The following is a 115,343-nucleotide window of genomic DNA, read 5'->3' on the forward strand; positions in this document are numbered from 1 at the left end:
CGTGATATTTATAACTTGTAATTCTACCTTTTTGTCCATCGTTCTCTTTTACTTAATTTGTTTTACTCTCCTGCTGGTGTTTGTACTTGAATACCAAGGCAAACAAAATGCCGATCACCAGCGCATAAGCGGCAAAGATCAGCCAGATGTCCATCCATTCGCGGCTCACCAGTCTGCCGTCGGCATATACAGAGAATGCATCAACTACCGCACCGCTGGCATATCCGCCCATAATGGCTCCCAATCCATTAGTCATCATAAAGAACAAGCCCTGTGCACTGGCACGGATAGAAGAATTGGCTTCTTGTTCAACAAACAACGAACCGGAAATGTTGAAGAAATCAAAGGCCATACCATAAACGATCATGGAAAGGATTAGCATCCATAGTCCCGATCCCGGATCTCCAAAACCGAACAGTCCGAATCGGAACACCCAAGCGAACATACTGATTAGCATGACTTGTTTGATTCCGAAATGACGCAGGAAGAAAGGTATGGCAAGAATAAACAATGTTTCGGACATCTGTGAAATGGATAACAGGATGACTGAATGTTTCACTCCGAAAGAATCTGCATATTCAGGGATGCTGGCAAAACTGCCTAGGAAAAGGTCGCCGTAAGTATTCGTAATCTGCAATGCTGCACCTAGAAGCATGGAGAAAAGGAAGAAAATAGCCATTTTCTTTTTCTTGAATAACACCAGCGCATCCAGTCCGAAAGCGGAGAGCCATGATTTGTTTTCAGATTTAGCCGGTCGACAGGCCGGGAGCGTAAATGAATAAAGTCCGAGTAGCAATGCGGAAGCACCTCCTACATAAAGTTGTGCACTTGAATTCTTGAATCCGGTAAGGTCGACAGCCCACATGGCACAAATAAAACCGATTGTTCCCCATACGCGGATAGGAGGGAAGTCTTTAATCAGGTCACATTTGTATTGCTCCAGTGCATTGTACGATACCGTGTTGGCGAGGGATAAAGTGGGCATATATACCAACAGGTTGAGTAACATGGCCCAATACATCTGGTCGTATCCCGTTGCGGTGGAAGCGTAGAAGAGACATCCTGCTCCTGCAATATGGCAAAGTCCGTATAAACGTTCTGCATTAAACCATTTATCGGCAATAATACCGATAATACCCGGCATTACCAAAGAGGCAATCCCCATGGTGGCGAAAATGGCTCCGATTTGTCCTCCTTCAAAATGAAGTTCTCTTCCCATATAACCACCTAATGATATTAACCATGACCCCCATACAAAGAATTGCAGGAAGTTCATAATAATCAAACGAACTTTTATACTCATGACTTTTTTAATTGGTGTTTCTCTTCACATTCATAAACCTTGCAAATATAATATTTTCGTTGAATAGGTGGATAAGTAATTTGATAAAAAGGGGATAAAAATGGCATAAATGCGAAGAAAAGATGAGATTTGGGTGTGAAAAAACAAATGAAGGGGGTATAAAAAAAAGAAGGCTATCTATCCCAGACAGCCAATCTTTGTTAACCTTAAATCTAATACCATGAAAAACACAGTGCAAAGATATAGGGTTTATGTTATACAACATAATGTTTTCTCGAAAATCTTCTATTTGTTAACTCTAATTAACTTTGAATCTTCCGTTTTTCTGTTACTGCCCTCTCTAATCAGCCATACTTCCGGAGAAATGTCTGATATCCGAATGGAAACTTGGTTCCGGCCGGTTATTCTACGTAGAGTACCAATCCTTTCAGATATTCTCCTTCGGGATGATAGATGTTTACCGGATGGTCGGCCGGTTGAGTCAGCTGGTGTAGAATGCGTACGCTACGCCCTGACATGGCTGCTGCGGTAAATACGGCAGTACGGAAATTGTCTTTGCTTACCACTTGCGAACAAGAGAAAGTAAACAGGATACCGCCCGGTTTGATTTTCTCGAATGCTTTGGCGTTCAGTTTACGGTAACCTTGCAAAGCATTCCGCAGTGCATCTTTATGTTTGGCGAATGCGGGCGGATCAAGGATGATTAAATCATATTGGTCGCCCATGCGGTCGAGATATTTGAAAGCATCCTCGGCAAACGCCTCGTGGCGGGAATCACCGGGGAAGTTTAATTCCACGTTTTTGTTAGTTAGATCAATCGCTTTGGCTGAACTGTCGACAGAGTGCACGAGTTTCGCACCTCCGCGCATGGCGTAGAATGAGAATCCGCCGGTGTAGCAGAACATATTCAGTACCGAACGGTCTTTGGCGTAACGTTCCAGCAAAGAACGGTTTTCACGCTGATCTACAAAGAATCCGGTCTTCTGACCTTTCAGCCAGTCCACATGGAACTTCAAGCCATATTCTTGTGCGATATTATCACTGCTTCCTCCTTTCAGAAAACCGTTTTCGGGGAAAAGGTCTGCCTTAAAAGGAAGAGTTGTTTCTGATTTATAATAGATATTTTCGATCTTGTCACCCATTACTTCGGATAAAGCTTCGGCAATTGTCATGCGGTCTACATGCATTCCTGCAGAGTGTGCCTGCATAACAGCGGTTTTGGCATAAACGTCAATCACCAGTCCGGGGAGATTGTCTCCTTCACCGTGAACGAGACGGTAAGTGTTGTTGGTCGGATTAGTGGCGATGCCGATACTGCGGCGCATATCGTATGCAATTTCCAGTTTGCGTTTCCAAAAATCGTGATCGATAGGTTCCTGGCGGAAAGACAGTACGCGCACAGCAATACTTCCGATCTGGAAATGTCCTTCGGCAATAAATTCTTTTTTTGAGGTGTACACTTCTACAACTTCACCTTCATCGGGCTCTCCGTCAAAACGAGCGATAGCACCGGAAAAAATCCAGGGGTGGAATCTCTTAAGAGAATCTTCTTTACCAGGTTTGAGATATACTTTATGCATAATGTAGTCTTTCCTCAACCCTCTCCCAAGGGGGAGGGCTTCAGATCGTTTTATTATTGGTTATTAATCACTTATTTTATTACTTATCACTTCTTCCGCGGGAGAGACAGTAGCTGTCAGCGGAGAAACCTCCCAATCTCCCGTCTGTTTCAGTTCTTGCAACAGATTGTAGATATTGAGGCATGCCCATGCATCGGTAGCAGCGTATTGTTTCTGTCCGTCACTTAATACATCAGCTTCCCAGTTGGACAAGCGTTGTGATTTGGATATTTTTTCTTTGAATAAGATGGCGTAAATCTTTTGCAGACTTTTGTCTTGTATTCCGAATTGACGCACATAGTCCTGTAATTCGATACAGCTTTGTTGGGTGAAAGGTGCACGTTTGTGCAGCATCATAAAGTCGTCTTTCAGTGAAAGTCCCACTTTGATTACAGCCGGATTTTCTAACAAGTCAACCAATGGCTGGGTCAATCCCGTCATATTGAGCCGGAATAAGAAACAGCATTCTTCGGAAGAAATCTGGAGAAGTGCTACTTTGTGCGATTGTCCTTTGGTAAAGGAAGGGCGAGTTTCGCTGTCGATACCTATCACTGGTCTGGATTGGAGGTAAGCTACTGCTTTTTCCGTTTCAGCTTCCGACTGGATAACATAAATACGTCCCGGAAAGACTGTTTTCGGGAGTTCTTTTAGTTCATCTTTATCTATGGTTCTTCTTACAATCATTTCTATTTTAATTCATCATCGTGGCAATGGCAACCGTCTTCGTGACAGTGGCAATCATCATCGTGGCAATGACAGCCATCTTCTTCACAACAATCGTTGTCGTCGCTTGGTTCGTAAAATCCTTCTTCATTACCTACTTCCTCTTCTTCTTCCTGGTTGTATTTCACGTCATGAAGGGCACGAAGTGTGTTTACCAGTTTCTGTCCCCACAGTGTACCGAAGTTTTCCTGGCAGATGGCCAATGAATCATTCATTGTTTCGTTCAGTCCCAGTTGGAAGACAAATATGAAATCTTTAATATCCTGATAAATGTCGGCCAGGTCTTCCGATATAGACTTCTTGATAGGCTGGTCGCTATACACCATATCTTGCACGAATACGTCCAGATAATCATCCTTGTCAGCCATCAATCCGGAAAGGTTGATACGCAGAATTTCGTAAATCTCTTCTGTGACATACGTTTCAAGTGCTTCGTCCCCGATAGTCTCACATTTGGGCAGCATAGATGCTTTGAGATAGAGCAGGGGAAGTATTTTTAATGATGTATCAACGAAAGTGCTGCGCTTCATGCGTTCGGCACGTTCGAGAAATGCACAAAATTCGGCAGCTACCGTTACGAACTCAATTACGTTTTTATCAAATATCGTTTGGCTTTCTTTTTCCATGATCTATATTGATTTGAAACGCAAAGGTAAGAAAAAGGATTGAATGAGCGTAGTGCTCGTTATTTTTTTATTATTTTTGCAGCTTAGAATCTCATTCCTGTTTTATAAAAAAGAATTAAAGACTCATGGCAAAGAAGAAATTAGATAAGGAGGCGGAACGCACTCCCTCTTCCCCCAGTAAAATTGTGGCTGTATGTAAGAATGAAACTGTTCATTTTGTGATTGGATTGATGCTGGTCATCTTTTCCGTTTACCTGTTGTTGGCTTTTTCTTCCTTCTTCTTCACGGGGGCTGCCGATCAAAGTATTATTGATAGTGGCAGTTCGGCAGATTTGGCGGCTGTTAATAATCAGGTGAAGAATTATGCAGGTTCACGCGGAGCGCAGTTGGCCAGTTATCTGATTAATGACTGTTTCGGTGTTTCTTCTTTCTTCATACTTGTTTTCTTGGCAGTGGCAGGATTGAAGTTAATGCGTGTACGTGTTGTACGTCTGTGGAAGTGGTTTATCGGCTGCACACTCTTGCTGGTCTGGTTCTCCGTATTCTTCGGATTTGCCTTTATGGATCATTATCAGGATTCCTTCATTTATTTGGGAGGTATGCACGGATATAATGTCAGTCGTTGGTTGATCTCGCAAGTTGGAGTACCCGGTGTGTGGATGATCCTGTTGATAACCGCTATCTGCTTCTTCATATATATAAGTGCACGTACCGTCATCTGGTTGCGTAAACTTTTCGCATTGAGTTTCCTGAAACGCGAAAAGAAAGAAGAAAAGGAGAATGTTCCGGAAGGAGAAGGCGATCCGGAATTTACGACGTCCCAACCGCAAGAAGTGGAGTTCAATTTGAAACGGACGTATAAACAGACACCTCCTCCGGCACCAGTGATGGATATTCAGGCTGAAGAACCTGAAGACGACTTTCCTATTAATAAACCGGAAAAGGAAGATATTTCCGTATCTGACGAAAGTGAAGGAGTGACTATGGTATTTGAACCGACTGTTTCCAATCCTGCTCCTATTGTGCAGGAAGACTCTTTGGAAGAGGCGGAACCCGGATTTGAGGTGGAACCGGCAGCTTCGGAAGAAGAATACCAGGGACCTGAACTCGAACCATATAATCCTACTAAGGACTTGGAAAACTACCGTTTCCCGACTATCGATTTGATGAAGCATTTTGAAAATGATGATCCGACGATTGACATGGACGAGCAGAATGCAAATAAAGACCGCATCATCAATACATTGCGCAGCTTCGGAATCGAAATCAGTACGATTAAAGCAACCGTGGGACCTACGGTAACTCTATATGAAATTACTCCGGAACAGGGAGTACGTATTTCTAAAATCCGTGGTTTGGAAGATGATATCGCATTGAGCCTTTCCGCTGATGGTATCCGTATTATTGCTCCGATACCGGGTAAAGGAACCATCGGTATTGAAGTACCGAACAAGAATCCGAAGATTGTTTCCGGACAGAGTGTGATCGGAAGCAAGAAATTCCAGGAATCCAAATATGACTTGCCTATTGTATTGGGTAAGACGATCACGAACGAAGTCTTTATGTTCGACCTTTGCAAGATGCCGCACGTATTGGTGGCAGGTGCAACCGGTCAGGGTAAATCAGTCGGTTTGAATGCCATTATCACTTCCTTATTATATAAGAAGCATCCGGCAGAATTGAAGTTTGTACTGGTCGACCCGAAGAAAGTAGAATTCAGCATCTATTCGGTGATTGAAAATCACTTCCTTGCCAAACTTCCTGATGGAGGCGAACCGATTATTACGGACGTAACGAAAGTAGTGCAAACCCTGAACTCGGTTTGTGTGGAGATGGATACCCGTTATGACCTTTTGAAGATGGCACATGTGCGTAATATCAAAGAATATAACGAGAAATTTATCAACCGCCGCCTGAATCCGGAAAAGGGACATAAGTTTATGCCGTATATCGTAGTGGTGATTGACGAGTTCGGAGATTTGATTATGACCGCCGGTAAGGAAGTGGAACTTCCGATTGCCCGTATTGCACAGTTGGCGCGTGCTGTCGGCATCCACATGATTATCGCTACACAGCGTCCGACTACTAATATTATTACAGGTACGATCAAAGCCAACTTCCCGGCACGTATCGCATTCCGTGTATCTGCCATGATGGACTCCCGTACTATTCTCGACCGTCCGGGTGCTAACCGTTTGATTGGTAAGGGGGATATGCTCTTCTTGCAGGGAGCCGATCCGGTGCGTGTGCAGTGTGCCTTTATCGATACGCCGGAAGTGGAGGAAATTACGAAGTTTATTGCCCGTCAGCAAAGTTATCCTACTCCGTTCTTCCTGCCAGAGTTCGTGAGCGAAGATGGTGGTAGTGAAGTAGGAGATATTGATATGGGACGGCTTGATCCGTTGTTCGAAGATGCAGCCCGACTGGTAGTGATCCATCAGCAAGGTTCCACTTCGTTAATTCAGCGTAAATTCGCTATCGGTTACAACCGTGCCGGACGTATTATGGACCAACTCGAAAAAGCGGGAATCGTAGGCCCTACCCAGGGAAGCAAGGCACGCGATGTCTTGTGCATGGATGATAATGATCTTGAAATGCGATTGAACAATTTACAGTAACCGTTCGTTTATTAATCAAATGAGAAAATACATTTTTAGTGTTTTAATAGCTTTACTGTCTTTGCCTGTGATTGCCCAACAACAGCAGTCGCAGGCTAAAGTCATTCTTGATAAGACGGCAGAGGCGTTTCGTAAAGCAGGTGGTGTAAAGGCCGATTTTACTGTAAAGGCTGTGACGAACGGTCTGGTAGAAGGTGTTGAAAATGGAACGATTCAGTTGAAAGGAGAGAAATTCGTACTGAAAACGTCGGATATCATCACTTGGTTTGATGGAAAAACGCAGTGGAGTTATATGACAAAGAATGATGAAGTGAACGTCAGCAATCCGACACAGGAAGAGTTGCAGCAGATTAATCCGTATACATTTCTATATATGTATCAGAAAGGATTCTCTTATAAGTTGGGAGCAACTAAGATGTATCGTGGAAAAGCTGTTTGGGAAGTCGTTTTGACTGCCAGAGATAAGAAACAGGAGTTGGAACGTATCACTCTTTTTGTGACGAAGGATACTTATGAACCTTTGTATATTTTGCTTCAACAGCGTGGTCAACAGACACGTAATGAGATAACCATTACAAGTTATCAGACAAAGCAGAATTATGCGGATCAGGTTTTTACGTTTGATAAAAAGCAATATCCCAATGCGGAAGTGATAGATTTGAGATAATATACGTTTATAACAAAACGAAAAAGATAAATTAAAATGGCAGAAATAGAAAAAGTAAAATGCCTGATTATAGGTTCAGGACCTGCCGGATATACGGCAGCGATTTATGCAGGACGTGCAAATTTATGTCCGGTACTTTATGAAGGATTGCAACCGGGTGGCCAGTTGACTACTACTACGGATGTGGAGAACTTCCCCGGTTATCCGGAAGGAATCAGTGGTCCGCAGTTGATGGAAGACTTGCGTGCACAAGCAAGCCGTTTCGGAACAGACATTCGTTTCGGTATTGCTACGGCGGCCGATTTGAGCAAAGCTCCTTATAAAATAACAATCGACGGTGATAAGGTTATTGAAACAGAATCATTGATTATTGCTACCGGAGCTACTGCTAAATATCTGGGACTGGAGGATGAGAAGAAATATGCCGGAATGGGGGTAAGTGCTTGCGCTACTTGTGACGGATTTTTCTATCGTAAGAAAGTTGTAGCTGTAGTCGGTGGCGGTGATACAGCGTGTGAAGAAGCTGTTTATCTTGCCGGACTTGCATCCAAAGTATATCTGATTGTCCGCAAACCTTTCCTGCGCGCATCGAAGATTATGCAGGAACGAGTAATGAACCACGAGAAAATAGAAGTTCTTTTTGAACACAACGCAGTTGGTTTGTTTGGCGACAATGGGGTAGAAGGTGTAAATCTGGTGAAACGTTGGGGCGAACCGGATGAAGAACGTTACAGCTTGCCTATCGACGGTTTCTTCCTGGCTATCGGACATCAACCGAATACTGAAATATTTAAAGAATATGTTGATACGGACGAAGTGGGTTATATCATCACGGAAGGTGATAGTCCTCGTACAAAAGTTCCCGGAGTTTTTGCGGCAGGAGATGTTGCCGATCCGCATTATCGTCAGGCTATTACGGCTGCGGGAAGTGGTTGCAAAGCTGCTTTGGAAGCAGAACGTTATCTTTCTGCCAAAGGACTCATTTAATCCGGTTTATATCCGACCATAGGAGGGTATTAAAACCCTTATGAATATGAAAATCACCCACGCTAGAGTTTAATCTGTAGCGTGGGTGATTTTGTTGAGAGGGGAGTCTTGCTCCCCTTTATTTTATAAACTCAAAGCTTTTCGAACAATATTTGTCGATTGTCTTTGGTTAATACGCTTCTATTTCATCTATCCATAATTCGGCAGGAATGATTTCCGGCCCGTTATTCTTTTCAAAGTTGACACCATTACGCAGTGTGCCGCCATTCTTGATTTTGACTTTCAGGAATGTAGCCTGTGCCGGTTCAAATTCAATGGAATCGGTGAATGCAATTCTTCCTGTTTCCGGATAATCGTGTTTCAAAGCTTTTTCGGCTATCCGTGTGTATTGCTTGCCGTCTGCTGATACTTCTACAGCAACTCCTCCTGCAGGAAGAATTCTCATGGCAGGATTGAATAAAGAACCGAAAATAACTTTGCTGACTTGTGTCGGTTTATCCAGATGAACGATAAATTCCAAGTCCTTACCCTCCACGATGCCAAAACTACACCACGGAGTATAAGAAGCATTATTGCCTCGTTTGCCGTTGGTCAGTCCAAAGGTGGTTTTGTCAGCTCCTAATACATCGTTTTCATCGAATATATCGCCTGTCCATCCCATCGTATAATTAACCGTATAGGACTTTCCTGTCAATAAATTGCCATACAGTGGCTTGTGAGCTACTTTGCCCAACATCTTTCCGTCTTTGAAAGCAGCGGCTTTCAGGTCGATATTACCTTCAAGAACGAAAGGCTTTTCATATAAGATGGACACTTTGGACGGTTCGCTGCCGTCCGTTGTATACCGGATTTCCGCATTCGGGTAGAAACTTTCCAGCAATACCATTAAAGGGCCGTTTTCATCTGCGTGCGTATTTATATTTACGTCATAGAAGTTGAGACAAGGTTGGGTGTTCATAACTTTCAAACGTTCAAATTCAGTCACCATCCGTTCGCAGAAATTCTTCCAGTCTTTGTTTGCGTTTTGTGTCCAGGCCGTTTCGGCGATAGCCATTGCACGTGGGAAAGCCTGGTAGTCTGTACGTTCTGAAGTCTGCATATATTCTCTCCAAATATTACCTTGTATTCCGATGATATGCTTCTTGGCAAGCTCGTCAGCGTCGTCCGGAACAGGGTTATAGCTATATGTTTTCTTCAAGGTATTGTATCCGCCAATAGTAGTCGGAGCAATTTCCGGCTCTTCCTGATAGTAGTCCAGATATACATAAGGATTCGGAGTCATGATGGCATTATGCCCTGCTTTGGCTGCGTTCATACCGCCTTCTACACCGCGCCATGACATAACAGTCGCATTGGGAGCCAGACCACCTTCGAGAATTTCATCCCAGCCAATGATGTTTTTGCCTTTGCTATTCAGGTATTTCTCCATACGGGTAACGAAATAGCTCTGCAACTTATCTTCTTTGCTGTGCTTTATTCCGTCTATCTTACTGGGAGTCGTATCATCTTTCAATCCCAACTGACGGATTAACTGCTGGCAGAAAGCACTATTCTTCCATGCTGTCTTGGGACATTCGTCGCCACCGATGTGAATGTATTCGCTGGGGAATAATTCTATTACTTCATCCATCACTCCTTCAAAGAATTTGAAAGTCGTTTCACTCGGACAGAATACCTGTTCGAATACTCCCCAGGTAGGAGATACTTTGTAAGTCTGTGTAGAGTCGCATGACAATTCCGGATAGGCGGCAAGTGCAGCCAATGCATGTCCCGGCATTTCTATTTCGGGAACAACATTGATGTATTTACTTGCAGCATAAGCCACTACATCTTTGATTTGCTCCTGTGTATAATAACCTCCATGTTCTTTTCCGTCGAATACTTGCGGATAGTTTACATAGTAATAGTCTACTAATGTCTTTTCACGTTTGGAACCGATTTCCGTCAATTTGGGATATTTCTTGATCTCGATTCTCCATCCCTGATCGTCTGTCAAATGCCAGTGGAAGACATTCATCTTGTTCATAGCCAGTAAGTCGATAAACTTGTAAATGTAGTCAATCGGTACATAATGGCGGCAAACATCCAACATGAGTCCGCGATGAACAAAACGGGGTGAATCTTCAATTTCTACGGCAGGAACCGACCAGTCAGCTTTCTTATCCAACTGCTTTCCGTAAATTGCCGGAGGGAGTAACTGATAAAGAGTCTGCACTCCATAAAAGAATCCGTTTGGCTGGGAAGCGGTGAGTGTAATGAGACTGGGAGTGACCGATAATTTATAACCTTCTTTCGGCATACCTTCCTGTACAACAAAAGAGATCGCCGTTTTTCCATCTGCACTTTCAGCTTCTTTCAAGGAGATTCCTGCTGTCAGTTTTAGTTGTTCGGCCAGGCTGTCGGCAATGCTTTTTACTTCCGGAGCATCCGAGAGAACTACGAGGCAGACTTTGTTGTTTAGTTCAAAGCGTCCTTCCTGTGGAAGAATCTGGTTGGGTTTGGGAACGATGTTGTACTCGTTCGCCGCTTCTTTTGTCTTCTGGCAACTGGGGGTAATCATTAGCAAGGACAAAAGAAGAAGAGAAATACTTTTCTTCATGGTCAAAATGTGTGTTAAGTTATAAATAGATTTGACAGGGCAAATGTACTTGTTTATATGATAAGTTCCAATAATATGGAAATAAAAAAAGCCGGAATGATGTCCGGCTTTTAGCTAAAGTTTCAGATTAATGTAGTTATATAATTAAGAGAGAGTTTTTATTTCAGTAGTTGCTCTTCGATGATTTGTACGTACTTCTCCGGAGTAGCTCCGACTTCAATAATCGGTTTGCCGCCTGCAGGTATGAAGAATAAGGTAGGCAATGCCTGTACACCGAAGTGATTGCATAAATCCTTTTCTTTGTCCGCATTAACCTTGTAGAATACAACTTTACCTTTATACTTTTCAGCCAGCTTTTCCATTTCCGGAAGTAAGCGCATGCAAGGTCCACACCAAGTTGCCCAGAAATCAATTACAACCGGTTTGTCGCCATTATAAACGAAATCGTTCCCTTTTCTGTAGTCGAAGATGTGTTCGAGGAAGAATTGGCGGGTAATCGGATTCAGTTTACCGTCTTCAACTTTAGTTTCCGTTACTTTAGCTTCCGCTTCCGGTATAGGAACCATGTCAAACGGCTGGAAATAAATTTTCTGATGAATATAGTCAATGGATATGATTCCGTAGTCCAATATCTTTTTGCCTAATACGGAGCGTTTCAGGTATGGATTCTTCACTGCCATGGCATCCTCAATCTTTGTTTTTACAAACATGGTTTCAGGTAAGATGAGGCTTTCCTCTTCTTGAGTCGCTTCTTTATATCCATTGGAAACTTTTTGGTTGGTTCCTTTGGTATATTGTGTGCTCCATGTATTGAAATCTTTTTCGGTAAGATTCACTAATCCTTCGCTCCATGTATCCAGAACAAGAGAAACGGGTTTTCCCTGAATGGATATCGGACATACGATTCCTAATCCTGTAATTAGCTCAAAGTTCTCCCGGTAGTTTAATTTCATGTAAGAAGGACGATAGGGCTGCGTAATTGTGAGTTTTTTCCGCTGCATATCAATAGTCAGAACGGAAGTGCGGAAAATAGCACCGCTTAATACACCCATCACTCCCAGCTTGCGCAGATATGGTTCGTCTTCCAGAGTGAAAGCAGGCAGATCGTTGTTAAACGTGTTGTTGCCAATAGCAACTGTTGCCATTTCATATACTTTTCCAACAGGTACTTGTTTGAATACAAAATCCTGATAAGCACTAAAAGTACCGTTCTTCCCCGTGTCGATGCGTAACTTCTTGAGAGCTTCAGGAAGCAGGGCGTTATGTCCTGACAGATCGAGGACGAAGTCTGCCACTTCGCCATTAATGGCGGCTTCTACGATAATCTTTCCATCAATGGTTTTGAATGGAATGACCTCTGTCATACTGTTCTGTGTCTGTGCACTGATTCCTCCGGCAATACAAAATGCAAGTAGACAGAGATACATCTTTGTTATTATTCGCTTCATATCTTTTTTCTGTTTAAAGTTCATTTCTCTTTCCTGATTTCAATCTTTTTCTCTTGATTGTCTTTCTTGACAATAATATAACCGGTATCACCGGGGATGGCGTTCATGATATCTTCCACAGCCATTTGGCTCATGGGACAATCGTCCAAAGAAGTACCGTTGATATTAATCACCTGGTCGCCGAAAGCAACTTTATCTTTCATGCTGTCCCAGATCGTTGTAATTTCGAATCTGTCATTGCGTGGCAGAATACTCACGTTCCAGAGAGCGGGAGCACCGCCCATGTCGGTTTTTCCTTCTTCAAACGGGAAAAAGTAGAATCGTCTGCGCATATAATCGATAATTACTTTACCGTATTCCAGTAAATCCACCCCGATGATGCTTCCATTCATCACTGTGGTCGTACTACCCACGTTCGTGAATTCTTTCCCCATGATGTTGATAGGAGGAACAGTCACCTTCTTTATATCCACCGGCTTGCCTAGACCTGTTATTCCGGCAGCTACGATACCATATCCATGGTTAGTAACTTTCGAAATGTCAGACAGCCTTTCATAATCTTCTGTAGAATAAAGCAGAAAGCCTCCCGCACCTGTATCGAACAGAACCTTGAAGTCATTGTCCCCTAAGCGGACATTGACAATGGAGTGATGATCCGTCTCATCCAACAGCGGAATCCCATCCGTTACTTTTAGTCCTTCGGGACGATACGGATAATTGATAACCATTATTTTAGAACGGGAATCGAATGTGACTACCGACTGTGCGAAAGCGTCTCCTCCAAGAATACCGACAACCCCTAGTCCGGTGAAGAATGGATTCTTAGGCAGTACCATCGTCTTCAACTGCTTGATTTTATAGTTTTCCCCGATAGAAACATTCTGTACGTGCGCTTCCTGATAATTGGAGCCTTGTGCATTCACATCGGAGATACGCATATATCCTGCGGCAGTAGCTTTCATTTCCGTTGCGGCATCATACATCGTTCCGGTTCTTCCTCCCGTATCGACGATATATTTCACTTTTATACCGTTAACAGTGACGGGGATAATGATTTTCTCTTGTATAAACTCATAAGGAATGGTGTCGCAAACCTTATTCCGGATTTGCGCTGCCATTCTTTGTCCGCAGTTTAGAAATAATAGCAGCCATAAGCCGGTCAGTATTCCTATACTTTTCATATTATTCTTTTTCATAGATAATATCCTTTACTCCGGAAGCTGTCTCAATCGTCAGTTTCGTCTTCTTTTTCTCTTTTAATTCCGGTATTCCGTTCAGAATACTTTCGCAGAAGTCATATTTCTTAGCAGGTTTGCCATTGATTTTAACTACCTTGTCTCCGACTGCTATCTTACCTTTCGTACTGCTCCATACGGTAGATACAAACAAATCTCCGTCTTTGACCGTTAAGTCAAAATTGTTACCTTGATTGTTTATTTCATTGTCCGGTTGAAATGCTTCGAAATAGAATCTTCCGCGTGGATAGTCAATGGTCACTTTACCGTATTGCAACAGTTTGACGCCCAATAATGTGTAAGGGTGATTGTTGGTGCTGGTTGTTACGTTACGGAATTTGGTGGCTCCGACTGATAGCAATGGAATACGAACCCTGTAAGAAGAAGCTTTGTCCGCCTGGCCGGATACTCCGATACTCCCTTCTCCATACCCTTCGGAAACCACTTCCATAGAGGCTTCCAGTTTGATTTTTTCAAAATCACTTTCGATAAGTGATAACAGACTGGGACTACCTGTATCGAATAATACATTTATATTGCTAACCGGAGCTATTTGTATGCTGACGATCGGCATACCGCCCCCTTTGGTGAAATTCAACATCTTTCGTAAAGACACTGTCGATGGCTTTTCAGCAGAGGTAACTATAATATTTTTGGCTTGTGAATCAATAGTGACAATGGTGTTGGCGAATAAATCACTGCCGATGATGCCATCTACTCCAAAACATTCCCAGCCTTTTACTTCATCAATGACCAGTGACGGAGCATTTTTGAAATTAATAACATGGTCGGGGGTAGTCAGGTTCTCTATCCGGGTAGTCTTGTAATAGCTTTCCACGTTATTCACATCCGTTACTTTAGCCGAGTCGGTGGCTGCCATTTGCAGTGCCTGGCAGGCTTGAGTCGTGAGTGCCGTACGTCCTCCTGTATCAAAAATGAAAGGACGTGCCGTGCCGTTCACTTTCATTTCGATAATCATCTTTTCACCTACCATCCGGTAAGGTATAGTTGCCTTATATTGTTGGGCGAATACAGGAACCGCCATGCAAAAGGCGACAACGGTTCCTATCATACGAGTCGTATACTTCATAAGCTAATTTTATTTGCTGACTTTTTCTGCTTCCAAAATTGCCTGATAAGCGTTTACAATACCTCCGGAAATACACAAATCATCGAAAAGGAACAAGTCTTGTGAAGGACTGTCGTTTACGCGGATTCCTTTTTCCACTTCCACCCCTTTGCGTGAAGTGACGCTCTTCAGTAGTATGTCACGGATTTGCGAGCCGGTTAATTTAGGGAAATATGATTTCACTAAGGCAGCTACACCGGCTACAGTAGCCGAAGCCATTCCTTCACCTGTACCTTTTTGGTACGTATCACCCATATAGGATGAATAAATATCTGTTCCCGGTGCATAAAGATCGAGAGTAGTTGCACCGTAATTGGTGTTTAGTACCGGATTTCCATTCTTATCAGAAGAAGCAACCACCATAAAATTGGTAAGTTCTCCGTCTTTTCTCATCTTCCGGTTAGGGAAGAATTCATCTTTATCCATATCTACTGACAGATCCCAAACCGGAACTATTACCAATGCTCCTTTCTTTTCAGCTTCTTTCAGCGCATCTGCTACCCATTGTCTCTGTTCTTCCGGGTATAACGAATTTTGTTCCGGCAATAAAATAATATCCGCTCCGTGGTTTACTGCATACCGGATGGCCAGTGCCATATCTTTTAAATAAGGTTCTCCTTCTCCCGGATGAATACGTAAAGTCATAATTTCTGCATTATCGGCAATACCGTTACTTCCGACACCGTTGTCGCGTTTGGCTGCGATCACTCCCGCTTTCATAACCCCTGTTGCTGCATCAGACGTCAACAGTACATTATTGCCATATTGTGTGTCGTTAATATCCAGAGGATTATCACCTACAATTTCTTTCCGCTTATCAGTTCCATATTTCTTTAAAGCATCTTCATAGGACGTTTTGGCTGTTGCTACACTTTTCTTTCCCATATTTTGATATACGGGTTCCCATTTATCCGTATTATAGATACTGAAATAGTAGGCAGTAAACACAAAGGCAACTTCTGAAAGACTGTCTCTTTCTGCTTTGGGATCATAACAACTTTGGAAGTCCTCAACGGTTAACTCTTTTCCGGGGAAGCGTTTTTTCATGTCCTTATCGAACTTTTCAACATATTCTTCTATTACATAAGAAAGTTGGAGACCACCATAGGTTCCTCCGATTCTTGATTCCGGCATGACTTTATAGCGATAGTAGTTATATTCTTCCATATTTTCCGGTGCGGGAACTTCTTGGCGTTTTCCATTGACAATCTTATAGTACTTTTTTCCATCGAAAATATAGTCAGCATATTTATCTTTTAGGCGGAAAAATTCACGTTCTCCTTCGCGCGTCAGAGCTTCCATTACTTGACCGTCTTTACCTCCGATGAAGTTCCAGCCATTGATATCGTCAACAAGCCCGTTTTTATCATCATCTTTTTGGTTTAGTTTTTCTTTCAGGTTCATCCAGATTGCATGTTTCAGGTCTTCGTGTTCTACGTCCATTCCTGTTCCGATCAATGCAACAACCGGTCTTTTCTTTGCTTTCTTTTTGTTGGCTTTCAGGTAGTCATAAGCTTTGTTTACTTCAGCTCCGTACACACTGTCCTGGTCGAAAGAACAGTTAAACCAATCCAGTTCGGATTGTTTTTTTTGTGTCTCCACCTTTTGTTTGACTAACTGGGCTGATACAGCAATGCTGATAAAACAGCATACGATTGAAAATATAAGTTTCTTCATTGTCGAATGAGTTATAATTTATACAGTTTGTTTATTTTCTGATTTTTAAAATAGCTTCGCGTACTTGTTCGCCGCGTACGTTGCGTGCAGCGAGTTTGCCTTCCTTGTCAATGACTACAAGGAAGGGGATGGAGTAGAAGCCATAAGCATTTTGAATAGTGCTGGGAGTTTTGCTGTTTTTAGGGAAACCTGTCTTATCCCACAGCATCACCCACGGTAGTTTTTCTTCATCTAGCATTTTTCTCCATTTTGCTTCACTGTCGTCCAGCGAGACACTAATGAATTCCAGATCATCAGCTTTCAATTCATTGTATATTGTCAACATGCTACGCATTTCTTTGCGACAAGGACCACACCAGGAAGCACAGAAATCCAGTACGACAATTTTGCCACGGAAGTCTTTCAGACTTACATTTTTTCCATTAGCATCTATGAAAGTAAAATCGGGACATTCTGCACCAATGATTTGGTGGGAGAGGATCTCTACCCTGTTTATCAACCATTTGGCAGATAAAGACTTTCTGTCTTGTTCCGGTATCATATCCAATAGCATTTTGTTGGATTGGTAATCATTTACATCTGCCAGATAAGCCAATGCAGATGCCATGGCAGGAGTCAGTTTTCCTTTGACAGAAGTAGAAATTGTTGCTATATCCGGATCTTTTTCGGTTGGCATATAGTTTTGTAAAGTCAGATACGGATCGATGCCGGTGAATGAAAGCGAACTTTGTTCAGGGTTCTTTTCATCGAAGTAACCATTAATTGTTATCGGGTTATTTTCCAGATAAACATTCTGTTCAGTTTCTCCTAAATATAGTTTATAGACATCAGGAATGATGTTTATTTCATCGGTACTAAATGTGCTATTAGTACCGATGATGCAACTTAAAACAACGCCTTCATTCATATCTTTTATTTGTAAAGTCGTTGGCTTTAATACCTTTATTCTTCCTGATATTTTCAGTCCGTTATTTCCCCATACAGTGGCACCGCATACGAGTAATATAGTTAATAATAGATTTTTTGTTTTTGTCATTATTATTAGTTTATTGTTTATTATCAGAGTTGTTATTCTTCATCGGGAGTCTCCGGTATTGGAGGTAAAGGTAAATTCCAATCCTCCGGTCCGTTGGCTATTGCTTCCAGGTCAATCTGGTATTTATCTTTTAAATATTTCTGTACGAAAGCAAACTTTTCGGTGAGAAAAGGATATTTATCAGCCGGATATACCTCTGCTAGTTGTGCTTGATTATAGAACATGGAAAGATGCATATATCCTATAAAAGTCTCTTCATTGGTTGGAGGATAAGAGTTGTTGGCTGGTGTGCTGGTGCTATTGAATACATACGTGTTTACACTTCCCGGATATCCTCTTGTAAGATAATAGTTCGGGTCATCTTCCATTCCCAAGCCTGCTATCAGATTGGTGACATGGTCAAATCCCATTTCAAATTCTTCAGGTATAATGATGTTTCCGGCTTTTACTGCTTTTTCCAATACGGGAGCCAATATCATTTTCCGACGTCTGTCAAGGAGTGCTCTGTCTGTGGGAATTAAATAAGGATCGCTGGGATTGTCTTCTCCAAACATACAAGTGCACCAATAATCCAGCCCATCGTAATTTTCGTGTATGGGTACAATCCAGCTCGCTAGGATTACGCCTCCAACTTCTAATACGCTTTTACTATAGACATTGTATCCCAAATACCAATACATAGGCAGAACTTTAGAAGTGATCGGCGGATTCAAGTATGCAAAGATATGTTTTTTCATAAATTCGACATAATAATTGGCCATTTCATCATTTACACAGCCCTGGCCTTCGTAACCACTACCGTATGCTATACCTGTCCAGCTACGGTTAAAATCAGCTCTTTGTAGATCTTTATAAATAAGATATACATTATAGTCTTCGTATATTTGGGCGATGTCATTGTCCCAACTATTATTTCCTTGAGGTACTTTGAAACGTAATTCAACGCCTCCTTCTGTAGGAGTCAGTGTGTCTTCTTCGTAACATGAAGTGAATGCCATACAAGCAAGTAATCCCCATAATATATATATATTTCTCATATTCATTTCTTTTGTTTAATTTATAAGATATATACTATTAATTTTCACGTTTTGGAGCTAATGGATTCTGTTCCAGTTTTTTATTTTTAATTAAGACAGCGTCTGGTATAGGCATGGTATAGGAAGGATCATTCTGTTTTAATGTATATACCTGTTCTCCCCATCTATGAACAATTTGTGGCATTCCGTAACGTCGGAGATCAAACCATCGTTGCCCTTCAAAACAAAGTTCTTTTCTTCTTTCATTTTTGATGAAAGTTTTGAGCGCATCACCTGTTAATCCGGTAGGCTCAACAAGTTTGTCGGGTTCATACCGTTTAGCCAGTAAGGTTTTTAAAGCAGAGAGTGCTGTACTTTCGTCATTATTATGAGCAGCTGCTTCTGCTAGATTTAAATAAGCCTCACCTAGTCTGAAGGATAAAGCAAAGTTTTCCGATCCACTAGGCTCACCTGTAGCCGAAAGTTTGTATTTGCCGAAAGTAGTATAAGAATCTTCATAGAAAACTTCATCATCTTTATTGAACTCTTTTGCTATATACTTTTCTTTTCTTAAATCTCCATCTTCAAAGCTTTCAATCAGGTTATCAGAAGCGATAAAAGCTTCTCGGTAGTAGGTGGTATTACCGAAGTAACCTTCTTCCTCATACTCTACCGACTGATCATTGAATACAGTTAAGTCTGAAACGCTTCCATATAACCAAATAACCTCAGATGATTTTAAAGATGTAAAATTGTAATAAGGCTCTGCCACTATTGGAGAAGGGAGGTCGTTTAAATCTATTAAAGCGAAGGACCAGTCTTTTATTACTTTGTTGGCGTATATGGCTGCATCTTTCCAGTTTTCCATATAAAGAAAGACACGTGATTTCAGTAATTGTATCATTGGAAGGCTGACCAGATAATTCGGCTCATATTGTTTATCTTTGCTTAAAGTAAGAAATAAACGTTCAGCTTCATTCAGATCGTCCACAATTTGGTTGTATACTTCCTCAACGGTGTTTCGTGTCATTAATAGTTGGTCTTCAGGGAGCAGGTTGCTGTCTAATTTGAGCGGAACTCCTAAAGCTTGTTTGTCATAGTTGTATGGTGCTCCAAAATGATTAACCAACATAAAATAATAGAAAGCTCTTAATCCGAGGGATTGGGCTATTACATAATTTTTTTCAGCCTCCGTACCATTTACGTCACCGATATAATCAAGAGCTGCATTTGCGCCTAAGATATAGTTATAGTATCCTTCCCAGATATTCTGAAGAGGATAACCATTCCTTTCCATAATAAAAAACATATCCGGTTGCCATGTATAAACAGCTTGTTTGGCTTCCACATCTTTTAGAGAGTTAATGCTAAATTCATAGTCAGTTTTATGGAACTGAATGTCATCGTCTAAGAAGCTAAGAAAGGGTAGTAGAAAATTACCTTTGTCCTGTCTGGGATAAGCAGAACCGATCAGCATTTCTTGTAAAGCATTTGCATCTTTGGGAACATACTCACTTTGAGATTTAGGCTCTAGAAAATCTGAGCAAGAGGATAGTGATAGTAAGACTATTCCTGTTAGTATATATATAGTTCTTTTCATTGTCTATCTTTTTATTTTTTTAGAAACCAATGTTAATACCTAATGAATAATTCCGTGGAAGTACACTGTTGCTAACTTCCGGGTCGAAACCGTTGAAACGTTTGCTGGCGATAACAAAGATGTTATCCATGTTAAAGTTGAGTGATAGATTTTTCATATATATTTTTTCGCACCACTCACGTTTCATTTGCCAGGATAGACCGATGTTGCGACAGCGTAAGAAAGAACCACTGACCACCATAGCGTCAGATTGTTCCCATAATGGAATACTATAAACATTCTCATTGTTTGGCAATTCTATATAAGCCATTCCTGCTTTGGGTAAAGAAGGAATGATTGTATGGGCTTCGTCTCCCGGTTCTTTCCAACGGTTCAGTAAATTGCGGTTTATATTTGTATATGGATCTGGCATATAATAAGAACTAGCGAATTGTTCGTATGGTGATGGCAGACGCTTCTTGTTGCCGAGTAAAAGTGAAAAACTGGTGTTTAAAGTTAATGATTTATAGCGGAAACTTAAGCTCAATCCACCTGTGAAATAAGGCTCTTTCTGACCAGAATATACCAGATAAGTAGTCGGATCTATTTGTCTGCTACGTTCTTCTTCCGGAATGTCCAAAAGATTGAATAAAGCTTCACCGGTTTTTCCGTCTAATCCTGCAAAAGAGTATGACCAGAAACTGCTGAGCGGATACCCTTCTTTTAGTACAATATCTGAGCGTCCACTTAAGAAGGAAGCTGCATTGACATCAATGTCTGTATGTCCGCCTTCATTCCAGTTCTTGGAAGCATTCAAGCTGATACTTAATGCATAGTCCCGTTTCTGTATCGGGGTAAAAGTTAATGTATATTCGATACCTCTGTTGTGGATAATACCACCGTTGCGTTTCATGGATGTTATTCCATATTCATAAGGTAATTCCAGTTCAACAATGGCATTGGAGCGTCTTGTATAATATTCCAAATTCATATAAAACATACTGAATAATTCCAGGTCTACACCGAAATTCCATGATTTGGTACGTTCCCATGATAGATTCGGATTTGGGATTTGGGAGATGGTAGATTGATATCTGTTGTATAGATTAGCCACTTTCCCCTGATTTAAAATCAAATCCGGACTAATGCGCGTTACTGCATTTCCTTGAATACCATAGGTGCCGCGGAAGTTTAAGGTTGTTATCCATTTTACATATTTCTTCATGAAGTCCTCTTCTGAAGCTCTCCAGGAGAAACCGAATGAATAGGTAGGATCAATACGGTGATTAGCATCCTGACCGAAACGGTTGGATGCATCATTACGTATATTTGCATTAACAACATATCGGTTTTTGAGTGAATATGCCAATGTGGCGAATATGGAAAGGTAATTGTCTGTAGTATTGACTTTTCTCCATCCACCATCATATATCTTTTTTAAAAGCCCCCATCCTTCGTCTTTAGAACCTGTAATAGGTGTAAAAGCTTGTGGAGTGGTTGGTAATGTTATTACTTCTCCTCTATCTGGGGCATATCCCCATACCGTATTGCTGACACCTTTATTAGTGGAAGAACGTAATTCCATACCTACTAAAGCATTAATTCGGTTCTCATTATTAAAGGCTTTACTGAATTGCAGTTTATTTTGGATGTTGTAAGAGTACTGCTGTGCGTTATTTGTGAATAATTCGCCTCCGAATGGGAGTAAGGCTGCTCCAAACTCTTTACTGTTTGGTGAGACAGAGTTGAAATCATAACCACGATATGTTTCAGCAATATAAAACGTTTGTTCAGTTTCCCAAGCTTCGTTTGTGCTGTTATTATTTGAATATCCACCAGTAAATTGGTAAGTTAACCAGTCCAAAATATTCCATTTCAAGTCCAGCGAAGCTGACATGAAACTTGATTTTGATTTAGAACCACTATTATTCCGTTCATTTACGAAATTGTATGATAATGATTTGACTCCGCTATTGTATGGGTATGAGGCTTTCATTTGATAGTAAGCATCAGGGTCTATAGAACGATTGGTAGTAGTAGCATACCCCATAGGATTGACTCCTCCGGCAAAACCGTTATTCGTACTTATGCTACCGTTGATCGTTGCATTAATTGTTAGTTTTTGTACCGGGCGTATGGTGATGGCAACGCGTCCGGTCATACGTTCACTGTCGTTTCCTATTTCCTGCCCTTCGCTATTGGAATATCCCATAGAAGCTGCATAACTGTATTTATTTGTTCCACCGGAAACACTTATATTATGGTTATGGCTAAAAGAACGGCGGGTTAGTAGTTTGAACCAATCTGTATTTTGTGTTTCCAAAACATTGCGTTGTGCCAGAAATTCTTCAGAAGATATATCATGCGATAGATACATATTCAATAATCCTTCATAAGTATATATTTGTTTGATTGGTTCTGTGCCATAAGGTGTTCCCCAGTTAAAAGCTTCTTGTGAGAATAGTACTCTTTCTTTGGAGTTCATATAATTAAACTGTCTATAGTTGGGACGCGTGCCCATTACAAAATTAGAGGTGTAATTGACACTTAGACGATCGGTCGTATTCTTTTTGGTTGTGATCTCAATAACACCATTCGATGCTTTTGAACCATAAATAGCGGTTGCAGAAGCATCTTTTAAAATACTAATACTTTCGATATCAGCAGGATTCAACCAAGAAATCTGATTACCGATAATGTTTTTTAAGTCCTCTGTCATTAGAGAAGATGCATTCAATTCCAGGGGGTCTTCCTGAATGATGCCGTCAACTACCCAAAGTGGGTCTTGATTACCCAGTAAGGTACTGGTACCACGGATTTGAATTTTCGGGGCAGTACCTACACGACTACTTGTATTAGTGACAATCATACCTGCCACACGTCCTTGCAACATTTGGTCAATAGTGGTATACGAAGGCATTAAAATATCTTTTGCTTTTACTGTGGTAATAGAACCTACTAGGTCACGGCGTTGAATATTTTGATAACCGGTTACAACCACTTCGTCGATTTCAGTACTGGAACTGTTTAGAGTGACATTAATCGTTTTCTTTCCTGTATATCTTACAGTCTTTTTCTCCATTCCGATGAATGAATAAGTTAATATTAACCCTTCTTGCGCAGGAATATTAAAAGTGTAATGTCCGTCTAGTCCGGCGATAGCTCCATGCTTTGAACCTCGTACAGTGACTGTAGCTCCGGGAAGTGCTTCACCGCTTGCGTCACGTATCCACCCACTAATCGTGATTTTATTAGTCTTTCTTTTCTTAATAACGATGGCAGTGCCTGATACTTCATAAGTCAGGTTAGTTCCTTCCAGACATTCATCCAGAATTTCGGTGATCGTTTTGTTTTTTGCCCTTACGCTGATATCGGTTATGTTAGCGATATCTTCTGTTGCGTACATAAAGATGAATTTTGTACGGTTTTGCAAATACCAAAGCGTAGATTCCAAGCTTTCGCCTCTCAGATCAACGGAGATTCGCTGATTGTCTTGTGCTTGAATCATAAGTGAAGAAAGGGAGAATATCCATAAAAGACAGAACTTAACGAATTTTCTGCTTACATAAGATACTCCCTTTGAGGAGGATTGTGTTCGTTTTTTCATAATGCGTTAGTTATAATATGTATTAATAGTTATTGTTTATAAGAAATGTGCAGTATACCTTCTTTCTGTTTTATGTCTACCATATTTAATTCCATTATCATGTTAATAATCGGATTCATGTTTGCATAGCGGTTGAGATAAGCTCCAATTTGCACCTGTCTGGCTGTGTCGTCTTCAAAAGTGTATTTGAATCCGTACCATTTGGAAAGATACGACATTACATTCTGGAGAGGAACATTTATAAAAATGAATGATCCGGACTCCCAGGAAGTATATAATTCAGTATTTACGTTAGATACGGTACTTTTTCGACTATTTTTGTCATATACGAAATGTTGGTTTGGAATCAATTCATAATCTTCGCTTTCACTGCTAATCTCTATAGCTCCACTAACTAGTGTAGTACTTTCCACTTCTTCATCCGCATAAGCCCTTACATTGAAAGAAGTTCCTGTCACCCGAATAGAAGTGTGCGGTGTTTGCACGATAAAAGGATGTGCTTTATCTGGAGCAACATCAAAATAGGCTTCACCTTCAACCTGTACGATACGTTCCTTATCGCTGAAACAAATCGGATAAGTCAGTTGTGATTCTGCGTTCAGATGTACTTTTGTTCCATCTGAAAGGACAATGTGACATTCCATACCATGCAGTGTACGAAGCGTATTTTTGATTTCTTTCACTTTGGGCTTGTTGGCAGGAGTTTGATAATTAATCCCTTTGGAGTCAATGATAAACACTTTAGTTACACCCTCCGGAAGGACATTCTCAAAAAGGTTGAAGGTGTTGCCATTACTTAAAGTCAGTTCTCCGCCATGGGTTCCTGGAGTGATTTCACCGATTGGTTCTCCGGCTACCCAATTATAAATAAGGTATGAAATCGGTATTAACAATAGCAAAAGAAGAGCCGCATATTTCAGACTCCTGTTCCATGAAAGAAAACCGGATGTTTTTTCTCCTCCTAGTAGCGGATAGATTCTATCCCATGCTTTTTGTGAAGAAAAACTTTTGATTAATTGGGCGTTTTTTTCATACGTTTCCCCATTCAATATTCGTTTGGCTAGCTTTTGATGCTCCGGGTTTTTATTAATCCATTCACGGTAGGCTTTTTCTTCCTCTGGAATAGACGAATGAGTGAATAGAGAAGCTAAGATTTTTGCAATTTTAAATTTTTCTTTAAATGAATTCATCGTTTTTTTCGATTTGTTATATAAGTAAAACAATCCAATCGAAAAAACGGGGTAATCAAAAAGTTACTTTATTTGCATAAAAATAGTAATAAGGTGTAATTTATGCCTTTGAGACTTTCGCGAAGTTTGCGATAGGCGAATTTCTTTAACGTATGGACAGTGCCTTCTGAAATTTGCAATTTGTCAGCAATCTCATGGTTTTTTAACCCTTTCATAGAGTATAAGATGATATTTCGCATTTGGGTAGGCAATTCTTCTACCGCTTTGCGAACCATGTGGAATGTTTCCTGTTCGATAATGGCAGCTTCGAAGCCACTATCGAACTCTTCCTGTCCAGAAAAATTGGGAATATCTAATTGCTCATGTTTTAAGTGATTCAGACATTTATTTCGGGTGACGGTATAAAGGAAGCTTTTTACTTTCAAAATGTCGTCAAAATCTTCTTTCCGTTCCCAATAAGCTAACAATACATCTTGCGCGATGTCTTTGCAAACTTCTTTGTCTTCAATATAGTGGGATGCGAACACGCAAAGAATAGGATAGTAGTCATCAAATAGCTTTTTGAAAGCCTGTTTGTTGCCACGTTTTATGTCTGCAATTATATTTTCTATATGTATGTTCACTATTTAGGGTGGAGCGATTGGTGCAGAAACTCTCTTACCCAATCTTGCTTATTTTCTTCAGCTTTTCTTCTTCGATGATTTTGATTTTTCTTCCGTCGATAGTAATCAGTCTTTCCGTAGCGAATTGCGACAAGGTACGGATAGCGTTCGAAGTAGTCATATTGGAAAGATTTGCCAGATCTTCACGTGAAAGATAAATGCTCAACGTAGAACCGTCTTCTTCCAGTCCATAACTTTCTTTCAGGAAGATGAGTGATTCGGCCAAGCGTCCGCGAATATGTTTTTGTGTCAGATTAACGGTACGTTCGTCAGAGATACCCAAGTCAATGGAAAGTTGGCGGATAAAGAACATGGCCAAGTCATTATTTTGGGCAACCAGCGTAGTGATGGCACTCATAGGAATCAGGCAAACAACGGAAGGTTCGAAAGCTGCTGCGGCAGTTACAAAATCTTGTTTGGCAAAATAAGCACGATATGCAAAGTATTCGCGTGGTTTAATCATGCGGATAATTTGACTTCTACCCCCCACACCATCTTTGAAGATTTTCACTTTTCCACTGATGAGACACATCAGATGATGTGGCGTTTCTCCTTCACAGTAGATGGTTTCATTCTTTTTGTAGGTTTGTATCGTATAATTATTCATCAGAAACTCCTTTTGCTCATTGTTTAGAGGAGCTAACATATCGGATAACGGTTCCGAAATATCGATGTCTGACATATTCATTTTTACCATGAGTGCTACAAAACTGTGTTATACAGCACAAAAGTAAAAAGAAAAAATGAGAAAATGAACGAATCTATAAAAAGATTGCACAAAAGTGGGAGCTTTCGTGCAATCTTGCAGACATTTTATTTGGTAAACAACAGTTCTCTATATTTAGGCAACGGCCATATTTCGTCATCCACTTCCATCTCCAGGTGGTCGATGTGGTCGCGGATTTGGTCAAGATATGGGCGTACTTTTTCTTCGTATGCGAATGCCCTTTCTTTGTAGTTTTCCATGTGGTTGGCTACTTTTCTCGCTTCGGTCATGTCGCGCACGAGTACTTTGATAGAAGTGACCCGGTGTGAAATCTCACGAATCAATTCTTTACGGTCGGCACTCAATACTTCGTATTCTTCAGCCGGGAATATTTCTTTCAGTCCGCGAAGATTTTCGAGCAAACGGTTCTGATAGGCAACCGCAGTCGGTACGATGTGGTTGATGGCGAGGTCGCCCAATACACGGCCTTCGATTTGCACCTTCATGGTGTATTTCTCCAGTTCCACTTCCAGACGGCTGTTTAATTCAGTTTCGTTGAAGATACGTTCGCCGATAAGCACCGATTTGGATTGGTTGTCAATATAGTGCATCAGGGCTTCCGGTACGTGGCAGATATTAGTCAGTCCGCGGCGTGCAGCTTCTTGTTTCCATTCTTCGGAATAGCCGTCCCCTTCGAAACGAATCGGTTCGGAGGCGATAATTGTTTCTTTCAGCAGGCGGAAGATAGCTTCGTCTTTGCCAACTCCTTCTTCCATCAGCTTTTCTACCGATGCCCGGAATTCGTTCAGTTGGTTTGCCATGGCCGCATTGATTGCAATCATGGAGGCGGCACAGTTGGAAGAAGAACCTGCGGCACGGAATTCGAAACGGTTTCCGGTGAATGCAAAAGGAGAAGTACGGTTGCGGTCGGTGGTATCCAGTAAAATTTCGGGGATACGTCCGATGCCTAACTTCAGTGTGGTTTTTTCTTCCGGTGTCATTTTCTCATTTCCTACCTGGCGGACAATTTCGTCGAGAGTAGACGAGAGTTGTGAACCTAGAAAGCAAGAGAGGATGGCGGGAGGAGCTTCATTGGCTCCCAAACGGTAGCTGTTGCTGGCGCTCATGATGGAGGCACGCAATAAATCCTGATTTTTATAAACCATCATTAAGGCATTTACCAGGAAGGTGAGGAATAGCATATTTCCTTTCGGATTCTTTCCGGGAGCGAACAGATTGATGCCAGTGTCTGTACAGAGCGACCAGTTGTTGTGCTTGCCCGAACCGTTTACTCCGCTATATGGCTTTTCGTGCAGGAGTACATTAAAATGATGTTTCCTGGCGATACGCTTCATCAAATCCATGACGAGCTGGTTGTGGTCGTTGGCAAGGTTGCAGTTTTCGAAGATAGGGGCCAACTCAAATTGGTTGGGAGCTACTTCGTTATGGCGTGTTTTGGCAGGAATACCGAGTTTGTGACACTCGATTTCGAGTTCTTTCATAAATGCAGTGACACGTGGAGGGATAGAGCCGAAATAATGGTCTTCCAACTGTTGGTCTTTGGCAGAAGAGTGTCCCATCAGTGTCCGTCCTGTCAGGCAGAGGTCGGGGCGTGCATTATATAAGGAAGAGTCTACAAGGAAATATTCCTGTTCCCATCCTAAATTGGTATATACGCGTGTGATGTTCTTGTCGAATAGCTGGCAGACTTCCGTTGCTGCTTTATCTACAGCGGCAAGTGCTTTCAACAATGGAGTTTTGTAATCCAACGCTTCACCTGTATAAGAAATGAAGATAGTGGGGATACAAAGAGTGGTATCTACAACGAATGCCGGTGAAGAAACATCCCATGCTGTATATCCTCGTGCTTCGAAAGTGTTGCGGATACCGCCGTTAGGGAAAGAAGAAGCATCCGGCTCTTGCTGGATCAGTAGTTTTCCGGAGAAGCGTTCAATCACTCCGCCATCTTCGCCGAATTCGATAAAGCCGTCATGCTTTTCGGCTGTTCCGTCTGTCAGAGGCTGGAACCAGTGTGTGTAGTGAGTGACGTTGAGTGACTTAGCCCAACTTTTCATACCGTTAGCAATTAAATCTGCTATTTCACGGCTGATAGGTGTACCTTTTTCGATAGCGTCGGTTACAGCTTTGTATGCTTCTTTGGGAAGATACTCTTGCATCTTCTTGCGGTCGAACACGTGGCTACCATAATAATCAGAGAGTTTGTTGGAAGGGGCAATAACTTCCAGAGGTTTCCGGTTGGAAAGCTCTTGTAAGGCAAAAAAACGCATTTTTGACATAAATGGTCTATTTTTTATCGGTTGATGGCGCAAAATTATATGTTTTTTCTGAAAGTACCCCTATTTTGGAGGGGGTATTTTGAAAAATAATGTGTTTTTCTAAAAGTACCCCCTCTGTTTATTCTCCAACTTCTATTCTTGTTGTTGCTGTTGGTCGATTTCTTTAGCCATCTGTTTAACCAAACTTTCCACTTGGATATAATGGTTGTGATAGTTCTTGAATAACAGTTTGAACATTGGGCTGTTCACAGCCATTTGGGTAAGAAATTGTAGGTGTTTACCCGTAGAGGTGTTCATCTGCATACGCTCTTTTTTGCTCAAGTTGTCTTGTAGGGAGTAAACACCGCATGAAATTTGGATTTCTGCAATGCCTTCGTCCCAAGGATGGGTGTTGAGGTGAGTCAATGCTGCCAGGATTTTTTTCAGGTCTTTCAGCAGAATGTTTAAAAGTTCGAATTCGGTGCGGTTTATGGAGCAGGAATCCGGGTTCAGGAGGAAAGCGAATTTAAGGTAGAAATCCTTTAATTCCTCTTTAGGAATAACGAATGAATCTTTGGAAGCCTTTATCATGCCTCCCACCGCTGGTTGAACGGTAACCTGTTTTGTTTCCATAATATAATTATGAATAAGGTGGTAGGCGAAGATTTTCTATGAAATAAGAGCGGTTCCGCCTTTCCCGTTACTCTTCACCAACCAGGCAGTGGGTGCATTAACACTCCACACGGGGGTACGAAACCGCCATATGAAGCATCAGGACAGGCATAAAAATGCCTGCCACGAAACGAGGCAGGTTCCCTGCCTGGTTGATATGAAGAGTATCGCAAAGATACGACAATTTTCTTCTTTGTCAAGAATAAAGTGATAAATAAAAAGATAGAAGGGTTGATTTAGTCATTAATATGTTTTCAGGGGGCTCTTATATTTACAGATATTGGAACTTTGTATTTTTTCCATTATTGTTAAAATCCCCTTCATATTATAACTTCTTCCATACAGGTTTTATTAATTCCTCTTTCAACCTATCACCATTCTGCAAGCACGATGAATAAAGAGTTTCAGAAAGGTGGTGATAGGTTGAAAGAGGATTTTCGTTTTTTATATATGAAGAGAATAGCAGAATATGCAGAGCTTCCTGCATTTATTTCGAGACAACCGCACCAAAGATTTAGCTTATCTCCATGTTATTTTGAATAATGTGAAGGTTTTCTTCTGATAACTCTTTTTAGTGTCTAACTTTTCTTGCTTTTCGATATTCTTTTTTATATTTGCCTACGTTAATGAAGGAGATACGACGATTGAGAGATAAAATATTGATAGGATGCATATTGTGTCTGTTCTCTTTTATACCAAAGGGGGCAGCCAATAATTATATAATGAATCCTTATACCCATCAGGAAATCTCTGCTGACTCCATTATAGAACGTGTGATGACTTTTGCACCTTTGTATGAAACGATAGTCAGTGATTATCGCGCGAACCTATATATAAAAGGTAAGATGGATATTCAGAAGAAGAATTTTATTCTCCGTTATGTACCTTCTATGTTTCGTTTGCAAAAGGGTGTTCGCGAATATCTGCTTGAAACATACAGTGACCTTCATTATACGGCTCCCAATATTTACGATCAGAAAGTAAAGGCTTCCCAGGGAACTGTGAGAGGAAACAGGGGATTGCCTGGATTGCTCGAGTATTTTAATGTAAATATCTACTCTTCTTCTTTATTGAATGATGAACGTTTATTGTCACCACTGGCCAAAAACGGACAGAAATACTATAAATACCGGATAGACAGCGTGATGGGAGATCCTAACAATCTGGATTATCGGGTTCGTTTTATCCCCCGCACTAAGAGCGATCAGTTGGTGGGTGGATATATGGTGGTCAGTAGTAACGTTTGGAGTGTTCGTGAAATTCGTTTTTCGGGGAGATCGGAACTGATAACATTTACCTGTTGGATTAAGATGGGAGATGTAGGCAAGAAAAATGAATTTCTGCCAGTGCGTTATGAAGTGGAAGCTCTTTTCAAATTTCTCGGAAATAAGGTGGACGGTAATTATACCGCTTCTTTAGATTATAAATCCATTGAATTGAAAGAAAAGAAGGTACGTAAGAAAGAAAAGAAGAATTATAACCTTTCAGAATCCTTCTCTTTGCAGTGTGATACGAATGCTTATAAGACGGATGCTTCTACCTTTGCCATCATGCGCCCCATCCCTTTGAGCGAAAGCGAGAAGAAACTATATTCCGACAATTTGCTTCGGCGTGACACGACAACGGTAGAAAAGCCGTCCAAGAGTCAGGCCTTTTGGGGAACGATGGGTGATTTGATGGTAGAAGATTATAAATTCAACTTGTCCAATATCGGAAGCGTGCGATTCTCTCCGTTTATCAATCCGCTCTTATTCAGTTATAGTGGAAGCAACGGTTTGTCTTATCGACAGGATTTTCGTTATAACCGTCTTTTCAGAGGGGATAAATTACTTCGCATTGTGCCTAAACTCGGATACAACTTTACGCGTAAGGAATTCTACTGGTCATTGAATGCCGATTTTGAATACTGGCCGCAGAAACGGGGATTCTTCCGGTTGAATGTGGGTAACGGTAACCGTATTTATAGTAGTAAAGTGCTGGACGAACTGAAAGCTATGCCGGACAGTATCTTCAATTTCGATTTAATTCATCTCGATTATTTTAAGGACTTGTATTTCAATTTCCGTCATACCGTTGAAGTAGTCAACGGACTGGATATCGGTCTGGGTTTCTCTGCCCATAAAAGAACAGCGGTAGAGCCTTCCCGTTTTGTGATTACCGGTGATTATCCGATGCCGCCCCCGGAATTTATGGATAAATTCAAGAACACTTATATCAGTTTTGCTCCCCGCATCCGGATAGAGTGGACTCCGGGACTCTATTATTATATGAACGGAAAGCGAAAGATTAACCTCCATTCTTTATACCCGACTTTCTCGGTCGATTATGAACGAGGTATTAAAGGAGTGTTCAAGAGTACGGGTGAATATGAAAGAATAGAGTTTGACCTTCAGCATCAAATCCGGTTGGGATTGATGCGTAATATTTATTATCGTTTCGGATTCGGAGCATTCACCAATCAGGATGAGTTGTATTTTGTGGACTTTGCCAATTTCTCCCGCCATAATCTTCCCGTAGGTTGGAATGATGAAATCGGCGGAGTATTTCAGGTGCTTGACTCACGTTGGTATAACTCCTCCCGCCGTTATGTACGGGGGCATTTCACCTACGAAGCTCCGTTCCTTATTCTCCGGCATCTGATGAAGTACACCCGTTATGTGCAGAATGAACGTATTTATATCAGTGCCCTCTCTATGCCGCACCTTCAACCTTATCTGGAAGTAGGATATGGCATCGGTACGCATATTTTCGACGTAGGAGTTTTTGTGAGTAGCGAAAACTGGAAATTTGGAGGAATAGGCTGTAAGTTCACGTTTGAGTTGTTCAACCGATAGTTTTCTTCGTTCCGGTTGTTTTATCGAAAGATTTTAGTTATCTTTGTATAAGAGAGGATGAGGGCAGAATTTAGCATCAAAGAGGTGTAGTCGCCTCATAAGCACAGGTATTTTCCTAGAAAATAAATTCTAAGGTATAAATACCTAAATTTATTTTAGTAAATAAGTCATCCTCTCTTCTCTCTTTTTTATATGCATATACAAAATGGACGGAATTTTAATAACGATCATTGTTATCACCGCTTTCCTTGTTTATAAGATAATTTCTTCAAGCAGGAAACAGGAGGGGTATAAAAGATGGAAAGCAACAAGCAGTGGTAAGGAAGAAAAGACTACTAAGGTAAAATGGGAACACGGAGCCTGGCTTAGGCATGCTTTGGGGGGAACTGTTCCGAGAACGCAGTATGTTCAAAAGTTTGATGAATCGGCTGTTGTTTGGTGCGCCAACTTGTTGGGAGTGGAAACGGCACGGTTGAAGGAAATTCTACGGGATGTTTCCGAACATTACCGGGAGTTCTGGATGAGAAAAAGAAAGGGAGGTTATCGGATGATTTCTGCTCCTGACAAAGAATTACAATCTATTCAAACCACTATTAATTCTCGAATATTATCATCTGTGACAATGATTCATCCGGCGGCAGTAGGTTTCCGGAGCGGTCATTCTGTGGTTGATAATGCCAGTCCCCATCTGGGAAAACGGTATGTCTTGAAAATGGATATTCATGATTTTTTCTTTTCGATACGGAGCCGGAGGGTGAAAAAGACATTTGAGAAGATTGGTTATCCGGAAAATGTGTCTAAGGTATTGGGAGTGTTGTGCTGCTTGTACAGGCACTTGCCGCAGGGAGCGCCTACAAGTCCGGCGTTAAGCAATATCGTGGGGTATGAGATGGACAAGAAATTGGCGGCACTGGCAGCGGAATACGGACTGACTTATACCCGCTATGCCGATGACCTGACTTTTTCGGGAGATGTGTTTCCCAAAGAACAAATCATTCCCCGGATCAAACAAATCATCCGTGATGAGAAATTCGAACCGAATCATAAAAAGACCCGTTTTATCAATGAGTATGGCAGGAAGATTATTACAGGAGTATCTGTCTCTTCCGGTGCGAAACTGACAATCCCTAAAGCCAGAAAGAGAGAGATCCGGAAGAATGTCTATTTTATCCTGACGAAAGGCTTGGCGGAACATCAGCGCCGGATTGGCTCGAGTGATCCTGTCTATCTGAAACGGCTGATTGGAGAACTTTGTTATTGGCGGTCAATAGAACCGGACAATGCGTATGTATCCGATTCTATTAACCGTTTGAAATGTTTGGAGAAAGGGTATTAATCTAATTGGCAATCGTTACCCGTTCATTTTCTATCTTGGCGTAATTCCTTTTCACAGCTTCGCGAATACCTCTTTGCATGGCAGCGTCTATGTTCGATCCCATACGGGCAAAGCCGAACTGTTGTGCGCATGCTTTTATCAAATCTGCCGCAGGCAGGCTGATGGAGTCGGTCAATAGTTGCCGGATGGCATTGGCTATCTCTTCAGGTGGTATGTCTGTCGCTTCCCGGTCGGAAACCGGGCGATAGATTGAATAGGAAGCGCATTGCTCTTTGTCGTTCCAGCAGAAGACAAGTCCTTCGTATTCTGTGCGATAGATATTCAATGTGTCGAGTGCTGTTTCTATTTGTGCCTCTACCCGTGTTCCCAAGCGGCTGATTCCCCATTCGGACAGGATTTTCTTACAGAGCAGGGATTTACTGATTGGCGCCTCGCTTTCCATAATCTTCCGTATTTGGGAGAGGAGGATAGAGTAACTGTCCGTAAAGAAAAAGTCTTCCGGTGAATAACTGTATGGGGTGATCTTTGCAAACTTGTACTTTTGTTCTATCCGGTTTTGAGTAGAAAGAACGGAAGCAGCTTGCTTTTCAGGAGCAGCAGGCGATGCCTTGAGTACGAATGAAATCTCATTGTTGGTCATCTGTGTCGTCGGTGCAGGTTCTGTCACTTCTGTCGGAGTAGAATTGATTTCGGTTGCTGTCATTGAGCCGACCTTTGAACTCTTTTTCCGGGCGATAGCCTCTTGGATAGTTGCCATTACTTCGTCCGGCTTTTCCCACCAGTCCATTGTCCATATCCGGTAGATGTCCCATCCGAGTGCTTTCAATACATTATTCTGCACAATTTCCCGGTCACGTGCGGTCTTGGTACGTTTGTAGTTTTTGCCGTCGCAGATAATACCTAACTGATAGTTAGAGGTATTTTCGGTGTCGACGATACCTATGTCTATTTTGTATCCGGAGCAACCAATGTCTGTATGCACGGTGTAACCCAATGAGCGCAGTCTGTCGGCAATGATCGTTTCGATGGAGACTGTTGCTTCCGACAGTTGTCTTGGCACACTGTTGATGGTGCTTCGGGTTCCCTTCTCCGCATATTCGAGGAAACGTTTTAGTCCGGCTACTCCAATAGAAGAAGTCCGGTTCAGGTCGATCATCTCCGACCTTAGGGTGGAATAGATAATCATCTCATACCGGGCACGGGAAACGGCTACATTCAATCTTCTTTCGCCGCCTGCCCGGTTCAGTGGTCCGAAATTCATGCTGACGCGCCCTTCTGCATCCGGGCCATAGCCCACAGAGAAGAGAATAACATCGCGTTCGTCTCCCTGCACATTCTCCAGGTTCTTGATAAATAACGGTTCGTCGCATTCCAGCGCAAGAGTTTCCAGTTCGGGGTAAAAGATAAAAAGGTCGGATAATAAGTCTTCTATCAAGGCTTGTTGGACAATGCTGAAAGTGACTACACCGATACTTTTCTTTCTTAATTCCTCGCTTCTCAATCTTCTGGCTATTTCGTCCACCACAGCTTGAGCTTCCGCCCGGTTCTGGCGCGACTTGCCTTTATCATAGTAACCGTTGATGTTGACTATCCTGACTTTCGATTCAATGTTGTCCGGTGAGGGGAAAGTCATCAGTTTGTTATCGTAATATTCGGAGTTGCTGAAAGCGATGAGGCTCTCATGTTTGCTTCGGTAGTGCCATAATAAATATTTGGAAGGGATAGACAGAGCGAGACAGTCGTCAAGGATACTCTCCAAATCTTCCATTTCAATGTTGTCTTCATCAATGGTGTTGACCGAGAAGAAACTGGTAGGAGGCATTTGTTTCGGGTCGCCTACGATAATGACGTTTTTACCCCGTGCAATGGCGCCCACCGCTTCATAAGTAGGCATCTGTGAGGCTTCATCAAAGACAATCAAATCAAATTTATCAGCGTCCGTATCGATGAATTGAGCGACGGAAAGAGGACTCATCAGCATACACGGGCACATGCGCGACAACAAAGTGGGAATTTGGTCGAATAGCTTGCGAATAGATATGCCGCGGGCATTGTTGCGGATATTCTTTTGAAGGATACCCACTTCGGAACTTTGGATGGCTTCGTGAGTGAAAGACGGAATGTTGGAGGCCAACCGGGCAAATAATTCTCTTTGCGTCGTTTCTTCGAATTTGGCGGATATTTGTTTGTATTTAGCAATGATGTCATTGAATATCTTACCGTTGAATAATTCCAGAGTCGGCTCTTTGGCAATGATATACCGGATAGCTGCCTGATAGAAACTCTTGCGGAAGCTGTCTGTAAGTTGGCTGGTAGGAATATTCTTTTCTTTATATTCCGTCGCGATAAATCCTATTCCCAGACTATGCAGGGTTTGGTAGGCTTGTAGCCACTGATACCAGTCCTTGAGCTTGTCGAGGTTCTCTTTCCAGGTTCGGGCTTTTGACAAGGCAATCGTTATCCAGTCGGCTGAATCGGTATAAAGTTCTTCGATCGAGATACCCAGCATGCCGGACAATTTCTTTTCGGTGGCTGTGAGTGTATCTGCGAGCTGATACAGTTCATTGAAAGAATGAGCATGGATGTCTCTGAATGTTTGAATTCCTTCAGTGAGTTGTGCGGACAAATTCTGCTTGATTTGCGAAACTTTGGCAATGTCTTTTGCGTAGTTCAACAAATGCGAATGAAGGGAAGTCATGTCGTCGATTATCTGCTCAATGGTGTTCCAATCCTCGTTCTTGCCGGGGCGTCCGAATAGGGAGGGAAGTTGCCCGATGTATTTCCGGACGGCTTCTGCTTCTTCCTGATACCGGATAATGCGGTGGAGCAGAGGTTTGATGTCTTCTGTTTCAATCGTTTTTAAAGCATATACGTTGATTGCCTTTCTGATTTTCCGTTGTCCGAAATATCTGGGAAGGAACCATTGATCGGATACCCGGTTCCATTCGGCTAACATCTGCTTTGCGTTGATGGACAGGATTTCTTGGGTGAATCCGGTTTCTATCTCTTTCCTTTGTTCATCCCGTTTCCGTCCGTGAACCACTACTTCCCGGTATTCATTCAGTGTTTCGTTGAGCAATGGCAAAGTCAGCAATCCGGGAGTCAGTTCCGGAATGTCGAGTATTCTCCGGATGATGTGGGAGATTGTCTGGAAATCCTTGCGTGTAGGGTGTATATCCGTATCTTTTAGAAGTATGGAGAATACATCCAGCTTCTGCCGGATGGTGGTCAACAGGTCGATAAATCCGGTGAGCAGTTGGGAGGATCCCTCCTTAACGGCTGATGAATATTCGGTAATCGAGATACCGGTTAATGGATGCTGGTAAGGATGTCCACACGCATTGGCCGTCCGGACTAGCAGCTCGATGGCATCTTCCCATTGGGCAAATGTGTCTTTATCTAATGTATCCAGATAAGCTTCTGGAATATCAAAACAAGATTCGACGTCCACGGATTGATAATGAATAATGGCGTCGTATAATGAAACCCCGAACGGGTATTCTTTATGCAGGGCTTCGATATATTGATTCAATTCCGCCCGTAAATTCAGCAGGCGTTCCGCTTCCTTTCTGAATTCTTCGGGAGGTGTCTGCTTGATAATTTCCGTAGTTTCTTTCAGTTGCGAGATAACGGCGGATTTCTTTGTTTTGTTGGAATGAATTTCCAGACAGAACGGAGCCAGCCCGATAGCTGCCAATCTGTTTTGCACAACGGAGAGGGCAGCCATCTTTTCCGCTACAAATAAAACACGTTTTCCTTTGTAAAGCGCGTTGGCGATAATATTGGTAATCGTTTGCGATTTTCCTGTTCCCGGAGGCCCGTGCAGGATGAAAGTCTTGTCGTGTACGGCTTCGTAGATGGCTTCCAGTTGCGAAGAATCGGCGATGATGGGTAATACAATGTCTGCGGGCGACACTTGTTTGTCCATATCCGTTGCATCTATTTCCTCTGTGGCGGCTTCCCATTCTATCTTTCCGTTGATGAGGCTGGACACAATCTTGTTCTGAACCAGTTTGTTGGCATTGTTGTGAATATCATTCCACATGATGAACTTGTTGAAAGAGAAGATACCCAGAATCGCTTGCTCTTCCACGTCCCATTTACGCTGGTTCTTAATGCTGTTGCGGATAATGGAATAGATCAGCTTGACGTTTACGCCGCTTTCGTCGGTAGGCAACGGGTCCAATCCTGATATGGTGATTCCGAAGTTTTGGCGAAGCATTTCCAATAAGGTGATGTTCATCATTGTTTCTTCTTCCCGGGAACGGATTACGTAACCTTTGGCTGCCGATTTACGGATAATTTCAACCGGTAATAGCAAGATGGGGGCATAGCGGGGACGTTCGCTGGAAGGTGTCTCGTACCATTTCAAAAGTCCGAGAGCCAGATAGAGTGTGTTGGCTCCATTCTCTTCGATAGAAGTACGCGAAGAGCGGTATAAGTGAGTCAGTGCCTTACCTAAATCGTTTTCGGGCAGATAGAAACGTAACCTTTTCTGTGAAAGTTCCGAGTTGATGAAACCAACCATGGGATCAGACTCCGGTATGGAGGAATAAATCCCGAAGTCCATCGCCGGACTTTCCCAATCGGCAGGGCGGTGGAGGATGCGGAATTCTTCTCCGTCGGCCAATGCATCTTCCAGACAGGATAGATTAGCCGGGATGAGTTGGAGCGTGTTTTTGGTAATCCGGATATTCAGCAGGTTGTTGCGCAGGCTTAAATCCAGCAACCGTCTTTCCCATAACAGTTGTTTGGTGATTACGGTCTGGGTTTCATTGCCCGATAAATCATACGGATTGATACTTTGCGGAGTGGCATGAACGGCACTTTTTTGAATGTCGGTCTCCTTTTCTTCTACTTCCCATACCTGTCCATGCAAAATGCGTTGGGGGATGGGGCGGATGCCCGAATGTCTCGCTCTTTTCACATCTATGGCAAGAATGAAACTGTTTCCATCCGTCAACTTTCCGTTCGCTTTCTTCACAGCATCGTCGAAATCGGACGAATGGCCCATGTTCATGCAGGTCGTTTCAACTAAGGTAATGTCGTAGATTCCTTCGGCTGTCCGTTTGGTTAACAGGGAAACATCGTCAATGGTAGGATCCGGAAAAGTCTCCGGCACTAGCCAGGCTCCCGCAAAAGCATGCCCTTGAGTGATGATAATGAGTGCATTCAGACCGATTGCTTCCAGGCAGGAAGCATAGAGCAAGGCCATATCCAGACAGGTTCCCAGTTTTTGTGCCATTACGGAGTCGGCTAGCCGTACACGTTGCCCATATTCCTCGAAGCTGGCGGGGATGGTGCTGTATATAATCTGTTGTTCCGTGATAGCCGTGTAGATGGCGGCCATCTGTTTCCTTACCCGGTCCGGAGTGCGGCTTTGATATTCGTCGAGGGACGGATTACCAGTCCATTGTCCCAGGATGGAAGCGGCTCTCTTGATGATCGGCACAATAGCTGTATGATTGGGGGTGATGAAAGCGGCCAGCATTTCGGGCAATACATTAAGCCCTCCCCATTGGTCGTATGCCAGAATGTCGATAGGGTAGGTTTGGCAGAATACGGATTCTACTTCGGAAGTAATTTCAATTTTCAGATTGCCGGATAAACGTTCGGTCAGCTGTGTGAAATAGTTGGCGGACAAAGTGAGATTGAATGACGACAGGCATATCGATTCATTGGGCGGAATCTGTGCCACAGCTATTGGAGCGGCGTTTCCGAAAGTCGGTTCTGTCGTGATTTGTACCTGAATGTCCTTCAGCGGGGCAGGCGTTGTATTCTCAATAGAAAGCTGATGAATGATTGATGCACCGTTTTGTTGTATCGCAAAATTAATAAGCGGTAAATAGTCGCATTGCACCTTGACTTTGTCCAATCTCTCGTCCATGGCAAAAACTGTATAAATTAAAGATTGCAATATTACAAAAAATACGGATATAATTCTCTTTTCTTCTGCCATTCTTTTGTCAATCAAGAAAATATTCCTACCTTTGCGCCCGATTTATAGATAATATAATGTCTTATTTAATTAAAGTATTAAACAATTTATTTATTAATGGAAAACTTAAAGAACGTAGCTCCTATTGAAGATTTCAACTGGGATGCTTATGAAAATGGCGAAACAGTAACCAACGTTAGCCACGATGAACTGGAAAAAGCTTACGACGGTACGCTTAACAAAGTGAACGACCGTGAGGTTGTTGACGGAACCGTAATCGCAATGAACAAGCGTGAAGTAGTTGTGAACATCGGTTACAAATCAGACGGTATCATCCCATTGAATGAGTTCCGTTACAATCCGGATCTGAAGATCGGTGATACAGTAGAAGTATACATCGAAAATCAGGAAGACAAAAAAGGACAGCTCGTTCTGTCACACAGAAAAGCTCGCGCTACTCGTTCTTGGGATCGCGTTAACGCTGCTCTGGAAAATGAAGAAATTATCAAGGGTTACATCAAGTGCCGCACTAAGGGTGGTATGATTGTAGACGTATTCGGAATCGAAGCATTCTTGCCGGGTTCTCAGATCGACGTTAAACCGATCCGCGACTATGATGTATTCGTTGGCAAAACAATGGAATTCAAAGTGGTTAAAATCAACCAGGAATTCAAAAACGTTGTTGTATCTCACAAGGCTCTTATCGAAGCTGAACTGGAACAACAGAAGAAAGAAATTATCGGTAAACTTGAAAAAGGACAAGTTCTTGAAGGAACTGTTAAAAATATCACCTCTTACGGTGTATTCATCGACCTTGGCGGCGTAGACGGTTTGATCCACATCACTGACCTTTCTTGGGGACGTGTTAGCGATCCGAAAGAAGTGGTTGAGCTGGATCAGAAACTCAACGTTGTTATCCTTGACTTCGATGACGAAAAGAAACGTATCGCTCTTGGCTTGAAACAACTGACTCCGCACCCATGGGATGCGCTTGATACTGACTTGAAGGTTGGTGACAAGGTGAAAGGTAAAGTGGTCGTTATGGCTGACTACGGTGCATTCATCGAAATCGCTCCGGGCGTAGAAGGTTTGATCCACGTTTCAGAAATGTCTTGGAGCCAACACCTGCGTTCTGCACAAGATTTCATGAAGGTAGGCGACGAAGTAGAAGCTGTTGTGCTGACACTTGATCGTGAAGAACGTAAGATGTCTTTGGGTATCAAACAACTGAAACAAGATCCATGGGAAACTATCGAAGAAAAGTATCCTGTAGGTTCTAAGCATACTGCAAAAGTACGTAACTTCACTAACTTCGGTGTATTCGTAGAAATCGAAGAAGGTGTTGACGGCTTGATCCACATCTCTGACCTTTCTTGGACTAAGAAAGTAAAACACCCATCAGAATTTACTCAGATTGGTGCTGACATCGAAGTTCAGGTATTGGAAATCGACAAAGAAAACCGTCGTTTGAGCCTTGGCCACAAACAACTCGAAGAAAATCCTTGGGATGTATTCGAAACTGTGTTCACTGTAGGTTCTGTACACGAAGGTACAATCATCGAAATGTTGGATAAGGGTGCTGTTGTAGCTCTTCCTTACGGTGTAGAAGGTTTCGCAACTCCGAAACACCTTGTAAAAGAAGACGGCTCACAAGCACAGTTGGATGAGAAACTTGAATTCAAAGTGATCGAGTTCAACAAAGACGCTAAGAGAATCATCCTGTCTCACAGCCGTATCTTCGAAGATGTAGCTAAGGCTGAAGAAAGAGCAGAAAAGAAAGCTGCTTCTGGTGCTAAGAAGTCATCTTCTAGCAACAAGAGAGAAGATTCTCCGATGATCCAGAACCAGGCTGCTTCAACTACGCTGGGCGATATCGACGCTCTTGCTGCATTGAAAGAACAGTTGGAAGGAAAGAAATAATCTAAATAGAATATTTTCCAATGAAAGGCGCTCCCGTTTGGGGGCGCTTTTTTTATTCACCACAGATTTAAGAAATGAAGATAAGAGGGAATTTAATTCAGACATAAGAACAAAAGAATAAAAAATAAAATAGCAGTTCAATAAGCAACAGAAATAATTTTCAAAGCGCTGCCTTTATGTTCTTTTGTTCTTATGTCTAAAAATAAATTATCAAAATCTGTATTAATCTGTGTAACCCTGGGGTGAAATATTTCCTTTTCCTTTGCAAGATTAAATGTGAAATGTCCTATCTTTGCATACCATGGAAAAATTTGAGTTACATATATTGGGATGCGGTTCTGCTTTGCCTACTACGCGACATTTTGCGACCTCTCAAGTCGTAAACTTGCGTGAAAAACTATTTATGATTGATTGTGGCGAGGGAGCACAGATGCAATTACGCCGCTCGCGACTGAAATTTTCCCGATTGAATCATATCTTCATCTCTCATCTACATGGTGACCATTGTTTCGGATTGTTGGGACTGATCTCTACATTCGGATTATTAGGGAGAACTGCTGATTTACATATTCATTCTCCAAGAGGACTGGAAGAGTTGTTTGCGCCGATGCTTGCTTTCTTTTGCAAGACTTTGACTTATAAGGTGTTCTTCCATGAATTCGAAACGAAAGAACCGATGCTCATTTACGATGACCGTTCGGTGACTGTAACCACAATCCCTTTAAAACATCGAATTCCCTGTTGTGGTTTCCTTTTTGAAGAGAAACAGCGTCCTAATCATATCATCAGGGACATGGTAGACTTTTATAAAGTCCCGGTCTATGAACTGAACCGCATCAAGAACGGAGCGGATTTTGTAACTCCCGATGGAGAAGTAATACCCAATTTACGTTTAACCCGCCCTTCGGCTCCGGTGCGTAAATATGCTTATTGTTCCGATACAATCTATCGTCCGTCTCTTGCTGAACAAATTAAAAATGTAGATTTGCTTTTCCATGAGGCCACCTTTGCACAGACCGAGCAGGCACGCGCTAAGGAAACTTATCATACCACTGCTGCGCAAGCTGCGCAGCTTGCTTTGGATGCCAATGTGAGACAACTGGTGATCGGACATTTTTCCGCCCGTTATGAAGATGAATCTGTCTTACTTCATGAAGCGTCCGCCATTTTTCCACAAACCATTTTAGCGAAAGAAAATTTGTGTATTGACGTTGATGGAGGGACTGTCTATGAAAAGTAGTCGACTGCTTTGGGGAGTAATCATCCTGCTCTTCGGTTGCTTGGCAGCCTGTAAAAAAGAGAAACCTCAATCTCCGATACCGGATTCTTTGTCTTCCCTCCAGGAACTGTTCCATCCTGCTTATCAAATAAATGCAGACACCATTCATCAGATGATTCGTATTTGCCTGAACGAAAATCCGGTAACTCCCTGGGATTCGGTTTTGTTGGCACATTATCAGGAAAAGGATGAATTCTTTTGGCTGAACGATTCTCTCATATCCGATAAACCTGCCGTACAGGTGGCAGACTCGATGTTATTCTGGTTAGGAAACATTTCACAACATGGAGTTAATCCGAATCTGTATCCTGTCGATAGCATCCGTGAGGAATTGCAACAGATACGAACCTTGAAACTGCGTGAAGGGAAAACGATGAACCGTCTGCTGGCAGACGTGGAGTATCAGTTGACAGCCGCCTATCTTTCGTATGTGTGTCAATTGAAATTCGGATTCTTGCCTCCGGAGCGCAGATGGAATGATTCGATCGACCACATTTCTTTAAAACAATGTGACGTGAAGTTTGCAATGGCCGCTCTCGACTCTTTGCGTGCAAATCCTAACGCCGCTTTTCACCGGGCGCAACCCGCTTCCCCGCTTTATCATAAGATGCAGGAAGAGCTGGTTCGTGTGAATGGCTGGGGAGTGACAGATACTACGGATTATTATCGCGACCGCCTATTGGTAAACATGGAGCGGGCACGTTGGCAATATGCATTGGATAAAGGACGAAAATATGTGATAGCTAATGTGGCGGCATTTATGTTGCAGGCCGTCAACGAAGAAACAGACTCTATCCTGGAGATGCGTATTTGTGTAGGGACTGTGAAGAATAAAACTCCTCTATTGTCAAGCAGGATTTATTATATGGAACTGAATCCTTACTGGAATGTGCCTCAAAGCATAATTCGGAAAGAGATCATTCCTACTTACCGCAGAGATACGACGTATTTTACCCGTAACCGCATGAAGGTATACGATAAGAATGGACTCCAGGTAGATCCCCACAGTATTAAATGGGCGAAGTATGCAGGAAGTGGTGTGCCTTATACGGTGAAGCAGGATAACAAAACCGGGAATTCGTTGGGACGTATCATCTTCCGTTTTCCCAATCCTCATTCCGTATATCTGCATGACACTCCGTCACGGTGGGCTTTTACACGGAATAATCGTGCGGTGAGCCACGGTTGCGTCCGTCTTCAAAAAGCACTCGACTTCGCGTTCTTCCTGTTGAAAGAGCCGGATGAATTGTTGGAAGACCGTATTCGTATTGCAATGGATATCAAGCCGGTGAGTGAAGAGGGAAAGAAGCTGCCCATCAGTGCGGCTTATCGTGAATTGAAACATTATAGTTTGGAACAATATATACCTTTATTTATAGATTATCAGACGGTTTATCTGTCTACCGATAATAATTTGAGGTATTGTGAGGACATTTATAAATATGATCCGTCCTTACTAGAGGCGATGAATAACCTGAATTTGAAACCATAAATAAACATACAGATACGAGAGATTATGATCCCTTATAACGAACGCGAAGTTCTGAAACTCCTTCAGGAGGAGAGTACACAGCGGAAAGGATTTGAAATGATTGTGGGGCAGTATAGCGAGCAATTGTATTGGCAAATCCGCCGGATGGTACTGTCGCATGAGGATGCGAACGATCTCCTGCAAAACACTTTCATCAAGGCATGGACGAATATCGATTATTTCCGTGCCGAGGCGAAGCTGTCGACCTGGCTCTATCGCATCGCGCTGAATGAGTGTCTTACCTTTCTGAATAAGCAGCGTGCCATGACTACCGTGGATATTGACGATCCCGAAGCAGTAGTTGTGCAAAAGCTGGAAAGTGACGCCTACTTTTCGGGCGACAAGATACAGATGTGCTTGCAAAAAGCCTTGCAGACTTTGCCCGAAAAGCAGCGTATGGTGTTCAACCTGAAATACTATCAGGAAATGAAGTACGAAGAGATGTCGGAAATCTTCGGCACGTCGGTCGGTGCACTGAAAGCATCTTATCATCATGCGGTGAAGAAAATTGAGAAGTTTTTAGAAGAAATAGATTAAACCTTTTAAATGAGACACTGTCTAATGAAAAGAGAGGAGAAAAACGTATGAAAGAAGAAGATATTTTATTGAAGAAGCTTGGAAAGGAAAATTCCTTCAAAGTGCCCGATGGTTACTTTGAGAACCTGACTTCGGAGGTAATGAATAAACTTCCTGAAAAAGAGAAAGTTGCTTTTAAGGAAGAGCCTGTCAGCACATGGACAAGACTGAAACCATTGCTCTATATGGCAGCTATGTTTGTAGGGGCGGCCTTGATTATCCGGGTGGCGTCAACAGACCATAAACCTGCTACAGCAGATGATGTAGCGGTGACAGAAGTGGATACTGAAGTAGTCGTATCTGACGAAATGATTGATGTAGCAGTGGATCGTGCCATGCTGGATGATTATTCGTTATATGTTTATTTGAGTGACGCAAGTGTAGAATGATTTATAAAAACTGATTGAATACAGAAAATGAGAAAACTTATCGCATTGGTCGTTTTGTTATGTGGCTTTATGCCTGTTCTTTGGGCTGCTGATGGATGTGATCAGCATTTATCACGGGAGGAGTTCAGGGCAAAACAAAAAGCTTTCATTATCGAACAGGCTGGATTGAATAAAGAAGAAGCAGCCAAGTTCTTTCCCGTTTATTTTGAACTCCAGGATAAAAAGAAGAAACTGAATGATGAGTCATGGGATTTGATGCGCAAAGGCAAGGATGATAAAACGACGGAAGCTCAATATGCAGAAATCAATGAGAAGGTAGCCAACAACCGTATTGCTGCCGACCAGCTTGATAAAACTTATTTGGGTAAGTTTAAAAAGATTCTTTCAAGCAAGAAGATTTTTCTCGTGCAACGTGCAGAGATGCGTTTTCACCGCGAAATGATAAAAGGTATGAATCGTAGCAAAGACAAGGGAGACGATTCAAAGAAGAAATAAAGAAAAACAGAGCGTCTGATTCGTATGAACAGACGCTCTGTTTGAGTAAAATGGAGGCTCTGTCCGGTGGGAATAGAGCCTCTGTTTTTTTATGCCGGTAAGGAAGTTACAGTCCTTTTTTCTTTGCTTCATTCCAAATGGCATCCATCTCTTCGAGAGACATATCTTTCAGACTTTTTCCTTCCTTGATGGTGTGCTCTTCCAGATAGTTGAAGCGGCGGATAAACTTTTGGTTGGTAAGTTCCAGTGCATTATCGGGATTGATTTTATAAAGGCGTGCCGCATTGATGAGGCTGAACATCACGTCGCCGAATTCAGCTTCCGCTTTCTCTTTATCCATGTTGGCCACTTCCTCCTGAAACTCACCTATTTCTTCTTTCACTTTATCCCAAACCTGTTCCCGTTCTTCCCAGTCGAAACCTACATTGCGGGCTTTGTCCTGAATACGGTAAGCCTTGATAAGCGAGGGCAGGGCAGCGGGCACACCGCTTAATACACTCTTATTTCCATCTTTCTCTTTAAGTTTCAACTGTTCCCAGTTCTCGGAAACTTGTCCGGCTGTATCTGCTTTCACCTCTCCGAAGACATGCGGATGGCGGAAAATCAGCTTATCGCACAGCTTGTCGCAAACATCTTTGATGTCAAAATCTCCTGTTTCCGAGCCTATCTTAGCATAGAAAGCGACGTGCAATAATACGTCTCCCAACTCTTTGCAGATTTCTTTCTTGTCATCCCTCATCAGGGCATCGCAAAGTTCGTAAGTCTCTTCTATGGTGTTGGGACGCAGACTTTCATTCGTCTGTTTACGGTCCCAGGGACATTTAACACGCAGTTCGTCGAGAATGTCCAGGAAGCGTCCAAAGGCTTCCATCTGTTCTTGTCTGGTATGTGACATAAATCTATCTATTTAATTCATTTTTTTCCATTCCTGGTAAGAAATCAATAACCCTACTACTTCCGAGTAGTTCTGGCGGCCACTTTCTATCTTGTTTCCTTTCAGGTAAAGATCGTATATCCAATCCTGTACGGCTCCCACTACCGGGCTATACTTGGCAGCCCAATAGGCTTGATTATTCTTGGCTAATTCAATAATTTCCGGTCGGATGCGTTGAAAGAGTTTTGCATATTCTTCTTCTGAAAGTAATCTTTTTGCATTCCCCAGTACATGCCCCAGTACAGAGAAATATCCGGAGAAACGGATACCCATTGCCTGTGAACGGGTACAAACCTGATAGGCATAGAAATTGGCTTCCGCTTCGCTGGTGATACCTAACAAGTGGGCTAGTTCATGAGCATAAGTGGCGGGATAGTTGGCGGGAAGCAAATCTCCGTTAAGGGTGAATTCGCAGAAGAAAGGCCCCATGCTACCGGTTACTCCTACCATGGAAATGAACGGAGTAAACAACATGGTCTTTACTCTCGGATGATCGTGTGGAGGTCGGTGCACGCCCAAGCTATCACTTAACTGATTATAGATTCGTACGGTTTCTTCCCGTATCAAATCCTGGTTGATACTATTTACAGGGGTGTACGAACGATTTAATTGGGTGATATAGTCGTCAACGAACTCCTGAAAATTTTCGGGAGTGTAGGCTGTATACGGGATTTCGGTTCGTTGGTAAAAGTTCTTTTGAGAATAATTCAGTCCCCAAGCCAGATAGAACCATACATAAATCCACAACAGATATTCGCCGTCACGCAATAAAATTTTCTTCCAAGGCAACTTTTTGCGGAGACGGGCATAAATAGGATAAATAATCACACCCGCGATACTAAGGAAGATAAATAAGTCTCCTATCGCAAAAGGAAATAAATTGGAAAAAAACGACAAAACGTAAGAGATAAAAGGATAGATTGTTTGCGAATAGATTGTTGCCAGAGCAGGAATCCATTGTGTTAGCCACACTAGGATTAAGATTGCTCCTAAGGCTAAATATCTTACATTTGGCTTCTTTTTCATCATTTGTTTAATATCAGTCAACAAAAATATGCATTAAATAGACGTCGCGCGAAAAAATACCTCTATATTTGCAAAAAATCTGTTAACAATGGCTTTATAACTTGTATAATAGGGAAAGTCATTCAACATAAACCGGATAAAAGATGGCTACATCAGAAGAAATTGAAAAGTATTGCCGGAATTGCGTATCACGTGATTTCGTGAATGGTAAAGGTCTTGTTTGTAAGCGCACCAGAGAACTTCCTGCTTTTGAAGAAGAATGTGAAAGTTTTGAGAAAGATGAAGAGCTGGAAAGATTAGCCCCTCCCAAGCCGGAAGACTTCCCGGTATCTATGACAGAAGAAGAAATGCTTGCCGAAGAGAATCTCTCCAAAGGAGTACTGTACGCAGTCGCTGCCTGTATTGTGGGTGCGGTGGCATGGGGACTGATATCTGTTTCTACGGGTCGTCAGATTGGATTTATGCCCATTGCTATCGGATTTATGGTTGGCTTTGCCATGCGGAAAGGGAAAGGAATACGTCCCATTTTCGGAATTATCGGTGCGGCATTATCCCTGATTAGTTGTGTCCTGGGTGATTTCTTTTCCATTATCGGGTATATTTCCCAGGATTATGATATGTCCTATTTCGACGTTCTGGTAAGTGTGGACTATGGAGAAATATTCTCTATTATGCTGGAAAATGTGATGTCAATGACTGCTTTATTCTACGGATTCGCTCTTTATGAGGGGTATAAATTCTCTTTCCGTGCACAGAAACACCCCGAGGGTGGTAAGATTTGAATTTAAATTATTAATTTTGCACCCGTTATTTTTAGAATATACATTATCATATATACATAAAACAATATGGAATTAGCAAGTAAGTACAATCCCGCTGACGTGGAGGGAAAATGGTACCAGTATTGGCTGGACCATCATTTATTCAGTTCGAAACCCGATGGCCGTGAACCTTACACCATCGTCATTCCGCCCCCGAACGTCACCGGTGTGTTGCACATGGGACACATGCTTAATAATACCATTCAGGATATTTTAGTTCGTCGTGCCCGTATGGAAGGCAAGAATGCCTGCTGGGTACCGGGAACTGACCATGCTTCTATTGCTACTGAAGCTAAAGTAGTAAACAAACTTGCTGCTCAAGGCATCAAGAAAACCGACCTGACTCGTGACGAATTCCTGAAACATGCTTGGGATTGGACAGACGAACACGGAGGTATCATCCTGAAACAACTTCGTAAACTCGGTGCATCCTGCGACTGGGATCGTACTGCTTTCACTATGGACGAGAAACGCAGTGAAAGTGTACTGAAAGTTTTCGTAGACCTGTTCAATAAAGGATTGATCTACCGTGGTGTCCGTATGGTAAACTGGGACCCGAAGGCATTGACCGCTCTTTCTGACGAGGAAGTGATCTACAAAGAAGAGCACGGAAAACTATATTACCTCCGCTATAAAGTAGAAGGTGATCCGGAAGGACGCTATGCCGTAGTGGCAACTACCCGCCCTGAAACAATCATGGGTGACACAGCGATGTGTATCAACCCGAACGACCCGAAAAACGAATGGCTGAAAGGTAAGAAAGTGATCGTTCCGCTGGTAAACCGCGCCATCCCTGTGATTGAAGATGATTATGTAGACATCGAATTTGGTACAGGTTGCCTGAAAGTGACTCCTGCTCATGACGTAAACGACTATATGCTGGGTGAAAAGTACAACCTGCCTAGCATTGATATCTTCAACGATAACGGTACATTGAGCGAAGCTGCCGGTATGTATATCGGCATGGATCGTTTCGATGTTCGTATACAGATAGAGAAAGACCTCGAAGCTGCCGGACTGCTGGATAAGACAGAAGCCTATACAAATAAGGTAGGTTACTCGGAACGTACCAACGTAGTGATCGAACCGAAACTATCTATGCAATGGTTCCTCAAGATGCAGCATTTTGCAGACATGGCATTGCCTCCGGTAATGAACGATGAACTGAAGTTCTATCCTGCAAAATACAAGAATACCTACCGTCACTGGATGGAGAACATCAAAGACTGGTGTATCAGTCGTCAGTTGTGGTGGGGACATCGCATTCCTGCTTACTTCCTCCCGGAGGGCGGTTATGTGGTAGCTGCTACAGCAGAAGAAGCATTGGCAAAAGCGAAAGAGAAAACCGGCAATGCCGCCTTGACAATCGAAGATCTCCGTCAGGACGAAGATTGTCTGGATACCTGGTTCTCTTCCTGGTTGTGGCCTATCTCTTTGTTCGACGGAATCAACAATCCGGGTAACGAAGAAATCAACTATTACTATCCGACCAGTGACCTTGTGACAGGACCGGATATTATCTTCTTCTGGGTAGCCCGTATGATTATGGCAGGCTACGAGTACGAAGGACAGATGCCGTTTAAGAACGTTTACTTCACAGGGATCGTTCGTGATAAACTGGGACGTAAAATGTCCAAGTCACTCGGTAATTCTCCCGACCCGTTGGAGTTGATCGAGAAATACGGAGCCGATGGAGTACGTATGGGTATGATGCTTTCTGCTCCTGCCGGAAACGATATTCTTTTCGATGACGCACTTTGCGAACAGGGACGTAACTTCTGCAACAAGATATGGAATGCTTTCCGTCTGATTAAGGGCTGGACAAATGCCAAAGGTACTATTGAGATCCCTACCGATGCACATCTGGCAGTTCAGTGGTTTGACCAAAGACTGGATGCGGCAGCTGTTGAAGTGGCCGATCTCTTCTCCAAATATCGTTTGAGCGAAGCGTTGATGCTGGTTTACAAACTGTTCTGGGATGAATTCTCTTCTTGGCTGTTGGAAATCGTGAAACCTGCTTATGGACAGCCTGTTAATGGCTTTATTTATAGTATGGTTCTTAGCTCTTTCGAGCGTCTGCTTGAATTGCTGCATCCTTTTATGCCATTTATCACAGAAGAATTGTGGCAACAACTGCGTGAGCGTGAACCGGGTGAAAGTTTGATGGTTACTCAACTGTTTGAACCGGTCGGAGCAAATGAACAATTCCTGGCAGAGTTTGAAGTAGCTAAGGAAATCATCAGTAATGTCCGTAGCATCCGTTTGCAGAAAAACATTGCTCTGAAAGAAGAACTCGAATTGCAGGTTGTAGGCACTCATCCGGTAGAGAAATTGAATCCGGTGATTATCAAGATGTGTAACCTGTCTTCCGTAACAGTGGTAGAAAGCAAATCAGAAGGTGCTTCTTCTTTCATGATAGGAACGACCGAATTTGCCGTGCCATTGGGTAATATGATTGACGTGGAAGCCGAAATCGCCCGTATGGAAGCCGAATTGAAGCATAAAGAAGGATTCTTGCAGGGAGTGATGAAGAAACTTAGCAACGAGAAATTCGTCAATAATGCTCCGGCTGCCGTTCTTGAACTGGAACGTAAGAAGCAAGCCGATGCAGAAAGCATCATTAATTCTTTGAAAGAAAGTATTGCGGCTTTGAAGAAATCATAATCCTTTGATACTTAATTTTATATAATAAAGGGCATCTCAATTCGTTTTGGGATGCCTTTTTTTTGCACTAAAGAAATTAATACTATCTTTGCTTCCGCTATTTATAGAATACCACAAATGAAACAATCGTTACGGATCATTCCATTCCTCCTTGGATTATTCCTTTTTATTGAAGGATTCTTATCACCTGCGTCAGCCCGAACCGAAAATACAAATAAAGAAGTACTGGTTTTAAACTCGATTAATTTCAATCTGCCTTGGGCTAAAAACTTTTATTGGTGTCTTCATGATGCTCTTCAGAAACAAGGAATTTCTGTGAAGGCGGAATCGCTTTCCGTACCTGCTCTGGTGAATGAGATGGAGGCGAATGCCGTAGTCACCCATTTGCGTCAGAAGTATCCGGAACCTCCCACTGCTATCGTGATGATTGGAGATCCGGGATGGATTGTTTGCCGCGAATTATTTGATGATGTATGGAAAGAAGTTCCGGTAATCGTGACAAATGCCCGCGACCATTTACCTGCTTCTCTTGAGGTCTTATTATCTCATGCCCCGTTGACGGAAGCCAATACAGTTTCCGGCGATGAATGGAGGCGGGGATATAATATAACTATCTTGAAGCAATATTATTATGTAAAGGAGACAATCGATTTAATTTATAAACTGATACCTGATATGGAACGTCTGGCGTTTATCTCCGACGATAGGTATATCAGTGAAGAAACTCGCGGAGATGTAAAGGAAGCTGTAGAAGAGAACTTCCCGGACTTGAATCTGGATTTACTTTCCACCACTCAATTATCTACAGAAATGTTGTTGGATACTTTACGTTGTTATAAACCGAATACGGGAATCATTTATTATTCTTGGTTTGAGTCGCATAACAAAAATGATAATAACTATCTTTTTGATCATATTCAGGAAGTGATTGTCAATTTTACTCCATCTCCATTGTTTTTACTTTCTCCCGAAGACTTGTCGAATAATACTTTTGCAGGAGGATATTACGTTTCGACGGAATCGTTCTGTAAATCTTTGCTGGAAATACTTGGTCGTGTCTTGGATGGAGAACAGGCACGTGATATTCCCGGTGGGGCGGGAGGAGAAGGAAGTGCCAATCTCTGCTATCAAGTGTTGAAATCCTACAATATACCTTCTTCCCGCTATCCAGACGATGCGGTTTATGTCAATGAGCCCAAGACTTTTTTTCAACAGTATTACATTCAAATACTTTCCTGTTCATTCTTTTTGTTGATTTTGATTGTTGCTATCATATATTATATCAGCATTCTTCGGAAAGCATATAGTCGCCTGCATGAAGCAATGGAAAAAGCGGAACAGGCCAATCAATTGAAATCCGCATTCCTGGCTAATATGAGTCATGAGATACGTACCCCCTTGAATGCCATTGTAGGATTCTCCAATATGCTTCCTCATGTAGAAAACCGTGAAGAAATGTCCGAATATGTAGAACTCATTGGAACAAATACGGATTTGTTGCTCCAGTTGATTAATGATATTCTGGATTTGTCGAAGATTGAAGCCGGTACATTCGATTTCTATCCTGCCTTGATTGATGTGAACCAGACGCTTGAAGAAATCGAGCAAAGTATGCAGCTACGTCTTCGGCACAATAATGTGACTTTCACATTTGCGGAGAGACTGTCCCAATGTACATTGTATACGGATAAGAACCGTTTGATTCAGCTGCTTGCCAATTTTGCAGTTAACGCCATCAAATTTACAGAGGTGGGTACTATCCGTATGGGATATCGTTTGCTTGATCCTGAAACGATTTATTTTTATGTGTCGGATACAGGCTGTGGAATGTCTTCTGAACAGTGTATTCATGTCTTCGAACGGTTTGTGAAGTACAATTCCTTTGTGCAAGGTACCGGACTGGGACTTTCTATCTGCCATACGATTGTAGACCGCTTGGGAGGGAAAATAGGAGTGGAGTCGAAAGAGAACAAAGGATCTACTTTCTGGTTTACCTTACCTTATCGGCAGAATTAATGCTTTACTTCTTTCCAATCTATCAGTAGATAAGTTGCTATACTCTTATTGCAAACTTCCTTTCCCTTATTGGATAAGTTGTCTTTGACCAAGAAGAAACTATAAACGCAAGTTCTGATTGTATAATTGCAAGTTGCATTTATATAACCGGAACTTGCAGTTGTATAAATGAAGCTTGCAATTATAGTTTTCTCGTAGCCAAAAAGAAGTTTGGCAGTAGGGGAATGCAAGTTTACCTCTAATACAACGGAAGTTATCTATTAGTACTTTAATAGACAGATAGTAATAGATAAGAAAATAGATGGTTGTTTTTAAGGAAATAGAATCGGTAGTAATAATGGCAGATAATCCTTTAAATCTACGCGTAGTTGCTTTAATGCTTGTTGAATACGGTAATCTACTGTTTTGGGAGATATTCCCAGAATTTCCGCTATTTCTTTATAACTCATATCCCGGAACCTATGCATCACAAAAGCTTCCCGATAACTTTCCGGCAATGTGGCGATGGCATCCTTGATGCGTTGTGTCAACTCTTCAACTTGATAAAGATCCGTATCTTGCAGCATCTCCTGCATCTCTTCATAAAATCGAGTGTCGGCACGTTGGGTGGCATCAATATGTGCAAGCTTGTTCAGAGCTTTGCGGTATATCATTTTAAAGAGGTATGAACTAAGTGAAGTTTCGATAATCAGATTTTCTCTGTTTTCCCAAATCCATAAAAGAGAGTCCTGCACAATTTCTTCCGCATCTTCCAGATCTACAAAACGATGACCATAAGCACACAGTGCCGGATAATACCTCCGAAACAGTGCATCAAATGCTTTTTGGTCGCCTCGCTGTATAGCAGATAATAGGAAATTGCTTTCTGACAGGTGAACTTCTTTCATGTATTAGTTTGATATTTCACTGCAAATATAGCTTTTTTATAAGAAAACAAAGATTTTCTGAAAAAAAATGAGATTTGGTTTAGGAATTCCACAAGTCTCTCTTGTCTTATAGTAAAAGGCAATAAAATACGAATATGGATAAGACTGATAAAAATACAATAGAAGAATTGCTTCCCCGTTATTGTGAGGGACTGGCAACGGAAGAAGAGCGTCTGCAGGTTGAGATGTGGATGGATGAGTCGGAAGAAAACCGGCGGATGGCCAAACAGATACATGCTCTTTATCTTGCTACAGATACCGTTCACATCATGACGAAAGTTGACACAGAGAAAGCATTGACAAAGGTGAAAAGTAGAATGACAGGTAACAGACAAAGGAAAACGACATGGTGGGAATGGGCGCAACGTGCGGCAGCAGTGCTGTTCATTCCACTTCTCGTTACTCTGATGGTACAACATTGGGGAGGAAGCGAACAGGAATTGGCACAAATGATGGAAGTGAAAACAAATCCCGGAATGATGACTTCTCTGACATTGCCCGATGGCACATTGGTTTTCCTGAATTCCGAATCTACCTTGAGTTATCCCTCACGCTTCGATAGCGACACGAGAAATGTAACATTGCAGGGAGAGGCTTATTTTGAAGTAGCCAAGAACCCGGAAAAGAAGTTTATAGTTTCTACTTCCCACCAATCACAGATCGAAGTACTGGGAACTCATTTTAATGTAGAGGCTTATGAAAAAGAAGACCGGATTGCAGCAACATTGGTTGAAGGAAAAATAGGTTTTATTTATTCATCTGACAATGGTTCGAAAAAGGTGCTGATGGATCCCGGACAGAAGCTGGTCTATGATACAAGAGACAGTAAAGTGCAGCTTTATGCCACCTCCGGTGAGTCGGAAATAGCTTGGAAAGAGGGAAAGATTATATTTAGAAATACTCCTCTCGAAGAGGGATTACGAATGTTGGAGAAGCGGTATAATGTGGAATTCATTATTAAAAACGACCGTTTGAAAGGAGACTCATTTACAGGTACGTTTACAAATCAACGCCTCGAGCGTATTCTGGAATATTTCCAGCTTTCTTCTCAAATCCGTTGGCGTTATCTTGATTCGCCGGATATAAAAGATGAAAAGAGTAAAATAGAAATATATTGATTGATTAACCTTAAAACAAAAATGCAATGAAAGACAGACCCCCTTAAACAAAAACATACGGGAGGATATTGGCGTATCTTCCCGTATGGAAATCGGTAAATCTTTTTGATGCTTGTTTGGCGACAAGCTTAGATAAACTTTTTATTAACTTTAAGTCATTACAAAATTATGCAAAATTATTTTAGCATCCAATTTTTATGGGTGGTAAAGTCACTTTGGCTAACCTCAAAAAAAATCCCATTATCTATGAGACTATTGGTTTTGTTCTTAGTATGTTCTATTGGGCTGACCTATGCAGCCGATAGTTACGCTCAAAAGGCTTTAATCAGTATTGATGTACGTAATCAGCGGGTGGAGGACATTCTAAAAGAAATTGAAGAGCAGTCTGATTTTGATTTCTTCTTCAATAATAAGCATGTCGATTTGAATCGTCGCGTATCAGTTTCTGCTGATAAAAGCAACATTTTTAGTGTGTTGAAAGAAATCTTTTCCGGTACTAATGTAAAATATTCGGTACTAGACAAGAAGATTATATTATCCATTGAGGCACAGTCTCCTGAACAAGAAAAGAAAATAACCGTATCCGGTACTATATCAGATGCACAGGGGGAGCCGATTATCGGAGCCAGTGTATTAGAAAAAGGAGTACAGGGTAACGGTACGATAACAGATATTGACGGGAACTTCAAAATCTCCGTCTCTTCATCGAAGGCACAGCTCGATATCTCCTATATCGGCTATCAGTCTCAAACGGTTGCCGTGCAACCCGGAAAAAATATGAAAATCATTTTGCAGGAAGATTCCAAACAACTCGATGAAGTGGTAGTGGTGGGTTATGGTACACAGAACAAGAAGACATTGACCGGTGCCGTTTCTATGGTAAACATGGGAGATGTGGAGATGAATACCGTACCGAATGTATCTCGTGCGTTGGCGGGTAAAGCAGCGGGGTTCCGTGTGAACCAGGTTTCTGCACAACCGGGTGGTGAGGCGAAGTTTCGTATTCGTGGAGAAGCGTCTACCGGTGCTGGTAATGAACCTTTATTTGTAATCGACGGCTTCCCGGTGTCTTCTACTTCCAATTTAAGTTCTGGTAATGGTTTCTATGAATCGGGTAATATTGATAATGTACTGGAATCATTGAATCCGGATGATATTGAATCCATTTCTGTGTTGAAAGATGCTGCTTCCACAGCTATTTATGGTGCGCGTGCCGGACATGGAGTTGTTTTGATTACCACTAAACGTGGTAAAAGTCAAAAGCCCAGAGTGACTTATTCCGGTATGGGGTCGGTGCAGGTAGCTCGTTCCAACTACAAGATGCTTGATACTCGTATGTATATGGATATGTATAATAAACAGATGCATGAAGAGTGGTTAAAGTTGAACGGAATGGGTATCTATGAAGGATATGTTGAAAAGCAGGACACTCCGCCTACTCAATATAAACCCACTTTCAATAATGATGAAATATTGACTGCTAGCGGTACCGATTGGTTGGATGCGGTGATGCGCAATGGATATACGCAACAGCACAATCTTTCTGTGAATGGTGGTACGGAGAAAACCCGTTATCTGGCTTCTGTCAACTATATGAACCAGGAAGGAATTGTCAAGAATAATGGTGTCAGTCGTTTTTCTGCCCGTTTGAATCTGGATCAGGAATTGAGTGAATATGTTTCTTTCGGACTGACTGCTACTTACTCGCAGAATAAGTATGACAATGTTCCTCTGGGAGACAATGCCAATGAATATTCCGGTGTATTGACCGGTGCTATCCAATCCAATCCTACAATTCCTATCTATGACTCTGAAGGAAATTATTTCATTGATCCGAAACGTCCCTTCGTTGCGAATCCGGTGTCTTTGTTGGATATTAAGGATAATACGGTAAAAGACCGGATCATAGGATCTGCATTCGTATCCGTGAAACCGTTGAAAGACTTGGAAGTGAAGTTGCAGTTAGGTGTCGACCGTAGTTTCCAGAAACGTTCCAGCTATTTGCCTAAGACAACTTTGCAGGGAAAGACCAAAAACGGAAGAGCGGATATTTCGCAGGAAACAAGTACTGCCTATCTGATGGAGCTGACAGCTCAATACTCCAAGAGCTTTGGCGATCATAACGTGAAAGCTATTGGTGGTTATTCGTTCCAAAAATTTAAAAATGATGGATTGAGTGCCGGAAATGAAGATTTTCTTGTAGATGGCTTTGGATATAATAGTTTGGGTTCAGGAAATTACAAGAAACCATCTGTAGGTTCATGGGCTTCTATTAACAGCATTGCTTCTTTGTTTGCCCGTGCCAATTACTCGTATAAAGGCAGATATTTACTGGAAGCTACAGTTCGTGCTGATGCTGCTTCCAATTTCGCCCCGGAAAATCGTTGGGGTTATTTCCCGTCCGTATCAGCCGGTTGGATGATAAGTGAAGAAAATTTCATGAAAGGGGCTTCAAACTGGTTGTCTATGTTGAAGTTAAGAACTTCTTATGGACAGACGGGTAACTCTAATGTCGGTTATCGCATTTACGACTATTATGAAGTGGGAAGAAGTGCCATTATCGGAGGTGCAGAATCAACAGGAGTATATGCTTCGGATTTGGGCAACAGGAGCCTGACTTGGGAAACGACTACGGAATTTAATGTAGGTGTGGATCTAGGTATACTCAACAACCGATTTAAGTTGACAGCCGAATATTTCAAACGTAAGATTACAGACTTGTTGGTGACAAATAAACCATTGCCTTTTTATAATGAAATAAATAAAATAGCGGGTAATATAGGATCAACACAAAGTCAGGGTGTGGAAATCACAGTGAATACGGTGAATATCGTTACTAAAGATTTTGAATGGGATACGACATTAACCTTGTCACATTACAATGACCGTTGGCTGACACGTGACCCGAACTGGAAACCCAAACCTTATGAAAAAGAAAATGATCCGATTCGTGCATGGTGGGAATATGAAGCGCTTGGCATCCTGCAACCGGGAGAAAAAGTCCCGGACGCTCAAAAAGACTTGGTTCCGGGTATGATGAAGTTGAAAGACCGCGATGGAAACGGAGTATTGGGAGATGAGGATAAAGTATATATGGGTAATGGTGATCCCAAAATTATCTACGGTCTGAACAACTCGTTCAGATATAAGAACTTCGACTTGAATATCTATTTCTATGGAGAAGCCGGCAGAAAGAGAGGAGCCAGTTATTATGAGGGCTGGACACGTATGGACAATGGTATCAATGTTTCTACTTATGCCCTGAAAGCTTTTAATAGCAATAACCTGACAGCCACAGATCCGACATTTGTCAGAGGTGGAAGCGGATGGGGGGATTACTATGTGAAATCTATCTATTATGTTCGTTGTGGAAGCATTACATTGGGATATAAAGTGCCTGTCAGCCAGAAGATTGCCAAGAATCTCCGTGTATATGTAGACGTGAACAATCCGTTTGTGATTACTAACTGGACAGGTCTGGACCCGGAAACGGACAACGGGACCTATGCATATCCGAATGTAACCTCATATAATTTTGGTGTATCAATATCTTTCTAATAAGTGATGAATATGAAAAAGACAATTTATACTGCAATAGCAACTCTCTTGTTCCTCATTTCGTCTTGTACGCTGGAGCAGGAAGTATATAATAAAATTAATCCGGGAATGTTTCCCCAAAATGCTGAAGATGTAAATGCTTTGGTCAATTCGAGTGCTTATTATGTGTTTTCTCCGTGGGGAATTTTTGAAGTAGCGGCAGGCTATGTGACGACTTCGGAAATGGTAACCGATTATGTGGAAAACACTTGGGGATGGACTACCGTATACAATTCGTATGAAGCTAATGACTGGCATATCGACGGTGACTATCGTCGTGTGTATGACTATTCCCAGTATTTGGCTTCCATGACTTTGACAATGGATCGCATCAAGGACGTGAATATGGATGAAACCTTGAAAGCTCGCTATATGGCGGAATTGAAATGCGGACGTGGTTTCCTGGCTTTTCTGATGTATGATATGTATGGTCCGATACCTATCGCCGATCTGGAGACTTTGCAAAAACCGGAAGCGGAGATTGTTATTCCACGTTTGTCGGAAGAAGCTATGCGTGAATACATTGTTTCCAACTTGAAAGATGCAGCTAATGTGTTGCCCTATAAGTATGAAGATACAAATTACGGACACTTCACCAAAGGATTGGCCAATACATTATTGCTGAAATTCTACATGATGACCAAGCAATGGGATGAGGCGGAGAAAATAGGACGTGAATTGACAAAACCGGAATACGGTTATAAATTGGTAGACGATTATAACTCTCTGTTCTCTTTATCTGGTGAAAAGAATTCGGAAGTCATATTCTCATGTGTGGCCGAGGCCGGTGTGATGGAACAGAAATGGTTCGCTCACGTACTGACTTCTGACTATCCGCTTCCTGCCGGAATGTCGGTGACTGCCTGGGGAGGATTTAAAATATCCTGGCCTGCATACGAATCTTATGATCCTAAAGACAAGAGACGTGAAAGAATTATTGGTGAATATACAGGTACGGAGGGCGTACACCATAGCCGGGCGCTTGACCGTGACGGTGGTACGACAGGTATACTCTTCTACGGTGCAATTCCGGTGAAATATAAAATTGAGGGGGTAGTAGGTGAGAAGTGCGAAATAGATATGCCCATCTATCGTTATGCGGATGTATTGACTTTACTTTCGGAAGCTATCGTTCGCAATGGAAACAGTATCACTCAAGAGGCGATTGGCCTGTTGAATCAGGTGCGGGTTACTCATGGTGGACTAAAAGCTTATCAATTGAGTGATTTTTCATCTGTAGAAGATTTTCTGGATAAATTGTTGGAAGAACGTGGACATGAATTTTATTTTGAAGGAGTGCGTCGTCAGGATTTGATCCGCCACGGAAAATTTATTGAAGCAGCACTTGCCAAAGCAAGATTTGCCGGACAGCCGACAGGTAAAATAGAAACGAAAGTGGATGGACAATATAAATATGAGAAATTCCCGTTGCCTACTCATCTGATTACTGAAGGACAAGGCATTATAATTCAAAATCCCGGTTACTAAAAAATAGATAGCATTATGAAACATTTATTATATAGTCTATTAGGAATCTTGTTGCTTGCCGGATGTAAGGAAGACAAGTACAATGTAATCATTCCGATGTCGGATATTTACTTGAGCGCGCCTCAAGATGGAGCGATCATTGATTTGAATGATTTATCGATTGAGAAATATAGTTTCTCTTGGGAGAAACCTCTGGAAAATGGAGCAAAGCTGCTTATTTGTACTGACAGGAAATTCAAAGAACCGGTAATAATTGATGCAGGAAAATCGACTTCTGTTGCGATATCTGCACTGACTGCCGATCAGAGTTTTTCTCAATTGGGAATTAAAGCGGGGCAGGAAGCGGTATTGTATTGGACGGTCAAAGAAACTGGTAATATAACCGCAGCAGCTTCGGAAGCACGCACCATTCGGGTGAAACGTATGACTAGCAAATTAGTGCAGCCGGAAGATTTGACTAAGATTTCTTTGGCTGAAAATACCCCGGAAACTGCTGTGCAGTTTGAATGGGATACCCAGGAATGGCCTGAATCTACCTCGTACTCGCTTTGTTTCTCACTGGATCCTGAAATGAAACAGACGGTTGCCGAACATAGTGTGGGAGTTGTGAATGGTAAATCATCATTGACTCATGAAGAACTTCAGGCACTGCTCGATAAACTTTCTATCAAACGTTGGACTTCCAATTCTGTGTATTGGAATGTGAAGACTGATGATGGGCAATGGGTGTCACGTTCTTCCGGAGTACTGAATATGACAGAAATGATGCGCTTCATCGATGTTCGTGGAGATGAAAAGATTACTTATCGTGTTGTTCGTATATTTTATAGTGACAAAACATCATTGGTTTGGTTGGCAGATAACCTGCGCGCAACTAAATATGCTGATGGTACAGATATTGAAGCGAATAATTTCAAAAAGACACCTGCATCGCTCGGAGAAGGTAGAGTGAAAGCCTATGGAGTGCATTATCATTACGATATTCGTGATAAGATAGCACCTAAGGGATGGCGTTTGCCGACCATACAGGAATATAAGAATTTGTTTGCAGAAGCCGGAACTGCCGAAGGTCAATGGAATGTATTGAAAGATCCTGAATATTATGAATCAGTAAAAGGACAGGCGCATTTGAACGACTGGAAATTCAATTTGTGTGCTTCCGGTCAATGGAGCGGTGATGCAATCACTAATCATACCGGACCGTACTGTTATCTGTTGGTCACTGATGATATGTCTCATCAATGTATTCTTCATGATGGAGGGGCAACATTGTGGAGTCCTTGGACAACCGGTGCTCCTGCACGTTTTATCTACAATGAAAATTAATCGGGTGAAAATTAAAAGTATATCAATCATGTTAATCAATATAAAGAAAACTATGACCATATTATCTACCTTATTATTAGGTATTATGTGTAGCTTTTGTTCTGATACAATAGATGTATATGCGGGACAATATGGAGAAGAAGACGGAACGAGTGAACCGGAAACTCCGGAGGTAACAGGAAATATTGTACCGATCGAGTCGCTTAGGAATCCCGATAGGGGATTCCACTTGGAATGTAATTTGCTTGCCGACCAAATGAAAAGTCCATATAATGATTATGAGGTTTATGGCAATGATTTGTATACGAAGAAAGTAGAGCAATTTGATGCAAAGGACGACAACCTGACTCTTGTACAGCAATATATCTACTTAACTAACTGGGTGAGTAAAGACCTGGATGCTGAAGCTCTGTCGAATATCCGCAAGATATTCGAGTTGATGAAAGCGCAGGGGTATAAAGCCATTCTTCGTTTTGCATACAATCACGCCGGGCTGAATACTTCCGGTGGCGAATCCAAACAATGGATTCTCCGGCACATCGAGCAACTTACTCCTCTGTTGAATGAATACATTGGACAAATTGCTACCATGCAGGTTGGTTTTATCGGTGCTTGGGGAGAGTGGCATACTTCTCCGTTGATGAATGACCAGAGTGCGAAGAATGCAATCGTCAGTGCTTTATTGAGAGCCTTGCCTGCACCTTATTGTGTAGAAATGCGTTATCCGAATCATAAGAAAGCGTTGACACTGGAACAGGAAGGATCTCGTGGACGCATCGGATATGCGAATGATTATTTTACAGCCGGCGAACATCCGCTTGCACCGGGCAATGACTTTGTTCCTAATACGGATGATTACAAGCAGATAACGGAAGAGGTGAAAGTGAACAATTTCTATATGAGTGGTGAGATCCCTTATAATGAGGATACAGAATGGGGATTGGCAGAGTTGATTAGTCCGATAAAATCACTGCGTATTTTGCGCGAACACCGTTACTCGGCATTTGATGTGACGCAAAACTATGATTTGAATATCATGAGTTGGAAACGGGTAAAGGTAAATCCCGCTTTATTAAATGATAATCACATTCTGTTTGATGAGAGTTACTTCAAAGATGAGGAGGGCAATGAAGTTGTCCGTTCATTCTATGATTTTGTACGCGACCATTTGGGCTATCGTCTGAATCTTCAAAGTGAATCGAAAGTAGAAGCAAAAGGTGGAAACTTGGAATACGATCTGACGATTACAAATACCGGTTTTGCTACGGTGATTAATCCGAAAGAGGTATATCTCGTATTGGTTTCCGAAAGCGGCCAGGTAGTGAAAGAATTCAAACTGGATGTGGATCCTAAAACCTGGATTCCGGCTACCGAACAGGAACCGAATCAGGCTGCGAAATACACTATCAAAGGAAGTGTGGCAGCCGGTGTGAGCGGAACCTATAAAGTGGGAATCTGGATGCCCGAAAAAGTAGCCGATTGGAAATACAATTCGGTATATGCCATTAAGTTTGCTAAAACAGAGAATGTGACTCATTGGTATGATGATGCAGACAAATATGCCGTGAACCTGTTCGGAACAGTTACATTCTAAAAATAAATTGATGAATACTTCCGACCGTATAGAACAGATCTCATGTTGCGGTCGGAGTATTTGAAACTCACATCTTATTTGAATGAAGATGAACAAAAATCATAAAACCGTACTTGTTATACTTAACATCATAGTATCATTTCTAATTTCATCCTGTTCCTCCCCCAAGGAACAGGTTAGAATAGGAAATGGTACTTTTACTATCGAGGGAAAGGATATTCAGTTGATTTGTGGAGAAATGCACTATCCCCGCATTCCGCACGAGTATTGGCGCGACCGCCTGAAGAGAGCGCGTGCGATGGGTCTGAATACGGTGTCTGCCTACGTCTTCTGGAACTTCCATGAACGTCAGCCGGGAGAGTTTGACTTCAGTGGACAGGCTGATATTGCGGAATTTATCCGTACGGCACAGGAAGAGGGACTGTATGTGATTCTTCGTCCCGGTCCGTATGTATGTGCAGAATGGGATTTCGGAGGTTACCCGTCGTGGCTGCTGAAAGAAAAGGATATGACTTATCGCAGTAAAGATCCGCGTTTTCTGTCCTATTGTGAACGATATATCAAAGAGCTTGGCAAACAACTGTCTCCTTTGACCATCAATAATGGAGGTAATATTATTATGGTGCAGGTGGAGAATGAATATGGATCGTATGCAGCGGATAAAGGGTATCTTGCCGCTATCCGCGATATGATTAAAGAAGCAGGGTTCAATGTTCCGCTATTTACCTGCGACGGTGGTGGACAGGTGGAAGCCGGACATACTGAGGGCGCACTGCCTACATTGAACGGAGTGTTTGGTGAAGATATATTCAAAGTGATAGATAAGTATCAAAAGGGCGGTCCCTATTTTGTAGCGGAGTTTTATCCGGCCTGGTTTGATGAGTGGGGCAGACGACATTCCTCTGTTGCTTATGAACGTCCCGCCGAACAGCTGGACTGGATGTTGAGCCACGGTGTTTCTGTCAGCATGTATATGTTTCATGGTGGTACAAACTTTGAGTATACCAATGGAGCCAATACCGGAGGCGGTTATCAGCCCCAGCCCACAAGCTATGATTATGACGCTCCCTTGGGTGAATGGGGAAATTGTTATCCCAAATATCATGCATTCAGGGAAGTGATTCAGAAATACCTGCCTGCGGGAACAGTACTGCCGGAAGTTCCAGAAGATAATCCGACTACCACTTTTGCAACAGTCGAATTAAAGGAGAGTGCTTCATTGAGAACTGCATTTCATCAGACTACCCAGTCCGAAAATGTGCTGTCGATGGAAGATTTGGGAGTTGATTTCGGATATATTCATTATCAGACCACACTTCAAAAAGCGGGAAAACAGAAACTTGTCATACAGGATTTGCGTGACTATGCTGTGATCCTGATAGATGGTAAGCAGGTAGCCAGCCTGGATCGTCGTTACAATCAGAACAGTATGACCTTGAATGTGTCGAAGACACCTGCCACACTGGAGATTCTGGTAGAAAATACCGGACGTGTCAACTATGGCCCCGATATACTGTTTAACCGGAAAGGTATCACCAGCCAAGTTTTGTGGGGAAATGAAAAGTTGACCGGATGGTCTATTACTCCATTGCCTCTGTATAAAGAAAAAGTTTCGGAAATGGAGTTTGGCGAAACCATCAAAGGCGTTCCTGCTTTCCATAAAGGAACGTTTACAGTAGAGAAGAAAGGTGATTGCTTTGTGGATATGAGTCAATGGGGCAAAGGTGCTGTCTGGGTAAATGGCAAATCTCTGGGACGTTTCTGGAATATCGGCCCTCAACAAACACTCTATCTGCCCGCTCCATGGCTGAAAGAGGGAGAAAATGAAATTGTAGTGTTTGAAATGGAAGATACGGGTAAGCGTGTTTTGCAAGGATTGAATCAACCCATTCTGGATAGTTTGGGTATTGATAAGAATTATCAGAAAGGCCAGCGTCGTGCAGTGGTAGGCACTCCGATTCTGGAAGACGGTGATCTTGCATTAAAAACTACTTTGCAGGAGACTAATGAGTGGCAGTCATTCGATTTACCGGTTGCGACTACTCTTCGCCACTTCTGTATAGAGACTCTGTCTTCCTACACAGAGGATAATCAGGCCTGCATTTCGGAAGTGGAACTGATAGATGATAAGGGACAGCCGATTGACAAAACTAAATGGGAAGTCGTTTATGTAAGCAGCGAACAAGCTGATAAGAACTTGGGAATAGCAGAAAACCTGTTTGATGGAGATATCTCTTCTTTCTGGCATACGAATGCGGCTGTGGAGTCTAACCATCCTCACCGGGTTATTATAGACCTGAAAGAAATTTATAAGGTTTCGGCTTTTCGCGTGAAAGTTCGTAAAGGTTCATTCTTATCAGGAAAGGTGAAAGATATAAATATATATGGTCGTCCACTATCCACTAAATATATTCAGTGAAATTCCATTTTATAGGTTGTCTTTGTATATCAGCTATTTGTATATGTTTTCATTTGGTTTGAATACTCACGAAATTTCACGGTTTTAGAAAATATTGGTACTATTTGATACTATATTTCGGGATATATTTTGTACCTTTGCATCACAGTAACCAAGATATATCGCGTATGGATTTCATCTTCATCAAATCATCCAAGGCCGGAAAGGAGGACTACGGTTCCATCTATGCCCGTGTGCGCACCGGAAAGGCGAACATGAAAGTCGTGACGGGCTTCACCATCAAACAGCTTGAATGGGAAAAGTACCGCAGCCTGCAATACACCTCGTCAGCCCTGATGTCGAGCATCGGGATAAAGTACGGGCAGTTCGCCCAAGTCCTCGCGAGGATAAAGGCGGCATTTGAGGCTGACGGCTTCAATCCCAAGGAGGCAAAGAACATCATCGAGAGCGTGAAACACGACGTGCTCAACGGTATGATGCAGATTGTGGAGGTCAAACCCAAGGGCAAAATGCTGTTTGAGGATTTTCTCACCTCTTATATAGAAGACATGGAAACCGGACGGCGCACCAAGAAAGGCCGTACCGTGAAAGTATCACCTGCCTATATAAAAAGTCTGCGCATTATCCAAAAACAGATTCTCAACTACCAAAAGGAAACCCACCGCAAACTCGGACTGGATGACATGACGATGGAGACACGCAACAGCCTTGTCGGTTACTGGAAGGAACGGGGCTTGATGCCCAACGCCATCAACTCGTACATGACCGATGTCCGCACGGTGGCAAAGGCGGCCTACGAGGACAAGCTGACCAAATGCGATGATTTCCGTCATTCCGACTTCGTACCGAAAAAGGAGGAGGTGGACAACATCTACCTCACTCCGGAACAGATACAGGAAATGCTCGACCTTGACCTTTCCACCAAGGAGGCTATCATCAGCAGGTGGAAGGCTTTGGATATAGATGAAGATGAGAAGCAAGCGCAAATTTCCAAATGCCGCATCACCCACATCAGGACACTGGAGCACGTGAGGGACATTTTCATCGTGGGCTGCCTGACCGGGCAGCGTGTTTCCGACTATTCGAGGATATGCGAGGACATGATAACGGAAATCGGCGGCACGGAGTTCATACTCATCACCCAACAGAAGACGGAAAAGAAAGTCTATATCCCCGTTGACAGGCGCGTGAGAGCCATACTTGCCAAGTATGACGGCAAGCTGCCCCCGGTTCATCCCAATGAAATGAACAAGCTGGTGAAGACCATCGGCCTGTTGCTCGGCTGGACACATGACTGCGGCTTTGACGAGAAGCGGCTCAACCCCAAACGTGGAAGGAGGTTCTGCGACATGCTCCTTTCCCATACAGCCCGGAGAAGTTTCGCCACCAACGCGTACAAGGCTGGCGTCCCTCTGCCTTCCATCCAAGCCATCACCGGACACAGCAGCGAGGCGCAACTGCGCCGCTACCTGAAACTGGATGCGGAGGAAAAGGCCGTCATAGCGTTAAAGGATTTCAAGGGTATCATCGAAATATAAGGAGGTACTTATGGAAAAATCAAGGTTTGACATCATCAGCGACCTGTTCAAGCTGTCCAACGTAATCAATGAGAGCCTGAAACTTGCGGAATCGCTTTCTTCCGGCAATGGTGAAACAGACTGCAAGGATATTTGCCGGAACATTAGATACAGCCTGAAACCCCTGCCTTTTCTTTTGGCCGGCATCAGGGAATATGTCACCGAACACGAGGACAAGGAGCTGGCACGGAAATTCGTCGGGCTGCACGATGACACGAAAAGGCTTCACGGCATCTGCTCCAAATATGCGGACTTGAACAAGGCGGCTTTCCGTACAGGGGTGGCTTACCTGAGCATGGAAGTCATAAGGCAATACTTCTTTACAGAAAAAGAACAGGAGCATGTATCACCGGAAGGTTCTGATATTTCTCCCAAACCAATGACACGCACAGAAGCCACCGACTGCATCGACACCATCCGTGCCGCCATACGGAAATGTGAAAAGGATTCAGACGGGAACAGAGGGAAAGAAATGTATGCCATGCTTGCCAAAGTGGACAAGGTGAAAATTCAAGCCGTCAAGGAGTATATTGTCAATGCCAACGACAAGGATTTGGCACAACTCTTCACGGAATATTTTGCAGAAGCCGTCCATCTTTCCATGCTGCCCCCAAATGATGATGTGAAAGCACAGTCCGCCGGAATAAAGATGTTCCATATCGCCATGACGATGGGATATGTCAAAAGGAACGTGCTGCACGAAAACGAGTCCAAGTCGACAACATCCCAAACAACACCCTCTTGTACGGAAGAAGCATCCTCCGGTTTTACCGCCACAGATACAATGCAAGGTGGCGCGTTCAGCACGACCGCGCAAGTTCCCGTTTTAAGGCTGTACCGTTTCCTTACCACTTTCACTGTACAGAGCGGCCCCGACAAGGGCAAGCCGCTATTGGACGGCAATGCCGTTTCCGACCGGGACTTCCTCCGTGCCGTCATGCGTGCCGACTATTCCACGATATACGGCAGTTGCGTGAAAGGCAAGATGCGCTGTGTCGCCATCCTGCTGTCCAAAGCCTACTTTAAGGACTGGAAAGATTACAGGGCATCCGCAGCCCGTTCCATGGGGCTGACACCCGAAAGCCTTGCCAAGTATAATGTGGAGAAAACCTTTATAACGAAGCTCAAAGAGCTGCTTCCCATGATAAAATAGTGACATAACCCACAGGTGGCTACAATTCACCACAACCCATAGACTTCCACAAGCCGTTAAGCACCAGTTGTTTGACGTTTTTTTTATGCGGTGTCATTTCACAGAATACCACAAATTCACAGGTTTCATTATTGCCCTACCTTTGCCGCCACGAACTTAAAATCAGTGAATTATGACAGATAAGACAGAAATGGTACTGGTATCGCGCGACGAGCTTCAACAGCTTATCGGCGCAAGCGTGAGGTGCGCGTTTGAGGAATACCGGCAGGAACAGGCACCACAGGACATATCGGAGTATTACACCATCCGGCAACTGGCGGAGAAATGGGGCGTGAGCATAGCGACCATCTGGCGGCACGAGAAGCTGGGACACATCAAAGGGCAGCGGATAGGACGGCGTGTCCTGTTTCCCAAGGAACAGATAGACCGCATCAAGAGCCTGAAAGCCACCAACAGGAAGGCCGACAAGAACGCCAAAGGATAATTTGCAAGACGCACAACAAAAAACATCAAGGCTTATGAAGAATTTGAAACAACTTGTTTTGCCGTGCTACAAATTGGAGATGGCAATGTCCGTGGAGGCATGGTACTTCCTGCACGGGAGCACGGACGGGATATGCAACCTTACCTATCTTCTTTCCCTTTTGTCGAAGATGACAGTATTGGAAGTACAGAGCACCAAACGGGGATTGGGCTATGCCGTCCATCCCGGACAGGTGGACAGCTCCATGCTGGTACTGGCCAAGGAATGGGGCATCGGGCGCAAGGCGGTGTCCCGTCTGTTGGAGGATTTCTCGGAACGAGGGCTAATCCGTGTTGATTCCAATCCCGTGACCTCCATTATAGACATGGTGTGCGTGAAGTCGTGGATGATAGCCGGACGGCTCATCGAGAATCCGACATATCGCCAGACAGTCAAGGCATACGAAGGGGTACGGGTATTCCTTTTCAACGGGCTAAAATTAGAGACCTTGCGCCGCAGTTCGACAAGAAAGAAGAAAGAAAAACCGACAGAAGAAACGTCAGAGGGAACGGATGGCTTGCCTTCCATGAATCCGACCCATTCCAATCCTATTATAGAAAGTACAGGAACAGCGGAAACCGAAACGGCAGCAACAACCGAAAACAGAGTGAAAGGCTCGGTGGAAAATGCAGCTGTGGATGCCGCTGACAACACACCAGTTTTAGAAGGTGGCAATACCTTATCCGGCTCACGGAAATGGAAACAGCCACAGGAATGAAACGGCAGGAATGGCAAGCGACAGCATTTTAGAAGGGATTTTTTTAGGGCTGGCAAGTTAATGTTTTCGTCCACGAAAACCACGCCACAAACGGCGACCCGATCACACGGGAAACGGCAAGCCCGGATTACAGCCCTAAAAAACAGAACGGTTTAACGGATAAAGGAAAACGGATATGACATATCAGGAGAACAGAAACAAGGGAGGCCGTCCCAAGGCGGTGAAAGGCAAGGTGCGGACAAAGACCATATCCACACGGCTCACGCTTGCCGAATGGAAAGCGGTCATGAAACGGATTGCTGATGCCGGCAAGAAGCCGTCACACTTTCTGCGCGAACTGTTGTTGCATGGCAAAGTCGAGGCGGCACGGACACAGGAGGACAGGCAGCAGATAAGGATGCTGGAGGGAGGATGCAACAACCTGAACCAACTGGCGAAGATGGCGCACCAGCAGGGCTTTTCTCTTTTGAAAGGCAAAATCATGGACTTGCTGGACGAGTTCAACAAAATCATAGAGAGGATATGATGGGCGACTTGAAAAAACGGGCGAGTTTCGCCAGAGTGGTAAACTACGTGAACAACCCGAAGAAGGCACGGCTCATCGACAGCAAGGACGTGAGGCTGGATGACAACGCCACCATAGCAAAGAGTATGCAGGGGCAAGCGGACGACAAGCCGGGACGCAAGTTGAAGAACCCCGTGTACCATATTTCACTGGACTTCGCACACGAGGACGCACCCAAGCTGACAGATGACCTGATGGTCAAAATCGCCCGTGAGTATATGCGGCGCATGGGTATAACGAACACCCAATACATTGTGTGCCGCCATACCGACAGGGAACACCAGCATCTGCATATCGTGGCCAACAGGGTGGACAATGACGGGAACACAATCAGTGACAGCAACGATAATGTGCGTAATGTAAAAGTATGCAAAGCTCTCACGAGGGAATACGAACTGTACTTCTCCAAGGGCAAGATGAACGTGAAGCGTGACCGCCTGCGTGGTAAGGACAAGGTGAAATACCAAATCTATGACGCTATCAAGGCGGCATTACCCTGTTGTAACTGCTGGTCGGATTTGTGTGACATGCTGGCAAAACAGGGTATCGGGGTGAATTTCAAATACAATAGGAACGAAGGTAAAATAATCGGTGTGTCGTTCACGAAGAATGAAATCTCATTCAGCGGCTCACGGATAGACCGGAGCATGAGCTTTTATAAGTTAGACAAGCTGTTCGGAAGCCGCATTGCCGAGGGCATGGAATGGCAGCCCCGTGTGCAAGAACAGCCACAACCGACCCGGCAGGATGTGGGATTCCACAACAATACGGCTGATACTTTTATAAGAGAGCCGTCACCGGCCAAAGCGGAAGCGGACGGCAACGGAAGCATCCCTACCGAACCCGGTTCAAACATCGTTCAAGTGACCATCGGCACACTCATGGAGTTGTGCGTACAACCGCACCAAGCCAAGGTCTCATCCAGTGGCGGAGGTGGAGGAAACGAAAGCGGCTGGGGAGACAATGACAACGAAAAGGACAAACATAAACCAAGGAGGAGAAAAAGATGAAGGACAACAAGCAGAACTTAACCGACCTTATCGGGGCATTGGCAGTGGACATCGAGGAAATCAAGAAAAAACTGGACGCAAAGGATAGCCCGGACAAGAACGAGGCATTGAAAAGACTGGAAGCGAAGCTGGAGCCTGTTATACGGTTCTTCAATGGCAATGCACCGGAAAATGTCAATGCCATTTTCGGAAGCAAGGAAGCCATCGAGGAATACAAGCAATCAATAGGTGATGAAGCGGTAGCAAGTCTGCGGTTATACACCGAAGCCAACGAGAAGGATATGCGCAAACATGGTGTTCTCACCATCAAGGAACAGCTCAACAAGATACTGGATCTGCTGACTGCCCATGTGAAGAAAGACAAGCAGGCTTCGGAACAGGTGTGGCAAAAGCAAGGTGTCATACCGGAACTGTGGCAGGCAATCCGGCCGGACAAGGTGATAAACACGATAAGACGATTATGGAGCAAAGTTCCCGATGGCTGGCACAAGAACCCTTACGCATGGGCCGGTATCGGTTGTATGCTCGTATTCTTTGCCCTGTTTGCCGTCAGTTGGGTACAATGGCATGAGTACCGGGAAGAAAACAGGCGGTTGAGAACGGTTGCTGACAAACACCATGTGACTACGTTCATGCTCAACGAACTGCATCCGGGACTGGCTGTGACCGTCGGAGCTTACGAGAAACTGGTGGATGTTGTCGGTGTGGATTCCACGCTGGTCATATTCAACAGGCAGGTCAAGACAGTGAGAGAGGAAGAAAAACAATCCAAACAACAAAAATAAAGTGAATGGCATCCATAAAAGTGAAATTTCGTCCTTCCACCGCAAGCGGCAGGGAGGGCAGCATATATTATCAGGTAATCCACGGGCGCATAGTCCGCCAAGTCAAGACGGACTACCGCATATTTGACACGGAATGGGACAAGAGAACTTCCTCTGTGAAAATCCTGTCCGAAATCGGTGAAAACAGGAAACGGTATCTCCGTGAAGTGGCGGAACATATTGACTGGGACACCAGACGGTTGAAAGCCATAGTCGCCCAATGCGACAGGCAAGGAGGAATTGATTCCGCTGACAGCATCGTCGAGAAGTTCAACGGGCAAACGGGCGAACAATCGCTGTTCCGTTTCATGCAGGGCATCAAAGGACAGTTGAAGCAGCTTGGCAAAGTCCGCACATCAGAAACCTATACGGCGGCATTGACCAGTTTTATGAAGTTTCGTGAGGGGCAGGACATACTCTTGTGCGAGATTGACGGCAACACCATGATGCTTTACGAGGCCTGGCTCAAAGGCAAGGGCATCTGCCCCAACACGGTTTCCTTTTATATGCGCATACTCCGTGCCGTTTACAACCGTGCCGTGGAAAAGGAGCTGACGGAACAGAGACATCCTTTTAAACACGTTTACACGGGTATCGGGAAGACAGTAAAACGAGCCATCCCATTGAAGTCCATCAAGCACATTAAGGAACTTGATTTGACTTTGAAACCGCATCTGGACTATGCAAGGGATATGTTCCTCTTCTCCTTTTATACCCGTGGCATGTCATTCATTGATATGGCCTATCTGAAAAAATCGGATTTGAAGAACGGAATAATCACGTACCGTAGAAGAAAGACTGGGCAGCAACTCACAGTCAAATGGGAGAAGTGCATGGAAGACATCATCGCCAAGTATGGAGAGAATACGGCCACCCGCTACCTCCTGCCGATAATCACCAACCCATGCTCCGATGAGCGGCCACAATATCGTAACGCCATCTGCCGCATCAATGTGGCGTTGAAGGAAGTCGCCGGTCTGGCAGGATTGAACATACCGCTGACCATGCACGTTGCCCGGCATTGTTGGGCGAGCGTTGCCAAGAGCAAGAACATCCCTCTTTCTGTCATCAGGGAGGGCATGGGACATGATTCGGAAGAGACCACGCGCATCTATCTCGCATCGCTTGACACAAGCGTGGTGGACAAGGCGAACAGCCTTATCCTGAAAGATTTTTGACCGGATATTTATGGTGAAATGTGTTGAGCGAAAAGACGAATCTCTTGATAAGAGATATAGTTTACTTTGCAAAAGTACACATAATATTTCAAATTCCGTGTTCAATACTCATTTATAATGGTATATGAAAGGCATTTTGCGATAATCTGTTTTGTAAATCCGTCAAATCGGGTTTCTATAGTGCTGATTATTAGTGCTTATTCCTTCGGGATGGCTCTCTTATCAAGAGATACTCATAAACCCGATATAAAATGCCTGTTGAAGTTGATATATTGGAAGATAGTATCTTTCGGCTTTCGCCCGAACTGTTGAATATCCTGCTCAAAGACCATACAACGAGCAAGGAGGATATTCAGCGCAATATCTTTTGGGCGACTTCCGATTATGAATATCTGGGCGAAGGATATCAATGTGATTCGCCAATTCTTCCCTGTCTTATTACCGGAGATAACGGGCATGTCATCATGCCGCGTATCCTCAAAAGTCGTGACACCCAAACCGCACGTTCGCGAGAAATGGCAGAGGTATTCACTCCGTCATGGATATGCAATGCGCAGAACAATCTGATCGATGAAGCATGGTTTGGAAGAAAGGATGTGTTCAATACGGAGTACACCGACGAACAGGGTTGTCATCGGTGGAGACCCAACTCAGAGAAAATTCAATTTCCGGAAGACAAGACTTGGAAAGATTATGTACGTGACAACCGACTGGAGATAACCTGCGGGGAAGCCCCTTATATCGTCAGTCGCTATGACACCACAACGGGAGAGACCATTCCTATTGAGGAACGCATCGGTTTGCTTGACCGCAAGTTGCGGGTAGTTGGCGAAAACACGGAAACTTCCGGCGAATGGTTGGAATGGGTACAGGAAGCGTATAAGAGCATTTACGCCTACGAATGGCAAGGTGACAATTTGCTGATTGCCCGTGAATCCATGCTTATCTCCTTTATCGAATACTATCAACAAAAGTTCGGCAAGCGACCTTTGTTGAAATCCATCAATTATATCGCTTACATCATTTCATGGAACGTCTGGCAGATGGACGGACTTAAAGGTGTCATCCCGAACAGCTGCGGTGAACGCCGGACTGTTGTAACTGATTTGTTCGGGACAAGGGAAGAAGTCAGTCAATGCGAAGGCTGTCAGAAAGATGACATCCGCAGGCACAACGGTGTCTATTGCCAAATTAAGGACTGGCGGGCCAAAGATCCTAAAACAGGAAAAATGGGAAAACGAATCCGATTTATCGATCTCATAAAATAGTGCAGCATGAAATTCACATCTTCACTAAAATTAAAACTGATATATGTGTTCCGCATCAATGATGCCGCACACAGGGGATGTCTGAAAGTGGGCGAGGCCACTTGTGACAATGACAATGTTTTCGGTCTTGCTCCGAACAGCAAGGCTCTCAACGAGTCAGCGAAGAAACGCATCAACCAATATACGCAGACGGCTGGTATCGCATACGACCTCTTATATACGGAACTGACGATATACAACAGCAGAAAGGGCTTGTGTTCTTTCAACGACAAGGAAGTGCATAGCGTTCTGGAACGTTCCGGCATCAGAAAAAAGATATTCGATACCGAGAACAAGGCCAACGAGTGGTTTATTACCGACCTTGAGACTGTCAAACGGGCAATAGTTGCCGTAAAGGAGGGACGGGAATCGCTCTCTTCCGCCGAAGTTTCACACGACCAGACTCCTATTGTATTCCGCCCGGAACAACGGGAAGCCATTGAAAAGACCAAGAAACAATTCAAGAGGGGTAATCAGATGCTTTGGAACGCCAAGATGCGTTTTGGCAAGACGTTGTCGGCATTGCAAGTGGTGAAGGATATGGATTTCAGTCGCACTTTGATTCTTACACATCGCCCTGTGGTGGATAGCGGCTGGTTCGAGGATTTCGGCAAGATATTCTATGACTGTCCCTGTTTTGCATACGGCTCAAAGAACAATGGTGACAGCCATGCTTCACTTGAAGCGAGAGCGAAGCAGGGTAAATGCCAATATGTCTATTTCGCTTCCATGCAGGATTTGCGCGGTTCTGAACTTGTGGGCGGCAACTTCGACAAGAACAATGAGGTGTTTGCCACCGCTTGGGATTGCATCATCGTGGACGAGGCGCACGAAGGGACACAGACAGAACTCGGCAAGGCTGTCATGCAGGAACTGACAAAAGCAAATACCAAGATACTGCGTCTTTCCGGCACTCCGTTCAACCTGTTGGACGACTTCAAGGAGGACGAGATTTACACTTGGGACTATGTGATGGAGCAACGGGCAAAGGCTTCATGGGATTTGACCCATTTCGGTGATCCGAATCCATACGCCTCCCTGCCCACGATGAACATCTATACATACGACCTCGGACGGTTGCTCCATGAGTTCGTGGATGAAGATGTGGCTTTTAACTTCCGTGAGTTTTTCCGGGTAAATGAAGCCGGAAACTTTATCCATGAAAAAGATGTGAAGGCATTTTTGAGTCTTATCTCCAAGGAGGACAAGGACAGTTGCTATCCGTTTGCCAACGAGGAATATCGCAACATCTTCCGTCATACGCTATGGATGTTGCCGGGTGTGAAGGAGGCTCGTGCCATGAGTGCTTTACTACAATCACATCCTGTATTCCAGCATTTCAAGGTGGTGAATGTGGCAGGAGACGGTGACGAGGACGAAGAGAGCAAGGATGCGCTTGCAGCGGTGGAAGAAGCCATCGGCAAAGATCCTGATGCCACCCGTACCATTACCTTGTCCTGCGGACGATTGACCACGGGTGTCAGTATCAAGGCGTGGACGGGCGTATTCATGTTGTCCGGCTCTTATAATACCGCTGCATCAAGTTATATGCAGACCATCTTCCGTGTGCAGACGCCAGCCACCATCAACGGACGCGTCAAGGAACAGTGTTATGTGTTTGACTTTGCGCCGGACAGGACACTGAAAGTCATTGCTGAGACAGCAAAGATTTCTTCCAAGGCAGGAAAAACCAGCGGGAACGACCGCAAGATTATGGGAGAGTTCCTGAACTTCTGTCCGATTATCTCCATCGAAGGCTCTAAGATGAGCCAGTTCGATGTACCCAAGATGTTGGAGCAACTCAAACGTGTTTATGTGGAAAGGGTTGTCCGCAACGGTTTCGAGGACAAGAGCCTGTATAATGACGAGTTGATGAAGCTCAATGACTTGGAATTGCAGGAGTTTGATGACCTGAAAAAGATTATCGGCCAGACCAAGGCAATGCCAAAGACCAATCAGGTGGACATCAACAACCAAGGGCTGACCGATGAGCAATACGAGGAACTTGAAGACCTTGAAAAGAAATCCAAGAAACGCGGCAAGGACAAGCAACCTTTGACGGAAGAGGAAAAGAAACGTCTTGAAGAGCTGAAAAAGAAAAAGAACAACCGCGAGGCCGCTATTTCTATTCTTCGGGGTATCTCCATCCGTATGCCTTTGCTTATCTACGGTGCAGAGTTGAGCGATGAGGGTCAAGATATAACGATTGACAACTTCGCTTCACTCATTGACCCGCAATCGTGGGAGGAGTTCATGCCCAAGGGTGTTACCAAACAGAAGTTCAACAGCATCAAGAAATATTACGACCCGGAGATATTCTGTGCGGCAGGCAAGCGCATCCGTGCCATGGCTCGTGCAGCGGACAAACTTAGTGTGGAGGAACGCATCGAACGTATAACGGATATATTCAGCACGTTCCGCAATCCCGACAAGGAAACGGTGCTTACGCCTTGGCGTGTCGTCAATATGCACCTTGGCGATTGTCTGGGCGGATATAACTTCTTTGAAAAGGGTTATGAAACCACCTTGTCTGAACCTCGTTTCATTGACCGTGGCGAAGTGACCGCCAATGTGTTCGCCCCAGATTCCCGAATCCTTGAAATAAATTCCAAGTCCGGATTATACCCTTTGTATATGGCATACAGCATTTACCGTATAAGGGTCAAGAACTCTTTGTTTTCGGTGTCCAGCATTGAGGATGAACAGCGTATATGGGACAAGGTAGTGGCTGAAAACATCTTTGTCATCTGCAAAACTCCTATGGCAAAGAGCATCACCAAACGCACGCTTATCGGCTTCCGAAAAGCAAAGGTAAACACTCGATACTTCGAGGACTTAATAAATCAAATCAAAAACAAACCTGAACATTTTATCAAGCAGGTAGATAAATTCATCACAGAAAGAACAGGAGTAAAGAAGATGAAAATCAATGCGATAGTAGGAAATCCACCGTATCAAGAGGTTGTTGCACAAAAAGAAACAACCAACGGCCAAAAACGAAGTTCAAGTATATTCCAACATTTCCAAACAATAAGTGACAGATTGGGCAGATACACTTCACTAATTTATCCCGGTGCAAGATGGATTCATCGCTCAGGAAAAGGACTTGAACAGTTTGGACTTTCACAAATCAATGATCCTCATTTATGTTTCCTGAAATTTTTCCCTGATTCAACAGATGTGTTCAAGGAAGTCGGTATTGCTGATGGCTTATCTATTGTGATGAAAGATACACAGAAAGGCAGTGGTGGTTTTAAATACATCTATTCTATCCATGGAAAAGATATAATAGTTAATGCTAATAACCCCAAGGAAGATTTATTCCCATTAAATCCTCTTGATAATGAAATTGTTTCTTGTTTAGATACTATTATTGCCAGATACAAATGCTTGCACGATTCTGTCTTATCTCAGAAACTCTTTTCTATTGAAAGTGATTTTGTCGAACGGAATCCAACGCTTGTAAGAGAATATAACGATGGAGATTATTTTGACCCAAAATCAGAAATAAAACTCTTCACAAATGACAAAGCTGGCAAGAGCGGCAGAGCCCGATGGTACATCGCAAATAAAAATGTTATCACAACAGGGTTGGAACACTTGAATAGATGGAAAGTCATCGTTTCAAGTGCCAATGCAGGAGGACAAAAGCGTAGCAATCAAATCGCAATCGCAGATAACCATAGTGCATTTGGCCGTTCTCGTGTAGCATTGAAAACATTAGCTACAGAACAAGAAGCCAAAAACTTTTTCAAATATGCTACAAGCGAGATAATCCGCTTCGCCTTTTTACTTACCGATGAATCTTTGACCTCTTTGGCAAAGAAGGTTCCTGACTTATTGGACTACTCCGACGCCAATGGCATTATTGATTACAATGGTGATGTGAACGACCAACTTTATAAATTATTTGGCATTGACGATAAGAATCAACAGTATATACGAGAGGTTCTTACCTCAAAAGAATAATATACAGAAGAGAGGCTGTCCAGTAACTCACAATTGGCACAGTCTCTCTTATTGTGCATATTATCCCAATATTACATTACAATAATTTCATTCTCTTCAAACCAGCCTTTTCTGATAGTTTCAGTTTTTACTCTCTCTGGATTATTTGTATACATCACAACAGCTAATGAGTTCTTTGCTCTAGTACATGTAACATAAAATAATCTTTGAGTTCGTTCAATGGAGGTTTCCTTACCATTTTCTTTATTTTTCAAATCTACATTAGATAAATCTTTAACACCAAATAGTTTGTCATAGCTAAATAAGAATCCTTTTATTTCAGAATCATCTATAATAACCATTACTCGATCAAATTCAAGACCTTTAACCCCTTGGTGTGTATCGAATTGTGAACGGTGGTTCACATAATCATCATAGCTGCGTACCATGTTAATTGGTAAATCCATTACTTCTACCCAGGCACGTAGTTCTTCTTCTACTGTATCTTCTATGTCCGATGGGCTCAACATATACGCTTGTCTTACAACATCCGGTACTGTTAATAGTTGAGATTTTATAATTTCATCTACCACGACACGGATAGTTCCATTCTCATTTACAAGATTAGCAACCTTTATTGCTTCTTCTCTGCATTTCAAATAAAGTTCATATGGTTTTTCTGTATTCTGTCCGCTTAATAATGGCGAGTATTTTTTCAAAATTTCTAAAGCAACTCGTCCATCTTCTTTTATAGATTCTGCAATTGGTAGCACTTCCTTTGTGAAAAATTCTATTTCTGATACAGAACCCTGGAGGAATGTCATCTGATATTTTGAAACTTTATAAAGTGGAGCAAAAAAACGAGAAAATCCTAACCTTCGTGCAGCCATCATGTGTTCCAATGTTAGAACTTTAACTTCAGTACCTATGGTCGTCCATTTTGCATCTTGGGTTTGCTCACTCATAATCCTCATCACATTTTGCTCTATTTCATCTTTATTTAGTCCCTCACGTTGTTGTATAACAAAAAGCCTAATCAAACCATCATTAGCATCTTCACGCGGTCTTTGTTCTGCATGAATATCAATATCCTTTCCAATATTGTTAGCCAACTGGATTATCCGTTTAGCACAGCGATAATTCATCCTCTTTACCGGCTTCTCCCACCCGATAGGAATAGAATCTTCTATATTCTCCTTCCCATCTGCATAAATTCGTTGCTTCTGATCTCCAAGTAAACCTAAAGTAAAGATATCAGCAAAGTTTCTTTGAATTTCAAAGAAAGTATCAATTAGTTCTTTTTTCGTATCTTGACTCTCATCGATCAATAGTATCGGATATCGTTGTGCTATGATTCGCTGTAACATTTTGTTCTCAAGAATCATTTGAGCAGATATTTTAATAACCTCAGCATGCTTCAATGCATTATATTCAGGATTACTGCCATTGGGATTATACACAAACTTTTCTATTATCTGCGCTTTTGCTAACCGTTCTTTCTGGTATTCAAACTTTTCTACGTTGGAAAGATATGTTTTGGTAGTCTTTTTTTCTGTTTCTTCTAACTTCTTTTCCAACGCTTTTAAATCTTCTTCAATATAAAAACAATACAATCTTTTTATATCTGCCTGATAATACTTTATAACATCCCAAACAAAACTATGAATTGTTGAAATATGAAAAATAGGACTATAATCCAATCGGTTGATTATTTCATCTGTGGCAGCATTCGTAAAGGTAATAACAGCTACATTCTTTCCTTGCAACAAAAGGTCTTTACCAATACTATTATGTATTTTTTTCAAAAGAAGAACCAAAGAGTAAGTCTTCCCTGAGCCTGCTCCAGCAAAAAGAAAGAAACTTTTACGCGGTGTTGAAAGAATGCACTTTTCTAGTGTCTCATCTACTTGAAAGTCTATATTATTCTCCATTTCTGTTTCCATTAGAATCCAAATATGACTTCATCCATTCAAGCCCTTCCTGAATATATACTGGGGCAACCAAATTGACAAAATCGTCTTTATAAAGCAGAGAAATAGCAAAGTCAGCCTTCTGAAAACCACTCTTGCTTTCCAACTTTTTAAATATCTTATTTTGTAATTCATTAGCAGAATTACTATGTTTCAACAGATTCGCTATTGTGGTAATAGTACCCATTTTCTTTAACCCTTCCTGTCGAAATAATTCAAGATTGGTAAATATCAATGCATCTTCAAATGTATAAGGACATACTTCAGTCAAGTCATCTTTATTCTTATCCCACTTGACGTTTACCGGTGTTTGGAATGCTATCCTTACATTATTCACAAGCTTTTCTCTTCCATCCAATGCCAACAAATCGTCTATTTGTTCTTTTCCTGAAAGCCAACTTTTAATGGAGGGATTACCTGTCTTATAATCATTTCCTTTGGCTGTAATCACGGACGGATGTTTTTCTTTTCCGTCTTCTATTTTTGTGTCAGTCGCATCTATATCCGTCACAATCAAGGTTGCAATTCCAATTTTTTCAATAAGTTTACGGAAACTATGCGCATGACGACCATTTACCTCTATAACAGAAATATAATAAGAATCTAATCCGGCTTTTGCGAGAAAGCTGGGAACAAGTATCTTTTCCGCAGGGCCTTCAACAAAAATAACAGCATCCGAGAAGAATATATCGCAGTGAGTTAAACGTATATATCTTGTTACAAATTGCTTTGTTTCATCGTCTGTTCCGAATGTACTAGATAAGTTTACAACTTTTGAAACAGGTATCTTTTTGCCGACATCTATTACTCGTTTGAAGTAGCGCATACAATTCAAGTCAAGTTCGTTGACAACATGATTTGAATGCGTACTTAACACAAGTTGTGTGCTTAGCCAAGGATTTTCTTCAATTAGTTTATTGTTACACAAGGCTTCAAAAGCTTTCTTTACAAATACTTGTTGTGCTTGGGCATGTAAATGCGCTTCTGGTTCCTCTACAAACACTATATGAATAGGCTCAATATTCTTTTCTTCACTTAATTCTTTCAGCCATTTTTCCCTGAAGTCAATCAACTTCAAATAAATAGAGATAAGATTTCTATAACCAAGCCCATTGTACTTCTCAGGAAGTACTAATTCCTCCATACCTTGAATAGCAAATTGAACTGCTGAGTCATGTTTTATGGATTCCTCAATCTGAATCTTACTTCGTATTCTTATCTCTGGATTCTGGAATCCAGGGTAATTGATGTTCTTCAATTCTCCAACAGGAACCTCAAAAGTCTTTTTTAATTTTTCATCATATGTTTTGTTCGCTGTTACAATACCTCCAAGGAGTTTCAACCCTTCACAAGTCAATTCCTCATCTTCTTGCCCACTGCTCTTATAGTACTGTTGAAACTGTTTAGACAACGTATCTATATCACTGTCTGTTTGTCCTTCCGGATCTGAAAAATCTCTTGATGCCAGTATAGTATCTACTTTGATTAGTCCGTCAAGTGGATTGTTGCCTATCTCATTGTCTGGCGTTGATTGCACTTCGTCTTCGTTATCAGGATCAAGAGAAGGATCTATGATGTAGTATTTCACATCAAAATACTCTCTAAGATTTAGACCTTTGCCTAAAAAATCGCATAAATTTTTTGGATATAAATCTGGAGAGCCAGCTTTCTCCCATTCTTCAGTACCCTCTAAAGTTTTTGCCTTTATTTTGGCATCCTTGTAAACAGTGTAGAGCTTTTTTACATCTTTGGGTTCATATTGTCCACGGACACCAACCTTTTTACCATCCCAAGAACTAAGTGATGGTATCAAGTGATTTACTCGATATTGTTCTCCATCTTCGACATTTATCCAAACATCCATTGATGGCACAATGTTATCCCATTGATGAGAATCCAATAATGCTTCATCTACAGAATCATGTTCGAGCCATTTCTCGCCAATCTCATTAATTGCTGCCCAATTTGTTGCGGTAAACTCTTTTAAAGTGAATCTATCTGTGTTTTTTAGAAACCAAACAATAGCACTAATAGCGGAAGTCTTGCCACTATTATTTGCACCAACTAAAACTGTTTTCTTCTCGTCAAAATCTATATGACAATTTTTCAATTTTCGGTAATTCCTAATATGAACAGATTGTATTTTCATGCGCTACTTGCTTTTGTAAATGTTAAATCTATAACCCTATTTCATTGAGCAATCTTATCACCTTATGTACCTCCGAATATGCCTTCAAATCCTCTGGCGATTCCTTGCAGAGTTGGCATAACTTTTCTGAGTTTGATATAGCTCGTTCCAAATCACCATTCTCTGTTAGGTATTTATAGAGGTTGGTGCGTATGAAATATCGTTTTGTCTTTTCATACCCCGGCATATATTTCTGCAATTCAGGAAGCAATTGGTCGTAACTATCGTATCGCCGACAAACCACATTAGGCAAGAAGTGGAGCAGGAACCAAAACTCCGTGCAAGGATTCGTTTCTACAAACATCACCTTTCCGGCATATTTCTTCTTGCTATACTCTTTCTTTGCTCGTTGGTACAGTTGCATTTCGGAAGGATATTGATACAGCCTGTCCATATCAAACAGACATACAATATAATCATATTGCTTGTTCAAGTAAGATTCCACCAGTTTCAGTATATGATTGATGTCGCTGTGCTGCGGAAAATCCGGAGCGACCTTAAAGGGATAGCGACACGCAATCCTCGGAGAATCGAAATAAAACCATTCTGTTTCTCCCTCGCCTATGATGGCGATACTTTTTGTTACTGTCCGTCCCATATCATTAGTCATTCAGGTTGATATACTGACTACCCAAGAACGGCAACTTTACCAATTTTCCCTGCTTGTAAGCATTATATGGGGAAAGATTCTTATGCAGTCCCAAAGAAGACAGACGTACTATTTTAGTTTCGCCAAGTTCGTCTTTATCGGTAAACCATATTGTATCACGGCGAATAAAATCCTCGTTGAGAAGATTGATGTCGTGTGTGGTCAGGAGCATTTGGGATGTTCCATTACTGTTTGCCAGAAAGACTTTTAAGAAATAAGCCAACAGTTCATAATGAATACTTGTCTCCACTTCATCAATGGGTACAAACCGATTGGTCTTTAACAGGAAATTCAGTATCACCGCCATTCCCAAGAACCTCATGGTACCATTGGACTCGTATTCTTCCGACAAATCATATACTTTATCGCCTGCCTTATGCTTGAAGGTCAGTTCCGTATTTGTAATTTTTCCCTTTCTAAGCATTTCAGCCTTTGCATCTTTATCAATAGGGGCATTCTGGATCAGTTGTTCCAATTCAGGTGTAATCAGCTCTTCCTCTTCATGTAATACCACATCTTCTATATTGAAATCGGACGCTTTCAAGAAATTTAAAATGAATTTCTTCAAATCTCCTGCCTCGTCTTTATCCAATCGTGATTTGACATATCCCGAAAGCAACATACCGGGAGCCAGTACATCTTTTACTTGCTTGGCAAAATAATCATACACATCATTTAGCCTGGTACGTTCCACATTGCTTTTGCCAAACGCGGCAAGCACACTACAATTATTGATAGTGTTTCCGGAAATTACATCCTGGCTTTTCTTTGTCATTTTCAGATTTACGCCAAAGTCAATAGTCGAGGAATCTGTCGTGGTATCATAATTTCGGTTATACAGCTTGGTCGGGCGAATGGAATCATAAACAATCAATGTCTCGGAATAGATATGCTTTGCATCCAATTCAAAACTGAGGATGTACTTCGACTGATTGATATAGAATATCATTGACATCTTTGTCTTTTCGTTTCTTGAAGTGTCATCCAACAAGAAAGGGACAACCCCAGTTTTCTCAGTCCTGTCTTTAGGCATTCTCAAAACCAGCATCTTGAAAAATTCAATAGCATTTAATATATTCGTTTTACCGGAAGCGTTGGCACCATAGATGATGCCCACTTTCAGCAATCTTACACCGTCCTTAACTTCATACGAATACTCATCAGACATAAAAGTATCTGCCGATGGCTCAAAACTGATTTTCTGAACCGATTTAATGGAGAAAAAATTCTCAATGCTGATCTCTGCTATCATAATCGTTGATTTTATCTATTGCATGGTGCAAAGGTATAAATAAAATCTCACATGGCAAACTATAAGCTCGATTATTGTAGAAAAACTACGCAATATAAATATAAAATCAGCGAATAGCTATTTGTTGGGACTGTAAATTAACCGTCTGATTATCTCCGGAAGGTGTTGACTGATTTGAGGACGGTAAACGAATGTGGATTATGCAGCCAAAGAAGTTAATTGTTCAATGTCATTTGCGTCATCTCTTGATTTATTTATGATGGCTAAATAGTGGTACTAAAATGGCGCTAAATTACAAAACTACTCTTTTATATACTTTATAAAATATAGTAAATCAGTTTATTATAGAATTTTATATCTTGTCGCCCACAATTCTTCTTATTTCATTGAATAAAACGTAGTAAATAGATAAAATACGACTCTTAATTATTATATTTGACAAACTGTAAATAAAACTATGTATACACGTCTTTTATTCATTCTATTATTGGGGGCTACATGGATGTGTAGCTGCCAAACCGAACAGTCTCCTGTCAATACATTGGCAGATCGTGTGACAGAGGGTACTTCGAAAGATCGAATTCTTTTTCGGATGATTGCTGATGAAAACAATCCGTTAAAAGATTATTTTGAAATATCTTCTGAAGACGGTAAAGTGCTGATAACCGGAAACTCTGATTTGTCTCTGGCTACGGGGTTGAACTGGTATCTGAAATATGTAGCCGGTATTCATCTTTCCTGGAATAATCTTTCGCAGAAGTTACCGGAAATACTACCGCTTCCACAAGAAAAGATACGTAAGGAGACATCCATGCAGAACAGATATTATCTGAACTATTGCACTTATTCTTATTCCATGGCTTTCTGGGATTGGGAGCGTTGGGAAAAAGAAATAGACTGGATGGCAATGCATGGCATCAATATGCCTTTGAGCATCACCGGAATGGAGGTGGTCTGGTACAATTTGCTGAAACGTTTGGGATACACAACAGAAGAAGTCAATGAATTTATTTCCGGCCCGGCCTTTATGGCTTGGTGGCAAATGAATAATCTCGAGGGTTGGGGTGGACCGAATCCCGATAGCTGGTATCAGCAACAAGAAGCGCTTCAGAAGAAGATCGTAGCCCGTATGCGGGAGTTGGGTATTGAACCAGTATTCCCCGGATATGCTGGAATGGTTCCCCGTAACATTGGTGAAAAGCTAGGTTATCAGATCGCTGATCCCGGTAAATGGTGTGGCTTCCCCCGTCCGGCTTTCCTTTCTACGGAAGATGAACACTTCGATTCTTTTGCCGCTATGTATTATGAGGAATTGGAGAAACTCTATGGAAAAGCCAACTATTACAGCATGGATCCATTTCATGAGGGAGGTAACACGGAAGGAGTAGACTTGGCGAAAACCGGTGCTTCCATTATGGCAGCTATGAAGAAAGCCAATCCGAAGGCTGTTTGGATCATTCAGGCCTGGCAGGCGAATCCTCGGGAAGAAATGATTGCTTCTCTTAATCAGGGAGATTTGCTCGTTTTAGATTTATATAGTGAGAAACGTCCCCAATGGGGAGATCCGGATTCCATGTGGTATCGGGAAAAGGGCTTTGGCAAACACGACTGGCTTTATTGTATGTTGCTGAATTTTGGAGGTAATGTTGGTTTGCACGGCCGGATGAATCAGTTGGTGAACGGGTATTATGATGCTTGTGCACACACTAATGGGAAAATGTTGCATGGAGTAGGAGCAACCCCGGAGGGCATAGAGAATAATCCGGTGATGTTCGAACTCCTTTACGAACTTCCTTGGCGTGAAGAACGCTTTTCTTCCGATGAATGGTTGCAGACTTACTTGAAAGCTCGTTATGGCAGAGAAGTTTCACCGGAAATAATGGAGGCTTGGCGTGCATTGGAACACACCGTTTACAATGCTCCGAAAGATTATCAGGGTGAAGGAACCATTGAGTCTTTGTTATGTGCCCGTCCGGGTTTCCATCTGGATAGAACTTCCACTTGGGGATATTCCAAACTATTTTATGCTCCCGATTCTACTGCAAAGGCAGCCCGGCTATTTACTTCCGTTGCCGACCAGTATAAAGGAAACAACAATTTTGAGTATGACTTGGTAGACATCGTACGTCAGAGTAATGCCGATAAAGGAAATGTGTTACTTGAAGAAATATCACAGAGCTATGACCGAAAGGACAAAGAGGATTTCCGCAAACAAACACAGCAATTCCTGGACTTGATATTGGCACAGGATCGTTTGTTATCTACCCGGAAAGAATTTTCCGTTTCCTCTTGGTTGAATGCAGCTCGTTCTCTGGGAACTACAGAAGAAGAAAAGCGATTGTACGAATGGAATGCTTCCGCATTAATCACAGTCTGGGGAGATAGCATTGCTGCCAATCAAGGCGGACTACATGATTATTCGCATCGGGAATGGAGTGGACTTTTGAAAGACTTGTATTATCAGCGTTGGAAAGCCTTCTTTGAGCAGAAACAGGCGGAGCTGGACGGGAAGCCTGCAGGACAGGAAATAAACTTCTATGGGATGGAGAAAGCCTGGGCAGAGAAGAGTAAGGCACAGACATTGAAGAACTAAATAAAAGCAAGTGATATATAAGTAATATGCACGTAATATATAGCCGGGTATGAAATATTATCCGGCTATATTTGTCTTAGAACCCTTTCATAAAGAATTTCTAATTTCATTGCTAATAGGAAAATTCTTATATTTGCTGCAACTAATACTTAAACACAATAGTTGCAAATGGAATTTACAGAAGAGCAAATACTGTTGAGAGCTTTGTCACGAGGAGATGAGAAAGCTTTTGAGGTTTTGTTTATGCGTTATTTCCCGAGAGTGAAACGTTTTATATCCGGTTTGCTTCAGGATGATATAACGGCCGAGGACTTTGCACAAGATATTCTCCTCAAACTATGGCAGAAGCGTGAGGAGATGGCAAAAATCGAAAATCTGAATGCCTACCTTTATCGGACTTCCCGGAATGCTGTGTACCAGCATTTACGACATATACTTTTGGTGAATGAATATGGAGAAAAGCAACAGGAGAATCTTTCCCGTCAGCAGAATGAGGGTGCGGGAAACATCGAAGAAAATATGTTTGCTGAAGAATTACTGTTGTTGATACAGCATACGGTAGAGCAAATGCCCGCCCAACGAAAAAGAATTTATGAGATGAGCCGTAAAGAAGGCAAAAACAATGATGAGATAGCGCAACTGCTTGCAATAAACAAACGGACTGTAGAAAACCATCTCACACAAGCATTGGCTGATATCCGCAAGATGCTGAAGCACTTTTATCTTTTCTAAATAAAACCACTTCCTATTGACAAAAACTCTTCTTTTATTCTCCTTTCTCAAAAAAAGTAGAAAAAATAGCTTTTAGACTGTGTGTGTATTCTATCTCGTGCATCTTATTAATAAACGGATAAAATCATGAAGAAGAAAAGCATATCAGAACTAATACATTTTTTTGTTCGCCATCCCCTGCAAAACTCCTTGCAGATGAAGTTTTGGCGTTGGCTGGTTTCTCCTGCTGATGCAGAAGATAAAGAAGAAGCTATACAGGAAGAGTGGATGAATATCATCGCTGAACCTGATGAGGCTACCCGGCGTTCATGGTATGAGGTCCGGCGTAAAGCGGGACTTGCAAATCCGATAATAAAACCGCATTGGGAAATCAAACCACTTCTTCGCATTGCTTCTATGATATTAATCCCCTTATTTTCAGTGCTATTATCGTGGTATTATATAAATGATTATACTGATTCTTGCAAATTGGTAGAATATATTGTTCCCATGGGTGAACGGGGAGAATTGACTTTGCCGGATGGGACAAAGGTACAGATCAATTCGGAGAGCAGTATCATTTACCCGAAAAGCTTTCGAGGCGATACACGTACTGTTTATCTTTCCGGAGAGGCGAATTTTGATGTCCATAAGGATAAGAAACATCCGTTTATTGTCAAGACATCTTTGTTATCAGTTCGTGCTTTAGGTACGAAGTTTAATATACAGGCATATTCGGAAGACAGGAAAACGATTACAACTCTTGAAAATGGAAAAGTGCAAATCAATAACCTGCTGGCACCAGACAGCTGTTTTATTCTTACTCCCGGTGAACAACTTGAATACAATCACCTGACTAAGAATTATGAAAAACGAAAAATAGATGTGATGATGGCTTCCGGTTGGACACGTGGTGAATTGAATTTTGTCGATTGCCATCTGGAGGATATTCTGAACACATTGGGACGACATTATAATGTAGAAATAAAGGCAGAACCGCATTTATACACAAATGATTTATATACCATTAAGCTTAGAAAGGGCGAACCTCTTCAAGCAGCAATTCATATTGTAACAATGACCGTCGGAGGTATGGAAAGCAAGGTCACAGACAATAAGGTTGTGATACTGACAGCTGCTTCACCGGCGAATAAGAGTAAGAAAGGAGGTACCCATCCATAAAAAGGTTGGACAAAACTGATCCTTTTGTCCAACCCGAAATAAATACCGTTATCATTTAAAATTTTAGGAAATAGTGAACCTTAAATGTAGTATTCATTTAATATACAAAAGTATGAATTTTAATTCTTATTTTACTATAAAACATACCAGTAATTTGCGTATTTTATTGTTAACCTTATTCTTTATAGTCCCTTTGGGTACTATCTATGGGCAGAATCAGTTGATTACTATTGCCGGAAAAAACATAACTTTGTTGAAAGCTTTTGATGCTATTGAAAGTCAGACTCAATTAAGCATTACTTATAGTCGGACTAAAATAGATGTGAATCGGACATTGAGTGTTGATTTTAAGAAACAAAAACTCTCTATTGTTTTGGATAAGTTGCTCGCGGGAACGGGGTTTACTTACAAGATAGAAAAAGGGTATATCGTTCTGGTTCCCGTACCGGTAAAACAAGAGCAAACGGAAGCAACTTCGAAAAAGATACAAGGAGTGATTGTAGATACGAATGGAGATCCGGTGATTGGTGCCAGTATTCAGGAGAAAGGAGTGGTCGGGAAAGGTACAGTTTCTGATTTGGATGGAAAATTTAACCTGTCAGTTGCGTCAAATGCTGTATTACTGATTTCATATATCGGTTTTCAGTCTCTTGAAGTAAAGGTGGGAAATCGGACAAGCTTGTCTTTGGTATTAAAAGAAGATCATCAGTTGCTGGATGAAGTAGTCGTTATCGGTTATGGAACAATGGAGAAACGTGCTGTGACCAGCTCCATTACTTCCATATCTTCAAAAGATTTAGTGACTGGATTGGGAGGCTCTACCATTGCGACTGCTCTGAAAGGAAAAATCTCCGGTATGAATGTTTCCGAAACTTCCAGTCCGAATGCCTCTGCTAGTTTCCAGCTTCGTGGGGTAGCTTCCATCAATGCTTCTTCTTCCCCTTTGATTGTGATAGACGGAATTCCTGGTGGTGATTTGCGTTCTATCAGTCAGGAAGATATTCAATCCATTGATGTTTTGAAGGATGCCTCTGCAGGTGCTATTTACGGAACAAGGGCAGCTGGTGGTGTCATTCTCGTGACTACCAAGAAAGCGAAAGAAGGTCCTATCACATTATCATATACAGGCGAGCTGTCCACCGAACAAGTTTCCAGAAGACCACAGGTCCTGGATCGCGATGCTTTCGTGAGGTTCGGTGTAGGAACAGATTTGGGAGCGTCTACCGATTGGTACGGTGAACTTTTAAATGAGGGAGCACTTTCCCAGCGCCATGTTGTCACCCTTTCGGGAGGGGGACATACAGCCAGAATATATGCCACTATTATGGCACAGGATCAGAAAGGTATTGCGATAGGCGATAATCGTAAAGATTATTCGGGGCGTATCAATGCAAACTTTAATCTTCTCAATGACTTGCTGGAAATAGGCTTACATACAGAATATCGTGAAGCACATCGGGATCAGCGGAGCAGTAGTTCCTGTTTCGACATGGCATTGAAGATGAATCCAACGGAACATGTTTATGATAGTACTAGTGAAACAGGCTATAATGTATTGGTTGGTGGTAGTGAATATTACAATCCATTAGCGGAAGTTATGCTCAAGCAGACGGATAATGTTGATAAATGGCTCAAGGCGGATGCTACGGTAAAGCTCAATCTGCCTGCCGGATTTTCGGCACAAGCCACTCTCGGATGGGAAGATCGCCAGTATCAGCAGACGCATTATGTATCCGCATTACACAGAACATCTTTGAATGGAAGTTATAAAGGAAAGGGATTTCACGGATATAGTAAAACAGTAAATGTTTCTTTTGAACCTACCATTAATTTCATGCGTGTTTTTGCAGATGACCATACGGTTAGTGCGGTGGCCGGATATAGCTATTGGGAAAACAATTCTGAAAACTTTGATATGTCTAACTTCGATTTCCCTGTGGATGGAGTAGGAGCTTGGGATATGGGAACAGGCAGCTGGCTTTCTGATGGAAAAGCAGCTATGTCTTCTCACAAATATCCTCGTGAACGTCTTATCTCCTTCTTTGGTCGGGCGAATTATAGCTATAAAGATCGCTATATGGTTACCGGAAGTGTTCGTCATGAGGGATCTTCCAAATTTGGAAAGAATCATCGCTGGGGAACATTCTGGGCTGTATCAGGTGGATGGCGTATATCCAATGAAGCCTTTCTGCATGATGTCAGTTTTCTTGATGACCTCAAAGTACGTGTCGGTTATGGTGTGACGGGAAATAACAATTTCTCTGCAGGAGCATCCACAGCCATGTACTCCTCCAATTCAATGTGGCCTTATAACGGTACATGGATCACTTCTTATGGACCGGCTCGTAATGTCAATAATGACTTGCATTGGGAAAAGAAAGCAGAGCTTAACATCGGTTTGGATTATGCGTTTCTGAATAACCGGCTTTTTGGAAAGTTCGATATATATAAAAGAAGAGTTTCCGGAATGTTATACAATATCAGTGTACCCAATCCTCCCGCCGTTTACGAGAAAACGACCATGAATTATGGTAATCTTGAGAATACCGGATGGGAGTTTGAGATTGGCGGAGTGCCTGTTAAAACGAAAGACTTTAACTGGACAACTACCATGCGTCTATCCCATTCTTCTTCCAAAATTACCTCTTTGTGGGGGAATAATACTTACCAGGATCGTGTAGGATTCCCGTCACCGGGAACGAACGGATCAGCCGGAAGAATTGAAGCAGGAACAAAGATCGGAAGCTATTATATCTGGAAATATGCCGGTATCACGGATAATGGAAGATGGCTTCTGTATGATAAGAACGACAATGTGATTCTTAGCGATAAGAAGACCTATGATGACAAGCGGTACATCGGTAATGCTATTCCTGCATTGATGGTATCATGGGATCATACCTTCACTTACAAGAACCTCTCTTTAGGTATCAACCTGCGTAGCTGGATCGATTTCGACGTGTTTAATACCATAAATATGTACTATGGACTTTCTGAAGTAGCAGGCCAGAACGTTCTTCGCAATGCGTACATTGACAACCGGCACATCAAAGAAGTAAAGCAGCTTTGCGATTACTGGCTTGAGGACGGCACTTTCTTAAAGATAGACGCCATTAGTCTGGGATATTCTCTTAACATGAAAAAGTGGCAGAAATATATAGATAAGATTGATCTTTACCTGACCGTCCGGAATGTGGCATGTTTCACGAAATATTCAGGACTTAATCCGGAAGTGAATGTCAACGGACTGGACCCTGGTTATGAATGGTTTAATAATATTTATCCTGAAACTCGTAGATATACCGTTGGTATGAAAATCCAATTCTAATATTAAAGTACCTATAAACTAATAAAATGATATGAGACGAAATATTTTAATCATTATCTCCTTCCTCACCCTTCTGGTGTCATCCGGTTGTACAAATCTGGATGAGAAGTGGTATTCCGAAGTCACTCCGGACACTTATTTCACGTCTAAGGAAACTGTTTATTCTTTCTTGGTACGCTCTTTCACACATTGGCGTTGGTTTCACGGATTCGACCGTGCCATTCTTCAAGAATGTACAACAGATGAGATGTGTGTCACACAAAAAGGAATACATTACAATGATGTCAGATATTCCCAACTGCAGCATCACGACTGGACACCTCTTCACCCCAACAACGAAGAAACCTGGCGTGGGGTAGGCATGGGAGTGGCAATGGCTTTAGCTTGTAAGGAAGACTTATCCGGTGTGGATTATGTATCACTGGGCATGACGGAAGAATTGAAAGCAGATCATCAGATGCAACTTCAGACATTGGTTGCCTATTTTTATCTGCGGGGACTTGATTTCTATGGGGGTATGCCTATTTACCGGCGCTCTACTACCGAGGAAGTTCCACGTTCCACTGCACGCGAAACCTTTAATTATGTGGAAGAACTGTTGCTTGCCGCTATTCCCAAATTAGAGAAAAAAAGAGCAGATATGCTGGAAGAAGGCTATTTACGTCAAGGAACTGCCGCCGCCCTTCTTGCTCAATTATATTTTAATGCGGAAGTCTACATGGGAGAGAACCGTTTTGCTGAATGTGCGCAGGTCTGCCAGGATCTATTAGATGGCAAATACGGTTATTACGAATTGGAGGAAGACTGGTTCGGTCCTTTCACTTTCGACAATAATAAATCTAAGGAAGTAATGTGGTCTGTTCAGTCGCAATATGCAAAAGGCACTTTGTTTCAATGGCAGTTCGAACGCTATAATCATTATAATGCAAAGAACTATTTTGATCTAAGCGGCTATTCTTCTACTAATGGTATGCATCTTCAGCCGTCTCTTAAACCCAATGGCGATCCCTATACGGATAAGCTTGGGCGACCTTTTGCCAAATTCAACAATAAAGATCTTCGTAAAAAATTGTACTTGTATAAAGGGAATGGAAAATACGAAGGAATGTTCCTTTATGGAAAATTACAGCGTACATCAAGAAGTGGTACAGAGGTGAAGTGTACGGGACTGTACGAATATCCGGGTGAGGTTCTTGAATTTGTCGATCAGGTGGCACAATTCAAGAAAGTGAAAGATGGAGAATATTCTTCAGTGAATGAGCTTCCCTCCAATATAAGTACCGGGGAAGAGAATTCCGGAATACGTTTGTGCAAACTACCGGTTCCCGACAATATCGACAAAACCATTGCTTTTAATCCGGATTATCCGGTTATTCGTTTTGCTGAAATCTATTATATGCTTGCTGAATGTAAATATAGAAGCGGCTATAAAAAGGAAGCAGCCAATCTTTTCAATGAAGTGCGTAAACGCAATTTCGAGAATAAAGCCGATCCTGATCCGGTGACCGAAACGAATATCGACAAGTACCGGATTCTTGATGAGTGGATGGTCGAGTTTCTGGGTGAACAGCGTCGTCGTACCGATCTCCGTCGTTGGGGGTTGTATACAACAGGTTCTTGGTGGGATCATAAACCTACTAACGACGATCATTATGAGCTTTTTCCTATTCCGGAAAAGTCAATTTCTGTCAGCAATGTCTTGAAGCAAAATCCGGGATACGGAGGCGGCAATGAAATGACTAAAGAAGAAGCCGGTATCTATAGTGTGAAACAAATCGATTAATCAACTATTAAAGAATAATATAATGAATAGCAAGATATTTTTTTTAGGAGCCATCATGTTGCTGCCTACATTCGCAAGTTGCCAACAAGAAAAGCCTTTTCCTGATGATGCAGTAGATAAAGTGTATGAATACCTTCCGGAGTGGCAGGCAGGTTATTTGGATATTCATCAGATTAGTACCGGAAGAGGTAATGCAGCCTATCTTATTTTTCCGGATGGGACTACCATGTTATTGGATGCAGGAGATTTAGGAGTACATTCAGGCACACAGGAAATTATGAAAGCAGTGCCTAATGATTCTAAGCGGCCTGCCGAATGGATTGCTCAATATATAAAACATTTCTCATTGCCATTAAAAAATAACGGAGCACTTGATTATGCCTTGCTCACTCACTTTGATACGGACCATATCGGACAGAATGGAAAACTGGCAATCGAAAAAGTAGGACTGGATTACAAACTTACCGGAATCACTCATGTTGGTAATCTTCTCAATATTTCCACTTTGATAGATCGTGGTTATCCTACTTATGATTATCCGACAGCAGCTAAAGTCTCTGGTGCTCATATCTCAAACTATAAATTATATGTTGCCGCTCGTGACAGGGAAGGTAAAAAGAATGAGGGATTTGTAATAGGAAGCAATAGTCAGATCAAACTCTTGAAAGATCCGGGCTCTTATCCTACATTCGAAGTACGTAATATCGTGGGTAATGGTAAAATTTGGACAGGTAGCGGAACAACAGCCAAAGAGCTTGTGCCTTCTACAGCCTCTTCAAGTGAACAGTTGAACGAAAACCGTTGCAGTTGTGGAATTCGTATCACATACGGTAATTTTGATTATTTCTCCGCAGGAGATATTCTGGGCGTAGAAAAAGCACCGGAATGGTTTGATATAGAAACGCCGGTAGCCAGATTGCTCGGTGAGACGGATGTGGTTGTTGCCAATCATCACGCTTATTCTGATGCTATGTGCGATACCTACATTTCCCAAGTGAAACCACAAGTCTATGTAATTCCCGTATGGGATTACTATCACCCTCAACCGGCAACGTTGAGCCGGATGCTGTCTCAAACTCTTTATCCTGGTGAACGGTCGGTTTTTGCTGCCGGTATGGTAGACAGTAACAGGAGCAGACTGGGTGAAGACGGCTTGAAGATAAAGCCTGCCGGACATGTTGTTACGCGTGTTTATCCGGGTGGAGAGAAGTTTCAGATCTTTGTATTAAATGATCGGAATGAAGCTTATGAGATACTATATAAAACAGGTGAGATTAAATCTAATAATTGATGAACATGAAAATTAAAGATTCAATAGTCTGGACAGCTTTTCTGGCTGTGATGGCAATCATAATGTTTCCGTCATGCTCTGACGAACATGAAGCCGTTATATTGGAAATAACAAATAATGAGATTATTCTTCAGGCGGAAGGTGATCCGGTTCAGGTGGAGGTGAAGTCCAATACCGAGTGGCGAATTGATTTTGTAGAATCAACCTGGTTCTCTACGGATATACGTGGAGCCCAGTCATCAAGAACTTATTTCACTGTGACTTATGATGAGAATATCAGTGATTCCGAACGTTTCTGTGATATTCGTGTGTTTACGAAAGATGGTAAGACTGCGGATGTAATCAAGATAAAACAATTATCCCGTTATCCATTTATTGTTCCTGCCAGTGATAAGATGGAGCTGTTTACTAAAGGAGGTGAATATGAAATGGAAATCTCTACCAATGTGCCCGAAACGGATATCGTTATTACGCCAACGGTGAACTGGGTGCAGGAGTATAGGATAAGTGATGGAAAGCTTTATTTTAATACGGAAACAAATTCGCAATCACCCCGTACAGGAAGTATTGTGTTGAGTTATGACGATCAGTACCAGCGTAAGGTCACGGCTACCATTAATCTCTCGCAAGCATATTCTGAATATGCGAATGCGGAACTTGTCAGTTATCCAACCGTACATGGTTATGCTGTCGGTGGAATTACTAACAATGTATATGTTGAAGGAACCATCGTAGCCAATGGCACTTCGAAGAACTTCCCGAGCAATCGCTATGTCATTCAGAATGAGGCAGGAGAGACAGTTGTGTTTGAGTCCGAATCTTTAATTACGTTTGCACAATTTGCCAAAGTGTCATTGTGTCTGAAAGATGGAATGATAAGAGAAGAATCAGAGGGTAGCTTTACTTATAGACTGATTAGCGGTATCACTGCTGCCCACGTAATCAGCTCGGAACTTTCTACCTTCACAATTCCTGAAAGAACGATTGCTGAACTTACGGATAATATGGTATTTAGTCTTGTGACCCTGAAAGATGTCGAGATTGCATCTCCGGTAGGTGCATTCACTAATTTCAAGACTACTGACCCGGGAGCTGCCGATCGTAAGATTAATAAAAACTATTGGGTAGAAAAGTTCCCTGCATATTACAGATACTATCCGACCTGTATAAGAGATAAAAACGGTTCTAATACATATATGCTTACTGCGTTTGAAGCTCCTTATGCTCACGAAACACTTCCTAAAGGTTCGGGAAGCATAACAGGAATGGTGGCGAAAGTGAAACTTACAAATTTCGACATCTCTGAAAGCCGGTTATGTATTCTTCCGCTTAACAGAGAAGATATTAACATCAGTGATATAAACGAGATCACTTCTGTGCTTGTAGAATGGGATTGTAATGTACCCGATTGGAAAGAAATAGGCTCTTTTACTTTTACGGATTACCATCCTACGGGTGGCGAGGCATCGCAGGCGAATGCTCTTCTTAGCAAAGACGGAAATAAATATTTCCAGCAAACCTATGCAGACTACATTCTGGGATTCCAGGATGATTTCAGAGGAGATGTTAACCTTAACACGACCGATGGATACTATGGTCGTATGCGAGGCGGTGCTTTTAATAGTAAACCGTGGTCTACAAGTTCATATTTCTACGTAGACAAAATATCGACAGTAGGTATTTCTACATCCTTGTCTCTTCAGGTTGAAATGAATGCAAGTTGGGGAGGTGGCCCTGTTGCAGTGGTTGAATATGCTTATTCGATGAATGGTGAATGGATTAAAGTAGATAATTCAGAGTTTACCATTCTGGGACAGTTTGATAGAACGGCTGCAGGTGGACAGACGGAGAAGAACATTCCTGGTTATAAAGTCTATGACTTTAAGTTGCCGGATGCCTTATTGAACCGTGATAATATTTGCATCAGATTGCGACCGGTCAGACTCCCGGCAGGGGTATCCAGCTTCATGCCGCTTAGACTTGCTAATATCTCAATCAAATACAACAAATAATCAATAGGGAATATATATAAAATAATCGGAAGCAATAAAGGACATATCCTGATTGCTTCCGATTATCTTTTTATATGTGGATCTTGAACGATCTCTATTCAAAAAGAACGATATCTTATTTCTCCAACAATTCTTCTTTATTTTTCCAACAAATCCTTTAAGAAGTCGTCCAACTCCTTATCCAACCCTTTCAGCAATTCATCATTCACCAGTATGGTATCGTCGTCAATCAACAGCAATTCTGCTACGGTTTCTTTCTCTTCATCTACCAAAACGAAAGAATAAGGTTTCAGAATAGTCACTTTGTCGAAATCTCCGGCATCCTTCATTCTGCAAAGAATGTTGCGAAGAGAAGGTTCCACGTTTTCAAGGAAATCATCCCCTTCATAAGTAGCCCATTCTTCGATCATGATGTTTGCCAGTTCTTCATCATCATCGTTGTAAATATTAAGTTGTCCCGATGCCTGATCCGGTTGGAGATGGATATCGGTTACAACTGTTTGTTCACAGCTACATACATATTTAGCGACTGCCTTTTGGATAGCCGATTCGATAATAGATAATGATTGTTGGCTCAATTTCATGGGTTCCTTCTTTTTATAAGTTCAAAGGTATAAAAAAATAAGATTTGATACACAATTTCCTTAAAAATCATCATTAAATCGGCTCATTTGCAATTTTAACTTGGGTAATTGAGCATTTCTCTCCTTTAGTTCAGCTAAATACAAAGTAGTAAGATAATAATTCGGCACATCATCAATGGTAGCTTGAGGGCTATCTGTGATGTTCTTTTTATCTATTTTTTTAGCTAGTTGTTGTGCCTTTTCTGCCCATTCTTCTGCTTTAGCCAAACTATCTTTCATTTCGTAGTAAACAGCAATGTTGAGAGCTGCCCGCATTTTTTTCTTTTGGTTCTTGGTACCTTCGAAAGCCTGACGCCAAAGTTCGTATGCGTCGTCCCATGAATTTTCGCGTACATAAATGGCAGCGTCACGCATAGGAACCGAACCACCAGTATAAAGATACCGTGTTCCTTTTTTCCAAATAGGGACAATATTTTTCACCGGAACCGTTCCTGCGAATGCTGCCGCTTCTTCCAGCATCTGCTTGTCGGGAATCATGCGAGTGGCGGCTTCTATGGCTGTACCTCCAAACTCTTCCCAAAAAATGCTATCATTAGGATGGAGCGTAGTCATCGGTCTGCTGCGTTCGGGAAGATAAACTTTCACCGTGGGATAAACTTTCACGTCTACTGCTCCTTGAAAGCAGTTGAACTCATCCAGATAGCGGACAGTCTTTGTTGCTTTGAGTTGCAGGTTTTCCAGCGCAATAATAAAGTCCACTCCCAAGTTAGAAGCCAGTTGACGCACTTCCTCCTGGCTCAATGTACTTTCGCGGGCCAGTTTATCATTGGCGCGTAAGGCAGAATCACAGATAACCACCTCATCGAAGTAGTTCTGCTGTGCTATTTCTTCTGCCAGTGATTCAGTGGCTGTCTTAGGATCTCCATTGGCATAAGCTGTTGCACGACTTATCAATGGTGTACCTTCTTTAATTTTTTCAGTCTCTGTTATCAGTTTATTATCCGGGGCGTCGCTGGTGTTATTCACAATAGCTACTTTCCGGAGTTGCGGAGGAAAGCTCAAGTCGGCAGGTTGCAGATAATCAATGGGGATCTGTTCCAGACTCTGACAGCTACCCAGAGTCAGCAGGAATAAAACGATGAAAACCAGTGAATAAGATTTTGCCATAGTTTTGTTCTATTTAGTAATTTGAACAAAAGTACAACTTTGGAAGAATAAAAGAAAGTCTCAAACAGTTTTTAACCGTTTGAGACTTTCTTTTATAAGTTGAATATAGAGAGACTATGCCATAAAGCACATTACCCTACAATTTCCAACCTTTAATTTTTAATTATTAATTAATCAAAGGTTCTTTCCGTGGCAGTTTTTATACTTTTTCCCGCTTCCGCATGGACAAGGATCGTTACGACCTACTGTCTTCTCTGCACGAATCGGTTCACGTTTCTGCTGTTCACGAGTATCCTGACTTGCAGCAGCCTGCTGGTTCGGATCACTCAAATTTTCTTTGTTTTCGCGATACTTGCTCATATCCTGGCGTTGTTCGGGAGCAGCCTGACGCACTTCTACACGGCGTGCAGCTGATTCATCCGGAGCTTCCTGTACAGGAATTTGTCCACGCATCAAAATAGATATAGTCTGGTTATTGATCTTGTTCACCATAGCGTCAAACAAAGTCACAGATTCCAGTTTATAAATCAATAGCGGGTCTTTCTGCTCGTAGCTTGCATTCTGTACGGAATGTTTCAGTTCGTCCAGTTCGCGCAAGTTTTCTTTCCATGCTTCGTCGATTACGTGGAGCAAGATTGATTTCTCGAACGACTTCACCACTTCTTTAGATTCCGATTCGTAAGCCGCTTTCAGGTTACAAGAGATATTATACATCCGTTTACCGTCTGTAATAGGAATCAGGATGTTTTCGTACATGTGTCCCTGGTTTTCATATACCTGTTTGATAACCGGGTTAGCGATCTGTGCCAGACGTTCAGTTTTGCGTTTGAAGTTATCCATCGCAATGTTGAAAGTCTTTTCGGCCAACTTTTCTTTTTTCTCGTTACGGAATTCTTCTTCAGTGAACGGAGTTTCCATTGCTAATGTCTGAAGCAGTTCCATTTGGCAGCCTTCATAATCATTGTTTTCGATAGCATTGGCACAACGGTCCCAGATCATGTTCACGATGTCCATACCGATACGTTCACCCATCAAAGCGTGGCGACGTTTGGTGTAAACCACTGTACGTTGCTTGTTCATTACGTCGTCATATTCCAACAGACGTTTACGAATACCGAAGTTGTTTTCTTCCACTTTCTTCTGTGCACGTTCGATAGAATTGGAAATCATCTTGTGCTCGATCATTTCGCCTTCCTGGAAACCAAGTTTGTCCATTACGCTGGCAATACGGTCAGAAGAGAACAGACGCATCAAATCGTCTTCCAGTGATACGAAGAATACAGAAGAACCCGGGTCACCCTGACGTCCTGCACGACCACGCAACTGGCGGTCTACACGACGGGATTCGTGACGTTCCGTACCGATAATTGCCAAACCGCCCGCAGCCTTCACTTCCGGACTTAACTTGATGTCGGTACCACGACCAGCCATATTGGTAGCAATGGTTACTGTTCCGCTTAAACCGGCGGTAGCAACGATGTCCGCTTCTTTCTGGTGCAGTTTGGCGTTCAATACCTTGTGCTCAATCTTACGCATGGTAAGCATCTTGCTCAACATTTCGGAGATTTCTACCGAAGTAGTACCCACCAATACCGGACGTCCTGCTTGAACCAATTTTTCGATTTCCTCGATAACAGCTTTATACTTTTCGCGTTTCGTCTTGTAAACGCGGTCGTTCATATCCTTTCTTGCAATCGGACGGTTGGTCGGGATCACGACTACGTCCAATTTGTAGATATCCCAAAGTTCGCCTGCTTCCGTTTCAGCAGTACCGGTCATACCGGACAGTTTGTGATACATACGGAAGTAGTTTTGCAAAGTAATTGTTGCAAAGGTCTGCGTAGCAGCTTCCACTTTCACACGTTCCTTGGCTTCGATAGCCTGGTGCAATCCGTCAGAGTAGCGGCGACCTTCCATGATACGGCCTGTCTGCTCGTCTACGATCTTCACCTGTCCGTCGATCACTACATATTCATCATCTTTCTCGAACATGGTGTAAGCCTTCAACAGCTGGTTGATGGTGTGTACACGTTCCGATTTGATGGCATAGTTTGTCAGAAGTTCATCTTTCTTTTCAAGCAGTTGTTCGTTGGTCAGATTCAGGTTTTCCAATTCCGAAAGTTGTCCGGCGATGTCCGGAAGCACGAATAATGTCGGGTCTTCAGAGTTACCGGTAATCAGGTCTACACCCTTATCTGTCAGGTCTACGCTATTCAGTTTTTCGTCAATTACGAAGTACAGCGGATCAGTCACTTCATGCATACGCTTGTTGTTCTGTTCCATGTAGATCTCTTCCGTCTTGAGCATACCTGCCTTGATACCCTGTTCACTAAGGAACTTAATCAAAGCCTTGTTTTTCGGCAATGCCTTGTGGCTGCGGTATAAAGCGAGGAATCCTTCTTCCACCTCTTTCTTATCGTTGGATGCGATCAGTTTTTTTGCTTCGGAAAGATATTTGGTAGCCAGTACCTTTTGTGCCTCTACCAGACGTTCCACTAGCGGACGGAGTTGCTCGAACAACTGGTCATCGCCTTTGGGTACAGGACCGGAGATAATCAACGGAGTACGTGCGTCGTCAATCAATACCGAGTCGACCTCATCGACGATGGCATAATTGTGCTGACGTTGTACAAGGTCTTTCGGGCTGATAGCCATGTTGTCACGCAGATAGTCGAAACCGAATTCGTTGTTTGTACCGAAAGTAATATCCGCCAGATACGCCTGACGACGTGCGTCGGAGTTCGGCTGATGACGGTCGATACAATCTACGCTTAAACCGTGGAACATGTAAAGAGGACCCATCCATTCGGAGTCACGTTTGGCGAGGTAATCATTCACGGTAACCACGTGCACACCGTTTCCGGTTAGTGCGTTGAGGAATACCGGGAGTGTAGCCACCAATGTTTTACCTTCACCGGTTGCCATTTCCGCAATCTTACCTTTATGCAGAACGACACCACCAAAGAGCTGTACATCGTAGTGAACCATGTTCCACAATGTGTCGTTACCACCGGCTACCCAGTGATTCTGATAGATGGCCTTGTCGCCTTCGATGCGTACGAAATCTTTTGTAGCAGCCAGTTGACGGTCGAAGTCGGTAGCCGTTACGACGATTTCTTCATTTTCTGTAAAACGTTTGGCAGTAGCCTTTACGATAGAAAAAGCAACAGGCAGTACTTCGTCCAGTGCTTTTTCATATTTTTCCAGAATTTCTTTTTCTGTCTTATCGATTTGTGCGAAGACTTCTTCGCGGTCTTCCAGTTCGAGAGTTTCAATGCTTGCCTTCAACTCTTCCACCTTCGCACGTTCAGCAGTAGCCGATTCATGGATATATTTTTTGAGTTCTTCCGTTTTGGCACGGAGGGCGTCGTTGTCTAGTTTTTCAATCTCCGGGTAAGCAGCTTTGATCTTTTCCACCCAGGGCTTGATTTCTTTCATGTCTCGTGTGGATTTGTTTCCGAAAACCGAGCTTAAAAATTCATTAAATCCCATGTTATATTATTTAGTTTATTATTTATCTTTTTCTTATTGCAGGTCACATTCATCCGGATAGATTTTCTCATTCCTCACACAGATTCAAGAAAGAAATCTGTGTGAATCGATCGATTATGTGACGAATAATCTCCGCAAAGTTACATTAAAATGCTGATTTATTTATGTTTTGCTCCCTGTTTTTGTGAGTAAATTTTTACCGCAGGTCGGTAATAGGAGCAGAAGTACAGGCGTTGGGAGCCCGGATGCGCATAAAATGTGCCAGTGTAGGCGCAATATGGTCGATGGTTACAGGTGTCTGGATAATGGCCGGTTTCACGGAATGTCCCATGAAAATCAGCGGTGAGGGAATATAGGAATGACGTACCACCTTGTTGTCGCCACCGTTTTCGTTGACGATAGTCCATCCGGGGAGGACATCGATTACGAGGTCACCCGAACGTTTGCGGTGGTAGCCGTTACGTATTTTGTAGATTTCCGGAGTCCATGAACCCAGCAATAGCCGGTTAGCCGAATAGGCTTCGTTCACTCCGCTGAACTGCATCAGGAATTCTGCTGACTTTTGTTGGATCTCTGCCAGATTCAGTTCTTTCTTTTCCAATAACTTATGATTCAGATAAATCTGCTGGTTATGGTGAGCTTCCACATACTTTCCTTCGCCATACGTAGCCATCAGGTACATATTCAATAGAGCCGCACAACGGTTGAGGTAAAACTCTCCGCCGGGCACTTTGTACAATCCCGAATCAGGCGATTCGCTGTCTATATATCCGGTGGAAGTGACGAAAATAAGCACATTTTGCAGTCCTACTTTCTTATCAAGAACTTCGAGCAGGTCGGCAATGCTGCGGTCAAGACGCACGTAGGTGTCTTGTATTTCCATGGCACATTCCTGTACGGATTTGTGCGCATAGTTCCCAGCATAGTAAGTGAGTGCCAATAAGTCAGTAATGTCATCCATGCCGATGGAGCTTTTGTTCAATGCTTCTTCGGCAAGCGCATTCACTTCATCATTCACAAAAGGGCTGGCGATGAAGCGGCGGTATTTATTACTGCGGTCATCATCGAATTTATATTTGAAGAGCATATCCCGCCAATCTGGCAGGAAAGTGTACATGCCCCGCGGAAATATGGGTTCCCATGTCATACCGGCAATACGGAAATCAATCGCTTGACGGTCGTTATATTGGCTTGCCCACCACGGAAACTCTCCATAATAGGTGGTTCCACTCCATTTTCCGGTGTTGGGATTGAGCCAGAAAGCTGCATTTCCGGCATGTCCGGCTGCAAAAAGTGCGGCATCGCAATCAGGTGCAATGGCATATACGAGTCCTTTGCCTTGTGTCGCTATTTTAAGCTCGTCGGCAATGGTTGAAGTCAGTAGTTTGGTGGGGGCGACAGTCTGGTCGGTGTAATACCCCATAAATGCCGTGTCGTCTGTGCTGTTGACGGGGCGAAGGGTAGAGGCATCCATCCAGCGTTGAGAAATAATTCCGTTCATGGAAGGCGTCGTACCGCTATAAATAGCCGCTATGGCAGAAGCGCGGTCTATACCGCAGAAGGTATATTCGGCGTTATGGAACACTCTTCCCTCTTTCCAAAGACGTTTGAAGCCTTTCTCGCCGTAGAGTGACGAAAATGCTTCCAGATAGTCCGTACGTAATTGGTCAATCGTCAGCCCTACCACTAATTTAGGGGCGGCAGGCAGTGACTGGGCTTGTAGCCCGGTGAAAGTCAGTACGGTGATGAGGGAAGTTAGTAGTCCTTTCATTATTTCTTTTTAGATGTCACAATCAGATTGCTCGCTGAACGTATCAGCAAAACGAGTGCCAAAGGTACAACAGCAAAGTCAAATCTTTGCGGAATTACAGGAAAAAGCACTATAAAAAGTGTTAAAACTGCCAGATTCAGGGTTAAATACCAACATTTCTTCCCTTTTCGGACACAATATATAATGTATGGCAAGAAAAGAAGTTGTCCCGGATGGAATACCAATAATAGGAAATTGGAGCTGACTGCCGGGTGTTGGGAGAAGAGCGCGAGAAATGCAAGGACACATCCCACAATACCTGCTATCCCAAAAAGGAAGAGGTCGATTCCCCATAATCCGGTTCTCCGGCGGATTCCATAGATGGTGGCGGCGGTTGTCAATATAAATAAGAGTAAGGTGCATTGAAGCGGAGTAGGCATCCAGCCGCTTTCATCCGGTTCGGGAGTGGCATCGACTACCAGCTCGTTGGCCGTTATGAGTGGACGCTGGATAGAATCGCTTTTAATTTGTGCACCGTCGAAAGCATCCATCAGGTAGAAAGGGGCAAACATCATCTGACGTTGTGTGATGGGCTGGTCGGCTTCACTTCCGATACAGAGATCAATGCCGAAACGTGCCCATGGATGTCCTTTGCAATACTGATGTACAATGTCGCGGAAAGTGAGGGAGCCATCCTGTGGTTCTGCGGGATAAATCACTTTTCCTGCAATGCTTTCTTCTATCTTGTCCCGGGGGCGGGTAGCACAATTGTCGTAAAAGAAATTATAACGGTATACCCGGTTTTCCGGACGATAATTTTCTTGTAATAACCGGATTAGTTCTGTCTTTTCTTCATCGGTCAGATTCAGCGTTTGCTGCCATACGCTGCGTCCGAAAAATGCGTATTCAGCTGCAAAACGTTCATAATCCGTTGCTCCCAGTTGGTAGTCTGTTTCTCCGAGCGAGAAGCGGAAGATGAAGTTGGGAGTGTTGAAACTGAACAGTCCGTAGTTGAATACAATGTCAATCCCTTGTGAAGGATTTTCGTAACGGATGGCAGTGTGTCCGAATAGGGAATATATTTCCTCTCCGGGGGCACAAGTCAACAGACTCAAACGGATGGAGTCGTTGTTGTTGGCAGATGCTTGTCCGGTGGGCAGAAGCAACAGGAAGAAGGAGAGGATGGTGTATGAGAAAAACCGTTTCATTAGCTGGTTCGTTTTATTTCGGTGGCAAATATAGAAAGAATAGTTGGATTCGGGAAAACGGAGCCTCTATTTTATCAGAATAAAGGCTCTATATGGCTTAAACAGAGGCGCTGTTTTCTTTAAATGGAGCCTCTGTTTGGGTGAAATAATGTTTCTGCTTGAACGGAAAATCGGTTACAAAATAGTGGAACACTTTTTGGAACGCTGTTTTTCTCTTGTAATCTGTTGCTTATTAGTTGTTTATGATGTAATAAAAAAAGACTGCCGAACGCAAAGTGGAATACATAATAAACAATAAAAGATAATTGATCTATTTAAAAATAGATAGTTCGATTTTTTTGTTTTTGGGGATTTCTAAAATGAAAAAAGAAGATAATTCCTCTTCTATGCTTCAACTTTTCTTTTTTTACTTTACCTTTGCGCCCGCTAAAGAACCAAAAGATTTGAATTTAATAATCGACATAGGAAATACAAAGGCAAAGATTGCTTTCTTCGACGGCGGAGAAATCGTGGATATAGTAGCTGAATCCAATCAATCGCTGGGTTGCTTGAAGGCTTTTTGTTCCAAATATCCGGTTGAACAGGGGATTGTGGCTACTGTCATTGATTTAAGCGAAAAGGTATTAGCTGATTTGGCAGCTTTGCCGTTTCCTTTGCTCTGGCTCAATCATCAGACTCCGCTTCCGGTTGTCAACCTGTACGAAACTCCCGAAACATTGGGATATGATCGTATGGCTGCCGTAGTGGGTGCTAATGAGCAGTTTCCTCATCGGGATATATTGGTGATTGATGCGGGAACTTGCATTACTTATGAGTTTATTGACTCAAAAGGTCAGTATCATGGCGGTAATATTTCTCCCGGTATGCAGATGCGTTTCAAAGCACTTCATCAGTTTACAGGACGTTTGCCTCTGGTAGACACCAACGGGCGCAAACTCCCGATGGGACGGGACACCGAAACGGCTATACGTGCCGGAGTGATGAAAGGGATGGAATACGAAATTTCAGGTTATATTGAGTCTATGAAGCATAAATATCCTGAACTTTTGGTTTTTTTAACGGGTGGAGATGATTTTTCTTTTGATAGCAGCGTAAAAAGTATCATCTTTGCAGATAGATTTTTAGTGTTGAAAGGATTAAATAGAATTTTAAACTATAATAATGGTAGGATTTAAACACACACTTTGTGCGCTTTTGCTCACGATGGTTACCGGAACGGCAATCGCTCAAAATAATACAAACTCTCCTTATACACGATATGGCTATGGCGACTTGTCCGATCAGAGTTTCGGTAACAGCAGGGCGATGGGGGGAATTGCTTTTGGACTTCGGGATGGAGCACAGATCAATCCGCTGAATCCTGCTTCGTATACAGCCATTGACTCATTGACATTCCTCTTTGAAGGAGGTGTCAGTCTGCAAAATATGAATATTAGCGGTAGCGGTGTGAAACTGAACGCTAAAAACTCCAGTTTTGACTATCTGGCTATGCAATTTCGTTTGCATCCGAGGATAGCGATGAGTATCGGATTATTGCCGTTCTCCAATGTGGGATATTCAGTGTCGGATACACAGGCTGCAACAGATCCTACTACCGGTAATACGGCTGATTATGCCAGAAGCTATACCGGAGATGGAGGTTTGCATCAATTATATGCCGGAGTGGGAGTGAAAGTGCTCAAAAACCTTTCGGTAGGTGTGAATGCTTCTTATTTCTGGGGAGATATTAATCGGACACGTGTCCTTTATTTCCCAAGTGTATCAGGTGCTTATAATTATAATCACCAGTCGGTTGCGTCAGTGTCGAGCTATAAACTTGATTTTGGAGCACAATATACATTCGATATTAATAAAAAACATTCAGTGACAATTGGAGCTATATATTCTCCGAAGTTGAAACTGGGTAATGACTATAGTGTAACGACACAAATGGTTTCAAATTCTACGGGTACAGCGGTTTCTACTACAACATTGAAACCGGATGCAACGTTTGAAGTTCCTAATACATTTGGCGCCGGATTTACATATAACTATGACAAACGCCTGACTGTTGGTCTGGATTATAGTTTGCAACAATGGTCAAAAACGAAATTTGACGTAAATACATCAGATGAAGCTGTACGTGAGGATTTTAATGAAACATATACGTATTGCGATCGTCATAAAATATCAGTGGGTGCGGAATACATTCCTAATTTGATGGGACGTTCCTATTTATCCCATATTAAATACCGTCTGGGAGCTTATTATACGACTCCGTATTATAAGATCGGCGGCAAAGAGGCTACCCGTGAATATGGCGTAACTGCCGGTTTCGGTCTGCCTGTGCCTCGTTCCCGTTCCATTCTTAGCATCAGCGGACAATTTGTCCGTATCAGTGGACAGGAATCGGCTTTTGTAAATGAAAACATCTTCCGCGTGAGCATCGGATTGACGTTCAACGAACGTTGGTTCTTCAAACGCAGAGTGGAGTAATGAGATGAATGTAAGAAAGAATAGACGACTTATAATAACAACTAAAATTTAGATACAATGAAAATTAAAACGCTTGTGGCTATGTTGTTCCTTTCGGCAGGAGCAACCACTGTGGTAGCACAGGATGCGTCTAACTGTAACTCGAACAGTAGTATCTCGCATGAAGCTGTGCGTGCTGGTAATTTTAAAGATGCGTATACTCCTTGGAAAGCTGTGTTGGAAAACTGTCCGACGCTTCGTTTCTATACCTTTACTGACGGATATAAGATTCTGAAAGGCTTGATGGGACAAATCAAGGATCGGAATAATGCAGATTATCAGAAATATTTTAATGAACTGATGAATACGCATGACTTGCGTATTAAATACACAGATGAGTTTCTAGCTAAAGGTACAAAAGTGTCTTCTGCCGACGAAGCTCTGGGTATCAAAGCAGTAGATTATATCGCTTTTGCTCCGAAGATTGATGTGAATCAGGCTTATCAATGGTTGAGTCAGTCTGTAAATGCAGTGAAAGGCGAATCGGCAGGTGCGACTATCTTCTATTTCCTGCAAATGTCTTTGGATAAACTGAAAACGGATCCGAATCATAAAGAACAGTTCATTCAGGACTATCTGGCTGCTTCTGAATATGTAGACGCTGCTATTGCTGCTGAAGCCAGCGAAGCAAAGAAGAAACCTTTGCTGGGTATCAAGGATAACTTAGTGGCTTTGTTTGTAAACAGTGGAACAGCTGATTGCGAATCACTGCAAAACATCTATGGACCGAAAGTAGAAGCTAACCAGACTGACTTGGCTTACTTGAAGAAAGTTATCGACATCATGAAAATGATGAAATGTACTGAAAGCGAAGCTTATTTGCAAGCATCTTACTATGCTTACAAGATGGAACCGACAGCAGAAGCTGCTACCGGATGTGCTTATCAGGCATTTAAGAAAGGTGATATTGACGGTGCTGTGAAATTCTTTGACGAAGCAGTGAACCTGGAAACAGACAATGTGAAGAAAGCTGAAAAAGCATACGCTGCCGCAGCAGTATTGGCTTCTGCCAAAAAGCTGTCTCAAGCAAGAACATATTGCCAGAAAGCAATTGGTTTTAACGAAAACTACGGTGCTCCATACATCCTGATTGCTAATCTTTATGCAATGAGTCCCAACTGGAGCGACGAACCTGCTTTGAACAAATGTACTTACTTTGCAGTGATTGACAAACTGCAACGTGCAAAACAAGTGGATCCGAGCGTAGCTGAAGAAGCTAACAAATTGATCGGTAGATATTCTGGTCATACTCCGCAAGCTAAAGACCTATTTATGTTAGGTTACAAGCAAGGCGACCGCATCACTATCGGCGGTTGGATAGGAGAGACTACAACGATTAGATAAATGTATGTTGCGAAAACGAAGAAACCGTTTATTGCATAAAAGCATGAGCATAACAATCACCTTCGGGGTGATTGTTATGCTTCTTTTATTATCTTCCTGTGGCGGAAAGAAGAAAGCTATGGGTGAGGCTATCACGGAACGTGATTCCCTTCCGATGATGACAACATTGGGAGTCACCACCCTTATCTCCGATTCCGGAGTGACACGCTACAGAGTGAATACGGAAGAATGGTCGGTGTACGACCGTAAGAAACCATCCTATTGGGCCTTTGAGAAGGGCGTATATCTGGAACAGTTCGACTCTATCTTTCATATAGAAGCCAGTATCAAAGCGGATACTGCCTACTATTATGACAAAGAAAGGCTTTGGAAGCTGATAGGGAACGTAGATATACAGAACCGGAAAGGAGAGCGTTTTAATACGGAACTGCTGTACTGGAACGAAGCTACCCAAAAGGTATATTCCGACAAGTTTATACGTATTCAACAACCGGACAGAATTATTACAGGGCATGGATTCGACTCGAACCAGCAAATGACCATATATACCATCCATAATATCGAAGGTATTTTCTATGTGGATGAGGAAGCAGGTGGTCCGCCCCAACCGGAAACAAAAGCGCTGCCGGATTCAGTGCGAAAAGATTCTGTGAAATAAACTATGAATATTTATATCTCTCTAATTATCACCATGGTCTTCTCCGCCTTCTTTTCAGGAATGGAGATTGCCTTTGTGTCGGTAGACAAACTGCGTTTTGAGATGGAACGCAAGGGGGGAATTACATCCCGCATTCTTTCCATCTTCTTCAAGAACCCGAATGAATTTATCTCTACCATGTTGGTGGGGAATAATATCGCCCTGGTCATCTATGGTATCCTGATGGCACAGATTATCGGCGACAATCTGCTGGCGGGATTCATTGATAATCATTTTCTGATGGTGTTGGCGCAGACCGTTATTTCTACCCTTATTATTCTGGTGACCGGAGAGTTTCTGCCGAAAACAATCTTCAAAATCAATCCCAATCTGGTCTTGAATGTTTTTGCCATTCCACTGATTATTTGTTACGTCATTCTATATCCTATTTCTAAACTGGCTTCCGGTTTGTCTTGTTTATTCCTTCGTGTCTTTGGAATGAAGATTAACAAGGATGCATCCGACAGAGCGTTTGGAAAAGTCGACTTGGACTACTTCGTGCAAAGCAGTATTGATAATGCCGAGAATGAGGAGGAACTGGATACGGAAGTGAAAATCTTTCAGAATGCTTTGGATTTCTCGAACATAAAAATCCGCGACTGTATCGTTCCGCGTACCGAAGTGGTGGCTGTTGATCTGACAACTTCGCTGGACGAGTTGAAAAGCCGCTTCATCGAATCCGGAATTTCCAAGATCATTGTGTACGATGGAAATATCGACAATGTGGTGGGTTATATTCATTCGTCGGAAATGTTTCGTGCTCCGAAAAACTGGCATGAGAATGTGAAGCAAGTGCCGATTGTGCCCGAAACCATGTCCGCCAATAAACTGATGAAGCTCTTTATGCAGCAAAAGAAAACGATTGCCGTAGTGGTGGATGAGTTTGGCGGTACGTCCGGTATTGTATCTCTGGAAGATCTGGTAGAAGAAATATTTGGAGATATAGAAGATGAGCACGATAATACTTCCTATATCAGCAAGCAGATTGATGAACGCGAGTATGTGTTGTCCGCCCGCTTGGAGATAGAAAAAGTCAATGAGACGTTCGGACTCGATTTGCCCGAATCGGACGATTATCTGACGGTAGGAGGACTGATTCTGAACCAATATCAGAGTTTTCCGAAGCTGCATGAAGTGGTGCGGGTGGGACGTTATCAATTCAAGATAATTAAGGTCACAGCGACAAAAATAGAACTCGTGCGATTAAAAGTCTTGGAATAATGACGATAATCAAGAAATTTTTAGCCAATAAATAGATGCATATTAGCATTTTTTGTATCTTCGTGCGCTAAAACGACAAAAGAAAGAAATAATAATAAACATAAATCGTATTAATCAAAATGGCAACGTTACAAAACATTAGGTCGAAAGGACCTCTATTGGTGATTGTTATCGGCTTGGCGCTGTTTGCTTTCATTGCGGGTGACGCATGGAAGGTGATGCAGCCGCATCAGGCACATGACGTAGGTGAGGTGAACGGAGACGCTCTTTCCGCTCAAGAGTATCAGAATTTGGTAGAAGAATATACCGAAGTGGTGAAACTCATGCGTGGGGTGACCGCCTTGAATGACGAACAAACCAATCAGGTGCGCGATGAAGTATGGCGTTCCTACGTAAACAATAAACTGATCGAAAAAGAAGCAAAAGCACTGGGACTGACTGTTTCTGCTGCTGAAATCCAGGACATCCTGAAAGCAGGCGTTCATCCTTTGTTGAGACAAACTCCTTTCCAGAATCCGCAAACAGGAAACTTCGACAAGGATATGTTGAACAAGTTCCTCGTGGAATATGCCAAGATGAGCGAATCACAAATGCCGGCACAGTATGCTGAACAATACAATAACATGTATAAATACTGGTCTTTCATTCAGAAAACTCTGATCGAGAGCCGTCTGGCAGAAAAGTATCAGGCATTGGTGTCTAAAGCTCTTCTTTCCAATCCGGTGGAAGCACAGGACGCTTTCGATGCAAGAGTGAACCAGTACAACGTGTTGATGGCTGGTATTCCTTACTCTTCTGTAGTGGACTCTACAATCGTAGTGAAAGAATCGGAACTGAAAGACTTGTATAACAAGAAGAAAGAACAATTCAAGCAATATCAGGAAACTCGTGACATCAAGTACATTGATGTACAAGTGACTGCAAGTGCTGAAGACAGAGCTGCTATCCAGAAAGAAGTAGACGAAGCTACTGCACAGTTGGCTACTACTACGGATGATTATACTTCTTTTATCCGTTCGGTTGGCTCGGAAGCTCCTTATGTGGACTTGTTCTATAACAAGACAGCTTTCCCGTCAGACGTAGTTGCACGTTTGGACTCTGCTTCTGTTGGTGCTATTTATGGTCCTTACTATAACGGAGCCGACAATACAATCAACTCTTTCAAAATTGTAGCTAAAGCTGCTGCTGCCGATTCTGTCGAATTCCGTCAGATTCAGGTATACGCAGAAGATGCTTTGAAGACAAAGACCTTGGCTGACAGTATCTACAACGCGATCAAAGGTGGCGCTAACTTTGCTGATCTGGCAAAGAAATATGGTCAGACTGGTGATGCAAACTGGCTAACTTCTGCACAGTACGAAGGTGCACAGATAGACGGCGATAACCTGAAATTCATCTCTGCTATCAACAATACAGGTGTGAACGAATTGGTAAACTTGCCGATGGGACAAGCAAACGTAATTCTTCAGGTAACGAACAAGAAATCTGTAAAAGACAAATATAAAGTAGCTGTTATCAAGCGTGAAGTAGAGTTCAGCAAAGAAACTTACAACCGTGCTTATAATGATTTCAGTCAGTTTATCGCAGCTAATCCTAGTGTAGAAAAGATGGTAGCTAACGCTGAAGAAGCCGGTTACAGACTGCTCGACAGAATGGACTTGAGTAGCTCTGAACATAACATCGGTGGTGTGAGAGGTACAAAAGAGGCTTTGAGATGGACATTTGATAAAGCAAAACCGGGTGATGTTTCCGGCTTGTACGAATGTGGCGAAAGCGATCACATGATGGTAGTAGGTCTGGTAGGCATTAAGCCGGAAGGATATCGTCCGTTGAAAGCAGTACAGGATCAGTTGAGAGCTGAAATCGTGAAAGACAAGAAAGCTGAAAAGATCATGGCTGACATGAAAGCTGCCAATGCAACTTCATTCAACCAGTACAAAGAGATGACTAATGCAGTCAGCGACTCTTTGAAGATGGTTACTTTTGCAGCTCCTGCTTATGTATCAGCATTGCGTAGCAGCGAACCGTTGGTAGGTGCTTATGCTTCTGTTGCTCCAGAAAATCAGTTGAGTGCTCCTATTAAAGGTAACGCCGGAGTATTTGTATTGCAAGTATACGGTAGAGACAAGTTGAACGAAACATTCGACGCAAAAGCTGAAGAAGCTACGCTGACTAACATGCACGCACGTTTTGCCAGCCGTCTGATGAATGATTTGTATCTGAAAGCAAACGTAAAAGATACACGCTTCTTGTTCTTCTAAACAAGTAGCAAGTAATAGATATTAGGCACGGATTACACGGATTTACGCGGTTTAAACTTATGAGGGAACCGCGAAACCCGTGTAATCCGTGCCTTTTTTGTGGTCGTTTTTTTGTTTATGGTCTTTGTTATCTGATTAAATTTCCATATCTTGCCAATCTTTATCAATTGGCTTTGCGAAATACTTCATTAACTAATACGAATCTATATTATGACTAAACAACTAGCCCAGTATTCAGTTCCCGCTGAAAATTCACGTGTTATCCGTGTATTCCTTTCGTCAACGTTCAGAGACATGGAGATGGAACGTTCTGCATTAGTCAAACTCTTTAAGGGTTTGCAAGTGAAGGCTGCCAGCCGTGGTGCCACCATTTCATTGGTTGATTTGCGTTGGGGAATCACAGAAGAAGATGCAAAAAGCGGCAAGGTTGTTGAAATATGCCTGAAAGAGATCGTTAACTCCCGGCCTTTCTTCATTGGTATGGTAGGCGACCGCTATGGATGGTGTCCCAGTTATGAAGATTTATCTCAAACTCTCAATGACAGCTTGGAATATCGTTGGATAGAAGATGACTTGAATCACCATTTGAGTGTGACGGAAATTGAAATGCAGTTTGGTGTACTGCGCAATCCCAATCCGTTACATGCCTATTTTTATATAAAACAGTCGGCAGATGATGAACTGTCTTGCCCTGAAGAGGAGTCTCTTAAACTGAAACGTCTGAAAGAGAGTGTTTTGCAACAGGATCGTTATCCTGTGCAAGAGTATGATTCGCCCGATCAGTTGTGTAACCTTGTGGAAGCTGCTTTCACGGAATTGCTTGAACGGGAGTTTCCGGATGTACTGACCGTTGAAGATAATCAAGCATTGCAAGAACAACTGACGCGCAATGAACTCTTATTCAACTATCACCCAATACCTGAAGCAGATCAGGCGTTTGCTGATTTTTTGGCGGCGGATGAACAGCGGTGTCTGGTGGTAACGGGCGGTTGCGGTCTTGGCAAGAGCGCTTTGTTGGCTCATTGGAGCGATTTGGTGAACAATGATATGCCGATGATTCCCATCTATCATCGCTTGGATAGTACTACATTGTCTTCTTATCCGGAAACGTTGGCGAGAATGTTAGCTTCCAAATGCCAGAACGCACTCAAGCATCAATCTTTGGGTGAAGAAAATTTGTTCGCGGCGGAAGTTTCAAAAGAACTGGACTCGACCCAAAGCACTGCCAAATCCATCATGGACGCCGTGAAAAACTCGGTTTTGATGGGAGATGCTGGCTTGAACACTTTTTCAGGGAACACACTTCGAAACCTCAAGGAGATTGAAGAGGATTTGAATTCTATCCAAAAGTTCAGTCAGTTGTGGAGCGCGCTGGGTGCATCAAGATATCCTATCATTCTGTTGATTGATGACATCAGTTATCTGAATCCGACTGAAGCATCCCTGTTTTCTTTATTTGCATCTATTCCCCCGAATGTGAAAGTCGTGTTGAGCTTTTCGGCGTCATCCACTGCTTACCTGCCCTTTGTTCAGAATGGCTACGCTCATTTCCAGTTGAATGGCTTTTCACAGGCGGATGCCAAGTCGTTCTCAAAGCAATATTTGTCTACTTACTCCAAGGCTTTGTCTGCACAGCAGGAAGATATTCTTGCTTCGTGGGTGCTGGCTAAACAACCGCGCTGTTTAAGTGTATTGCTCAACGAGCTGGTTTCGTTCGGTCAGTACGATGCTCTCAATGAAT

General features: G+C 42.6%; 75 protein-coding genes and 1 pseudogene (2 of these 76 only partly in view). 44 read left to right on the top strand and 32 right to left on the bottom strand.

Features of this window, described 5'->3' with window-relative positions; all coding sequences use genetic code 11:
- From HMPREF9010_RS04260 to HMPREF9010_RS04240, 5 genes are all read right to left on the bottom strand, one after another.
- On the bottom strand, positions 1 to 39 hold the start of the coding sequence (locus HMPREF9010_RS04260; protein WP_008650909.1) for a bifunctional nuclease family protein. Its footprint begins 555 nt before the window's first position; 39 of the gene's 594 nt are visible here — the first part of the coding sequence; its start codon is at positions 37 to 39; its stop codon lies off the left edge, out of view.
- Between the two features lie 13 nt (positions 40 to 52).
- Complete coding sequence (locus HMPREF9010_RS04255) at positions 53 to 1,303, bottom strand: nucleoside permease (RefSeq protein WP_008650911.1); 1,251 nt, start codon at positions 1,301 to 1,303, stop codon at positions 53 to 55.
- 401 nt (positions 1,304 to 1,704) lie between these two features.
- Positions 1,705 to 2,883, bottom strand: a complete 1,179-nt coding sequence (locus HMPREF9010_RS04250) for a class I SAM-dependent rRNA methyltransferase (RefSeq protein WP_004304613.1) — start codon at positions 2,881 to 2,883, stop codon at positions 1,705 to 1,707.
- A gap of 63 nt (positions 2,884 to 2,946) precedes the next feature.
- On the bottom strand, positions 2,947 to 3,606 hold the full coding sequence (locus HMPREF9010_RS04245) for a 3'-5' exonuclease (protein ID WP_004301815.1): 660 nt from the start codon (positions 3,604 to 3,606) through the stop codon (positions 2,947 to 2,949).
- 2 nt (positions 3,607 to 3,608) lie between these two features.
- Positions 3,609 to 4,271, bottom strand: a complete 663-nt coding sequence (locus tag HMPREF9010_RS04240; RefSeq protein ID WP_008650924.1) for a DUF5063 domain-containing protein — start codon at positions 4,269 to 4,271, stop codon at positions 3,609 to 3,611.
- Positions 4,272 to 4,396: 125 nt separating this feature from the next.
- On the opposite strand from HMPREF9010_RS04240, the gene HMPREF9010_RS04235 reads away from it, so the two are divergent.
- Genes HMPREF9010_RS04235 through trxB form a run of 3 tightly spaced genes read left to right on the top strand, consistent with a single transcriptional unit; the run spans position 4,397 to position 8,543 of the window.
- Complete coding sequence (locus HMPREF9010_RS04235; protein ID WP_008650926.1) at positions 4,397 to 6,889, top strand: DNA translocase FtsK; 2,493 nt, start codon at positions 4,397 to 4,399, stop codon at positions 6,887 to 6,889.
- Between the two features lie 19 nt (positions 6,890 to 6,908).
- On the top strand, positions 6,909 to 7,556 hold the full coding sequence (locus tag HMPREF9010_RS04230) for a LolA-like putative outer membrane lipoprotein chaperone (RefSeq protein ID WP_004309851.1): 648 nt from the start codon (positions 6,909 to 6,911) through the stop codon (positions 7,554 to 7,556).
- Between the two features lie 36 nt (positions 7,557 to 7,592).
- The gene (gene trxB / locus HMPREF9010_RS04225; protein WP_004309849.1) at positions 7,593 to 8,543 is read left to right on the top strand and encodes a thioredoxin-disulfide reductase; all 951 of its coding nucleotides are present in this window, start codon (positions 7,593 to 7,595) and stop codon (positions 8,541 to 8,543) included.
- Positions 8,544 to 8,712: 169 nt separating this feature from the next.
- On the opposite strand, the gene HMPREF9010_RS04220 is transcribed toward trxB, so the two are convergent.
- The 14 genes from HMPREF9010_RS04220 to HMPREF9010_RS04155 all read right to left on the bottom strand — a co-directional run bounded on the left by HMPREF9010_RS04220 (position 8,713) and on the right by HMPREF9010_RS04155 (position 29,336).
- Positions 8,713 to 11,142 (bottom strand): beta-N-acetylhexosaminidase, encoded by a 2,430-nt coding sequence (locus HMPREF9010_RS04220; RefSeq protein WP_008650929.1) that lies wholly within the window; start codon positions 11,140 to 11,142, stop codon positions 8,713 to 8,715.
- A gap of 158 nt (positions 11,143 to 11,300) precedes the next feature.
- Positions 11,301 to 12,590 (bottom strand): thioredoxin domain-containing protein, encoded by a 1,290-nt coding sequence (locus HMPREF9010_RS04215; protein WP_004320880.1) that lies wholly within the window; start codon positions 12,588 to 12,590, stop codon positions 11,301 to 11,303.
- 20 nt (positions 12,591 to 12,610) lie between these two features.
- Positions 12,611 to 13,786, bottom strand: a complete 1,176-nt coding sequence (locus tag HMPREF9010_RS04210) for a pepsin/retropepsin-like aspartic protease family protein (protein ID WP_004301823.1) — start codon at positions 13,784 to 13,786, stop codon at positions 12,611 to 12,613.
- On the bottom strand, positions 13,773 to 14,915 hold the full coding sequence (locus tag HMPREF9010_RS04205) for an aspartyl protease family protein (RefSeq protein ID WP_004301824.1): 1,143 nt from the start codon (positions 14,913 to 14,915) through the stop codon (positions 13,773 to 13,775). Before HMPREF9010_RS04205 ends, HMPREF9010_RS04210 begins: the two co-directional genes overlap by 14 nt.
- Before the next feature lie 9 nt (positions 14,916 to 14,924).
- Positions 14,925 to 16,631 carry a S8 family serine peptidase gene (locus HMPREF9010_RS04200; RefSeq protein ID WP_008650931.1) on the bottom strand — a complete coding sequence of 569 codons (1,707 nt, stop codon included), beginning with the start codon at positions 16,629 to 16,631 and terminating at the stop codon, positions 14,925 to 14,927.
- Between the two features lie 31 nt (positions 16,632 to 16,662).
- On the bottom strand, positions 16,663 to 17,667 hold the full coding sequence (locus tag HMPREF9010_RS04195; protein WP_008650932.1) for a TlpA family protein disulfide reductase: 1,005 nt from the start codon (positions 17,665 to 17,667) through the stop codon (positions 16,663 to 16,665).
- 32 nt (positions 17,668 to 17,699) lie between these two features.
- Complete coding sequence (locus tag HMPREF9010_RS04190; protein ID WP_008650938.1) at positions 17,700 to 18,710, bottom strand: hypothetical protein; 1,011 nt, start codon at positions 18,708 to 18,710, stop codon at positions 17,700 to 17,702.
- A 31-nt stretch (positions 18,711 to 18,741) separates the two neighbouring features.
- The gene (locus tag HMPREF9010_RS04185; RefSeq protein WP_008650940.1) at positions 18,742 to 20,283 is read right to left on the bottom strand and encodes a RagB/SusD family nutrient uptake outer membrane protein; all 1,542 of its coding nucleotides are present in this window, start codon (positions 20,281 to 20,283) and stop codon (positions 18,742 to 18,744) included.
- 19 nt (positions 20,284 to 20,302) lie between these two features.
- Positions 20,303 to 23,869: a SusC/RagA family TonB-linked outer membrane protein gene (locus HMPREF9010_RS04180; protein WP_032852887.1), complete on the bottom strand. Its 3,567-nt coding sequence runs from the start codon at positions 23,867 to 23,869 to the stop codon at positions 20,303 to 20,305.
- Between the two features lie 29 nt (positions 23,870 to 23,898).
- Positions 23,899 to 25,059 carry a FecR family protein gene (locus HMPREF9010_RS04175; protein WP_008650945.1) on the bottom strand — a complete coding sequence of 387 codons (1,161 nt, stop codon included), beginning with the start codon at positions 25,057 to 25,059 and terminating at the stop codon, positions 23,899 to 23,901.
- A 68-nt stretch (positions 25,060 to 25,127) separates the two neighbouring features.
- Entirely contained in the window at positions 25,128 to 25,682 is a 555-nt protein-coding gene (locus HMPREF9010_RS04170) for an RNA polymerase sigma factor (protein WP_008650946.1), read from the bottom strand.
- 34 nt (positions 25,683 to 25,716) lie between these two features.
- Positions 25,717 to 26,418: a Crp/Fnr family transcriptional regulator gene (locus HMPREF9010_RS04165; protein WP_004301832.1), complete on the bottom strand. Its 702-nt coding sequence runs from the start codon at positions 26,416 to 26,418 to the stop codon at positions 25,717 to 25,719.
- Between the two features lie 116 nt (positions 26,419 to 26,534).
- Positions 26,535 to 28,724, bottom strand: a complete 2,190-nt coding sequence (locus HMPREF9010_RS04160) for a glutamine synthetase III (protein ID WP_004301833.1) — start codon at positions 28,722 to 28,724, stop codon at positions 26,535 to 26,537.
- A 132-nt stretch (positions 28,725 to 28,856) separates the two neighbouring features.
- Positions 28,857 to 29,336, bottom strand: a complete 480-nt coding sequence (locus HMPREF9010_RS04155) for a hypothetical protein (protein ID WP_008650948.1) — start codon at positions 29,334 to 29,336, stop codon at positions 28,857 to 28,859.
- A 665-nt stretch (positions 29,337 to 30,001) separates the two neighbouring features.
- Here HMPREF9010_RS04155 and HMPREF9010_RS04150 point away from each other — a divergent pair.
- Together HMPREF9010_RS04150 and HMPREF9010_RS04145 are read left to right on the top strand one after the other, a co-directional pair.
- On the top strand, positions 30,002 to 32,209 hold the full coding sequence (locus HMPREF9010_RS04150) for a DUF5686 family protein (RefSeq protein ID WP_008650954.1): 2,208 nt from the start codon (positions 30,002 to 30,004) through the stop codon (positions 32,207 to 32,209).
- Between the two features lie 205 nt (positions 32,210 to 32,414).
- Complete coding sequence (locus tag HMPREF9010_RS04145) at positions 32,415 to 33,545, top strand: retron St85 family RNA-directed DNA polymerase (RefSeq protein ID WP_008650956.1); 1,131 nt, start codon at positions 32,415 to 32,417, stop codon at positions 33,543 to 33,545.
- A gap of 1 nt (position 33,546) precedes the next feature.
- Here HMPREF9010_RS04145 and HMPREF9010_RS04140 read toward each other — a convergent pair whose 3' ends face one another.
- Complete coding sequence (locus HMPREF9010_RS04140; protein ID WP_008650958.1) at positions 33,547 to 39,504, bottom strand: DUF3320 domain-containing protein; 5,958 nt, start codon at positions 39,502 to 39,504, stop codon at positions 33,547 to 33,549.
- 96 nt (positions 39,505 to 39,600) lie between these two features.
- Here HMPREF9010_RS04140 and rpsA point away from each other — a divergent pair, with 96 nt between their 5' ends.
- The 6 genes from rpsA to HMPREF9010_RS04110 all read left to right on the top strand — a co-directional run bounded on the left by rpsA (position 39,601) and on the right by HMPREF9010_RS04110 (position 45,673).
- Positions 39,601 to 41,403: a 30S ribosomal protein S1 gene (gene rpsA, locus HMPREF9010_RS04135; RefSeq protein WP_004301842.1), complete on the top strand. Its 1,803-nt coding sequence runs from the start codon at positions 39,601 to 39,603 to the stop codon at positions 41,401 to 41,403.
- A 301-nt stretch (positions 41,404 to 41,704) separates the two neighbouring features.
- Positions 41,705 to 42,643 (top strand): ribonuclease Z, encoded by a 939-nt coding sequence (locus tag HMPREF9010_RS04130; RefSeq protein ID WP_004301843.1) that lies wholly within the window; start codon positions 41,705 to 41,707, stop codon positions 42,641 to 42,643.
- Positions 42,633 to 44,174: a L,D-transpeptidase family protein gene (locus HMPREF9010_RS04125; RefSeq protein ID WP_008650959.1), complete on the top strand. Its 1,542-nt coding sequence runs from the start codon at positions 42,633 to 42,635 to the stop codon at positions 44,172 to 44,174. Before HMPREF9010_RS04130 ends, HMPREF9010_RS04125 begins: the two co-directional genes overlap by 11 nt.
- A 24-nt stretch (positions 44,175 to 44,198) precedes the next feature.
- A complete protein-coding gene (locus HMPREF9010_RS04120) occupies positions 44,199 to 44,750 on the top strand; it encodes an RNA polymerase sigma factor (RefSeq protein WP_004304634.1) in 552 nt (183 codons plus the stop codon).
- A gap of 47 nt (positions 44,751 to 44,797) precedes the next feature.
- On the top strand, positions 44,798 to 45,178 hold the full coding sequence (locus HMPREF9010_RS04115) for a hypothetical protein (protein WP_032852890.1): 381 nt from the start codon (positions 44,798 to 44,800) through the stop codon (positions 45,176 to 45,178).
- Between the two features lie 27 nt (positions 45,179 to 45,205).
- Positions 45,206 to 45,673 (top strand): hypothetical protein, encoded by a 468-nt coding sequence (locus HMPREF9010_RS04110; protein WP_004301847.1) that lies wholly within the window; start codon positions 45,206 to 45,208, stop codon positions 45,671 to 45,673.
- Between the two features lie 106 nt (positions 45,674 to 45,779).
- Here HMPREF9010_RS04110 and mazG read toward each other — a convergent pair whose 3' ends face one another.
- Both mazG and HMPREF9010_RS04100 read right to left on the bottom strand, forming a co-directional pair.
- Positions 45,780 to 46,568: a nucleoside triphosphate pyrophosphohydrolase gene (gene mazG, locus HMPREF9010_RS04105; protein ID WP_004304635.1), complete on the bottom strand. Its 789-nt coding sequence runs from the start codon at positions 46,566 to 46,568 to the stop codon at positions 45,780 to 45,782.
- Between the two features lie 12 nt (positions 46,569 to 46,580).
- Positions 46,581 to 47,636, bottom strand: a complete 1,056-nt coding sequence (locus tag HMPREF9010_RS04100; protein WP_004325009.1) for a DUF3810 domain-containing protein — start codon at positions 47,634 to 47,636, stop codon at positions 46,581 to 46,583.
- A gap of 140 nt (positions 47,637 to 47,776) precedes the next feature.
- Between HMPREF9010_RS04100 and HMPREF9010_RS04095 the strand changes: the two genes are divergently transcribed.
- From HMPREF9010_RS04095 to HMPREF9010_RS04085, 3 genes are all read left to right on the top strand, one after another.
- Positions 47,777 to 48,415 carry a hypothetical protein gene (locus HMPREF9010_RS04095; RefSeq protein ID WP_004309825.1) on the top strand — a complete coding sequence of 213 codons (639 nt, stop codon included), beginning with the start codon at positions 47,777 to 47,779 and terminating at the stop codon, positions 48,413 to 48,415.
- Between the two features lie 66 nt (positions 48,416 to 48,481).
- Complete coding sequence (locus HMPREF9010_RS04090) at positions 48,482 to 51,118, top strand: valine--tRNA ligase (protein WP_008650965.1); 2,637 nt, start codon at positions 48,482 to 48,484, stop codon at positions 51,116 to 51,118.
- A gap of 117 nt (positions 51,119 to 51,235) precedes the next feature.
- The gene (locus HMPREF9010_RS04085; RefSeq protein WP_008775513.1) at positions 51,236 to 53,134 is read left to right on the top strand and encodes a sensor histidine kinase; all 1,899 of its coding nucleotides are present in this window, start codon (positions 51,236 to 51,238) and stop codon (positions 53,132 to 53,134) included.
- A gap of 311 nt (positions 53,135 to 53,445) precedes the next feature.
- On the opposite strand, the gene HMPREF9010_RS04080 is transcribed toward HMPREF9010_RS04085, so the two are convergent.
- Positions 53,446 to 54,021: an RNA polymerase sigma-70 factor gene (locus HMPREF9010_RS04080; RefSeq protein ID WP_004304640.1), complete on the bottom strand. Its 576-nt coding sequence runs from the start codon at positions 54,019 to 54,021 to the stop codon at positions 53,446 to 53,448.
- 134 nt (positions 54,022 to 54,155) lie between these two features.
- Here HMPREF9010_RS04080 and HMPREF9010_RS04075 point away from each other — a divergent pair, with 134 nt between their 5' ends.
- The 16 genes from HMPREF9010_RS04075 (at position 54,156) to HMPREF9010_RS04000 (ending at position 78,426) form a co-directional block, all read left to right on the top strand.
- Positions 54,156 to 55,178 carry a FecR family protein gene (locus HMPREF9010_RS04075; protein WP_004304641.1) on the top strand — a complete coding sequence of 341 codons (1,023 nt, stop codon included), beginning with the start codon at positions 54,156 to 54,158 and terminating at the stop codon, positions 55,176 to 55,178.
- A gap of 168 nt (positions 55,179 to 55,346) precedes the next feature.
- A complete protein-coding gene (locus tag HMPREF9010_RS04070; protein WP_008650966.1) occupies positions 55,347 to 58,736 on the top strand; it encodes a TonB-dependent receptor in 3,390 nt (1,129 codons plus the stop codon).
- A 12-nt stretch (positions 58,737 to 58,748) separates the two neighbouring features.
- On the top strand, positions 58,749 to 60,263 hold the full coding sequence (locus HMPREF9010_RS04065) for a RagB/SusD family nutrient uptake outer membrane protein (protein WP_032852946.1): 1,515 nt from the start codon (positions 58,749 to 58,751) through the stop codon (positions 60,261 to 60,263).
- Between the two features lie 15 nt (positions 60,264 to 60,278).
- A complete protein-coding gene (locus HMPREF9010_RS04060; protein WP_008650977.1) occupies positions 60,279 to 61,589 on the top strand; it encodes a SusE domain-containing protein in 1,311 nt (436 codons plus the stop codon).
- Positions 61,590 to 61,617: 28 nt separating this feature from the next.
- On the top strand, positions 61,618 to 63,183 hold the full coding sequence (locus HMPREF9010_RS04055; RefSeq protein WP_004325013.1) for a DUF4874 domain-containing protein: 1,566 nt from the start codon (positions 61,618 to 61,620) through the stop codon (positions 63,181 to 63,183).
- Between the two features lie 88 nt (positions 63,184 to 63,271).
- Positions 63,272 to 65,602 carry a beta-galactosidase gene (locus tag HMPREF9010_RS04050; RefSeq protein ID WP_032852947.1) on the top strand — a complete coding sequence of 777 codons (2,331 nt, stop codon included), beginning with the start codon at positions 63,272 to 63,274 and terminating at the stop codon, positions 65,600 to 65,602.
- A 167-nt stretch (positions 65,603 to 65,769) separates the two neighbouring features.
- A complete protein-coding gene (locus tag HMPREF9010_RS04045; RefSeq protein WP_008650979.1) occupies positions 65,770 to 67,140 on the top strand; it encodes a site-specific integrase in 1,371 nt (456 codons plus the stop codon).
- A gap of 10 nt (positions 67,141 to 67,150) precedes the next feature.
- Positions 67,151 to 68,332, top strand: coding sequence for a hypothetical protein (locus HMPREF9010_RS04040; protein ID WP_008650980.1), 1,182 nt, complete (start codon positions 67,151 to 67,153; stop codon positions 68,330 to 68,332).
- Positions 68,333 to 68,504: 172 nt separating this feature from the next.
- Entirely contained in the window at positions 68,505 to 68,816 is a 312-nt protein-coding gene (locus HMPREF9010_RS04035) for a helix-turn-helix domain-containing protein (protein WP_008650981.1), read from the top strand.
- 34 nt (positions 68,817 to 68,850) lie between these two features.
- On the top strand, positions 68,851 to 69,573 hold the full coding sequence (locus tag HMPREF9010_RS04030; RefSeq protein WP_008650982.1) for a hypothetical protein: 723 nt from the start codon (positions 68,851 to 68,853) through the stop codon (positions 69,571 to 69,573).
- A gap of 175 nt (positions 69,574 to 69,748) precedes the next feature.
- Entirely contained in the window at positions 69,749 to 70,099 is a 351-nt protein-coding gene (locus HMPREF9010_RS04025; RefSeq protein ID WP_008650983.1) for a plasmid mobilization protein, read from the top strand.
- A complete protein-coding gene (locus tag HMPREF9010_RS04020) occupies positions 70,096 to 71,148 on the top strand; it encodes a relaxase/mobilization nuclease domain-containing protein (protein ID WP_008650984.1) in 1,053 nt (350 codons plus the stop codon). Before HMPREF9010_RS04025 ends, HMPREF9010_RS04020 begins: the two co-directional genes overlap by 4 nt.
- Positions 71,145 to 71,933, top strand: a complete 789-nt coding sequence (locus HMPREF9010_RS04015; protein WP_008650985.1) for a hypothetical protein — start codon at positions 71,145 to 71,147, stop codon at positions 71,931 to 71,933. The genes HMPREF9010_RS04020 and HMPREF9010_RS04015 overlap by 4 nt, the downstream gene beginning before the upstream one ends.
- A gap of 5 nt (positions 71,934 to 71,938) precedes the next feature.
- Positions 71,939 to 73,150 carry a site-specific integrase gene (locus HMPREF9010_RS04010; RefSeq protein ID WP_008650986.1) on the top strand — a complete coding sequence of 404 codons (1,212 nt, stop codon included), beginning with the start codon at positions 71,939 to 71,941 and terminating at the stop codon, positions 73,148 to 73,150.
- Positions 73,151 to 73,401: 251 nt separating this feature from the next.
- Complete coding sequence (locus tag HMPREF9010_RS04005) at positions 73,402 to 74,418, top strand: hypothetical protein (RefSeq protein ID WP_008650987.1); 1,017 nt, start codon at positions 73,402 to 73,404, stop codon at positions 74,416 to 74,418.
- 6 nt (positions 74,419 to 74,424) lie between these two features.
- Complete coding sequence (locus HMPREF9010_RS04000; protein WP_008650988.1) at positions 74,425 to 78,426, top strand: Eco57I restriction-modification methylase domain-containing protein; 4,002 nt, start codon at positions 74,425 to 74,427, stop codon at positions 78,424 to 78,426.
- A gap of 71 nt (positions 78,427 to 78,497) precedes the next feature.
- Here the strand turns inward: HMPREF9010_RS04000 and HMPREF9010_RS03995 are convergent, their stop codons facing one another.
- The 4 genes from HMPREF9010_RS03995 to HMPREF9010_RS03980 are packed head-to-tail and all read right to left on the bottom strand — an operon-like array spanning position 78,498 to position 84,464.
- Complete coding sequence (locus HMPREF9010_RS03995; RefSeq protein ID WP_032852892.1) at positions 78,498 to 80,348, bottom strand: UvrD-helicase domain-containing protein; 1,851 nt, start codon at positions 80,346 to 80,348, stop codon at positions 78,498 to 78,500.
- Positions 80,326 to 82,524, bottom strand: coding sequence for an ATP-dependent endonuclease (locus HMPREF9010_RS03990; RefSeq protein WP_008650992.1), 2,199 nt, complete (start codon positions 82,522 to 82,524; stop codon positions 80,326 to 80,328). The genes HMPREF9010_RS03995 and HMPREF9010_RS03990 overlap by 23 nt, the downstream gene beginning before the upstream one ends.
- 28 nt (positions 82,525 to 82,552) lie before the next feature.
- Positions 82,553 to 83,161: an RloB family protein gene (locus HMPREF9010_RS03985; RefSeq protein ID WP_032852948.1), complete on the bottom strand. Its 609-nt coding sequence runs from the start codon at positions 83,159 to 83,161 to the stop codon at positions 82,553 to 82,555.
- A 4-nt stretch (positions 83,162 to 83,165) separates the two neighbouring features.
- Positions 83,166 to 84,464 carry an AAA family ATPase gene (locus HMPREF9010_RS03980; protein WP_008650996.1) on the bottom strand — a complete coding sequence of 433 codons (1,299 nt, stop codon included), beginning with the start codon at positions 84,462 to 84,464 and terminating at the stop codon, positions 83,166 to 83,168.
- A gap of 457 nt (positions 84,465 to 84,921) precedes the next feature.
- Here HMPREF9010_RS03980 and HMPREF9010_RS03975 point away from each other — a divergent pair, with 457 nt between their 5' ends.
- The 7 genes from HMPREF9010_RS03975 (at position 84,922) to HMPREF9010_RS03945 (ending at position 97,364) form a co-directional block, all read left to right on the top strand.
- Positions 84,922 to 87,057, top strand: coding sequence for an alpha-N-acetylglucosaminidase (locus HMPREF9010_RS03975; RefSeq protein ID WP_008650997.1), 2,136 nt, complete (start codon positions 84,922 to 84,924; stop codon positions 87,055 to 87,057).
- A 168-nt stretch (positions 87,058 to 87,225) separates the two neighbouring features.
- On the top strand, positions 87,226 to 87,789 hold the full coding sequence (locus HMPREF9010_RS03970) for an RNA polymerase sigma-70 factor (RefSeq protein ID WP_004304646.1): 564 nt from the start codon (positions 87,226 to 87,228) through the stop codon (positions 87,787 to 87,789).
- 126 nt (positions 87,790 to 87,915) lie between these two features.
- The gene (locus tag HMPREF9010_RS03965) at positions 87,916 to 88,950 is read left to right on the top strand and encodes a FecR family protein (protein ID WP_004301865.1); all 1,035 of its coding nucleotides are present in this window, start codon (positions 87,916 to 87,918) and stop codon (positions 88,948 to 88,950) included.
- 112 nt (positions 88,951 to 89,062) lie between these two features.
- Positions 89,063 to 92,278 (top strand): SusC/RagA family TonB-linked outer membrane protein, encoded by a 3,216-nt coding sequence (locus HMPREF9010_RS03960; protein ID WP_008651000.1) that lies wholly within the window; start codon positions 89,063 to 89,065, stop codon positions 92,276 to 92,278.
- Positions 92,279 to 92,309: 31 nt separating this feature from the next.
- On the top strand, positions 92,310 to 94,061 hold the full coding sequence (locus HMPREF9010_RS03955; RefSeq protein ID WP_004301867.1) for a RagB/SusD family nutrient uptake outer membrane protein: 1,752 nt from the start codon (positions 92,310 to 92,312) through the stop codon (positions 94,059 to 94,061).
- A 22-nt stretch (positions 94,062 to 94,083) separates the two neighbouring features.
- Positions 94,084 to 95,352 (top strand): ComEC/Rec2 family competence protein, encoded by a 1,269-nt coding sequence (locus HMPREF9010_RS03950; protein ID WP_004304648.1) that lies wholly within the window; start codon positions 94,084 to 94,086, stop codon positions 95,350 to 95,352.
- Complete coding sequence (locus HMPREF9010_RS03945) at positions 95,352 to 97,364, top strand: DUF5689 domain-containing protein (protein WP_008651002.1); 2,013 nt, start codon at positions 95,352 to 95,354, stop codon at positions 97,362 to 97,364. Before HMPREF9010_RS03950 ends, HMPREF9010_RS03945 begins: the two co-directional genes overlap by 1 nt.
- A gap of 137 nt (positions 97,365 to 97,501) precedes the next feature.
- On the opposite strand, the gene HMPREF9010_RS03940 is transcribed toward HMPREF9010_RS03945, so the two are convergent.
- From HMPREF9010_RS03940 to HMPREF9010_RS03920, 5 genes are all read right to left on the bottom strand, one after another.
- The gene (locus HMPREF9010_RS03940; RefSeq protein ID WP_004301870.1) at positions 97,502 to 97,948 is read right to left on the bottom strand and encodes a hypothetical protein; all 447 of its coding nucleotides are present in this window, start codon (positions 97,946 to 97,948) and stop codon (positions 97,502 to 97,504) included.
- A gap of 60 nt (positions 97,949 to 98,008) precedes the next feature.
- Complete coding sequence (locus tag HMPREF9010_RS03935; protein ID WP_004304650.1) at positions 98,009 to 99,115, bottom strand: DUF6340 family protein; 1,107 nt, start codon at positions 99,113 to 99,115, stop codon at positions 98,009 to 98,011.
- Positions 99,116 to 99,289: 174 nt separating this feature from the next.
- A complete protein-coding gene (secA, locus tag HMPREF9010_RS03930) occupies positions 99,290 to 102,607 on the bottom strand; it encodes a preprotein translocase subunit SecA (protein WP_004301872.1) in 3,318 nt (1,105 codons plus the stop codon).
- 196 nt (positions 102,608 to 102,803) lie between these two features.
- Positions 102,804 to 104,378 (bottom strand): alkaline phosphatase family protein, encoded by a 1,575-nt coding sequence (locus HMPREF9010_RS03925; protein ID WP_004301873.1) that lies wholly within the window; start codon positions 104,376 to 104,378, stop codon positions 102,804 to 102,806.
- The gene (locus HMPREF9010_RS03920) at positions 104,378 to 105,565 is read right to left on the bottom strand and encodes a DUF4105 domain-containing protein (protein ID WP_008651003.1); all 1,188 of its coding nucleotides are present in this window, start codon (positions 105,563 to 105,565) and stop codon (positions 104,378 to 104,380) included. Before HMPREF9010_RS03920 ends, HMPREF9010_RS03925 begins: the two co-directional genes overlap by 1 nt.
- A 386-nt stretch (positions 105,566 to 105,951) precedes the next feature.
- Between HMPREF9010_RS03920 and HMPREF9010_RS03915 the strand changes: the two genes are divergently transcribed.
- The 7 genes and pseudogenes from HMPREF9010_RS03915 to HMPREF9010_RS03885 form a co-directional block, all read left to right on the top strand.
- Positions 105,952 to 106,740, top strand: a complete 789-nt coding sequence (locus tag HMPREF9010_RS03915) for a type III pantothenate kinase (RefSeq protein ID WP_004325018.1) — start codon at positions 105,952 to 105,954, stop codon at positions 106,738 to 106,740.
- Entirely contained in the window at positions 106,727 to 108,040 is a 1,314-nt protein-coding gene (locus tag HMPREF9010_RS03910) for an OmpP1/FadL family transporter (protein ID WP_004309811.1), read from the top strand. Before HMPREF9010_RS03915 ends, HMPREF9010_RS03910 begins: the two co-directional genes overlap by 14 nt.
- A 57-nt stretch (positions 108,041 to 108,097) precedes the next feature.
- Positions 108,098 to 109,423, top strand: a complete 1,326-nt coding sequence (locus HMPREF9010_RS03905) for a hypothetical protein (protein ID WP_008651006.1) — start codon at positions 108,098 to 108,100, stop codon at positions 109,421 to 109,423.
- A gap of 43 nt (positions 109,424 to 109,466) precedes the next feature.
- Positions 109,467 to 110,081, top strand: a complete 615-nt coding sequence (gene lptC, locus HMPREF9010_RS03900; protein WP_004304659.1) for an LPS export ABC transporter periplasmic protein LptC — start codon at positions 109,467 to 109,469, stop codon at positions 110,079 to 110,081.
- A 3-nt stretch (positions 110,082 to 110,084) separates the two neighbouring features.
- Positions 110,085 to 111,341 (top strand): hemolysin family protein, encoded by a 1,257-nt coding sequence (locus tag HMPREF9010_RS03895; protein ID WP_004304660.1) that lies wholly within the window; start codon positions 110,085 to 110,087, stop codon positions 111,339 to 111,341.
- A 119-nt stretch (positions 111,342 to 111,460) separates the two neighbouring features.
- The gene (locus HMPREF9010_RS03890) at positions 111,461 to 113,602 is read left to right on the top strand and encodes a peptidylprolyl isomerase (protein WP_008651007.1); all 2,142 of its coding nucleotides are present in this window, start codon (positions 111,461 to 111,463) and stop codon (positions 113,600 to 113,602) included.
- A gap of 210 nt (positions 113,603 to 113,812) precedes the next feature.
- Positions 113,813 to 115,343: pseudogene (locus tag HMPREF9010_RS03885) on the top strand (DUF4062 domain-containing protein); it runs 1,822 nt beyond the window's last position.

Source organism: Bacteroides sp. 3_1_23, assembly GCF_000162555.1.
GTDB lineage: Bacteria > Bacteroidota > Bacteroidia > Bacteroidales > Bacteroidaceae > Bacteroides > Bacteroides ovatus.

What these genes read in the sequence shown, in the direction of transcription:
- HMPREF9010_RS04255 (WP_008650911.1), bottom strand. Translation starts at nt 1,303, where the DNA reads ATGAGTATAAAAGTTCGTTTGATTATTATGAACTTCCTGCAATTCTTT.
- HMPREF9010_RS04250 (WP_004304613.1), bottom strand. Translation starts at nt 2,883, where the DNA reads ATGCATAAAGTATATCTCAAACCTGGTAAAGAAGATTCTCTTAAGAGA.
- HMPREF9010_RS04245 (WP_004301815.1), bottom strand. Translation starts at nt 3,606, where the DNA reads ATGATTGTAAGAAGAACCATAGATAAAGATGAACTAAAAGAACTCCCG.
- HMPREF9010_RS04240 (WP_008650924.1), bottom strand. Translation starts at nt 4,271, where the DNA reads ATGGAAAAAGAAAGCCAAACGATATTTGATAAAAACGTAATTGAGTTC.
- HMPREF9010_RS04235 (WP_008650926.1), top strand. Translation starts at nt 4,397, where the DNA reads ATGGCAAAGAAGAAATTAGATAAGGAGGCGGAACGCACTCCCTCTTCC.
- HMPREF9010_RS04230 (WP_004309851.1), top strand. Translation starts at nt 6,909, where the DNA reads ATGAGAAAATACATTTTTAGTGTTTTAATAGCTTTACTGTCTTTGCCT.
- trxB (WP_004309849.1), top strand. Translation starts at nt 7,593, where the DNA reads ATGGCAGAAATAGAAAAAGTAAAATGCCTGATTATAGGTTCAGGACCT.
- HMPREF9010_RS04220 (WP_008650929.1), bottom strand. Translation starts at nt 11,142, where the DNA reads ATGAAGAAAAGTATTTCTCTTCTTCTTTTGTCCTTGCTAATGATTACC.
- HMPREF9010_RS04215 (WP_004320880.1), bottom strand. Translation starts at nt 12,590, where the DNA reads ATGAAGCGAATAATAACAAAGATGTATCTCTGTCTACTTGCATTTTGT.
- HMPREF9010_RS04210 (WP_004301823.1), bottom strand. Translation starts at nt 13,786, where the DNA reads ATGAAAAAGAATAATATGAAAAGTATAGGAATACTGACCGGCTTATGG.
- HMPREF9010_RS04205 (WP_004301824.1), bottom strand. Translation starts at nt 14,915, where the DNA reads ATGAAGTATACGACTCGTATGATAGGAACCGTTGTCGCCTTTTGCATG.
- HMPREF9010_RS04200 (WP_008650931.1), bottom strand. Translation starts at nt 16,631, where the DNA reads ATGAAGAAACTTATATTTTCAATCGTATGCTGTTTTATCAGCATTGCT.
- HMPREF9010_RS04195 (WP_008650932.1), bottom strand. Translation starts at nt 17,667, where the DNA reads ATGACAAAAACAAAAAATCTATTATTAACTATATTACTCGTATGCGGT.
- HMPREF9010_RS04190 (WP_008650938.1), bottom strand. Translation starts at nt 18,710, where the DNA reads ATGAATATGAGAAATATATATATATTATGGGGATTACTTGCTTGTATG.
- HMPREF9010_RS04185 (WP_008650940.1), bottom strand. Translation starts at nt 20,283, where the DNA reads ATGAAAAGAACTATATATATACTAACAGGAATAGTCTTACTATCACTA.
- HMPREF9010_RS04180 (WP_032852887.1), bottom strand. Translation starts at nt 23,869, where the DNA reads ATGAAAAAACGAACACAATCCTCCTCAAAGGGAGTATCTTATGTAAGC.
- HMPREF9010_RS04175 (WP_008650945.1), bottom strand. Translation starts at nt 25,059, where the DNA reads ATGAATTCATTTAAAGAAAAATTTAAAATTGCAAAAATCTTAGCTTCT.
- HMPREF9010_RS04165 (WP_004301832.1), bottom strand. Translation starts at nt 26,418, where the DNA reads ATGGTAAAAATGAATATGTCAGACATCGATATTTCGGAACCGTTATCC.
- HMPREF9010_RS04160 (WP_004301833.1), bottom strand. Translation starts at nt 28,724, where the DNA reads ATGTCAAAAATGCGTTTTTTTGCCTTACAAGAGCTTTCCAACCGGAAA.
- HMPREF9010_RS04155 (WP_008650948.1), bottom strand. Translation starts at nt 29,336, where the DNA reads ATGGAAACAAAACAGGTTACCGTTCAACCAGCGGTGGGAGGCATGATA.
- HMPREF9010_RS04150 (WP_008650954.1), top strand. Translation starts at nt 30,002, where the DNA reads ATGAAGGAGATACGACGATTGAGAGATAAAATATTGATAGGATGCATA.
- HMPREF9010_RS04145 (WP_008650956.1), top strand. Translation starts at nt 32,415, where the DNA reads ATGGACGGAATTTTAATAACGATCATTGTTATCACCGCTTTCCTTGTT.
- HMPREF9010_RS04140 (WP_008650958.1), bottom strand. Translation starts at nt 39,504, where the DNA reads ATGGCAGAAGAAAAGAGAATTATATCCGTATTTTTTGTAATATTGCAA.
- rpsA (WP_004301842.1), top strand. Translation starts at nt 39,601, where the DNA reads ATGGAAAACTTAAAGAACGTAGCTCCTATTGAAGATTTCAACTGGGAT.
- HMPREF9010_RS04130 (WP_004301843.1), top strand. Translation starts at nt 41,705, where the DNA reads ATGGAAAAATTTGAGTTACATATATTGGGATGCGGTTCTGCTTTGCCT.
- HMPREF9010_RS04125 (WP_008650959.1), top strand. Translation starts at nt 42,633, where the DNA reads ATGAAAAGTAGTCGACTGCTTTGGGGAGTAATCATCCTGCTCTTCGGT.
- HMPREF9010_RS04120 (WP_004304634.1), top strand. Translation starts at nt 44,199, where the DNA reads ATGATCCCTTATAACGAACGCGAAGTTCTGAAACTCCTTCAGGAGGAG.
- HMPREF9010_RS04115 (WP_032852890.1), top strand. Translation starts at nt 44,798, where the DNA reads ATGAAAGAAGAAGATATTTTATTGAAGAAGCTTGGAAAGGAAAATTCC.
- HMPREF9010_RS04110 (WP_004301847.1), top strand. Translation starts at nt 45,206, where the DNA reads ATGAGAAAACTTATCGCATTGGTCGTTTTGTTATGTGGCTTTATGCCT.
- mazG (WP_004304635.1), bottom strand. Translation starts at nt 46,568, where the DNA reads ATGTCACATACCAGACAAGAACAGATGGAAGCCTTTGGACGCTTCCTG.
- HMPREF9010_RS04100 (WP_004325009.1), bottom strand. Translation starts at nt 47,636, where the DNA reads ATGATGAAAAAGAAGCCAAATGTAAGATATTTAGCCTTAGGAGCAATC.
- HMPREF9010_RS04095 (WP_004309825.1), top strand. Translation starts at nt 47,777, where the DNA reads ATGGCTACATCAGAAGAAATTGAAAAGTATTGCCGGAATTGCGTATCA.
- HMPREF9010_RS04090 (WP_008650965.1), top strand. Translation starts at nt 48,482, where the DNA reads ATGGAATTAGCAAGTAAGTACAATCCCGCTGACGTGGAGGGAAAATGG.
- HMPREF9010_RS04085 (WP_008775513.1), top strand. Translation starts at nt 51,236, where the DNA reads ATGAAACAATCGTTACGGATCATTCCATTCCTCCTTGGATTATTCCTT.
- HMPREF9010_RS04080 (WP_004304640.1), bottom strand. Translation starts at nt 54,021, where the DNA reads ATGAAAGAAGTTCACCTGTCAGAAAGCAATTTCCTATTATCTGCTATA.
- HMPREF9010_RS04075 (WP_004304641.1), top strand. Translation starts at nt 54,156, where the DNA reads ATGGATAAGACTGATAAAAATACAATAGAAGAATTGCTTCCCCGTTAT.
- HMPREF9010_RS04070 (WP_008650966.1), top strand. Translation starts at nt 55,347, where the DNA reads ATGCAAAATTATTTTAGCATCCAATTTTTATGGGTGGTAAAGTCACTT.
- HMPREF9010_RS04065 (WP_032852946.1), top strand. Translation starts at nt 58,749, where the DNA reads ATGAAAAAGACAATTTATACTGCAATAGCAACTCTCTTGTTCCTCATT.
- HMPREF9010_RS04060 (WP_008650977.1), top strand. Translation starts at nt 60,279, where the DNA reads ATGAAACATTTATTATATAGTCTATTAGGAATCTTGTTGCTTGCCGGA.
- HMPREF9010_RS04055 (WP_004325013.1), top strand. Translation starts at nt 61,618, where the DNA reads ATGTTAATCAATATAAAGAAAACTATGACCATATTATCTACCTTATTA.
- HMPREF9010_RS04050 (WP_032852947.1), top strand. Translation starts at nt 63,272, where the DNA reads ATGAACAAAAATCATAAAACCGTACTTGTTATACTTAACATCATAGTA.
- HMPREF9010_RS04045 (WP_008650979.1), top strand. Translation starts at nt 65,770, where the DNA reads ATGGATTTCATCTTCATCAAATCATCCAAGGCCGGAAAGGAGGACTAC.
- HMPREF9010_RS04040 (WP_008650980.1), top strand. Translation starts at nt 67,151, where the DNA reads ATGGAAAAATCAAGGTTTGACATCATCAGCGACCTGTTCAAGCTGTCC.
- HMPREF9010_RS04035 (WP_008650981.1), top strand. Translation starts at nt 68,505, where the DNA reads ATGACAGATAAGACAGAAATGGTACTGGTATCGCGCGACGAGCTTCAA.
- HMPREF9010_RS04030 (WP_008650982.1), top strand. Translation starts at nt 68,851, where the DNA reads ATGAAGAATTTGAAACAACTTGTTTTGCCGTGCTACAAATTGGAGATG.
- HMPREF9010_RS04025 (WP_008650983.1), top strand. Translation starts at nt 69,749, where the DNA reads ATGACATATCAGGAGAACAGAAACAAGGGAGGCCGTCCCAAGGCGGTG.
- HMPREF9010_RS04020 (WP_008650984.1), top strand. Translation starts at nt 70,096, where the DNA reads ATGATGGGCGACTTGAAAAAACGGGCGAGTTTCGCCAGAGTGGTAAAC.
- HMPREF9010_RS04015 (WP_008650985.1), top strand. Translation starts at nt 71,145, where the DNA reads ATGAAGGACAACAAGCAGAACTTAACCGACCTTATCGGGGCATTGGCA.
- HMPREF9010_RS04010 (WP_008650986.1), top strand. Translation starts at nt 71,939, where the DNA reads ATGGCATCCATAAAAGTGAAATTTCGTCCTTCCACCGCAAGCGGCAGG.
- HMPREF9010_RS04005 (WP_008650987.1), top strand. Translation starts at nt 73,402, where the DNA reads ATGCCTGTTGAAGTTGATATATTGGAAGATAGTATCTTTCGGCTTTCG.
- HMPREF9010_RS04000 (WP_008650988.1), top strand. Translation starts at nt 74,425, where the DNA reads ATGAAATTCACATCTTCACTAAAATTAAAACTGATATATGTGTTCCGC.
- HMPREF9010_RS03995 (WP_032852892.1), bottom strand. Translation starts at nt 80,348, where the DNA reads ATGGAAACAGAAATGGAGAATAATATAGACTTTCAAGTAGATGAGACA.
- HMPREF9010_RS03990 (WP_008650992.1), bottom strand. Translation starts at nt 82,524, where the DNA reads ATGAAAATACAATCTGTTCATATTAGGAATTACCGAAAATTGAAAAAT.
- HMPREF9010_RS03985 (WP_032852948.1), bottom strand. Translation starts at nt 83,161, where the DNA reads ATGGGACGGACAGTAACAAAAAGTATCGCCATCATAGGCGAGGGAGAA.
- HMPREF9010_RS03980 (WP_008650996.1), bottom strand. Translation starts at nt 84,464, where the DNA reads ATGATAGCAGAGATCAGCATTGAGAATTTTTTCTCCATTAAATCGGTT.
- HMPREF9010_RS03975 (WP_008650997.1), top strand. Translation starts at nt 84,922, where the DNA reads ATGTATACACGTCTTTTATTCATTCTATTATTGGGGGCTACATGGATG.
- HMPREF9010_RS03970 (WP_004304646.1), top strand. Translation starts at nt 87,226, where the DNA reads ATGGAATTTACAGAAGAGCAAATACTGTTGAGAGCTTTGTCACGAGGA.
- HMPREF9010_RS03965 (WP_004301865.1), top strand. Translation starts at nt 87,916, where the DNA reads ATGAAGAAGAAAAGCATATCAGAACTAATACATTTTTTTGTTCGCCAT.
- HMPREF9010_RS03960 (WP_008651000.1), top strand. Translation starts at nt 89,063, where the DNA reads ATGAATTTTAATTCTTATTTTACTATAAAACATACCAGTAATTTGCGT.
- HMPREF9010_RS03955 (WP_004301867.1), top strand. Translation starts at nt 92,310, where the DNA reads ATGAGACGAAATATTTTAATCATTATCTCCTTCCTCACCCTTCTGGTG.
- HMPREF9010_RS03950 (WP_004304648.1), top strand. Translation starts at nt 94,084, where the DNA reads ATGAATAGCAAGATATTTTTTTTAGGAGCCATCATGTTGCTGCCTACA.
- HMPREF9010_RS03945 (WP_008651002.1), top strand. Translation starts at nt 95,352, where the DNA reads ATGAACATGAAAATTAAAGATTCAATAGTCTGGACAGCTTTTCTGGCT.
- HMPREF9010_RS03940 (WP_004301870.1), bottom strand. Translation starts at nt 97,948, where the DNA reads ATGAAATTGAGCCAACAATCATTATCTATTATCGAATCGGCTATCCAA.
- HMPREF9010_RS03935 (WP_004304650.1), bottom strand. Translation starts at nt 99,115, where the DNA reads ATGGCAAAATCTTATTCACTGGTTTTCATCGTTTTATTCCTGCTGACT.
- secA (WP_004301872.1), bottom strand. Translation starts at nt 102,607, where the DNA reads ATGGGATTTAATGAATTTTTAAGCTCGGTTTTCGGAAACAAATCCACA.
- HMPREF9010_RS03925 (WP_004301873.1), bottom strand. Translation starts at nt 104,378, where the DNA reads ATGAAAGGACTACTAACTTCCCTCATCACCGTACTGACTTTCACCGGG.
- HMPREF9010_RS03920 (WP_008651003.1), bottom strand. Translation starts at nt 105,565, where the DNA reads ATGAAACGGTTTTTCTCATACACCATCCTCTCCTTCTTCCTGTTGCTT.
- HMPREF9010_RS03915 (WP_004325018.1), top strand. Translation starts at nt 105,952, where the DNA reads ATGCTTCAACTTTTCTTTTTTTACTTTACCTTTGCGCCCGCTAAAGAA.
- HMPREF9010_RS03910 (WP_004309811.1), top strand. Translation starts at nt 106,727, where the DNA reads ATGGTAGGATTTAAACACACACTTTGTGCGCTTTTGCTCACGATGGTT.
- HMPREF9010_RS03905 (WP_008651006.1), top strand. Translation starts at nt 108,098, where the DNA reads ATGAAAATTAAAACGCTTGTGGCTATGTTGTTCCTTTCGGCAGGAGCA.
- lptC (WP_004304659.1), top strand. Translation starts at nt 109,467, where the DNA reads ATGAGCATAACAATCACCTTCGGGGTGATTGTTATGCTTCTTTTATTA.
- HMPREF9010_RS03895 (WP_004304660.1), top strand. Translation starts at nt 110,085, where the DNA reads ATGAATATTTATATCTCTCTAATTATCACCATGGTCTTCTCCGCCTTC.
- HMPREF9010_RS03890 (WP_008651007.1), top strand. Translation starts at nt 111,461, where the DNA reads ATGGCAACGTTACAAAACATTAGGTCGAAAGGACCTCTATTGGTGATT.